This is a genomic window from Gilliamella sp. App6-5, from assembly GCF_001690525.1.
In the GTDB taxonomy this organism is placed as follows: domain Bacteria; phylum Pseudomonadota; class Gammaproteobacteria; order Enterobacterales; family Orbaceae; genus Gilliamella; species Gilliamella apicola_H.
Map to the genome: position 1 here is coordinate 1 of NZ_LZGT01000041.1, position 115,343 is coordinate 115,343.

General features: G+C 36.8%; 102 protein-coding genes, 1 tRNA gene, 1 other RNA gene, 1 pseudogene, 1 CRISPR repeat array, 1 riboswitch and 1 other annotated feature (1 of these 108 running past the window's edge). Of the genes and pseudogenes, 49 read left to right on the forward strand and 56 right to left on the reverse strand.

Annotated features, from left to right (window positions below):
• Nucleotides 1-744, forward strand: a 744-nt coding sequence (locus A9G24_RS05040; RefSeq protein ID WP_255307228.1) for a transposase, incomplete at its 5' end; no start/stop codon positions are given.
• Nucleotides 745-834: 90 nt separating this feature from the next.
• Here A9G24_RS05040 and A9G24_RS05045 read toward each other — a convergent pair.
• A complete protein-coding gene (locus tag A9G24_RS05045) occupies nt 835-1,773 on the reverse strand; it encodes a hypothetical protein (protein WP_065638053.1) in 939 nt (312 codons plus the stop codon).
• 143 nt (nt 1,774-1,916) lie between these two features.
• Between A9G24_RS05045 and A9G24_RS05050 the strand changes: the two genes are divergently transcribed.
• The 3 genes from A9G24_RS05050 (at nt 1,917) to A9G24_RS05060 (ending at nt 3,843) form a co-directional block, all read left to right on the forward strand.
• Nucleotides 1,917-2,120 (forward strand): heavy-metal-associated domain-containing protein, encoded by a 204-nt coding sequence (locus A9G24_RS05050; protein ID WP_065638054.1) that lies wholly within the window; start codon nt 1,917-1,919, stop codon nt 2,118-2,120.
• A gap of 177 nt (nt 2,121-2,297) precedes the next feature.
• On the forward strand, nt 2,298-2,756 hold the full coding sequence (locus A9G24_RS05055) for an STY0301 family protein (RefSeq protein ID WP_065638055.1): 459 nt from the start codon (nt 2,298-2,300) through the stop codon (nt 2,754-2,756).
• A 628-nt stretch (nt 2,757-3,384) separates the two neighbouring features.
• Nucleotides 3,385-3,843 (forward strand): STY0301 family protein, encoded by a 459-nt coding sequence (locus A9G24_RS05060; protein WP_065638056.1) that lies wholly within the window; start codon nt 3,385-3,387, stop codon nt 3,841-3,843.
• Between the two features lie 72 nt (nt 3,844-3,915).
• Here A9G24_RS05060 and thiD read toward each other — a convergent pair whose 3' ends face one another.
• The 13 genes from thiD to A9G24_RS05125 form a co-directional block, all read right to left on the reverse strand.
• Nucleotides 3,916-4,710 carry a bifunctional hydroxymethylpyrimidine kinase/phosphomethylpyrimidine kinase gene (gene thiD, locus A9G24_RS05065; protein ID WP_065638057.1) on the reverse strand — a complete coding sequence of 265 codons (795 nt, stop codon included), beginning with the start codon at nt 4,708-4,710 and terminating at the stop codon, nt 3,916-3,918.
• Nucleotides 4,711-4,721: 11 nt separating this feature from the next.
• Entirely contained in the window at nt 4,722-5,363 is a 642-nt protein-coding gene (gene thiE / locus A9G24_RS05070) for a thiamine phosphate synthase (RefSeq protein WP_065638058.1), read from the reverse strand.
• A 12-nt stretch (nt 5,364-5,375) separates the two neighbouring features.
• Complete coding sequence (thiM, locus tag A9G24_RS05075; RefSeq protein WP_065638059.1) at nt 5,376-6,161, reverse strand: hydroxyethylthiazole kinase; 786 nt, start codon at nt 6,159-6,161, stop codon at nt 5,376-5,378.
• A 54-nt stretch (nt 6,162-6,215) separates the two neighbouring features.
• Nucleotides 6,216-6,314: riboswitch (TPP riboswitch) on the reverse strand.
• A 39-nt stretch (nt 6,315-6,353) separates the two neighbouring features.
• A complete protein-coding gene (gene trkA / locus A9G24_RS05080) occupies nt 6,354-7,715 on the reverse strand; it encodes a Trk system potassium transporter TrkA (protein WP_065638060.1) in 1,362 nt (453 codons plus the stop codon).
• A 108-nt stretch (nt 7,716-7,823) separates the two neighbouring features.
• Nucleotides 7,824-8,819 carry a tryptophan--tRNA ligase gene (trpS, locus tag A9G24_RS05085; protein WP_065638061.1) on the reverse strand — a complete coding sequence of 332 codons (996 nt, stop codon included), beginning with the start codon at nt 8,817-8,819 and terminating at the stop codon, nt 7,824-7,826.
• 23 nt (nt 8,820-8,842) lie between these two features.
• Nucleotides 8,843-9,538 carry a phosphoglycolate phosphatase gene (locus tag A9G24_RS05090; RefSeq protein ID WP_065638062.1) on the reverse strand — a complete coding sequence of 232 codons (696 nt, stop codon included), beginning with the start codon at nt 9,536-9,538 and terminating at the stop codon, nt 8,843-8,845.
• On the reverse strand, nt 9,531-10,208 hold the full coding sequence (gene rpe / locus A9G24_RS05095; protein WP_065638063.1) for a ribulose-phosphate 3-epimerase: 678 nt from the start codon (nt 10,206-10,208) through the stop codon (nt 9,531-9,533). Before rpe ends, A9G24_RS05090 begins: the two co-directional genes overlap by 8 nt.
• A gap of 37 nt (nt 10,209-10,245) precedes the next feature.
• On the reverse strand, nt 10,246-11,067 hold the full coding sequence (locus A9G24_RS05100) for a Dam family site-specific DNA-(adenine-N6)-methyltransferase (RefSeq protein WP_065638064.1): 822 nt from the start codon (nt 11,065-11,067) through the stop codon (nt 10,246-10,248).
• A 48-nt stretch (nt 11,068-11,115) separates the two neighbouring features.
• Nucleotides 11,116-11,964 carry an SPOR domain-containing protein gene (locus A9G24_RS05105; RefSeq protein ID WP_065638065.1) on the reverse strand — a complete coding sequence of 283 codons (849 nt, stop codon included), beginning with the start codon at nt 11,962-11,964 and terminating at the stop codon, nt 11,116-11,118.
• Nucleotides 11,965-12,031: 67 nt separating this feature from the next.
• Nucleotides 12,032-12,553, reverse strand: coding sequence for a shikimate kinase AroK (aroK, locus tag A9G24_RS05110; protein ID WP_065638066.1), 522 nt, complete (start codon nt 12,551-12,553; stop codon nt 12,032-12,034).
• A 188-nt stretch (nt 12,554-12,741) separates the two neighbouring features.
• Nucleotides 12,742-13,704 carry an arabinose-5-phosphate isomerase GutQ gene (gene gutQ / locus A9G24_RS05115; protein ID WP_065638067.1) on the reverse strand — a complete coding sequence of 321 codons (963 nt, stop codon included), beginning with the start codon at nt 13,702-13,704 and terminating at the stop codon, nt 12,742-12,744.
• 196 nt (nt 13,705-13,900) lie between these two features.
• Nucleotides 13,901-14,524, reverse strand: a complete 624-nt coding sequence (locus A9G24_RS05120) for a LysE family translocator (RefSeq protein WP_065638068.1) — start codon at nt 14,522-14,524, stop codon at nt 13,901-13,903.
• A gap of 9 nt (nt 14,525-14,533) precedes the next feature.
• Nucleotides 14,534-15,976: an LTA synthase family protein gene (locus A9G24_RS05125; RefSeq protein WP_065638069.1), complete on the reverse strand. Its 1,443-nt coding sequence runs from the start codon at nt 15,974-15,976 to the stop codon at nt 14,534-14,536.
• 309 nt (nt 15,977-16,285) lie between these two features.
• Between A9G24_RS05125 and A9G24_RS05130 the strand changes: the two genes are divergently transcribed.
• A complete protein-coding gene (locus A9G24_RS05130) occupies nt 16,286-16,669 on the forward strand; it encodes an ATP-binding cassette domain-containing protein (RefSeq protein WP_065638070.1) in 384 nt (127 codons plus the stop codon).
• A gap of 30 nt (nt 16,670-16,699) precedes the next feature.
• Here the strand turns inward: A9G24_RS05130 and A9G24_RS05135 are convergent, their stop codons facing one another.
• Both A9G24_RS05135 and A9G24_RS05140 read right to left on the reverse strand, forming a co-directional pair.
• Nucleotides 16,700-17,293, reverse strand: a complete 594-nt coding sequence (locus tag A9G24_RS05135) for a Maf family protein (RefSeq protein WP_065638071.1) — start codon at nt 17,291-17,293, stop codon at nt 16,700-16,702.
• A 20-nt stretch (nt 17,294-17,313) separates the two neighbouring features.
• Nucleotides 17,314-17,640 (reverse strand): GNAT family N-acetyltransferase, encoded by a 327-nt coding sequence (locus A9G24_RS05140; RefSeq protein ID WP_065638072.1) that lies wholly within the window; start codon nt 17,638-17,640, stop codon nt 17,314-17,316.
• 168 nt (nt 17,641-17,808) lie between these two features.
• Between A9G24_RS05140 and A9G24_RS05145 the strand changes: the two genes are divergently transcribed.
• Nucleotides 17,809-18,237 carry a universal stress protein gene (locus tag A9G24_RS05145; protein WP_065586492.1) on the forward strand — a complete coding sequence of 143 codons (429 nt, stop codon included), beginning with the start codon at nt 17,809-17,811 and terminating at the stop codon, nt 18,235-18,237.
• Between the two features lie 394 nt (nt 18,238-18,631).
• On the opposite strand, the gene rlmKL is transcribed toward A9G24_RS05145, so the two are convergent.
• Nucleotides 18,632-20,752, reverse strand: a complete 2,121-nt coding sequence (rlmKL, locus tag A9G24_RS05150) for a bifunctional 23S rRNA (guanine(2069)-N(7))-methyltransferase RlmK/23S rRNA (guanine(2445)-N(2))-methyltransferase RlmL (protein ID WP_065638073.1) — start codon at nt 20,750-20,752, stop codon at nt 18,632-18,634.
• 566 nt (nt 20,753-21,318) lie between these two features.
• Nucleotides 21,319-22,365 (reverse strand): LacI family DNA-binding transcriptional regulator, encoded by a 1,047-nt coding sequence (locus A9G24_RS05155; RefSeq protein ID WP_065638074.1) that lies wholly within the window; start codon nt 22,363-22,365, stop codon nt 21,319-21,321.
• Nucleotides 22,366-22,672: 307 nt separating this feature from the next.
• On the opposite strand from A9G24_RS05155, the gene A9G24_RS05160 reads away from it, so the two are divergent.
• From A9G24_RS05160 to dnaB, 4 genes are all read left to right on the forward strand, one after another.
• Nucleotides 22,673-23,683, forward strand: coding sequence for a hypothetical protein (locus A9G24_RS05160; RefSeq protein ID WP_065638075.1), 1,011 nt, complete (start codon nt 22,673-22,675; stop codon nt 23,681-23,683).
• Between the two features lie 309 nt (nt 23,684-23,992).
• Complete coding sequence (locus tag A9G24_RS05165; RefSeq protein ID WP_065638076.1) at nt 23,993-25,012, forward strand: aspartate-semialdehyde dehydrogenase; 1,020 nt, start codon at nt 23,993-23,995, stop codon at nt 25,010-25,012.
• Complete coding sequence (gene truA / locus A9G24_RS05170; RefSeq protein WP_065638077.1) at nt 24,999-25,790, forward strand: tRNA pseudouridine(38-40) synthase TruA; 792 nt, start codon at nt 24,999-25,001, stop codon at nt 25,788-25,790. Before A9G24_RS05165 ends, truA begins: the two co-directional genes overlap by 14 nt.
• Nucleotides 25,791-25,838: 48 nt before the next feature.
• The gene (dnaB, locus tag A9G24_RS05175; protein ID WP_065586522.1) at nt 25,839-27,263 is read left to right on the forward strand and encodes a replicative DNA helicase; all 1,425 of its coding nucleotides are present in this window, start codon (nt 25,839-25,841) and stop codon (nt 27,261-27,263) included.
• 112 nt (nt 27,264-27,375) lie between these two features.
• Here the strand turns inward: dnaB and A9G24_RS05180 are convergent, their stop codons facing one another.
• The 5 genes from A9G24_RS05180 to A9G24_RS05200 all read right to left on the reverse strand — a co-directional run bounded on the left by A9G24_RS05180 (nt 27,376) and on the right by A9G24_RS05200 (nt 33,283).
• Nucleotides 27,376-28,212 carry a metal ABC transporter permease gene (locus tag A9G24_RS05180; protein WP_065638078.1) on the reverse strand — a complete coding sequence of 279 codons (837 nt, stop codon included), beginning with the start codon at nt 28,210-28,212 and terminating at the stop codon, nt 27,376-27,378.
• A complete protein-coding gene (locus A9G24_RS05185) occupies nt 28,209-29,075 on the reverse strand; it encodes a metal ABC transporter permease (RefSeq protein ID WP_065638079.1) in 867 nt (288 codons plus the stop codon). The genes A9G24_RS05180 and A9G24_RS05185 overlap by 4 nt, the downstream gene beginning before the upstream one ends.
• 3 nt (nt 29,076-29,078) lie before the next feature.
• Nucleotides 29,079-29,972 carry a manganese/iron ABC transporter ATP-binding protein gene (locus A9G24_RS05190; RefSeq protein WP_065638080.1) on the reverse strand — a complete coding sequence of 298 codons (894 nt, stop codon included), beginning with the start codon at nt 29,970-29,972 and terminating at the stop codon, nt 29,079-29,081.
• On the reverse strand, nt 29,972-30,823 hold the full coding sequence (locus A9G24_RS05195; protein ID WP_141673083.1) for a metal ABC transporter substrate-binding protein: 852 nt from the start codon (nt 30,821-30,823) through the stop codon (nt 29,972-29,974). Before A9G24_RS05195 ends, A9G24_RS05190 begins: the two co-directional genes overlap by 1 nt.
• Nucleotides 30,824-31,282: 459 nt before the next feature.
• Nucleotides 31,283-33,283, reverse strand: a complete 2,001-nt coding sequence (locus A9G24_RS05200) for an autotransporter outer membrane beta-barrel domain-containing protein (protein WP_065638082.1) — start codon at nt 33,281-33,283, stop codon at nt 31,283-31,285.
• Between the two features lie 204 nt (nt 33,284-33,487).
• Here A9G24_RS05200 and A9G24_RS05205 point away from each other — a divergent pair, with 204 nt between their 5' ends.
• Complete coding sequence (locus A9G24_RS05205; RefSeq protein ID WP_065638083.1) at nt 33,488-34,414, forward strand: L-lactate dehydrogenase; 927 nt, start codon at nt 33,488-33,490, stop codon at nt 34,412-34,414.
• Between the two features lie 138 nt (nt 34,415-34,552).
• Here A9G24_RS05205 and A9G24_RS05210 read toward each other — a convergent pair whose 3' ends face one another.
• Nucleotides 34,553-35,425, reverse strand: a complete 873-nt coding sequence (locus A9G24_RS05210) for a hypothetical protein (protein WP_065638084.1) — start codon at nt 35,423-35,425, stop codon at nt 34,553-34,555.
• A gap of 108 nt (nt 35,426-35,533) precedes the next feature.
• The gene (locus tag A9G24_RS05215) at nt 35,534-36,037 is read right to left on the reverse strand and encodes a CbrC family protein (RefSeq protein ID WP_065638085.1); all 504 of its coding nucleotides are present in this window, start codon (nt 36,035-36,037) and stop codon (nt 35,534-35,536) included.
• 487 nt (nt 36,038-36,524) lie between these two features.
• On the opposite strand from A9G24_RS05215, the gene purH reads away from it, so the two are divergent.
• The 4 genes from purH to rlmB all read left to right on the forward strand — a co-directional run bounded on the left by purH (nt 36,525) and on the right by rlmB (nt 43,771).
• Nucleotides 36,525-38,117 carry a bifunctional phosphoribosylaminoimidazolecarboxamide formyltransferase/IMP cyclohydrolase gene (gene purH / locus A9G24_RS05220; RefSeq protein WP_065638086.1) on the forward strand — a complete coding sequence of 531 codons (1,593 nt, stop codon included), beginning with the start codon at nt 36,525-36,527 and terminating at the stop codon, nt 38,115-38,117.
• 61 nt (nt 38,118-38,178) lie between these two features.
• Complete coding sequence (gene purD / locus A9G24_RS05225; RefSeq protein WP_065638087.1) at nt 38,179-39,468, forward strand: phosphoribosylamine--glycine ligase; 1,290 nt, start codon at nt 38,179-38,181, stop codon at nt 39,466-39,468.
• Between the two features lie 239 nt (nt 39,469-39,707).
• A CRISPR array of direct repeats spans nt 39,708-40,096; the repeat unit is 28 nt; unit sequence CTTTAACGCCGTATAGGCGGTTTAGAAA.
• Between the two features lie 488 nt (nt 40,097-40,584).
• Entirely contained in the window at nt 40,585-43,002 is a 2,418-nt protein-coding gene (gene rnr, locus A9G24_RS05230) for a ribonuclease R (RefSeq protein WP_065638088.1), read from the forward strand.
• 7 nt (nt 43,003-43,009) lie between these two features.
• On the forward strand, nt 43,010-43,771 hold the full coding sequence (gene rlmB / locus A9G24_RS05235) for a 23S rRNA (guanosine(2251)-2'-O)-methyltransferase RlmB (RefSeq protein WP_065638089.1): 762 nt from the start codon (nt 43,010-43,012) through the stop codon (nt 43,769-43,771).
• A gap of 918 nt (nt 43,772-44,689) precedes the next feature.
• Here the strand turns inward: rlmB and A9G24_RS05245 are convergent.
• The 4 genes from A9G24_RS05245 to A9G24_RS12815 all read right to left on the reverse strand — a co-directional run bounded on the left by A9G24_RS05245 (nt 44,690) and on the right by A9G24_RS12815 (nt 48,933).
• Complete coding sequence (locus A9G24_RS05245) at nt 44,690-45,559, reverse strand: PAAR domain-containing protein (RefSeq protein ID WP_065638091.1); 870 nt, start codon at nt 45,557-45,559, stop codon at nt 44,690-44,692.
• A 316-nt stretch (nt 45,560-45,875) separates the two neighbouring features.
• On the reverse strand, nt 45,876-47,336 hold the full coding sequence (locus A9G24_RS05250) for a catalase (protein ID WP_065638092.1): 1,461 nt from the start codon (nt 47,334-47,336) through the stop codon (nt 45,876-45,878).
• Nucleotides 47,337-47,919: 583 nt separating this feature from the next.
• The gene (locus tag A9G24_RS05255) at nt 47,920-48,432 is read right to left on the reverse strand and encodes a hypothetical protein (protein ID WP_065638093.1); all 513 of its coding nucleotides are present in this window, start codon (nt 48,430-48,432) and stop codon (nt 47,920-47,922) included.
• Nucleotides 48,433-48,498: 66 nt separating this feature from the next.
• Entirely contained in the window at nt 48,499-48,933 is a 435-nt protein-coding gene (locus A9G24_RS12815) for a hypothetical protein (protein WP_176701165.1), read from the reverse strand.
• Between the two features lie 179 nt (nt 48,934-49,112).
• Here A9G24_RS12815 and A9G24_RS05265 point away from each other — a divergent pair, with 179 nt between their 5' ends.
• The 8 genes from A9G24_RS05265 (at nt 49,113) to A9G24_RS05300 (ending at nt 55,522) form a co-directional block, all read left to right on the forward strand.
• A complete protein-coding gene (locus A9G24_RS05265) occupies nt 49,113-49,982 on the forward strand; it encodes a hypothetical protein (protein ID WP_141673073.1) in 870 nt (289 codons plus the stop codon).
• 16 nt (nt 49,983-49,998) lie between these two features.
• The gene (locus tag A9G24_RS05270) at nt 49,999-50,193 is read left to right on the forward strand and encodes a hypothetical protein (protein WP_065638096.1); all 195 of its coding nucleotides are present in this window, start codon (nt 49,999-50,001) and stop codon (nt 50,191-50,193) included.
• A 59-nt stretch (nt 50,194-50,252) separates the two neighbouring features.
• Complete coding sequence (locus A9G24_RS05275) at nt 50,253-50,828, forward strand: DUF6708 domain-containing protein (RefSeq protein WP_141673074.1); 576 nt, start codon at nt 50,253-50,255, stop codon at nt 50,826-50,828.
• A 112-nt stretch (nt 50,829-50,940) separates the two neighbouring features.
• Nucleotides 50,941-51,756 carry a DUF6708 domain-containing protein gene (locus A9G24_RS05280; RefSeq protein ID WP_065638098.1) on the forward strand — a complete coding sequence of 272 codons (816 nt, stop codon included), beginning with the start codon at nt 50,941-50,943 and terminating at the stop codon, nt 51,754-51,756.
• Nucleotides 51,757-51,868: 112 nt separating this feature from the next.
• On the forward strand, nt 51,869-52,693 hold the full coding sequence (locus A9G24_RS05285) for a DUF6708 domain-containing protein (protein ID WP_065638099.1): 825 nt from the start codon (nt 51,869-51,871) through the stop codon (nt 52,691-52,693).
• 112 nt (nt 52,694-52,805) lie between these two features.
• Nucleotides 52,806-53,639, forward strand: coding sequence for a DUF6708 domain-containing protein (locus tag A9G24_RS05290; protein ID WP_065638100.1), 834 nt, complete (start codon nt 52,806-52,808; stop codon nt 53,637-53,639).
• Between the two features lie 112 nt (nt 53,640-53,751).
• A complete protein-coding gene (locus A9G24_RS05295) occupies nt 53,752-54,576 on the forward strand; it encodes a DUF6708 domain-containing protein (RefSeq protein WP_065638101.1) in 825 nt (274 codons plus the stop codon).
• Between the two features lie 112 nt (nt 54,577-54,688).
• Nucleotides 54,689-55,522 carry a DUF6708 domain-containing protein gene (locus tag A9G24_RS05300; protein ID WP_065638102.1) on the forward strand — a complete coding sequence of 278 codons (834 nt, stop codon included), beginning with the start codon at nt 54,689-54,691 and terminating at the stop codon, nt 55,520-55,522.
• A gap of 223 nt (nt 55,523-55,745) precedes the next feature.
• Here the strand turns inward: A9G24_RS05300 and A9G24_RS05305 are convergent, their stop codons facing one another.
• From A9G24_RS05305 to A9G24_RS05365, 13 genes are all read right to left on the reverse strand, one after another.
• On the reverse strand, nt 55,746-56,291 hold the full coding sequence (locus A9G24_RS05305) for a 5-formyltetrahydrofolate cyclo-ligase (RefSeq protein WP_065638103.1): 546 nt from the start codon (nt 56,289-56,291) through the stop codon (nt 55,746-55,748).
• Nucleotides 56,292-56,321: 30 nt separating this feature from the next.
• Nucleotides 56,322-56,502, reverse strand: a non-coding RNA gene (ssrS, locus tag A9G24_RS05310) — 6S RNA.
• A 65-nt stretch (nt 56,503-56,567) separates the two neighbouring features.
• The gene (gene zapA / locus A9G24_RS05315) at nt 56,568-56,852 is read right to left on the reverse strand and encodes a cell division protein ZapA (RefSeq protein ID WP_065638104.1); all 285 of its coding nucleotides are present in this window, start codon (nt 56,850-56,852) and stop codon (nt 56,568-56,570) included.
• A gap of 7 nt (nt 56,853-56,859) precedes the next feature.
• A complete protein-coding gene (dxs, locus tag A9G24_RS05320; RefSeq protein WP_065638105.1) occupies nt 56,860-58,716 on the reverse strand; it encodes a 1-deoxy-D-xylulose-5-phosphate synthase in 1,857 nt (618 codons plus the stop codon).
• A 27-nt stretch (nt 58,717-58,743) separates the two neighbouring features.
• The gene (gene ispA / locus A9G24_RS05325) at nt 58,744-59,622 is read right to left on the reverse strand and encodes a (2E,6E)-farnesyl diphosphate synthase (protein WP_065638106.1); all 879 of its coding nucleotides are present in this window, start codon (nt 59,620-59,622) and stop codon (nt 58,744-58,746) included.
• Nucleotides 59,606-59,851: an exodeoxyribonuclease VII small subunit gene (gene xseB, locus A9G24_RS05330; RefSeq protein WP_065638107.1), complete on the reverse strand. Its 246-nt coding sequence runs from the start codon at nt 59,849-59,851 to the stop codon at nt 59,606-59,608. The genes ispA and xseB overlap by 17 nt, the downstream gene beginning before the upstream one ends.
• 136 nt (nt 59,852-59,987) lie before the next feature.
• Nucleotides 59,988-61,337, reverse strand: a complete 1,350-nt coding sequence (rmuC, locus tag A9G24_RS05335; protein ID WP_065638108.1) for a DNA recombination protein RmuC — start codon at nt 61,335-61,337, stop codon at nt 59,988-59,990.
• A 2-nt stretch (nt 61,338-61,339) separates the two neighbouring features.
• Complete coding sequence (epmA, locus tag A9G24_RS05340; RefSeq protein WP_065638109.1) at nt 61,340-62,314, reverse strand: elongation factor P--(R)-beta-lysine ligase; 975 nt, start codon at nt 62,312-62,314, stop codon at nt 61,340-61,342.
• A 64-nt stretch (nt 62,315-62,378) separates the two neighbouring features.
• Entirely contained in the window at nt 62,379-64,739 is a 2,361-nt protein-coding gene (gene mdoH / locus A9G24_RS05345; protein WP_141673076.1) for a glucans biosynthesis glucosyltransferase MdoH, read from the reverse strand.
• A gap of 24 nt (nt 64,740-64,763) precedes the next feature.
• Complete coding sequence (locus tag A9G24_RS05350) at nt 64,764-66,266, reverse strand: glucan biosynthesis protein G (RefSeq protein WP_065638111.1); 1,503 nt, start codon at nt 66,264-66,266, stop codon at nt 64,764-64,766.
• Nucleotides 66,267-66,340: 74 nt separating this feature from the next.
• Nucleotides 66,341-67,003, reverse strand: a complete 663-nt coding sequence (locus tag A9G24_RS05355) for a hypothetical protein (protein WP_065638112.1) — start codon at nt 67,001-67,003, stop codon at nt 66,341-66,343.
• A gap of 204 nt (nt 67,004-67,207) precedes the next feature.
• Entirely contained in the window at nt 67,208-67,447 is a 240-nt protein-coding gene (locus tag A9G24_RS05360) for a YecH family metal-binding protein (protein WP_065638113.1), read from the reverse strand.
• A 197-nt stretch (nt 67,448-67,644) separates the two neighbouring features.
• Nucleotides 67,645-69,588: an exoribonuclease II gene (locus tag A9G24_RS05365; RefSeq protein WP_065638114.1), complete on the reverse strand. Its 1,944-nt coding sequence runs from the start codon at nt 69,586-69,588 to the stop codon at nt 67,645-67,647.
• 136 nt (nt 69,589-69,724) lie between these two features.
• Between A9G24_RS05365 and A9G24_RS05370 the strand changes: the two genes are divergently transcribed.
• Nucleotides 69,725-70,474 carry an alpha/beta fold hydrolase gene (locus A9G24_RS05370; protein WP_065638115.1) on the forward strand — a complete coding sequence of 250 codons (750 nt, stop codon included), beginning with the start codon at nt 69,725-69,727 and terminating at the stop codon, nt 70,472-70,474.
• Nucleotides 70,475-70,495: 21 nt separating this feature from the next.
• Here the strand turns inward: A9G24_RS05370 and A9G24_RS05375 are convergent, their stop codons facing one another.
• The 4 genes from A9G24_RS05375 to A9G24_RS05390 are packed head-to-tail and all read right to left on the reverse strand — an operon-like array spanning nt 70,496 to nt 72,275.
• Entirely contained in the window at nt 70,496-70,825 is a 330-nt protein-coding gene (locus tag A9G24_RS05375; RefSeq protein WP_065638116.1) for a type IV pilus modification PilV family protein, read from the reverse strand.
• Complete coding sequence (locus tag A9G24_RS05380) at nt 70,818-71,258, reverse strand: DUF2509 family protein (protein ID WP_065638117.1); 441 nt, start codon at nt 71,256-71,258, stop codon at nt 70,818-70,820. Before A9G24_RS05380 ends, A9G24_RS05375 begins: the two co-directional genes overlap by 8 nt.
• The gene (locus tag A9G24_RS05385; RefSeq protein ID WP_065638118.1) at nt 71,242-71,805 is read right to left on the reverse strand and encodes a prepilin peptidase-dependent protein; all 564 of its coding nucleotides are present in this window, start codon (nt 71,803-71,805) and stop codon (nt 71,242-71,244) included. The genes A9G24_RS05380 and A9G24_RS05385 overlap by 17 nt, the downstream gene beginning before the upstream one ends.
• Nucleotides 71,799-72,275, reverse strand: a complete 477-nt coding sequence (locus tag A9G24_RS05390) for a prepilin-type N-terminal cleavage/methylation domain-containing protein (RefSeq protein ID WP_065638119.1) — start codon at nt 72,273-72,275, stop codon at nt 71,799-71,801. The genes A9G24_RS05385 and A9G24_RS05390 overlap by 7 nt, the downstream gene beginning before the upstream one ends.
• Before the next feature lie 358 nt (nt 72,276-72,633).
• On the opposite strand from A9G24_RS05390, the gene dapD reads away from it, so the two are divergent.
• The 4 genes from dapD (at nt 72,634) to yqfB (ending at nt 77,290) form a co-directional block, all read left to right on the forward strand.
• Nucleotides 72,634-73,458, forward strand: coding sequence for a 2,3,4,5-tetrahydropyridine-2,6-dicarboxylate N-succinyltransferase (dapD, locus tag A9G24_RS05395; RefSeq protein WP_065638120.1), 825 nt, complete (start codon nt 72,634-72,636; stop codon nt 73,456-73,458).
• Nucleotides 73,459-73,571: 113 nt separating this feature from the next.
• The gene (locus A9G24_RS05400; RefSeq protein ID WP_065586546.1) at nt 73,572-74,063 is read left to right on the forward strand and encodes a YajQ family cyclic di-GMP-binding protein; all 492 of its coding nucleotides are present in this window, start codon (nt 73,572-73,574) and stop codon (nt 74,061-74,063) included.
• A 226-nt stretch (nt 74,064-74,289) separates the two neighbouring features.
• On the forward strand, nt 74,290-76,638 hold the full coding sequence (gene bglX / locus A9G24_RS05405; RefSeq protein ID WP_081303091.1) for a beta-glucosidase BglX: 2,349 nt from the start codon (nt 74,290-74,292) through the stop codon (nt 76,636-76,638).
• A 343-nt stretch (nt 76,639-76,981) separates the two neighbouring features.
• The gene (gene yqfB / locus A9G24_RS05410; protein WP_065638121.1) at nt 76,982-77,290 is read left to right on the forward strand and encodes a N(4)-acetylcytidine aminohydrolase; all 309 of its coding nucleotides are present in this window, start codon (nt 76,982-76,984) and stop codon (nt 77,288-77,290) included.
• A gap of 71 nt (nt 77,291-77,361) precedes the next feature.
• Here the strand turns inward: yqfB and A9G24_RS05415 are convergent, their stop codons facing one another.
• Together A9G24_RS05415 and A9G24_RS05420 are read right to left on the reverse strand one after the other, a co-directional pair.
• On the reverse strand, nt 77,362-77,829 hold the full coding sequence (locus A9G24_RS05415) for an NfeD family protein (RefSeq protein ID WP_065638122.1): 468 nt from the start codon (nt 77,827-77,829) through the stop codon (nt 77,362-77,364).
• Between the two features lie 104 nt (nt 77,830-77,933).
• Nucleotides 77,934-78,842 (reverse strand): SPFH domain-containing protein, encoded by a 909-nt coding sequence (locus A9G24_RS05420; protein WP_065638123.1) that lies wholly within the window; start codon nt 78,840-78,842, stop codon nt 77,934-77,936.
• Nucleotides 78,843-79,168: 326 nt separating this feature from the next.
• Nucleotides 79,169-79,254 (forward strand) — a sequence feature (Trp leader region).
• 57 nt (nt 79,255-79,311) lie between these two features.
• On the opposite strand from A9G24_RS05420, the gene A9G24_RS05425 reads away from it, so the two are divergent.
• From A9G24_RS05425 to truB, 11 genes are all read left to right on the forward strand, one after another.
• A complete protein-coding gene (locus tag A9G24_RS05425; protein WP_065638124.1) occupies nt 79,312-80,874 on the forward strand; it encodes an anthranilate synthase component 1 in 1,563 nt (520 codons plus the stop codon).
• Nucleotides 80,874-82,505 carry a bifunctional anthranilate synthase glutamate amidotransferase component TrpG/anthranilate phosphoribosyltransferase TrpD gene (trpD, locus tag A9G24_RS05430; RefSeq protein ID WP_065638125.1) on the forward strand — a complete coding sequence of 544 codons (1,632 nt, stop codon included), beginning with the start codon at nt 80,874-80,876 and terminating at the stop codon, nt 82,503-82,505. Before A9G24_RS05425 ends, trpD begins: the two co-directional genes overlap by 1 nt.
• Nucleotides 82,506-82,520: 15 nt before the next feature.
• Nucleotides 82,521-83,903: a bifunctional indole-3-glycerol-phosphate synthase TrpC/phosphoribosylanthranilate isomerase TrpF gene (trpCF, locus tag A9G24_RS05435; protein ID WP_065638126.1), complete on the forward strand. Its 1,383-nt coding sequence runs from the start codon at nt 82,521-82,523 to the stop codon at nt 83,901-83,903.
• Nucleotides 83,904-83,928: 25 nt separating this feature from the next.
• The gene (trpB, locus tag A9G24_RS05440) at nt 83,929-85,122 is read left to right on the forward strand and encodes a tryptophan synthase subunit beta (protein ID WP_065638127.1); all 1,194 of its coding nucleotides are present in this window, start codon (nt 83,929-83,931) and stop codon (nt 85,120-85,122) included.
• Entirely contained in the window at nt 85,119-85,925 is an 807-nt protein-coding gene (gene trpA, locus A9G24_RS05445) for a tryptophan synthase subunit alpha (protein ID WP_065638128.1), read from the forward strand. The genes trpB and trpA overlap by 4 nt, the downstream gene beginning before the upstream one ends.
• 207 nt (nt 85,926-86,132) lie before the next feature.
• Nucleotides 86,133-86,209 (forward strand) — tRNA-Met (locus A9G24_RS05450).
• Nucleotides 86,210-86,400: 191 nt separating this feature from the next.
• A complete protein-coding gene (gene rimP, locus A9G24_RS05455) occupies nt 86,401-86,862 on the forward strand; it encodes a ribosome maturation factor RimP (protein WP_065638129.1) in 462 nt (153 codons plus the stop codon).
• 16 nt (nt 86,863-86,878) lie between these two features.
• Nucleotides 86,879-88,354 carry a transcription termination factor NusA gene (gene nusA / locus A9G24_RS05460; RefSeq protein WP_065638130.1) on the forward strand — a complete coding sequence of 492 codons (1,476 nt, stop codon included), beginning with the start codon at nt 86,879-86,881 and terminating at the stop codon, nt 88,352-88,354.
• A gap of 17 nt (nt 88,355-88,371) precedes the next feature.
• Entirely contained in the window at nt 88,372-91,008 is a 2,637-nt protein-coding gene (gene infB, locus A9G24_RS05465; RefSeq protein WP_065638131.1) for a translation initiation factor IF-2, read from the forward strand.
• A 65-nt stretch (nt 91,009-91,073) separates the two neighbouring features.
• Complete coding sequence (gene rbfA / locus A9G24_RS05470; protein WP_065638132.1) at nt 91,074-91,451, forward strand: 30S ribosome-binding factor RbfA; 378 nt, start codon at nt 91,074-91,076, stop codon at nt 91,449-91,451.
• A gap of 67 nt (nt 91,452-91,518) precedes the next feature.
• Entirely contained in the window at nt 91,519-92,421 is a 903-nt protein-coding gene (gene truB, locus A9G24_RS05475; RefSeq protein WP_065638133.1) for a tRNA pseudouridine(55) synthase TruB, read from the forward strand.
• Nucleotides 92,422-93,063: 642 nt separating this feature from the next.
• Here truB and A9G24_RS05480 read toward each other — a convergent pair.
• The 5 genes from A9G24_RS05480 to glmU all read right to left on the reverse strand — a co-directional run bounded on the left by A9G24_RS05480 (nt 93,064) and on the right by glmU (nt 100,360).
• Nucleotides 93,064-93,615 carry an MltR family transcriptional regulator gene (locus A9G24_RS05480; RefSeq protein ID WP_065638134.1) on the reverse strand — a complete coding sequence of 184 codons (552 nt, stop codon included), beginning with the start codon at nt 93,613-93,615 and terminating at the stop codon, nt 93,064-93,066.
• A 6-nt stretch (nt 93,616-93,621) separates the two neighbouring features.
• Nucleotides 93,622-94,785, reverse strand: a complete 1,164-nt coding sequence (locus A9G24_RS05485) for a mannitol-1-phosphate 5-dehydrogenase (protein WP_065638135.1) — start codon at nt 94,783-94,785, stop codon at nt 93,622-93,624.
• A 79-nt stretch (nt 94,786-94,864) separates the two neighbouring features.
• Nucleotides 94,865-96,742, reverse strand: coding sequence for a PTS mannitol transporter subunit IICBA (locus tag A9G24_RS05490; RefSeq protein WP_065638196.1), 1,878 nt, complete (start codon nt 96,740-96,742; stop codon nt 94,865-94,867).
• Between the two features lie 396 nt (nt 96,743-97,138).
• Nucleotides 97,139-98,971, reverse strand: coding sequence for a glutamine--fructose-6-phosphate transaminase (isomerizing) (glmS, locus tag A9G24_RS05495; protein ID WP_065638136.1), 1,833 nt, complete (start codon nt 98,969-98,971; stop codon nt 97,139-97,141).
• A 3-nt stretch (nt 98,972-98,974) separates the two neighbouring features.
• Complete coding sequence (gene glmU / locus A9G24_RS05500) at nt 98,975-100,360, reverse strand: bifunctional UDP-N-acetylglucosamine diphosphorylase/glucosamine-1-phosphate N-acetyltransferase GlmU (protein WP_065638137.1); 1,386 nt, start codon at nt 100,358-100,360, stop codon at nt 98,975-98,977.
• A 140-nt stretch (nt 100,361-100,500) separates the two neighbouring features.
• On the opposite strand from glmU, the gene hemG reads away from it, so the two are divergent.
• Together hemG and typA are read left to right on the forward strand one after the other, a co-directional pair.
• Entirely contained in the window at nt 100,501-101,034 is a 534-nt protein-coding gene (gene hemG / locus A9G24_RS05505; RefSeq protein WP_218056225.1) for a menaquinone-dependent protoporphyrinogen IX dehydrogenase, read from the forward strand.
• A gap of 165 nt (nt 101,035-101,199) precedes the next feature.
• A complete protein-coding gene (typA, locus tag A9G24_RS05510) occupies nt 101,200-103,026 on the forward strand; it encodes a ribosome-dependent GTPase TypA (protein ID WP_065586006.1) in 1,827 nt (608 codons plus the stop codon).
• A 47-nt stretch (nt 103,027-103,073) separates the two neighbouring features.
• Here the strand turns inward: typA and A9G24_RS05515 are convergent.
• From A9G24_RS05515 to A9G24_RS05525, 3 genes and pseudogenes are all read right to left on the reverse strand, one after another.
• Nucleotides 103,074-104,393, reverse strand: a pseudogene (locus A9G24_RS05515) (transposase).
• A gap of 86 nt (nt 104,394-104,479) precedes the next feature.
• Entirely contained in the window at nt 104,480-104,881 is a 402-nt protein-coding gene (locus A9G24_RS05520; RefSeq protein ID WP_218056226.1) for an RnfABCDGE type electron transport complex subunit B, read from the reverse strand.
• A gap of 14 nt (nt 104,882-104,895) precedes the next feature.
• Nucleotides 104,896-106,608, reverse strand: a complete 1,713-nt coding sequence (locus A9G24_RS05525; protein WP_065638139.1) for a formate--tetrahydrofolate ligase — start codon at nt 106,606-106,608, stop codon at nt 104,896-104,898.
• Nucleotides 106,609-106,747: 139 nt separating this feature from the next.
• On the opposite strand from A9G24_RS05525, the gene sohB reads away from it, so the two are divergent.
• The 8 genes from sohB to A9G24_RS05565 form a co-directional block, all read left to right on the forward strand.
• A complete protein-coding gene (sohB, locus tag A9G24_RS05530) occupies nt 106,748-107,857 on the forward strand; it encodes a protease SohB (RefSeq protein WP_065638140.1) in 1,110 nt (369 codons plus the stop codon).
• Between the two features lie 275 nt (nt 107,858-108,132).
• The gene (gene aspT / locus A9G24_RS05535) at nt 108,133-109,833 is read left to right on the forward strand and encodes an aspartate-alanine antiporter (RefSeq protein WP_065638141.1); all 1,701 of its coding nucleotides are present in this window, start codon (nt 108,133-108,135) and stop codon (nt 109,831-109,833) included.
• A 29-nt stretch (nt 109,834-109,862) separates the two neighbouring features.
• Entirely contained in the window at nt 109,863-111,458 is a 1,596-nt protein-coding gene (locus A9G24_RS05540) for a bifunctional aspartate transaminase/aspartate 4-decarboxylase (protein ID WP_065638142.1), read from the forward strand.
• A gap of 597 nt (nt 111,459-112,055) precedes the next feature.
• Nucleotides 112,056-112,700 carry a LexA family protein gene (locus tag A9G24_RS05545; protein WP_065638143.1) on the forward strand — a complete coding sequence of 215 codons (645 nt, stop codon included), beginning with the start codon at nt 112,056-112,058 and terminating at the stop codon, nt 112,698-112,700.
• A 156-nt stretch (nt 112,701-112,856) separates the two neighbouring features.
• On the forward strand, nt 112,857-113,072 hold the full coding sequence (locus tag A9G24_RS05550) for a hypothetical protein (protein WP_065638144.1): 216 nt from the start codon (nt 112,857-112,859) through the stop codon (nt 113,070-113,072).
• 720 nt (nt 113,073-113,792) lie between these two features.
• Nucleotides 113,793-114,077, forward strand: a complete 285-nt coding sequence (locus A9G24_RS05555; protein WP_065638145.1) for a hypothetical protein — start codon at nt 113,793-113,795, stop codon at nt 114,075-114,077.
• A gap of 767 nt (nt 114,078-114,844) precedes the next feature.
• Complete coding sequence (locus tag A9G24_RS05560; RefSeq protein ID WP_218056228.1) at nt 114,845-115,150, forward strand: phage holin, lambda family; 306 nt, start codon at nt 114,845-114,847, stop codon at nt 115,148-115,150.
• On the forward strand, nt 115,143-115,343 hold the beginning of the coding sequence (locus A9G24_RS05565) for a D-Ala-D-Ala carboxypeptidase family metallohydrolase (RefSeq protein WP_065638147.1). The gene runs 243 nt beyond the window's last position; only the first 201 of its 444 coding nucleotides appear in the window; the start codon lies at nt 115,143-115,145; its stop codon lies off the right edge, out of view. Before A9G24_RS05560 ends, A9G24_RS05565 begins: the two co-directional genes overlap by 8 nt.

Below are 115,343 nucleotides of genomic sequence, written 5' to 3' on the forward strand. Positions count from 1 at the left end.
TTCTTCTACTTAGATCACCGAACGGTTGATGGCAAACATAATTTAATTACCGATACCTATGTCACAGCTGGAAATATTCATGATTCCCAGCCTTACATGGCTCGATTAAAACGCCAGTTAGAGCGGTTTGGCTTTAATCCGGTTGGTGTCGGTCTTGATGCGGGTTATTTTACGGCTCCCATTTGCCATTTACTGCTGGCAGAGCAGATATATCCGGTGTTGGGTTATCGTCGTCCCACCCATGGTGCGAATCCCATCAGAAGAAAGCAGTTTATCTATAACGGTCAAAACGATACTTATACTTGCCCAAACGGGCAAACATTAATATATAAAACTACCAGCAGGGAAGGTTATCGTCATTATCATTCTGATGCAACAACCTGCAAAATCTGTCCGTTATTGTCACAGTGTACACAGAGTAAAAATACACAGAAAGTCATCACACGGCATATCTGGGAAGCAGATAAAGAGAAAGCCAACGAGATTCGTTTAAGTCAGTGGGGTAAAAAAGTCTATGCTCGGCGAAAAGAAACCATAGAGCGCAGCTTTGCTGATGCTAAACAACATCACGGACATCGCTATGCACGATTTAGAGGAAGAGCGCAGGTTCAAATGCAGTGTTTATTGGCCGCAACGGCTCAAAATATCAAGAAAATAGCGATAAAGCTATTTTTGTTACGTTTTTTAAGCTATTTTTTAATTTATTTAATAAAATCCAAATTAAAAATCCTATTTATGGTTTAAATAAAAAAATAAACCCCGAATTATATCGAGGTTTGTCATCAATCTGAGGCTGCAAAGCAGCCTCTTTCCAGTAAAATAATACCACCAATACTATTTAATTACATAAAAGTTCACATCACGAGTATTTCTGAGAGCATCAACAAATTGCCTCAATTCTTTTCTATAAGTTTTCTCAGGATCGTTTTCTTCTGTACATTTGTCTTCTGAACCATAGCTTTTAGCCATTGCATCATTTGATGCCAAATTGTCGTACGGTTTTGTAAAATCACTACCTTTTAATGTCATAAGGTGATTCCAATCATTTAACAGACTTTCCATATATTGGCGACCTTCTTCGCATTTTATGCTATTTAAGTCAATCTTAGGAATAACATATTGGCTTATCTCGCTGAACTTTTTAGGATTGTAAGGAAAACTAATGTCGCCTTGCTCATCTTCTTTTAATAACTCAATAAAGTCACTTTCACGATATAATTTTCTTAATCGTTCTTGATAAGATTGGTTTTTCTTTAATCCTAGTTCTTGAGTTATTTCTTTTGGGAAAGGCTGATCATAAGAATAATCCCAATGATATTGGCTTTTTTCAATAAATACATCATTGATTAATTTTGCTGGCATCTCTATTTCTTGCTCTTTACCATCAATAATGGCTGGAATGTTATTGATTTCTCTGTTTTCACTTAAGATCTTTTCGTATTGTTCATCATTCATCTCAGACGTTGAATAGATGACTGTGTATAAGTAGTAGTTACTTTGTGTTGGGTTAATCAGGCCTGATTCTCCAAATTGAGCCGGTTTTACGACAAAATTGAAGTTGTCATTATTATACGATAAGGTATGTTTGCCGTATTCAAATGTATAATTAACACCTGATTTAGCTGGAATAGTTAATTCATTGCCATCGATCGTGACTTTTATTTCGTTAGCGGTAGGGTTGTCAATCCAACGGTCGATAGAACTAGGTTCAGAACAGCCAACAAGGATTAAACTGCAAACCCACAATAAAGAATATTTTATTTTTTTCATCATAATATTTTGTTATAAATGTAAAAAGGAAGTAAATATTATCATGTTTGTGAAAAAAAATTAAATGTAATCAAATAAAATAGTGTTATAAATAGGCATATTACTTGGTTGTTTATTAAATATACGTTAGAAATAGAGAGATTTTTATGAAATTAATAGTCGATAATAGGAGTTGTCAGCATTGTGTGAAAATGATAACAAAAGCGATTAATGATATTGACCCAAATGCAAAAGTGACCGTTGATTTAACCAAACGCGAGGTTGATATCGAAAATAGTTCTATTTCGCAAGAAGCTGCTATCACTGCTGTTAATGAGGCTGGTTATGAGTTTGTTAGGACTGCATACTGACTATCTCTATATTTGATGACACTAGGTTTTTTGGGAACTTCTTTGTTATGCTATCTTGTTGAAATTTCACTTTAAAACAGAAATAACAAAAAATTTGTTTAAGATATTGGCATATTTTTGGGAATGCTAGAATGCTTTTATCTGTTTATTAAAAAGCTATTGTTAGAAGGATATATTATGAAAGGTAAAATATTGAGTGTTACTGTGGCTATTATGACTTGGTTTGGTGGGTTTTTTTTTGTTAATGCTTATCAGATTGATTGCCCACAAAAAATCAAGGTTAAAGAAGAGGTTGAAAACATGCCTGATGGGTGGGAGGTTTCTGATGATATAAATAGTTTGACTGTGTCGTTTAGCAGCATGATTGTTTATCACGGTAAGCCTTCTAAAAAGGTGAGTTTAAAACCAGCAAAAGGAATGGTTAATGGTAAGAAACATGAGTTAATATGGGAAGTCGATTTTAAAGCAGATGTTGAACCTTATTATGTTGTTTGCTCTTATAATGTAAGCAGAATTGAGTTAATAAAAAAAATTGATTTATCAATGAAAAGTTGTTGGGCTGACTACTCTAAAAATGAACAAGGAAAAAAAGGGACACTTACCTGTAGCACAAGTGAAGCAAAGGACTTGTATTAGTTAAAATATGGGATTTGTTGTTATATGTAATAGCCGATAACTCAAATCCCACTAAAATTTTGAACCATAGTTTATTTTTTCAATACATTATTTTAATTTAAGTTTTAATGCTTTAGCGATACTTTTCATAGAATTATATAAAACGTCTTAAATCAACTTAATTCTAATCATTTACTTGTTACCACCATTGATAAAAATGATGTGTAGGACCAATGCTTTTGCCAATGGTTAAATTATCGGCATGGTTAATTACACCTTGCAAATAGCTTTTAGCTGCTTTGTGGCTTCTTCTAGGTTGTAATATTTTGGTTATAATGCGCAATTGCGGTAGGGTGTGTGCAATCCGTTCCGTGGATATTTTGAGTTTGAATTCCGTGTGGTCGTGATGAGTCTTATTTTATGGTACAGGGCTTTTTTGGCGACACCTTCGTTATGCCACATTATTGAAATTTCACCCCAAAACAGAAATAATAAAAAAATTGTTTAATTTAGTTAACATGGTGAAAATAACTTAATTACTTATAAATAATTAATTATAATTGGTTTTATTTAATATATTGGCATGATTTTTGAAATTTTAGAATGCTTTTATCTGTTTATTAATAAGCTATTGTTAGAAGGATATATTATGAAAGGTAAAATATTGAGTGTTACTGTGGCTATTATGGCTTGGTTTGGTGCGGTTTTTTTTGTTAATGCTTATCAGATTGATTGCCCACAAAAAATCAACGTTAAAGAAGAAGTTGAAAACATGCCTGATGGGTGGGAGTTTTCTGACGATATAAATAGTTTGACTGTATCGTTTAGCAGCATGATTGTTTATTACGATAATCCTTCTAGAATGGGGGCTTTAAAACCAGCAAAAGGAACGGTTGATGGTAAGAAACATGAGTTAATATGGGAAGTTAATCACTATACGGACGTTGAACCTTATTATGTTGTTTGCTCTTATAATGTAAGAAGAATTGAGTTAATAAAAAAAATTGATTTATCAATGAAAAGTTGCTGGGCTGACTACTCTAAAAATGAACAAGGGAAAAAAGGGACACTTACCTGTAGCACAAGTGAAGCAAAGAATCTGCATTAGTTAAGGTATGGAATTGGTTGTTATATACAATAGTTGACAACTTAAATCCCATTTAGTTTGTTTATTGTGCGATTACCACCAACGGTAAAAATGGTGTGTTGGTCCAATCCCTTTCCCTATATTTAAATTGTTAGCATGACTAATTGCGCCATGTAGATAATTTTTCGCTTGGGCTATCGTGTCTGGTAAGCTGTTTTTAGGTAATAATGCGGCAATCGCTGCGGATAATGTGCAGCCTGTACCGTGGGTGTTTTTTGTTTGAATGCGTGGGGCGGTTATTTTAACTGTGTTATTTTGAGTGATTAAATAATCTGGACTTTCATGGCTTAGCAAGTGCCCGCCTTTCATTAAGACCGCTTTGCAACCTAGTTTAAGTAAGTCACACCCTTGTTTTTGCATATCATCTTCGGTTTTTGCTTCATCACAATCAAGTAGCGCGGCTGCTTCTGGTAGATTGGGAGTGATGATGGTTGCTAGGGGGAGTAAAAGTTCACGAATGGCTGTGATGGCGTCAGGTTTTAGTAGCGAATGTCCCCCTTTGGCGACCATGACGGTGTCTAAGACGATGATCGGGATTGGATTGCTTTTTAGCAGGTGGTGGACGGTTGTGACTATCTCTTTATTCATGAGCATTCCCATTTTTACGCTATCAATTTGAATATCTTGATAAAGCGTATTGAATTGGGCTTCAATAAATTCGGGCGAGATCGCTAATACCGCATCAACCCCTTGTGTGCTTTGTGCCGTTAGTGCCGTGATGACCGACATGCCATAAACGCCGAGTGCAGAAAAGGTTTTTAAATCGGCTTGAATACCTGCGCCACCGCTAGGATCAGATCCAGCAATGGTTAATGTAATTGTTGTCATGATAGTATTTCCTATTTAGCCTGCTTGATTTTGTTAATAAGCGATAACGTTGCTTGTTGAATATCTTTTTTGCCACAAATAGCCGAAACTACCGCAACACCGTCAATGCCTGTTTGAATAACATTAGTTACATTTTTTTCATCAATGCCACCAATGGCAACAGCAGGGCGCTGCTTTAGTTCTACTAACTTGGTTAACTGTTCGGTTCCCAGTGCTGCCGTTGCATCTTTTTTGGTTGTGGTTGGAAAGATAGGACCAATACCAATATAATTAACCAGCTGCCAAGGCGTGGTATCAAGTTGTTGGCGATTAGATACCGAAAGCCCTAACCATTTATCTTTGCCGATGAGTTGGCGAGTGACATCGGCAGGTAAATCACTTTGTCCAATATGTACGCCATCGGCATTAACTGCTAAAGCAATATCCACATGATCATTTATAAATAGCGGGACAGGCGTATCACTTAGCGTTTCTTTCAATGCTAATGCTGCTTGATACCAATCTTTACCTGTCAGTTCTTTTTCTGATCTTAACTGTATAGCAGTTACGCCGTTTTTGACAGCAATTTTTGTTGTATTGACCATACCACTAATACCACCACAGAGTAGTGGATCGAGCACTAAATAAAGGGTTAAATCCAATTGTTTTTTCATCTTATATCCGTATTAAAGCGATGGGTTAAATAGTGAGAGTTGATCTAATAGAGATACCGTAAAGGTGCCTAATCCTTGCTGTTTATTGGCAAGTTCAGCGGCCTTTTTCATCATAAAACATGCCGAGGCGGTAGCAGATAAAATATCAGGTGAATTGGCTATAAAGGCTGCTACCATGGCGGATAACGAACATCCTGTTCCCGTCACTTTAGTTAAAGCAATATCGCCTCCTGTTATGCTATATACATTGTTACCGTTAGTGACATAGTCGATATCACCTGTCATTGCAACAATTGTTTGATATTTTTGCGCAAGCTCTTGGGCGGCGTTTAAAGCTGATTGGGTTGAGTCTTGACCGTCAGGTCCTTTTGCTGATGAGTTTTGACCATTTAGCGCTAATATTTCTGAGGCATTACCACGAATTACCGTTGGTTTTAATGATAGTAATTGATATGCAATTTCAGTACGGTAATTAAGTGCAGGTCCTACAGCGACAGGATCAAGTACCCATGGGGTTTGTGTTTGCTGAGCTTTAGCTGCTGCTAATAACATACTTGTGGCTATGCTGCTGTGAATGGTGCCGATATTAATTAGTAAACTATCGGCAATGGTAACAAATGCCGCAACTTCTTGCTCGGCAATCACCATTGCGGGTGATGCACCAATAGCAAGTAGTACATTGGCGGTAAAATTTTGGACTACATCATTAGTTATGCAATGCACGAGTGGGCGTTGTTGTTTAATGTGATGGATAAAAGCGGTTGCTTGCGTGGTTTGAAATGATTTGGCCACTGGCATATTTCTTCCTTACTTATATTTTATATTTGTTGGGAAGAATTGGCCAATTTAGTGACTTTATGGCTTAGACTTCCCTACGCTGGCATAATCCAGATCAGGTTCAACGGGTAAAATCTCAGTTTTTTGTTGAAAAAAACACCCCGAGTCAAAATTTATTTGATTATTATGAACTGACTATCTATTTTTAACAAGTTATTGTAATAATTTTTCAATGTCCGTAATTGCCTTTCTATCTGGCAAAAATATGATTAGATGATCGTTGTCTTCTATCATTAAATCGGTATTAACGATAATGACATCTTCACCACGCACTACAGCTCCAATGGTTGCACCAGAAGGCAGTTTTAAGCCATTAATATTTTTGCCAACGAGTTTTGATGTTTCACTACGACCATTGGCAACAATTTCGACAATTTCGGATTCACCTTGTCTTAATGATACGACTTTAACAACGCCTGTTTGTCTTATATGACTTAACAGTTCTGAAATTGTAGCGTGTTGTGGTGAAATTGCAATATCAATCACACTATCATTAATCAGTTCAAGATAAGCTTGGCGTTGAATCAATACAATCACTTTTTTTGCTCCCATCCTTTTGGCTAGCATGGAGGACATGATATTGGACTCATCATCACTGGTGACAGCAATAAACAGATCAGTAAGTTCGACTTGTTCTTGTGAGAGCAATTCTTGATCCGATGATTCACCGTGCAAAACCGTTGTATTAACGAGTTGCTCCGCAATTAATTCGGCACGCTCAGCATTGCGTTCGATTAATTTGACTTGATAGTCGTTTTCTAAACGCTTTGCTAAAGTGACAGCCACGCCACCACCACCACTAATAATGATTCGTTTATAGGGTTTTTCTAAACGTTGTAGCTCACTAGTTACCGCTTTGATATTAACTGGCGGTGTAATGAAATAAACCATATCTCCCGCTTCGATAAGAGTGGATCCCAATGGACGTATAAAGCGATTTTTACGATAAATTGCGACAACCCGAGCTTCAACATGAGGTAAGTGTTCTTTAAGCCCTGAAAGTTCGCTGCCAACTAAAGCCCCGCCATAATAGGCCGTCACAGCTACCAAACAGACGCGATTGTCATAAAAAGACGCAAATTGTAGCGAACCAGGATATTGGACTAATTGACTAATATGATTAGTGATAAGGTTTTCTGGGGCAATAATGTGATCAATATTAATGCAATCTTTATTGAACAGCGGGTAATTTTCGTCATTGTATTCAGGCGCTCGAATGCGTGCGACCTTTTGTGGGATGTTAAATATAACATGACTAATTTGGCAGGCCATCATATTGACTTCGTCAGAGTTAGTTACAGCAACAAGCATATCCGCTGATTCAGCACCGGCACTTTCTAATACTTGAGGATAGGATGATTTCCCACAAATCACCTGTAAATCGAAACGTTCTTGTAGAGATTGTAATTTGTCATGGTTTTCATCAACCACGGTGACATCGTTTTGTTTTTCGGTAACGAGATATTCAGCAAGCGCACTACCTGTTTGTCCTGCACCTAGAATAATAATCTTCATAACTAACCTGTATAGTTAAATGGCTTTAATTGTTGCCAATTTATTTAGTCTATTAAAGCCATTGCATACTGTTTTATTTTTAGCAATAATCAATTATTGATTTAGCAATTATACAAAACCGATTGCATCATAGACTTTCTTCAAAGTTGGTTCGGCCTTTGAACGTGCTTTTTCGGCACCTTCTTGCATGATTGAAAATAGATAACTTTCGTCATCTCGGTACTGATGATACTTGGCTTGTAAAGTGGTTAGTAGATCGATGACTTGCGTTGCAACTTCGGTTTTGAGATGGCCATACATTTTGCCTTCAAATTCTTTTTCAAGTTCGGCAATCGGTTTACCTGTCACGCCAGTTAAAATATCAAGTAGGTTTGAAACACCAGCTTTATTTTTTATGTCGTAACGTACCACTGGAGGTTCATCAGAATCGGTCATCGCACGTTTGATTTTTTTCTCAATATCTTTAGGATTTTCGAGTAATCCAATCACATTATTGCGGTTTTCATCTGATTTAGACATTTTTTTAGTCGGCTCTTGCAGTGACATAACGCGGGCGCCCACTTTGGCAATAAATGGCTCAGGGACAGTAAATATATCACCATAAAGTGCATTAAAGCGCATAGCAATATCACGCGATAATTCAAGATGTTGTTTTTGATCATCGCCAACAGGCACTAAGTTGGCTTGATAGAGCAAAATATCGGCAGCCATCAGCACTGGGTAATCAAACAAACCGGCATTAATGTTTTCAGAATGACGAGACGATTTATCTTTAAATTGAGTCATACGACTGAGCTCACCAAAATAGGTGTAACAATTTAATGCCCAGCCTAATTCGGCATGTGCTGGGACGTGTGATTGTACAAAAATAGTGCTTTTTTGTGGATCGATGCCACAAGCTAAATACAGAGCGAGTGTATCTAATGTGGCTTTACGTAATTTGATGGGATCTTGGCGTACGGTAATCGCATGCTGATTGACAATACAATAAACGCAATCATATTCGCCTTGCAGAGCCACCCAATTTTTTAACGCACCTAAGTAGTTGCCAAGTGTTAGTTCTCCTGATGGCTGAGCGCCACTAAATACAATCGGTTTACTCATAATTTGTTCCTAATTTATGCTAATTATTTTTTTGCATCAGCTTTTGGCTGAGGTAATAATGTTAATATGTCTTTAAAATCATCTAATAAAAAATCAGGGTTGCTGGTTGCGATCGAGATGCCATAGTTGTAGCCATAGCTTAAGGCAATGGTTGGACAGTTAGCATTTTGAGCGGCGGTAATATCATTTTTAGAATCGCCAACAAAAAGTAATTGATCACTAAACAATCCAAATGTAGCCATTACTTGATACAACGGCGCTGGATGTGGTTTTAATTTAATCACATCACCACCACCAAGAACTAATGAAAAGTACTCTTTTATACCTAAAGAAGTCAGCAAGGCCGGTAAAAATTGTGCAGGTTTATTGGTCACTAATGCTAGTGGATAATGATTATCATGAAGCACTTTTAGGGTTTCTTTAACATTGGGAAACAGTTTCGTTTCTGCATCAATAACTTTATCATAATGCTGGTTAAATAGATTTTTAGCTTTTGCAAGTAGCTCAGTTGATGGATCAACTTGAATTGCTTTAAATACTCGCTCGAGCATGATATCAATACCATTACCGACAAAATTTTTGACTTGTTCATAGCTAATTGTCGGTAGATTCAGCTCTGCCAACATATTTTGTGTAGCCAGTGCCAGCCCCGGCACACTATCAACCAATGTACCATCTAAATCAAATGCGATTGCTTGAATATCTTTTAGTTTATTCATGTATAACTCCTGCTAACTCTTTACGCATGGCATCAATGACGGTTTTATAATTAGGCTGGCTAAATATAGCGGAGCCTGCAACAAACATATCGGCACCTGCTTTGGCTATTTCTGCTATATTTTCGACTTTTACGCCACCATCAACTTCTAAACGAATATCGCGCCCAGATGCAATAATACGCTGTTTGGTTTGTTGTAATTTCTTAATTGTGGAAGGTATAAACGATTGTCCTCCAAAACCTGGATTAACACTCATTAATAAAATAATATCAATTTTATCAATAATATAATCTAAATAATCAAGCGGAGTGGCAGGGTTAAGCACAATACCTGCCGTGCAGCCGTGATCTTTAATTAACTGTAAGGATCGATCCAAATGAACAGTCGCTTCTGGGTGGATAGAGATATTGGTTGCGCCAGCTTTGGCAAAAGCGGTGATGAGTTCTTCAACCGGTGATACCATTAGATGGACGTCAATAGGTGCTTTTATGCCATAGTCTCGCAGTGCTTTACAAAACATAGCTCCCATGGTTAGATTTGGTACAAAATGGTTATCCATGACATCAAAATGGATAGCATCAGCACCTGCATCAAGCACTTTTTGAGTGTCCTCACCAAGACGCGCAAAATCAGCTGATAATATTGATGGGGCAATAATAAATTTTTTCATAACCTACCTCTAAAACTCATCTTATATTCAAGCCTGATTATGACTTTTTATATAATGCTAAGATTTCGTCGATTTTTTTACGACCTTCACCAGCACAGCTAATTGAACGTCGCATTTCTGCTTGATAAAGATGACTTGCTTTACTATAAAGGCTCATTGTGTAATCAGTATAATGATTAGACACTAGCACCGGTATATCTTTTTTATATGCCATAGTTTCAGCCAATTTTGACAAGTTTTTATGCTCTTCAGATCCAAAAATATTTGAATAATAAGCCGTAAAACCCGCTGATTCATTTGGAGATATATAGGGCGGATCACAATAGATCACCGAATTTTTTTTCGCTTTCTTCATCACTTCGTGATAAGGAGCGCAAATAAACTGTGCTTTTTGTGCTTTTTCTGCAAAAAAATAGAGTTCTTTTTCAGGAAAATAAACGGTTTTGTAACGCCCAAATGGTACATTAAATAGTCCTTTGTTGTTATAACGACATAAGCCGTTATAACCATGCCGATTTAGATAGACAAATAATAGTGATCTAAAATACTGGTCTTGGCTGCGATTAAAGACTTCTCGAAGCTGATAAAATGCTTCAGGTTGATTATTTTGAGCGACAAATAGCAATTTCAAGTCATGGATAAATTGATCAGGATTTGACTTTAACAATTTGTATAATGAAATTAAATCATGATTAATATCCGCTAAAATATAACTTTTGTAGTTGGTATTCAAAAATACGGAACCAGCGCCGACAAAAGGTTCAATCAGTTGATCACCTTCTGGCAGATATTGTTTAATTGTTTCCACTAGCTCATATTTTCCTCCAGCCCATTTTAAAAAGGCTCGGTGCTTCTTCAACGGATGCTCCTATTTGTCGTTGATCGTATAAATAAACGATATTCTTTGCTATTTTGATGCTTTTTCTTTATTAATCATTGCACCTGATTTAACCCATGGTTTGTCTTTTTGTAGTGCACTTGGTAAAGCCTTGATTGCCTTATGTGCTTCATCTACTGATGAATAGTTGCCTTTGATTAAAATAAACCATGAACCAGATTGATGTTTAGTTTCATAAATCTGGTAATCCGTTATATTGTTTTGTTTAACGAATTTTTTTAAACCTTCAACTGATTTAGATGCACTAAGCTGAATGACATAACGATCATTTTTTATCTTAATGTTTTTTCCTAAATCACTATTTTCATCTTTACGACTAGCTGAGTTTTTATTATGGCTATTTTTTTTTGTATTGGTTGATTGTGTAATATTTGTATTACTAGACTTATTAGCTCTGCTATTTAATATTGTCGCAGAATGACCATTTACTCTATAACCCCTATTTTGATTATTTGCTGATGAAGTTAGGCTATCATTTGTCTCATCATCGGATTCAAGTGGCTGTTGCCTATTCGCTTGATTTAACGCATTGTCTGAAAGCACTTCTTCTATCGAATCAGCAATTCTAGTTTGATTTTCACTAATCCCAACATTGTTTTGTCCATCAGTGATTGCATTATTGGTTTTTTCTGTTGAAGTGACACCATTAACCTCTAGTGGCGTTAATGGTGCTGCTTCTTTTTTACGAGCAGAATGAAAGATAATCAAGCTAAGCAATAAAAGAATCACAATTGCTAAACAGAAAATAATTAATTTTTTCTTTGGAAAATCTTTAAAAAGGTTTGGTAATTTTAATGAGGGCGTAGAGTCCTTACTAGGTTGTTCTGATATATAACGGTCATCTTTATCTACACGCATACTTACTCCTTAACCTATCAAAAGATTTATTGCTTTATGATTAGCTATTATTCCTAAAGTAAATGACTTAAATCTGCTCTATTTTATCAATAATATAACTTGCAACACCTTTAGCACTTTGTTCATCGGTTTTAATTGTAATATCGGCAATTTCTTCGTAAAGTGGTTCGCGCTCACCAGCAAGCTCTTCGTAAAGCTCTCGAGGTGTGTTACCGCCTTGTAATAAAGGTCGACGCTTATCTTTTTGTGTTCTTGCCATTTGTTTTTCAATGGTTGTTTCAAGATAGACAACAATTCCACGAGCGGATAATCGATTGCGTGTCTCTTTAGATAAGACAGAACCTCCACCCGTTGCAAGAACGACGCCTTGTTTTTCAGTCAATTCATTAATGACTTTTTCTTCTCTGGCACGGAATCCGTCTTCCCCCTCTAGGTCAAAAATCCATGCAATATCGGCACCGGTACGTTTTTCAATTTCTTGATCCGAGTCAAAAAAATCCATGCCTAGTTGTTGTGCAATTTGTCGGCCTATTGTGCTTTTTCCTGCCCCCATAGGGCCAATTAGAAAGATATTTCGCTTTTCTGCCATTGTAGTTTCATCATCTATTAATTTTGGTTAAAATATACAACACAATATCAATTTGATGTGATTCAAAAAAAACCAAACCAGAATTCAATTGTGTAACTTTTCTTTGATCTCCGTCTAACGACAAAAATTTAGGACGGTAATTATCTCAATAGATAGCACCTTTTGGCAATAGGTATTTATCAATAGTTTTAGCTAATACCAGCTTGATGCAAATCATGGATGTTTAACGCGCCTACTAATTCCCCTTCATTGTTAACGACTGGAGCGGCGGTAATATTATGATCATTAAATGATTTTAACGCTTCAACCGCTTTCCATTTTTCAGGGATGCAATGCCCTGGGCTGGTCATAACGTCCATAATGCTATCTTGTAATGTACCATTTTTTAATAATAATCGGCGTAAATCGCCATCGGTAAATACACCCGTTATTTTATTATTATCCTGACAGATTGCAACTAAACCTACACCTGTTCGACTTAATTCTAGCATGGCATCTAACACCGTTGCCGTTTGTGAAACTTTAGGAATCCGCTCGCCGGTTCGCATTACATCACTCACATGATTGAGTAATTTGGCACCTAAGCTACCAGCAGGGTGAGAGCGTGCAAAATCTTCTTCTTTAAAGCCTCGTGCGCGCATGACAGCAACTGCTAGCGCATCGCCCATTAATAACGTGTTGGTTGAACTTGATGTTGGTGCAAGCCCCATTGGACATGCTTCTTTTTCAATTGAAATATCAAGAATGGCTTGGGCTGATTTAGCCAGCGGCGAATCTAATCCTCCAGTAATAGCAATAACGGGTACTTTCATTTCGGCAAGAATAGGTAAAATTAAATTAAATTCCTTGGCTCGGCCTGAGTAAGAAATTAAAACAGCTATATCGTTTTGGGTTACCATCCCTAAATCGCCATGCAAGGCTTCTGATGGATGCATAAAAAATGCTGGACTGCCTGTACTGGCTAATGAAGCCGCAATTTTTTTACCTATGTGCCCAGACTTGCCAATACCTGAAACGACAATTTTACCTTTGGTGCTTAAAATAAGCTGACATGCGTTAACAAAATCGTTGCCTAGTCGATCTGGTAATTTTTGTGCTTCGTGTATCTCTAATTCAAGAAGCTCTCGACCATATTGTAATAATTTATCCATTTCAATTAGCCCATTGAATAAAAAAGTGAACGGTTAATCTATAATCGGAAAATAAAGGCAAAATGATTATAAAGCTAAATTAGTATCAGTTTAACAATTAATGGGGGAATATTCAAAGAAGAAAGCCTATTTGTAAAAAACTTTCAGGAAAGTATGCTTTTTAGTATAAATATCTATCCCCTTAAACTTTAATCATTTAAACTCCCAAAGTGACTTTAATTCCCAAGGTAATTAAAATGATCCCCAGTAATTTATCAATTATAAACTGAATTCTAAAATAACGCCATTGTACGCTTTGCGTTTGAAAAATAAACACCACAAAAGGCCACCAAAAAACGGCTTCAATCCCAATAATTATTGCAACGATAAGCTTATCCATCGTTGAGGATTTGGCATTAAGTACCTGAGTAAAAATGGCTAGAAAAAATAAGGTTGCTTTAGGATTAAGTAAATTACATAAAAATCCTTGTATAAAGGCTGATTTAGCCGAAATTGACGGTTTGTTTTGTTGCTTACCTATATAGGTCGTATTTGGTTTTGAGGCAATTAATGCCTTTATACCAAGCCATATTAGATAAGCAGCACCTGCATAACGTAAAGCATTATAAAGTAGCGGTGTGGTAGTGATAAGTACTGCAATGCCTGCAACACAGTAGCTCATATGAACTAAAATGGCTGTGATAACACCTAAACAGGTGAGTAACGCCATTTTACGGTTATAACTCAAACTATTTTTTAGCACTAAAATAAAATCAGGTCCAGGTGAAATCATTCCTAAAAAACTGATTGTGGTGACTAAAATGAATGTATCAGACGTCATTTTGTTTGCCTATTTAAACACTTGGGCTGAATTATTGATTGTTGCAATGTTGGATTTATTTTGTTCAATAAACTGTTTTTTATCAAAATTAGGCTCGGTTAAATAGTCAGTTAAAAATTTAGCATTACTTTCAACTTGTGCGCCGTTTAAAATTAAACGCGGTAAATCTATTTGATAAATAGTCTGATCAGGCGTTTTTTGTAGATCTTGTGTGCGTGCATTTGTTAATAAATAAAGTTTGCGCTCTTTTTGTGAAAGACGATTGATTGTCGGTGTGCCAGAACCCATCATTAAATGATCTGGAAAAATGTAAAATACCGTGTTTTCCAATAATCCTTTATCTTTTAATTGTTGGATAAAAAGTCCTAAGTTATGATCTAACGAAGCTGCAACAAACGACATATTATCCGTCTTTGGTGAAATAACCGATCGCATTCTTTCATCAGCAAAACCATTTGGTGCATGGGTTGAAACAGTTGAAACAAACAAAGCAAAGGGTTTATTTGCTTGGTGCATTTCGCTAATTTGTTTTTGTGCAACATCGAAAATATCTTTGTCATACAACCCAAAAGGTGCCGGTGGATATTGTCCAACATAGTTTTTTTCGGAAATAACTTGCATACCAAACAGCTCAGCAGTATGACCAATGCCAGCAAAATCAGGGCTTGCCATGACATAACGGGTTTGATATCCCGCTTGTTTAAGCACATCCCCCAAACTGACTAAGTTTGTTTTATCTGCACGCATTAATGGTGATGTGGTATAGCCGCCAATTAAAAAAGGCATACCGGTCATATAAGTGTACATTGATGCGGTAGTCCAAGTGCTACCAGGGCTCATTGGCATATTAGCAAAAAAGGTATAATCTTGGCGAAGTTGACGTAAATTAGGGGTAATATCTTCAAAATCGAAAAAACCTTGTTCAAACGATTCTAATGATAGCACAATAATATTTTTACCCTGATGGCTAACAAGCTGATTTTTGTTGGTATAGTTAGTCATGTTGAGCGATTGTAATGCTTGCTCAAACGGCTCACGAGGGGCGCTCGTGACTTGATAGATTTCGTATAAACGGCTTAATGGACCATTGTGATAACTAATTGATGCTATTGCTAAAAATGCTAATAACAAGCGGACTACTAAATGACATTTGCGTTTGCACAAATCAGCGAGTTTTGTTAGCAAGAATATAAGGGCAAAAAAGACAACAATAACCAATACTGCTTGCAATTTAAAAATAAATAGTCCTTCGATAATGTCATTAACGTTTAAATTTACATAAAACTGATAATCAATAAAGCCACCACTAAAGTAGATAGAAGTGAGCTCCATTACAATAAAAACCGTCAGCAAAGTTATGGTTAAAAGTTGCCATTTTTTCTGTTTAAAAAGCGAGGCAAAAACAATTGTAATAATAAAAAGGGGTAAAATAATTAATGTCGATAATGGCATACGATCTGTTACTCAATTTATTCAAAAATCAATTTTGCCAAAGTATATACTTAATACACAAAAAATAAAAATATTGGCTAATGTGTAGAAAAACACCGAGTTGTTTACACTGCATGATTATAGCGTTTCCTTTATTCTACCAATTAATCTTTAAATTTCTTATGGTTATAACATAGTTTGCAATAAAACAAGGTATTTCTTTATTAAAAAACGTAATTCTTATTAAAAATATTCAGGAATCTATACCGTTTCGGAATGAAATTATTTTAAATTTAATGATTTAATAAATTTTATTGATAAAGAATAAGATTGCTACCTAATTTAACGGCGCTTGACAATATCCGATCATCCTTTTATCTAACCAAACGACCAAATCAAACTAGCCTAAGTTATGCACAAAGCCTGCTTGAAAAAGTCGAAATAAGTGATTTGCAAAATACCTATCCAGCCAATATGTCAGGTGGTGAGATGCGTCGTATTGCTATTTTACGGGCGCTGAGTTGTCATCTGAAAATAATTATTGCCGACGAGCCAAACAGCGATCTTGACCAAGAAAGTGCAACTGAAATCATGCAATTACTTAGCGAAATTCATCAACAAGGCACCGCCTTATTGATGATTACTCATGATAAAGATGTTGCCCGTTATAGCCGAAAAATCATGAAAATGTCAGTAGGGCGATTACTTGACTAATGCATCATATTGGCAATTAAAAGGGGAGGGCTAGCTGACTGACGACATTAATAACGGATTACAGCCCATTTCAATCATAATTTTATTGAGTTTTAATAACGGCAATCCAACGAGTGAATGAATATCATCGCCTTCTAGCTTATCAAACAGGGTAATGCCAAGTTCATCACATTTAAAACTGCCAGCACATTGCAAAGGCATCTCTTTGCTAATGTAGGCATCAATTTCTGGATCAGTTAAGTGCCGAAAGGTCACCTTAAACGGTTCGCAAATGGTGGTTTGTTGTTGTGTTTTGGTGTTAATTACCGACATGCCAGTATAAAAATAGAAGGCTTTACCGCTGCTTTGTCGAAGCTGTTGTCGGGCATTATCAATCGTATGCGGTTTGCAAACCATATTACCGTCTAACACGCCGACTTGATCCGAACCAATAATTAAACTATCAGCAAATTGCGTCGCTAATGATTGGGCTTTTTGTTTTGCTAGCCGAACCACCAATTGCTGGGCTGACTCACCGGCTAGCGGTATTTCATCGCATATAGGGGGCACACACTCAAAAGGGATGGCTAATTTTTCGAGCACTTTTTTACGCGATGCTGATGTTGATGCTAAAATGATTCTCATTTTTGGTTTTCTCTTAAAATTCAGGCTGAATGATGTGCATTAAAACCGATATGAACATAATAATCAACCACCTGTGGTACAACCAGTAGGGTAATTGGACATGCTTTACCAGTATTGTTTTTCACTTCTTTTATTAATTGCTTGCCGATGCCTTGTCGTTGATAATCTTTAACCACCGCGAGATCGGCTAGATAAGTGATATAAACAAAATCCGTTAAACAACGCGCAATACTAATCAGTTTATCATCATGCCAAGCAGTTACAATAAAATTGGTATTATCTAATATAGCTTGAAAACGTGCAGTGACAAAAAAATGTGATGGCTTGTTCGAGTGTTGGTTTGACATCAAAACGATAAATAATGCGACTCATGCTGATCTTTATCATAAATCGAATAAAAAATAATTAAGGATTACATTTAAAATGCGTATCATAGTGACTAAGTCAAACATCTTTTATCTATCATTGAATATATAATCGAAACATTGAAACTATAACAAAGCAAGGGGGGAGTTATGTACAAAAAAATTTTGGTTCCTATCGATGTGCTTGAAGAAGAATTAACTAAAAAAGTCATCCCACATGTAGAGTACTTAGCCAAATTGTCTAATGCCGAAGTTATCTTTTTTCATACATTACCAGTTGCATCAGCTATTGTGAATGCTTACTCCTTTGGTTTTGACGAATTTAAGGATAAAGCCACAGTGCAGACAGAACAGCACTTGCACAAACTGATTGACTCGATTAATTTACCACGTGAAAATTTATCGTTTTCTATTGCATTTGGTCATCCAAGGGATGAAATTCTCCGCTTAGCGGAAGAAATTCAACCTGATTTAATTATTCTAGGATCACGCCGTCCTAATATCTCAACGCATCTTTTAGGATCGAATGCGTCAGGTGTAGTACGTGGTGCTAAAACTGCGGTATTGGTGATCAGGTAGAAGAGTCTTTTAAGAATAAAATACTTAAAATCAATATCCTATCTGCATTGTTTTTGGGGATGGTCGCAGGTATCAAGTGTTATAAGATTCGGTGAGCATTTTTATACGATGATAACGCCCGAATTAAGGGAGGATATATGTCCTCCTTTTAATAAACCTTCTGAGAGATATTCACAAAGTGGAGTTAGCAAGGCTAACTTCTTTTCGTTTCTTGGTTATCGACACATTTTAACGGTCGATTCCGTATTTGGTTTGGGATTGGGTGTTTTGCTGGCTTTTCGTGTTTCTATAAAGGTGTTCAGGTAGTGCATTGATTTTATTCAATTTTTTATTTCAAAGTTGTTATAAAACTAAAATAAAATCAATTGCATACCTAGCTGTTTCCCCGCTTTCTCTACTGATGTTTTACAATAAAACAGCAGTGAATTTGTTTATTACGCTTAAAATCAAGTGATAACGTTTTATGGGTAATTTCTTGATAAGATAACCCTAGGTTTTGCATACCAACACTATCCATTTTAAAACCACGCTTATTATTCGAAAAGATAATAGTCCCATTAGGTCTTAATAGGCGTTTAAGATCGGTCATTAATTTTAGATGGTCACGCTGTACATCAAAAGTATCGTTCATGCGTTTTGAATTTGAAAATGTCGGCGGATCGATAAAAATTAAATCGAATTGCTCATCAGCCTGAGATAAATAAAGCAAACAATCGGCCTGAATTAATCGATGCTTTTTACCGGTTAAACCATTTTGTTTTAAATTACGATCAGCCCATTCCAAATAGGTGCGAGACATATCGACTGTAGTGGTTGATTTTGCGCCACCAAGTCCAGCATAAACCGTTGCGCTACCTGTATAGGCAAATAGATTTAAAAAGTCCTTGCCGGCACTCATTTCACCAATCATTTTTCGCGCTAAACGATGATCTAAAAACAAGCCGGTATCTAAATAATCGGTCACATTGACCCAAAATGTGGTTTGGCGCTGATTAATTGGGTATTCATGTACTAAAAAATAGTCCTGCTTTTGCCCTAATTTTTGATATTGCTGTTTGCCTTTTTGCTTTTCACGCGTTTTTAATACTAGCTGATCGGCGGTAAGCTCAAGTACTGATATGGTCGCATTGATAATATCAAAAAGTCGCTGGCGCGTTTTTTGTGGGTCGATGTTTTTTGGTGCGGCGTATTCTTGCATGACTATTTTATCTTTGTAACGATCAATAGCGACGTTATATTCAGGCAAATCCGCATCATAAAGTCGATAGCATTCTAGCTGTTCTTGAGCAGCCCATTTTTCTAACTTTTGCTTATTTTTGCGTAATCGATTAGCAAAATCGGCAGCTGGCAACGTTGGATTATTGATTGGATTTTCAGTGTTACGCTGAGCAATGACATAATTTTTTTGTATACAGTCCAGTGGACCATTTTTGGCTTTGAATTGTCTGTCTGCTCGCATTTGTAAGCAATCTAATAACTGCGGTGCGCCGCTAAATAGCGATAATTTCCACCCACCAAAATTTTGTTTAATTTGCCGACCGAGAGCGGTATGTAAAGCAATAAGCGCAGGCTCACTTTCTAGGCGTTCACCATAAGGTGGATTACTAATAATCATGCCTGTTGTTTGTGCTAGTAATGGATTCATTAATTGCGTAACATCTTGCATCGAAAACGTAATTAAATCCCCCACACCTGCTTGGATGGCATTTTGTTTGGCTCGTTCAAGTACTGCTGGGTTATTATCGTAACCAATAAATGGAGTATTGGGTTTGCAAACATTTTGTTTAGCTGAAAATAACAGCGAATTCCACAAAGTAGGCTTAAATCCTTTCCAAGCAAAAAATCCCCATTGTTTGCGTTGTAATCCCGGTGGAATTTTTGATGCAATCATCGCCGCTTCAATCAATAGCGTGCCCGAACCACACATTGGATCAAGTAGGGGTTCATCACTTTGCCAACCTGAACGCATAATAATGGCAGCAGCAAGGGTCTCTTTTAATGGTGCTTGCCCTGTTTGCTGGCGATAACCACGCTCATGTAAGCTATTACCACTCAAATCTAAAGACAGTGTAACACGGTTTTTATTTAAATAAGCATGAAACCGAATATCAGGATCTTGCTTCGCCACATTAGGGCGTTGGTTGGTATGACGTAAAAAATGATCGACAATGGCATCTTTGATCTTAAGCGCACCATATTGGCTATTACGAATAAACTCGTTAACACCAACAAAGTTAATCACAAAAGTGTTATCGACAGCAAAAATATCAGTCCATTTAATATTAAACACGCAAGAATAGAGATCTAAATCACTATAGATATCAAATTCGGCTATTGGCAATAAAATGCGTGATGCTAAACGTGACCATAATAGTGATTGATATAAAGTTGTTTCGTTGGCATCAAAATAGACACCGCCTTGCGTAATTTTACAATTGGTTGAACCAATTTGTTCTAACTCTTTTTTTAATAACTCTTCAAGCCCGCGAGATGTGCTGGCAAATAGCGTTTTCATGCATAATCCACTTTACAATAAAATTGCAGGCATTATACCGACTAATTGTAATAGTGGGAAATAAAGGCTGAATTTAACAAAAATATTGTTTAATGAGTGATAATAATTTTGTAAGGAAGTTTAATAAAATCTATACATTTAAGTACAGATAAAATTTGTAATATCCCATCAGTTTAAAATAGGCGAGTAAGATCTCGCGTAAATGTTTGTTAATGATTGCATTTAGTACTGAAATAATAATGGAATCACCTTGTAATTTAGTTGGCTAGCCGATTTTGTGAATGTTTGATTGATATGCTAGTTATCATACGTTTTAACTGTTTTAATAAAAAGAGACTGCGAAGTCCCAATTCATCACCAAACGGTATAGAATCCTGAATTATTTTTACATGTGTGGTATCAGAAGGCACGATTGCTATTTGCAGTGAAGACGATCAAACGCATTTGGTAAGTAAAATGGGTATGAAACGTTAATCATGCCCAATTGCATAGTTTAAATCTACAAGGCAAGTTCCACAATCGACGTTAATCAAAATAAGTTTAGTAAAAACCGAGCATCTCAAACATTAATAAAATATCGATTCAGCGTTAATGATTGTACAATGTTTAATGGGTTTTATTGTACCTTTAATAATGTCACACAGTAAGGAAGCTGACTGTTTACCCATTTTAAACAAAGGTTTACAAATTTTGCATAAACTATCTAACTCATTGTATTTAAGTTCTTTAGATGCACTAAAATACGATATCGTAAGCGGTTTAGTGAGATTTGCTTTACTTTCATTGGCTTGATGTAATGCTCCCCAAACCATGCTATCAGGTGATCGATGGTGTTGCTCTTTAAAATGATTTTCGTGTAAGTGATTTAAGCTAAAGTTATCGGCACAAATCACAGCAGTGGGTGATTTTGTGCCATTTATTAATTTTTTGATAGCCGATCTAGCATGTTGATAGGTAAAGCAGCCTTGAATAATATACCTGGGTTCGATAGTAATATTTGCGCGTAACAAAGCTTGCTTATAACCCTGCTGCAAAAGTACTGAATTCATCGTTTTGTCATCATTAAGTAAAATGGCAATTTGGTTATGATGATTATCAATCAAATATTGCGTCATTTGATATCCAATGAATAAATGGTCAAAGTGAACACAAACAAAATCAAGTGAAAAATGATTAACTAATACAATCGGTGGTAATGTGCTTTTGTAAGAGAACAGTGTTTTTAAGTAGGGGGCATCATTGATAATAATAATCCCATCAAAGGCATTTTGTGCCACATAACGAATAATATGATGGATATCACTTTTTCTATTATAAGGAAACTGCAGATAAAACAGTTGATACTGTTCTTCTTTTAAAACTTGCTCTAAACCAATATTGATTAAGCTTTTTGAAAACAGTTGGTTATCAATAATTAATATCTTTTTACTGTTATGTATTGGTTGATAGGGGTTGAGATTTTTTGATGTGTCCATATTTAACGCTTCAATCGCTTGATAAACACGTAACTGAGTTTTAGGCGATGTTAAATGTGGCTTTTTTAATGCTCGAGAAACTGAAGCAACAGAAATATTAGCTTTTTTGGCAATCGTTGATAGGGTAATTTTTGTCATAATCACGCTTAAAAGTGGATTAAAGTGACTTATTACTTTACCGATATTAGATTGATTTGTAAGCGATCAAATTTTGTTTTGTCGATCTATGTTCCAAAATATCTATGACAGATATCTAAAGAAGTTTAAATGGATATGTTTTATTAAAGCTATGGCATAAGTAATATAACCATGTTATATAGTGTGGACGATCTACTTGAATAAAAGAATGATTATTAAAAATTTAGGTACAGATTAGTGTTTTATTCTATTAACAAAAAAGATAGAATCAAGCCATACAAAATAAGATGGATAAAAGGAATTTTATATGAAACTGAAATTTTTATTGGCTGCAATTTTATTTATGTTTAGTTATTGTGCCTGGGGGCAATTACTTGATATTAGCCCTAAATATCGTGGTGAACCATTTTTTATGAGTGTTGATATGCACCAATTGCAACAAGATTGCGCTAGAAACGAAGATGAATATCATCAACTCGATAAAAAAGAAAAGCTAAAATATGATAGCCGTTGCCCACTCAACAATTTGAAATTTGATTTTAAACAGTTAGATAAATTAATTGATGATGATCCTATTGTCTATAATGGTAATGATTTTCAACTAAAATTAAGCATTAGCCCAATTAATCCTAAGAATAAAAACGAGGAAGATTTACCTCATTCAGGGCGAGATATTACGTTATCTTTAATCAGCAAAAATCAGGTAATTGATAAGCTTTTTTTAGCAAATAATTCTTTTTCTAATAATCCTACTCTTTGGAATGGCTATCAGCATTACTACATTGCCCCAAGTGGCGATATTTACACATTATTGTCAATAAAATCAGAACCGATTGAGTCTGAGTCAGGGACGTTTCCTACATTATGGAAGCATTACAATATTGACTCGAGTAATATGAAATTTGGGCTTAAAGAGATGCAAATCAACATGCCAGAAGCAACTTATCAAATTATTTATCCTAACCAATTTAATACTAAATTTCACGAAGGCGCTGTTGAATATGGTTTAACATTAGAAGAGTCCATTGCACTGTTTAATCAATCAGCTAAAAATGGATCTTCTGATTATAGTCTTGATTTTAGAGTCTATCGTTATTATCAAGATCAGCTAAAAGAGAAAGTAAAGCAGCTTGATAATAAAAAACAACAGCAAGATTCATTGCTGGCATTAAAACAAAATATAAATACAGCGTGTTTAATTACACCAGCGCCGATTTATGAAAGTGATATTGAACCTTATTTAGACAAAGTTTTGACTTGCTTAATTGATCAACATCGGCAGGCAATCAAACATGTGGAAGATGAGTTAGCCAATTAGTATTATTTGGCAATCAATATAATAATTAAGTATAAATTTTATTAGTAAAAGATAATTCGTTATTGGTGAAGACTAAAAAATCATCTTATTTGTTTAAATAGTCAAATAACCTGTGAAAATATAAACTGCTAAATTCATTTTCGAGTATTATCCAACAAAGCCATCTTAATGATGGCTTATCGTTTTAATGTTCATAATCACAGTCAAATTAAATCTATTCATCTAATGCTATTGTCATGTATCTTTTTCCGCTATCTTTGATAATAAAGTGATATAATTACCGCTAAATTTTTTATTGGGTTTATAAATATGTCTGCATGGAATATTGCTATTGTGGGGGCGACAGGCCAAGTTGGCTCTGCGCTAGTTGAGTTGCTACAGCAACGTAGTTTACAAGACAGTAGTCTAAAAATTGAAAATCTCTATCTAGTGGGTAGCGATAACAGTGCTGACGAAATTGTTCGTTTTGCTGGCAAAAATTTAACAGTGATTGACAGTACACAAATGGACTGGAGCGAGTGCCATTTTGCTTTTTTTGTTGTTGATGCTAAAACCAGTGAAAAGTATGCGCAAGTCGCAGCAGAATCGGGGTGTGTAGTGATTGATGCAAGTGGTTATTTTGCTCAGCAAGATCATATTCCATTAGTGGTACCTAAAGTTAATAATAGTGTATTGACCGAATACCGTAATGAAAACATTATCGCCGTTGCTAGTGCCACAGTGTGTCAGTTGTTGCGTTGTGTTGCTTCGTTAACTGATATGGAATTATTAACAAATTTACATGCGACTAGTTTTATCCCAGCATCATTGTATGGCAAATCTGGCGTGAATGAACTGGCAGGGCAAAGTGCCCGCTTGTTAAATGGTATGCCGGTTGATAATCAACTATTTGATAAGCAATTAGCTTTTAATTTATTACCGGTATCACACGAACATCACAATGCAATACTTGGAGAAAAATCCCAAGTTGATCAAATCCGTAAAGTATTGAGTAATTATGAACTTCCTGTTTCTATCGAGTCAGTGATTGTGCCCGTGTTTTATGGCGTGTCACAAGCCATTAATGTATCAAGTAGTTTGCCAATTGAATTAGATATGGCACGCTTTGGTGAATTTGGTGTTGAAGTGCAAGGCGATAATTTGCCAACGCCAGTGACCGAAGTGAGTACCGAATCAGAACACAATTTGGTTATAAAGTTGGCAAATCTAAGACACAGTTATGGTCATTATGAACAAATTCAATTTTGGTCAGTAGCCGATAATATTCGTTATTTAGGGGCATTGATGTTAATTGAGACGCTTGAGATCCTCATTAATGACTATATATAAAATTGCCCTTGGTATTGAATATGATGGCAGTGGTTATTTTGGCTGGCAACGCCAGCAGTCTGTCGATTCTATCCAAGAAAGGCTAGAATCTGCGTTATCCATTATTGCTAATGAGCCAATCAACGTATTTTGTGCGGGTCGAACCGATGCTGGCGTGCATGCGACAGGACAAGTTGTGCATTTTGAAACCCAAGCTGAGCGCTCACCGAGTGCTTGGACAATGGGGGGTAATTCGCATTTACCGGATAATATTGCAGTGCGCTGGTCACAAATAGTTGAGGATAGTTTTCATGCAAGGTTTAGTGCGACAGCTCGACGTTACCGTTATGTGATCTATAATCATCGCTATCGTCCAGCTATTTTAGCTAAAGGGGTGTCACATTATTATTTGCCATTAAACGAAATATTAATGCACCAAGCTGCGCAGTATTTATTAGGTGAAAACGACTTTTCATCATTTCGAGCAGCTCAATGCCAATCAAGAACGCCTTGGCGCAATATTCATCACATTGAAGTGACAAGGCAAGGTACATATATTATTGTTGATATTAAAGCTAATGCATTTGTGCACCATATGGTACGCAATATTGTGGGGAGTTTACTTGAAGTTGGTGCGGGTAATCAGCGTCCAGAGTGGATTGATGAACTTCTGCAAGCTAAGGACAGAACGCAAGCCGCTGCAACAGCAAAACCGGAAGGATTATATTTAGTTCAGGTGGATTATCCATCCGAATACCAAATACCCGATCCGAGTTTAGGTCCATTATTTTTAAAATAAGCAACGTAGTTTAGCAATAAATTCAATTTAGAACAAAAGATGAATGTCATGAATACTGATCGAACAAGCACAAACAGAGATTATAAAAATCAAGATACGAAAAAATCAAATCTGCACAATATCAAGCTTCCACCGCACTCAATCGAAGCTGAACAAGCGGTGCTGGGTAGCTTGATGCTTGATAATCAACGTTGGGATGCGGTATCTGAAATGATCACTGAGCGGGATTTTTACTCGCGTCATCATCAATTGATTTTTTCTGAAATGCATACCTTGGTCAGCAAAGGGACACCAATAGATTTAATTACCCTTTCAGAAAGTCTTGAAAGTAAAGACCTATTAGCCGATGTAGGTGGTTTTGCTTATTTGGCGGAGCTTTCTAAAAACACCCCAAGTGCGATTAATGTTGTTGCTTATAGCGATATTATTCGCCAACAAGCGATTTTGCGCGAATTAATCAGTGCATCAAATGATATTGCTGATAACTGTTATGCTACCGAAGGGCGCGATAGTACCGAAATTTTAGACTTGGCGGAAAGTAAAATCTTCCAAATTGCTGAAAGCCGGACTAAACAAGGCGAGGGTCCAAAAAGTATAACCGAAGTGTTAGAAGCAACGGTTGCTAAAATTGAAGAATTGTTCCAACGCCCGCATGATGGTGTGACAGGGGTTTCAACTGGTTACATTGATTTAGATAAAAAAACGGCTGGTTTGCAACGTTCCGATTTAATTATTATAGCGGCAAGGCCATCAATGGGTAAAACCACATTTGCCATGAATTTGTGTGAAAATGCTGCCCTAGAGCAAGAAAAGCCTGTATTAATATTCAGCTTAGAAATGCCATCAGAACAAATTATGATGCGTATGTTAGCGTCACTTTCGCGTGTTGACCAAACCCGAATTCGGACAGGGCAACTACAAGATGATGATTGGGCAAGAATTTCAAGCACTATGGGCTTATTGCTGGAAAAGAAAAATATCTATATTGATGACTCATCTGGCTTAACGCCAATGGAGTTACGTTCAAGAGCCAGACGTATTTATCGTGAGCATAAAGGGTTAAGTATGATTATGGTCGATTACTTACAACTTATGCGCGTGCCGAATATCTCTGAAAATCGTACCCTAGAAATTGCCGAAATATCGCGCTCACTAAAAGCTTTGGCAAAAGAGTTACAAATTCCTGTCGTTGCACTATCACAGCTTAACCGTAGCTTAGAGCAACGTGCTGATAAAAGACCGGTTAACTCAGATTTACGTGAATCGGGATCTATCGAACAAGATGCCGATGTGATTATGTTTATCTATCGTGACGAGGTGTATAACGAAGCGTCTGAACATAAAGGTATTGCCGAAATCATTTTAGGAAAACAACGAAACGGTCCAATTGGTAAAGTACGATTAAAATTCCAAGGTCAGTTTTCACGTTTTGATAATTATGCAGATAACAGTAAATACCTAGATGATGAGTAAAAATTAAAAGTAATAAGCATCAATAACAGCGTAAATAGGTTTACAACTCTATTTACGCTGTTGTTTTTATCGCTATTAAAAAGCAGTTTTAATGGTAGTTTCAAAAATTACTTTAACGGTGCGCTTTTTTGTGAGCAACAAACTGGTAAGTTTGGGCAAATAAAAAAAGAGTTGCTTGTAAAATAACGATACAAGCGCTGGTTGACGCATCTACATAGTAACTTATCAAGGTGCCCATCACCGTTGAAAATGTCGAAACCAATACGGCAATCACTAGCATCCATTCAAAGCGTTTACTTAACGAAAAAGCAGTGATGCCCGGCGCTATCAACATCGCAATAACTAAAATCATCCCAGCAACTTTTAATGATCCTACAATAGTTAAAGCCAAAACACTCAACAAACCATAATGTAGTAGCTTAACGGGCAGCCCTACAACTTTAGCTTGCACTGGGTCGAAGCAATAGAGCATCAGATCACGGCGTTTAATAATAATTAAAAGCGACACAATTACAGCAATGATGATGATCTGTTTAAGCTCGTCATAACTGGTGCCAAGCACACTACCAAATAGAATATGATTTAAATGTTGCGACGTATCCACCTTAGAAAATAATACTAAACCAAAAGCAAACATCCCTGAAAACACAATTCCCATGACCGTATCTTCTTTGATTCGGCTGTTTTCTTTAATGTAACCTGTTGCAACTGAGCAAAATAGGCCTGAAGCAAAAGCACCAATGATAATAGGAATACCTGCTACATATGCCAGCACAATGCCGGGTAAAACCGCATGCGAAATCGCATCGCCCATTAACGACCAGCCTTTTAACACTAAAAAACAAGATAGTAGGGCACACACAATACCGGTTGCTAACGAAGCGAAAATTGCGCGCTGAATAAGAGGAAGAGTAAGCGGATAATAGATATATTCCCAAAACTCTGTCATACCTGCCTCCTTTTATTTAAACGGCTTTGGCGTATCCTAAAGCGATTTACAATTAACCCTCGCTGTGGAGCAAATAAGAATGCAGCAATAAATATTAGCGTTTGCAACGTAACAATAACGCCACCAGTTTCGCCATTTAAAAAGTAACTGATCCAAGCGCCAATAGCACTTGTTATAGCGCCAATTAGAACCGAAATAATCAATAAGTACGAAAATCGATTAGTCAATAAGTAAGCGGTTGCTCCAGGTGTAACAACCATAGCAATTACTAAAATGGCGCCAACAGTTTGTAGTGCTGCAACGGTACAGGCGCTTAAAATGGTAAAAAATAGGATTTTTAACGGTAGTGGTTTTAATCCAATGGATCGGGCATGGGTTTCATCAAAAAAAACCACTAACAAATCTTTCCAAAAAAAGAAAAGTAATATAAATGACACCAAAATAATAATTTGCACTTGCCACATATCACTATCATCAATCCCTAGAATATTACCAAATATAATGGTTTGCGCATTGATTGATGTTGGATTAAGCGAAATAATTAACAAACCGACAGCAAAAAAGGTTGAAAAGATAAAACCGATAATGGCGTCTGCTTTTAATCGTGTAAAGGCTCGCACGAGCGTAATTGCTAGTGCAGCGAGTAATCCAGTAAAAAACGCACCAACAGAATAAGGCAACCCCAACGCATAAGCCCCGGCAACCCCAGGCACAACGGAATGCGAAAGCGCATCGCCCATTAGTGACCAACCTTTTAACATTAAAAAAGCCGATAAAAAAGCACAGGCAGCACCGACAATACTACTTACCCAAATTGCTTTTAACATAAAACCATAGGTGAATGGTTCAAGTAACAGTTCCATTTATTATTGCCCTTTTGGTTCATTATCGTGAGGGTCAACCAGCAAATCTCGATGAGGTGAATCATGCTTACCTTCCCCATAAAAAATTGCAGCACGTTCATCGTCGGTTAAGATCGATACTTTACGAGGATCTTCATCATCATGCAATTGTTCGCCCGATAAACTCAGGTAACGCAGGGCACCACCAAAGGTAGTCATTAAATTTTGTGGTGTAAAGGTTGTTTTAGTTGGACCAAAGGCCAAAACAGTTTGATTAATTAATACCACGTGATCGCAAAATTCGGGTACACTGCCTAAGTTATGAGTTGAAACTAAAATCAAATGACCTTCTTTACGCAGATCTTTCAACAGATCAATAATGGCATTTTCAGTTTTAACATCAACCCCAGTAAAAGGTTCATCTAACAACAGCACTTTACCTTGCTGAGCTAACGCTCGAGCTAAAAATACCCGTTTTTTTTGCCCACCTGACAGCTCACCAATTTGACGATGTTTAAAATCGAGCATATTGACGCGCTCAAGGGCAAGATCGACTTGTTTTTTATCCTCTTTACTTGGAATACGCAAAAAGGACATATGTCCATATCGCCCCATCATGACCACATCTGATACGAGCACAGGAAAATCCCAATCGACTTCTTCGGTTTGTGGCACATAGGCAATGATATTTTGTTTTAAGGTCTGCTTAACTGACATATCATTAAATGTGACATGACCACGAGTTGGACGAACCATCCCCATAATGCTCTTAAATAATGTCGATTTACCGCTACCATTAACGCCGACTAACGCGCAGATAGTGCCACCATTTAAGCGAAAGCTAGCATCATAAATTGCGGTATGACCATTATTATAAGTCACGGTGATATCATCAACATTCAAGCAAATTTGAGTCATTATTTTTCAAATCCTTTAGCGATAGTTTCAACGGTCACTTTTAGAAGATCAATATAAGTGGGTACAGGACCATTTTTAGTTGAAAGCGAATCGACATACAAAACGCCACCATATTTAATATCGGTTTCTTTGCTAACTTGTTTAGCGGGTTTATCTGAAATAGTACTCTCACTAAAAATAACAGGAATATCATTTGCTTTAACTAAGTCAATTAAATGCCTAACTTGTTGAGGGGTACCTTGTTGCTCAGCATTGATAGGCCAAAGGTATGCTTCTTTGAAATTATAGTCGCGAGCCAAATAGCTAAACGCGCCTTCACTGGTAACTAACCAACGTTTGGCGTCAGGAATTTTAGCTAAACGCTCACGTAATGGCGCATCAAGTGCTTTGATTTTAGCAATATAATCGGCCGCATTTTTATTATAAATCGCCGCATTTTGCGGATCATATTTAACAAACGCCGCGCGAATATTTTCAACATAGGTTAAAGCCAACGTTGGTGACATCCAAGCATGCGGATTTGGGTTTCCTTTATAGCTGCCTTCTTGAATTGGCATCGGCTCAATACCTTCTGTTACGACAATCGAAGGGACATCTTTGACATCTTCAAAAAAACGTTTAAACCAAAGTTCTAAATTAAGACCATTCCATAACACTAAATCGGCGGAAAGCACTTTGGTAATGTCTTTCGGGGTGGGATCGTATTCATGAATTTCTGCACCGGCTTTGGTAATTGACTCAACCTCAGCAGCATCACCAGCGATATTTTGTGCGATATCTTGAATAATGGTAAAGGTGGTAACCACTTTAAATTTTTTTTCTACCGCATGGGCTGATGCGCACACACCCATCACAATAATCAACGAGGCTAAAATAGCGCTTAAAATTTTCAAAAAATTGAACTTCATTAGCGACTCCTTGCGTTTAACATATAACCAAATAGCAAGACACGAATGATCATCCGTAACAAATCAAGAAAATATCTTTTTATTTCATTACTTGTAATGATGAAACATGATGACTAAGTCATAATAATAATTAATTTAAATGTTAATGAGAATTATTATTATTTGATAAATAAAAGTCAAATCCTTTTTAAAACTCACTATTTCTATTAACTGGTTACCTAGTTATGCCTTTAATTCATTTTATATAAAACTAAAATAAATAGTAGCTAATTCCATCTATTTAAATGATAGTTACAGTAGAAAAAAATGATCAAATGAATTGGCATAAACCACATATTTTTAATTATGTGGTTTATGGATTTTAGGGAAATGTGAATGTAGTTTTATTGGTAAATCGGTAATTTAGAAAGAAAAACGATATCCTCCATTGACTTGTAATAAATCAAATCGGCTACCCGGTGAGCTTTCTAAATCCAAATAAATATTATGTTGTTGATTAAACTGTGCAGTTATACCTACCCCATTATTCCACCAATTGCCTTTGAATGAATGTTTTTCTTTACTTGTATTTAATTTATAGTAAGTATCACCATTAAATTCTCTAACAATTCCTGTTTTAGCATAGATATTGATATTATTGTTGACTGAATTGATCTCGTATCCAAATAATGCTGATGCTCGACCAATTAACGAATTATAATTGCCTAATTTTACTTTAAGTCCGTTGGTAGCATTAATTGATGTAGCATTTTGGTGACTGTAAGATAATTGAGATTGGGGTTCAATATAAAAATCATTCAATTTAAATTTCTGACCTAGCTCCAAAGATAAACCAAGCCCATTGGTATGACCTGTTCCTTGAACATGATTATTTGCTGTATCTTTAACCTTAAAGTGATTTTTTTGACGAGCATATTTAGCAACACCATCAACATAAAATCCGTCATTGTTTAAATAAGTTGCGTAAAGACCAGTATTAAATGATTTTAAAGATCCATCCCCTTTGCGATAATCTGGATCACCATAAGTTTGTCCAACAAAAGCACCGACTACAAAAGGTGAGTCTTCAGATAACTGTTTATCTGCACCAAATTGGAATCCATGATAGCTCATATCAAATTTACTTAATTTACCGCCAGAAAATGAATCCAACTTACCAGAAAAACCGCGTAACCAAACATCGCCAAACTGCCCACTAGTTCGCATATCGCCAAGACGTTTTAACAGAGTTTGAGTTTCGACATAACTCATTAAGTAATTACTGTTAAGAAATCCTACACTAGCCATTGCCGACGAAGTAATAGGATTAGCAGTTAATACATAATTGTTCCCCTCTTTGTTTAAGGAATATTGATAACCACCAAGTTCAACATTATGATTTGTTTTAAATTCAGCAGTACTTGTGGCATTATCATCAATTTCGACTAAAGTTAATTTTTCTTTACCTGTGGTATTAGACGCTCCATTATTTGTTAAATTTAGGGTATGAGTTCCCTCTGCTGATATAGGGCGGTTTGTGTCAGCTGATTTTGAAATAATAATTTTATCGCTTTTTTCAGCAGTAATGTTGGTACGTAAATCAAAACTTGATTCACCTTTTAAATTCTCAATGGTTAACTCTCCATAGTTACCATTAGAATTATCATTAACAAATTTTATCGAACCTTGTCCTGATAGTTCGGTAAGATAAGAATCTTCATCGGTTATTTGCCAAGAAGCACCTTTGGCAAGATTCATTTTTATAATTCCAGTGGCATCAGGATCACCTTCATCAGGATCGCCAAATCCTGACACTCTACCTACAATTTTGGAACCAGAAGCCAAATCTAATATAATTGTTCCACCAAGACTTGCATCGATATCGCCATTAATTATTGATTTATTATTAATTTTCAGCACCCCATTTTCAATAGAAATAATATTACCATCAATAACTGATTCGCCATTTAATGTTAAATTTCCATCAGAGATAAAAATAGCATCAGACCATTCACGATCGCTAACACTCAATGTTGTTTTTCCATTAACGATGACAGTTGAATTTCCCAATAAAGAAATTGCATCAGAATCATGTCCTTGCATATGAATTGTAAGATCACCATTAAAAATGGTGCTAGATGATACAGAGTTATGTAAAAAAACATTATCTATTCCAGAAATAGATGCTCCATCTTCTGTGCGATTCGCTTCTCTTTGGATATTGATTGTGACATTTTTTTCAAAAACAGTATTGCTGTTAGCAAATATACTGATACCTGATGTGATTTCTCCATGAACTTTATTTAAATCGTGAGTAACAGGGACATTAATTTCATCAGTGTAGGTTTGAGTTCCTTGTAGTTCAAGTGCATTTACTGCTAATGGTGTGGCTAGGGTTAATCCTAGAATTATTTTATTTTTCATCTAATAATTTCCTTTCTTCTATAATTAATAGCAGTCTAACAATAAAACAATTGCTATACAATAATTAGCCTTAATAGAATTGTTACCTTGTAGATTTTTAACAATACCATTAATTAGTCATTTTGACTTGAATCTTTAATTAACGAGAGTATAAGGGGAAATAAATGGTTCCTTTTTAATCCAAATAAAATAGGGAGGATAAGTATGAAACTGCGAAAAGTGATGATTATTGGCGTGGGTAATGTGGGATCAACAACGGCTTATACACTGGTTAACAGAGGTATTTGTGAAGAAATTGCACTTGTTGATCTTAATAAAGAATTAGCCTATGGACATGCGCAAGATTTATTAGATGCGGCGGCCTATCGACAAAATATGATTAAAGTCAGTTTACGCGAATCGACCGATTGCACTGATATTGATATTGCGATTATCACTGTAACTTCAGGCATAGCTCAAAAAAGCCGAGAAGAAGAGCTTGCTGGAACCTCTAAAATCATTGCCAGCATAGTACCTGATATGATGAACAATGGTTTTAAAGGTATATTTTTAATTGCCACCAATCCTTGCGATGCCATTACATATCAAGTCTGGAAGCTATCTGGCTTACCTCGTCACCGAGTGATAGGTACAGGGGTATGGCTTGATACGGTACGATTACGTCGATTACTGGGCGAAAAAATGGACATAGGTCCACAAAGCATTGACGCTTTTATTGTGGGCGAACATGGTGATTCACAGTTTCCAGTTTGGTCTCATTCATCGGTTTATGGGATTAATCTTAATGATTTAGAAAAAAACAAAATCGATTTTGAACAAATTGGCACCCAAGCTCGAAAAATGGGCTTTGAAATAGCTAACCGCAAGCACTGCACCGAATATGGCATAGCTAGCACTATCACCGAAATTTGCCAACATATATTCACTAATAGCCACCGAGCATTAGCGCTGAGTTGTATTTTAGACGGCGAATATGGCTATAAAAATGTTGCAATTGGTGTTCCTGCTATTTTAGACCAACATGGTATTAAAAAAGTGATTAAGCTTGACTTTACCGAAAATGAAAAACAACTCTTTGAAAAAAGTGTCAATATTGTAAAAGGGTATATTGATCATATCAAATTATCGTAGCACAAATTATTTTCGCTATTGCTTGAATAGCGCGCTAACCTAGCGTTATCTATTTGTGGCGTCATTGCATACACAATACGCCACGAACAAGGTTTTTATTACGATCATGGAAGAAGAAATAGTTTTGAAATATAACTGCTAATCTTCTAAGATGATTTTAAGTTGGTTTTTAAGTTGATGATACTCAGCATCACTTAAAAAATGGTAACGGGTATCTCTAATATAGCTGGCGATTTTTTTATATGTATTAAGATGCTCAGATACGGGATAGCAAGCAATATAATCATTAAAAGCAGCAACATCAGCAACGTCAGCAAACTGCTTTTTATCGAGGCTGTTTAAATAGCCTTTAAGGTCAAGAGATTGGCAATTAGGCTTATGCTCTTCTCGCCAAAATTGATTGTTTTTAAATTGATAAGTTAAATTAACATTCGTTTTATAGTCATAATGGTTATCTTTGATATCAATAAAATAAGCTAGAGAATAATCAGCGTTGATATGAACATGGAATAAATTATTAAGCGCTAAAGATGAATAAAGAAATATATGATCTTCATGCCCAGTTTTGGCTGACAAAATAAGCTCATCTAAATATTTTCCATTTTCATCAAAAGCATTTAATACATTTAAATCCTCTAAAATTCCTTCGCCTTCACTATCAAAGGTCAGGCTATAAAGCACAAATCGAATATTATCGATTTCAAAACGGCCAATAGCGGTAAGATCTTTTAATGTAAAATAACGTCGTTCTTTATCTAGGGGATTATCATAATATTGATAATCATCATCATCAAAATGAAAAAACTTGCTATCCACAAATTTACCTTTAGCCAGAGTATGAGTATCAAACGGCATAGATAACACGGGTAAACTTTGGTAAAAATCATCAAAAGTGGCAAAATGCTCCCTATGTTTATATTGAGATGATGCAGTTTGAGTATTGGCGAACGTATAATTAGTATTAAACCAACTAAACAACAATATAGTTAATAACAATGGTATTTTTTTCATGGTTGCAGTTTTCCTAGTTATTTCCTTTTATCAGTGGGATATTGCACACTATTATTTCTTATTTTAATTTTGCATATTAAATCGATACTCTGTATAGAGTTATTAAAATCAATCACAATCAACATGCAACCTTCTTTTAGCACATTGCACACACTCAAACAAATAACCAACAAGCGCCCCGTCTTTCGATAAAGACGATTTTATCAATTCTTCGGGATAGTCTTGGATATCATCTAAGATTTCATCAAAATAGGGTTCAATTTCTTTGGCTCCAACATAACCAATAAAAGCACAAGGTTCATTACAATGTGATAACCAAACTTCTTGTTGCCATGATGAATAACTTGGGGTTTTTAATACTATTTCGTCTAACATTTCGGGCGGGACATCTTCTACACCATAATTATCATTGAATTGACCCTGATATTTTTCTGCAGCCGACCCATCGGCAATACACCATGGGCAGATATAATCAGGATCTTCAACACAATAAGGTACCAAATTATATTTTATTGTTCGTTTTTGATTACAAACGGAACAAATCCCCTCTTCATTAACAAAAATATCGAGTTGATATGCATTTGGATGATATTTAAACGTAGGCAGGCACATCTTAAATTCCTTCAATATTGTAATAGTAATTATGATTATATAGCTTACGTTAGTTTGATACAAAATGATAAAATATTACCGCATGTTAATTAATGATTTTAACTAACTAATTATTGTGGAAACAGACATTTAAACCGTATACTAAGGTTATTTATGAAAAATAGGATATTAGCAATTTACCATTGTTAGTTATTATTCATCAGGAATATACAACGATTATCTTATGACGTTCCTCATAATCATAGTTTATCATTTTGGGTTGATGATTATGGCGGTGATGCAATCTATTTTTATAGAAAACAAAAAATGAAAAAAGTGAACAGGGAGTTATCTACCCTCAAAATATATATTCTGTAATTAATGTAAAACTTTATCATTTAACTGTTTCGATCATTTTTAACAAGTTAATGCTAAACATCTAATTTGAATTTATATATAATGTTGGCCCAATAACTAAGATTTTAGATATTAACTTCGGAGCCCTCTCATGCAGCAGTTTCGTCCTATCCGCCGTGCTTTACTTAGTGTGTCCGATAAAACTGGTATTTTAGAGTTTGCCAAAGCCTTATCAGAACGAAATGTGGAACTTCTTTCAACAGGGGGAACGGCAAAATTGTTAATGGAAAACCAGATACCGGTAACGGAAGTTTCTGACTATACCGGATTTCCTGAAATGATGGATGGACGAGTTAAAACGTTACATCCCAAAATTCATGGCGCCATTTTAGGGCGACGAGGGATTGATGATGACGTGATGCAACAACATCAAATTACGCCAATCGATATGGTGGTTGTCAATCTTTACCCATTTGCACAAACGGTTGCTAATGCCAATTGCACGTTAGAAGACGCCGTTGAAAACATCGATATTGGTGGCCCAACGATGGTGCGATCTGCCGCTAAAAATCATAAAGATGTTGCCATTGTGGTCGATTGTGATGATTATGCCAATATCATTAACATGATGGATGATAACCAAAATTCCCTTTCTTTTGAATATCGTTTTAACCTTGCTATTAAAGCCTTTGAACACACAGCTAACTATGACGGCATGATTGCCAACTATTTTGGGCAATTAGTCCCCCCTTATATGGGGCAAACCAATGAGCCATCGGGTGAGTTTCCTAGAACGTTAAATCTACAATTTATTAAAAAACAGAATATGCGTTACGGCGAAAACGCCCATCAGCAAGCGGCTTTTTATGTTGAGCAAGATGCCAAAGAAGCCTCGATTGCAACGGCAAAGCAACTGCAAGGTAAAGCGCTTTCTTATAATAATATTGCCGATACTGACGCTGCACTTGAATGCGTAAAATCATTTGACGAGCCCGCTTGTGTGATTGTAAAACATGCCAACCCTTGTGGTGTTGCCGTTAGCGATAACATTTTAAACGCTTATGAAAAAGCCTTTAAAACAGACCCCACTTCAGCTTTTGGTGGCATTATTGCGTTTAATAGACCGTTAGATGCTAAAACTGCCCAAGCGATTGTTGATAAACAATTTGTTGAAGTGATTATTGCACCTTCAGTTAGCCAAGAAGCGCTCATCATCATTCAAGCTAAAAAAAATGTGCGCGTGCTTGAATGTGGTGAGTGGTCAACATCAGCGTCAGCAAGTTTAGATTTTAAACGTGTCAATGGTGGTTTGTTAGTACAATATCGTGATTTAGGCATGATATCGCCAGATGCATTAACGGTAGTCACCAAACGTAAGCCAACCGACCAAGAGCTTTCTGATGCGCTATTTTGTTGGAAAGTGGCTAAATTTGTTAAATCAAATGCCATTGTTTATGCAAAAAATAAAATGACAATTGGTATTGGTGCAGGGCAAATGAGCCGAGTTTATTCCGCAAAAATCGCGGGCATTAAAGCGCAAGACGAAAATCTAGACGTTGCTGGTTCTGTTGTTGCATCAGATGCATTTTTCCCATTTAGAGATGGGGTTGATGCCGCTGCCGCAGTAGGGGTGACTTGTGTGATTCAGCCCGGTGGATCGATTCGCGATGACGAAGTGATCCAAGCGGCCAATGAACGCAATATTGCAATGATATTTACGCATATGCGCCATTTTAGGCACTAATTTTAGACCTTAATAGGGCGACCTTGTTTATTATTAAAAAGACATCATTAAAGGATCTTTTATGAAAGTTTTAGTCATTGGTAATGGTGGGCGCGAACATGCACTTGCTTGGAAAACCGCACAATCACCATTGGTTTCTAAAGTCTTTGTTGCACCAGGCAATGCTGGTACTTCTCTAGAGCCTAGCTTAGAAAATATCAACATCAAAGCTACCGACGTAAGTGGTTTGCTTAGTTTTGCTCAGCAAGAACAAATCGATTTAACTATAGTGGGACCCGAAGCTCCGTTAGTAATTGGCATTGTTGATAGCTTCCAAAAAGCGGGATTAAAAATCTTTGGACCAACTAAAGCCGCTGCACAACTTGAAGGGTCAAAAGCCTTTACTAAAGACTTCTTAGCTCGCCACAAAATCCCCACCGCAGAATATCAAAATTTTACCGAAGTCGCTCCAGCTATTGCCTATATTCGTGAAAAGGGCGCACCGATTGTGATTAAGGCTGACGGGCTAGCCGCTGGTAAAGGGGTGATTGTTGCTATGACAGTGAAAGAAGCCGAAGATGCTGTGCGTGATATGCTAGCTGGTAATGCCTTTGGTGATGCCGGTCACCGAGTAGTGATTGAAGAGTTTCTTGATGGTGAAGAAGCCAGCTTTATTGTCATGGTGGATGGCAAAAATGTCGAAACCATGGCAACAAGCCAAGACCATAAACGAGTTGGTGATGGTGATACAGGATTAAATACTGGTGGTATGGGGGCTTATTCGCCAGCACCAGTGGTGAGTGATACTGTTTTTAAACGAATAATGGATGAAATCATCTACCCAACGGTTAATGGTATGGCGCAAGAAGGCAGTGTTTATGTTGGCTTTTTATATGCGGGTGTAATGATTGATAAAGAAGGTAATCCAAAAGTTATTGAGTTTAATTGCCGATTTGGCGATCCCGAAACACAACCAATAATGATGCGAATGCAATCAGATCTAGTCAAACTCTGTTTGGCTGCGCTTGATGGTAAATTAGATACCGTACAATCAAAATGGGATCCAAGACCCGCATTAGGCGTAGTCCTAGCAGCAGGCGGTTACCCAGGTGAGTATAATACCCAAGATGTGATCCTTGGGCTACCGGCAGAATCAACCGAAGATTGCAAAATTTTCCATGCTGGTACCAGTTTAGAAAAAGGTCGCATTTACACCAATGGCGGGCGTGTGCTGTGCGTTACCGCATTAGGCAATACCATACTTGAAGCGCAACAGCGTGCTTATGAGCAAATAAAAGATATCTATTGGCATGGTTGTTTTTATCGTAAAGACATTGGTTATCGTGCGATTGAACGTGAACAAAACAATTAGCGGTGATTGGTTGTTTTTTTTGAAAAAAAACAACCAACTACTATCAAAAAATCAGTCAGAAAACGTATTGATTTATTTTTTTAAGAATTTTTTTCAATTAAAACCTGTGCCAACCCTTTTTTTTACAACAATTTAAAATTAAATAAAATCATTGTATTAAAAAACAGCTCAAAAAAAGGGTTTTCAAAGATGAAATTGTCGTTTATCTTTATACAGCAGGACTTATCGAATCTTAAGTTCTTTAACGCCGTATAGGCGGTTTAGAAACCAGCGGGTTGGAGTCGTGATTATTCACTTAATCTTTAACGCCGTATAGGCGGTTTAGAAATTTTTCTTTAATTGAGTTAATTAACACTAATGCTTTAACGCCGTATAGGCGGTTTAGAAAGGGTCCATTCGGTAGAGACCCTTTAATATTACCTTTAACGCCGTATAGGCGGTTTAGAAACAGCGACCGAATAAGATAAATAGGACGATTCCCTTTAACGCCGTATAGGCGGTTTAGAAAAAGATAAATACGATAACCCGTTCTTTTTTTCTCTTTAACGCCGTATAGGCGGTTTAGAAAGTTATTACTTACGGACGGTTCATCCCTATGTACTTTAACGCCGTATACGCGGTAATTAAAATAAAATCATAAAGATAATTATAAAAACAAAATAACTTCCCAAAATAATTGGCTATGTTGTTTGTCTTATTCCAGTGTCAGAATATGACGCTAATATAGCCATTTAGCACGCTAAACAGGGATGTTTGGCGAGGCTATGCTATGCTTCGCCGAGAGCCAAATTTGTTTGGAACAAATTCTAACATCTAAGCAAAGCGAAGATGGCCTCGAAGAGGCAAGTATCAGAATGATACGAGTAATTGCGCTGGGCAGTCAAAGATCACATTCTACAGCCTTGCGCGGGGGTTTTTAGGGAATTTGGCCAAAATGTTCTCATTATTTGGGATTTTGATTCTTATCGTTTTTTAAGTCTAGTATCGAATACTGACACAATCCTACTTTAAAATAGATTAACAACTCTTTGATGCTTGTTTATAAATTGAATCTTCATTTTAAGTTATACCACTCTATGTTATGCTAGAGATAATATTAGTCACAGGATATTCCTTATGATAAAAGATCCATTTTTTGATCGCGAAGCTGAGAAGTATGATTCCCCTATTGCTAGCCGTGAGCTTATTTTAGATTACCTTAAACAAGAAGCAAAACCGGCAAGTTTAGAAAAGATTGCCCAAGCTGTTGCCATTAAAGATGAAGAACAAAAAGTGGCGTTGCATCGTCGTTTGCGGGCTATGGAGCGTGACGGGCAAGTTGTATTTACGCGCCGTAAATGTTATGCCTTACCTGAAAAGTTTGATATGGTTAAAGGCAGTGTGATTGCGCATCGTGATGGATTTGGTTTTTTACGCGTTGAAGGGCGCCTTGAAGACTATTTTTTATCGCCAGAGCAAATGAAAAAAGTCTTGCAAGGGGATGTGATCTTAGCGCAGCCAATGGGCACTAAAAACCGTGGAAAAATGGAAGCGCGGGTTGTACGAATTTTAGAACCGCGCAATAATCAAATTGTTGGGCGGTATTTTATTGAGCAAGGCGTTGGTTTTGTTGTGCCTGATGACAGCCGTTTAAACTTTGATATTTTAATTGCGGGCAAACCTGATCGCACGGTTCGTATGGGAACGGTAGTCGTGGTTGAGTTACAGCAACGCCCAGAACGTCGTCAAAAAGCCGTTGGCATCATAAAAGAAGTGCTTGGTGAGATCATGGGGACTAATTTGGCGATTGATATTGCACTGCGAAACCACGAAATTCCTTATGAATTGCCACAAGCTGTTGAAAAAGAGATGAGCAAATTCACCGAACAAGTGCCAGAAAGTGCTAAAAAAGGGCGAAAAGATCTGCGTCAATTGCCTTTAGTCACTATTGATGGTGAAGATGCACGGGACTTTGATGATGCGGTTTATTGCCAAAAAAATCGTGGTGGGGGCTATCGTTTATGGGTGGCGATTGCCGATGTGAGTTATTATGTTAGACCTGATAAAGCCTTAGATAAAGAAGCCTGCTTGCGTGGTACATCGGTTTACTTTCCATCACGAGTTGTACCAATGCTTCCTGAAGTATTATCTAATGGACTTTGTTCGTTAAATCCACAAGTTGATCGTTTATGTTTAGTTTGCGAAATGACCGTGTCTAACAAAGGGCGATTAACAGGATATGAGTTTTACGAAGCGGTGATGAATTCACATGCTAGATTAACTTATACTAAAGTGGCTAAAATTTTAGAGGGTGATAAAGAGTTACGTCAACATTACCAAGCGTTAGTGCCACATCTTGAGAATCTGTATGGATTATATAAAGTGCTTGATAATGCACGAATTGCACGCGGTGCGATAGGGTTTGAATCAGATGAGCCAAAATTTATCTTTAATGCCGATAAACGTATCGAAAGTATTGAGCTTGCACAACGTAATGTGGCACATAAAATTATTGAAGAGTGTATGATTTTAGCCAATGTTTCGGCAGCAAAATTAGTGATTGATGCGCAAGTGTCATCATTATTTCGTGTGCATGACCGGCCAGATGAAGATCGAATGAACAATCTGCGCAGTGTATTAAGTGAACTTGGCTTATCGCTAGGTGGTGGCGCTAGTCCAAAACCGAAAGATATCGCCGAATTAATGACGGTGGTTGAAATGCGTCCCGATCATGATATGTTGCAAACGGTAATTTTACGCTCCATGAAGCAAGCCATTTATGATCCTGAAAATCGAGGGCATTTTGGTTTAGCGCTTGAGGAGTATGCGCACTTTACTTCGCCAATTCGTCGTTACCCAGATTTGTTATTACATCGAGCGATTAAATGGATTTTAGCTGACCAACAGCAAAAAACCAGTAAGACTGGCGGACATTGCTATACCACCAGCGACATGCTCTATTTTGGTGAACATTGTTCAATGACCGAACGGCGTGCTGACGAAGCCGTGCGTGATGTGGTTGATTGGCTCAAATGCGATTATATGCAAGATCATGTTGGTGAAGTATTTAACGGTACGATTTCAAGCGTAGTTAATTTTGGTTTCTTTGTTCGATTAGACGATTTTTTCATTGATGGTTTAGTGCATGTTTCCTCGTTAGAAAACGACTATTATATTTATGATGCTTCGCACAATCGTTTAATTGGTGAAAATACACGTTTTACTTATCGTTTAGGCGATAAAGTGCAAGTAAAAGTCGATAATGTTAATCCAGAAGAACGTAAAATTGATTTTTCGCTGGTTGGCAGTAATAATAAGCCAAAACGTCAAGGTAAAACAGCAAAAGAGAAGTCTAAACAAGCCCAAACCGATCAGCATGCTGATTTGCCGCTTAAGCGAAAACGCAAAAAATCAACTAGCGAAAGTAGTGCTAAGCCAAGTACTAAAAAAAAGGCCAAACCGAGTGCGAAATCAAGCACGAAAGTTGAAGCGAAAGCTAAAAGTAAAAAACGTAGCAAATCGAAACCAAAATCAGTTAATAAAACAAAAGAGTAGCAAATAAATGAGTGAAACAGTTTATGGCCTGCACGCCATTGAAGCATTATTAGCGCGTTCGCCAGAAAGAATCATTGAAGTATTTATTATTAAAGGGCGTGAAGATAAACGCCTTATCGCCGTTGTGCGTCAATTAGAGCAACTTGGCTTGCCAGTGAAAATTGCTAATCGCCAATGGTTAGATGAAAAATCTAAAAATGGGGTACATCAAGGTATTTTAGCCATGGTTAAACCAAGTCGAGGTTATCAAGAAAATGATATTCCTTTACTTATGGAAGGGCAGCCAAACCCCGTTATCTTAATTTTAGATGGTGTGACCGATCCGCATAATTTAGGCGCTTGCATAAGAACTGCTGATGCCGCGGGTGTGGATTTTATTATAGTGCCAAAAGATCGCTCAGCACCCCTTAATTCCACCGCACAAAAAGTAGCGTGTGGTGCGGCTGAAAGTGTACCGGTGGTTAGAGTGACCAATTTAGCACGCACGATGCGAATGTTACAAGATGAATATCAAGTTTGGATTGTGGGCACTGCTGGCGAGGCGGATAGAACGCTTTATCAAACTGATTTTTATAAAACATCAACAGCGACTTCACTTGCTTTGGTGATGGGGGCGGAAGGTGAAGGGATGCGCCGTTTAACCAAAGAACACTGTGATGAACTAGTGAGCATTCCCATGGCTGGTATCGTGTCATCACTAAATGTATCGGTAGCAACGGGTGTTTGTTTATTTGAAATTGTTCGGCAAAAATCAGCCATCAAAACCTAATTTAGATGGTTATAACCGTATTGGCTATCTAACTACTTAATTTTCATATTAAATCAATAGATTAGTTGAGATTCAATACGGTTAATTAAAACAATCGTAAAAATATATTAACAAACATTTTTTTTATTAGCATGAATTTTTCATTTGTCTTTAAAAAATTAAGTAAACAAATGAGTATAATTTTGTCAAAAAGTTTCAGGTAACCCTACGTTTCAGTAAAAAATATTGTTTTTTAGATTGTTAAATGCTTTTTTAACAAGTCGCGATCTTATTCTGATTATCCTTATTTATACTTTTTCATAAAATGTTTTATTTTTTATTATATAAATAGACATTATTCAATGTTGATGTAACGGACTTTGCTAAAGTGGATTACTCAGAATTATTGAATGAGTTGAAGTAAATGGTGTTGGATCGCGCCATAATGTATTACCCTAAATAGGTAATTTATACTCGTGAGTACTGCCTAGTATTTTATCTATGGGAAACATTTATCATTGCTTGAAAACAAATTTCCCATGTATTTTTTCAATCCCAAAAATCGTGTAATGACAGCACAATAAAATTACTGGGTATATTATAAAATTAAGGGTAACCCATGATGATATCAGCAAATCAATACCAATCGAATTGATTAAATAACGCTGATATAAATAAGGATTTTGAATTAACTGATAAATAATTATAAAAATGAGGCTAATTAAAATGCCAATAAGTAAACCACAAAAGACTAAACCTGACGGTTTTTTTATTTTGTTTAAAATGAAGATTGAAATAAGAATAAAACAGAAATAACACAATCCATAATACATTAAATAATAATATTCAGGTGTATGGTATTGTCTTTTGATAAAACGATAACACCATTGATAACTTAACAATCCTCCAACACAATTAAACAATAATATAATAATTAGCTTAATGATTTTCATTGACTAGCCTTTTTTTATCTTCAATTTCTTTAACTGCTTTATCTAAAGATGAAGGGAAAAAACAACGCTCTTTTACCCCGTATTCATCCAAAACAGATGAAATAGCCCATGCACAATACAAAACACCACCGCGAGTTGCATAGTTTCCATTAAGCACTCTTTCTTCAATATTGAGCGCTTGCTCACGTGTTAAAGTAATTTTACGCTGAGTAACATAATCACCATCTTCTACATGGTATTTTACAAATTCTTCTATTGAAAAAGGAATGCTCCCATCATCATAAAAAGCCTCTGCTTGCCCTCGATATTGCCGCATATAGCCTCCATTAGGATCGAAAATTAATGGGGATTGACCTTTGATATGAAGGTATAGAGCGGAATGGGAATCACGTCTAACAATATCATATCCCAAAATGGAAACTGCATAAGTCATAGTAAACAAATATGCCTCTACCTCTTGCTGGGAGTCGTTTTTAGCTTGATTGGTTAAATTATTGTATATTTTATTTTCTCTAACCAAAGTATTGGTTATATTGGTCATATTGGTTAGATTGTTATCGTTATTCTTTTTCTCTACATCAACAAAAATTGTACTTTTAGTTGCTATAATTTTGTTACAACCTATAGGTGTACATTGGCATGCAATAACGCAACCATTATAAGCAGCTGGTTTACCTGTAATGATAAAATTATAAGCGCCTTCAATAATTTTTCCTGTACTTTTACATTTAGGGCATGATGCATAATCGCCTATACAAGCTATACCTTGATTTGCGTAAAAACCTTGTCCCGATGCTGAAATTACTTTGCCACCAGTCGTGGTATCATCGCCAAGAATAGCTACCCGCTGACTCATAACAGTACCTCCGTTTAATATTTATACATAATTTTTAAAATTATATGAAATTGATATAAAAAAACAATCTTAAATTATGGAGATTTATGAATAAAATAAGTGATTTTGCTTAGCGCATGCAGTTATACTGCTCAATATAACCATTTTGATAAAGGTAGGCTAATTTAACTATAATCTATAGAAATAATACCGTGTAGCCCAGTGGATGAAAGCTTTCCGTAAATTTTTTGCCGTTATCGATGTGTATTTTTTGTCGCTAGTTGTAGCCAACATTCTAAAATGCCGACGAAGTTAGTCGGCATTGTTATTTTAAGTACTAGCTTTTTATTAGGTCAACATCGATCCCTAATCCTTTGGCAACTCCAGCGCCATAATCAGGATGCACTTTGTAGAAGTGTTTAAGCTGTCTAATTTGAATGTCCCGCTTCACATTTTTCATTGAGCCAACGATATTATCAATAAGCAGTTGTTTTTGATCGGGATTCATTAAATTAAATAGTGCGCGTGGCTGTGAGTAATAATCCCCATCCACACGATGATCATGCCTATCCATTGTTCCTGCTGGGACATGCATTGGCGGTTCGGCATATTGTGGTTGCTGTTTTGGTGCGCTATCGACGCTATTAGGCTCATAGTTAGGGGCATTATCAGGGGTATAAAAACGCATTGCGCCATCGCGTTGATAATTATGCACAGGGCATTTTGGCGCATTGATCGGTAATTGTTGATAATTAGTACCAATACGATAGCGGTGTGCATCGGCATAAGCAAAAATTCGGCCTTGTAGCATCTTATCTGGTGATAAACCCGTTCCAGGCACCACATTGCTTGGTTCAAAGGCAGATTGTTCAACTTCCGCAAAATAGTTTTCTGGATTACGGTTGAGTTCCATCACGCCAACTTCAATTAATGGATACTGTTTTTGTGACCAAACTTTAGTGACATCAAACGGATTTTCAGGATGGTTATTGGCTTGCTCTTCGGTCATAACTTGTATATAAAGCCGCCATTTTGGATAGTCCCCACGCTCAATGGCTTTGAACAGATCTTCTTGTGCAGAATCAGGATTAGTTCCATCTATTTCCGTTGCTTTTTTAGGATGGATATTTTTGATCCCCTGTTCGGTTCGAAAATGCCATTTAACCCAAGTTCGTATGCCATCTTTATTAATTAAGCTATAGGTATGGCTACCATAACCGTGCATATGACGATAACCATCAGGAATGCCACGATCCGAAAATAAAATAGTGACTTGATGAAGTGATTCTGGCGATAAAGACCAAAAATCCCACATCATTTGTGGATCTTTTAAATTAGTTTTGGGATCACGCTTTTGCGTATGAATAAAGTCAGGAAATTTGAGTGGATCACGAATAAAAAATACCGGGGTATTATTGCCTACAATATCCCAATTGCCTTGGTCGGTATAAAACTTGACTGAAAACCCACGGGGATCTCGCGCTGTATCAGATGAGCCTCGCTCTCCTCCTACTAACGAAAAGCGAGCAAAAATTGGAGTTTGTTTACCAACACTGGCAAATAGGCTAGCGTAAGAATATTGGGTGATATCATTGGTGACTGTAAAAGTACCATGTGCGCCAGAACCTTTGGCGTGGACTCGTCGTTCAGGGATATTTTCACGGTTAAAATGAGCAAGTTTTTCGATAAGCTGAAAATCATCTATCAACACAGGACCTTGGGGACCGGCAGTTCGGGAGTTTTGATTATCGGCTATTGGGGCACCATTATTAGTGGTGAGTTCTTTTTTTTCTGACATTGCAACACTCCTTTATATGATATTAAAAAAGCCTTGAGGGATAAATACTCAATTGTTTTTTGAATATTGTGTCCCAGAGACTTTGTTTGGGACTTGTAGAGCGTGATAAAAAAGATCATATTTAAATGATCTTACCTACTTTAAAAAAATCTATTTTACTTTTCAAGTAGAATATTTTTGATTTAGAGATTTATAAATATTGGTTTGCAAAACGTAAAGTTGTTTCAATAAGGCCTTTAAAAATCACATAATTCATTAGAAAATGCCGAACTGTTTATACTGCATGGTTTAAATAGTCATCTAAACATTATTGAAAATTTTATACGAAACCGTTTAATCTTTTTTCTTGTGCATCTTTAAATACGCGGTATATCACATCTTAGTCAAAGCGCTTATCGCTATTTTACTTTAAGGCAAATAGGTTTAATGACTTTTTGATTTATATGATAGTTATCACATAATTTATTGAATCTTTCAATAAATTATAAATAAAGATTTTGTCACGGTTTATCCCTATGTGTATAGGGAACACGATTGATCAGTGGTTTTTCACGATAAAAACCAACTTTTTAAAATTACATCATTACGATCTCTCAATGTTACAAGCGTCAAGAACGGGCTGAATTGCTTCGTCAAAGCCTTTCAAACTGAATTCCATGTCGATTGTTTGGGTCGGCGAATTCGCTCTGATAAAAATTGAATTTTTACCTTTTAACTGCTCAATTTCCTCCGTTGTTATATTTTCATTGAAAACCATATCACCTAAAATGATTGCGTTTCTTTGAAACGGTTTTTCTTTATCAATTCTTAAATCTAGTTTAACTTTGCTGTTACCGATATTGATTAAATTGTTTACAGAAATTGCTTCAGTTAATTTACCTTCCTTACAAACGAACGCATAATATTTATTATTGAATGTTAATTGATGATCGTTGTTCGGCTCTTCTGTTGTCGCAAAATATGCTATCTTATCTGTTAGTTTGTCGGTTGAAATTGTTAATCTCCAATCGCCAAAATTTTTCTTTATATCTGATTCTGATGCATAACAAGAAAAAGTACATAAACACAGAACTGCTACTAATGATTTTTTAAACATTTAACATTCCCTTAACATGATGATTACTGTTGTTATGTTAAGTTACTTTAAATTAAAAGTAAACTATTAGGATGCATTCACAATCGTTGCTAGCTCCTCCCCATTATCTCTGTTTATCTGCATAATTCGTTTCACGCCCTCCTGCATTGCTAACCACTGCTCTGCTGATTCGTATTCACTCACCACTGCAATATTAATAGTCGGTGAAACGGTTTGCGGCGTGCTTTCCTGTGTTGTTGATTGTGAGTAGTTATTAACGACTTGCGGACGTTGTAAACAGCTCATATCACCACGCTGCAACGCATCCAAATTGCCTACTCCGATGCGCTGAATTGCTGCTGCGTTCATGACGAATTCTTGACCATGCACAACACCTGCGATCTGATCTTTTGCTATATCACCTGTATAGCCACCCGTCATAAACCCTGTTGGTTGAGATCGAATCGCCGACACATTAGCCATCCCTGCCGCAATAGCTGCTGCCCCCAAGGCGGGCCCCAACATACGGAATCCCTGTCATAGCAGCATAGGCCGCGTTAGCTGCGGTTTTATCCCTATATGTATAGGGAACAGCGCAAATTTAATAGCAGGCGTATCAGCTAGAACGGTTTATCCCTATGTATATAGGGAACAGTCAGTTAAAACGCTAATAATTTTTTTATGAATCGGTTTATCCCTATGTGCATAGGGAACAGGCATTAGTTGGTTCATGGATAACTGCTATTGTGGGGGTTATTTTAATGGTTGGTGGTTCACTTGCGATTATGTTTAGTAAAAAGTACGATAATTTTACGGCTATTCAACACTGGTTAAACCGTTGTTGCTTTGGCAAGCAAGAAGAATTGGACTATTTAGGCTATCAAGCCTATCACGAAGATGAATATAAAACTCATGCGGGTTTTGGCTTAGCGCTTAATGACTATGCGATTATGGTTTATAATATTCAAACTTTTATTCGTTTAAAACCACTATATCATACACCACCAACAACAGGAGTACCTGATCCCGATGGCCCAAATCCATTTCAACGGCATATCTATTTTTATTTGGATATTCCCGATTTTGCCAAATACAATCAAAATGAAACTGCAATCGCCATGATTCGCTTATTTATTAATGATTACCCAAATCTAAAAAGCGAGCCAGACCCATTGCCCGAAAAATATATCGATCTAAAATACCATATCACCTCGCAACAAATAACGTTATTAGCCATCAGCAAAAACTATGGTAATCTCAATCTGGTTTGGACGGATAAAAAAGCCTATTTTGATAAGTATGATCGTAATATCGGCGTACTGACTAGGCTGCCAATACCTGATAATAGCAAAATTGACGAGCCAGACGAATTTACTTTAACCACATCGGCGAATCATCTTACTGATAAAAAAATAACCAATAGCGACGAGCCAGTGCAAAATGGGCTTATTATCAATAAATGGATCGCTGGCACAATAGGTGTGATTAATATTGTAAAATATCAAATTATTGTGCAATACAATAACCGTGAAGACGTGCCATTAATCGTGACTAAAAACAATAAAATTTAAAATAAGGAGCAAAACAATGCCATCACAATATCAACCCCAAATTCCTGGTTGGATAGGCGATTTAGTAAAAGGCGGCAACTCTCTAACCGATGCCGATGATCGCTTGCTCTATGCCAATGATAACTACTGTGCTTTTATTCGTAAAACAAAATCTGATCAGTTTTTTTATTTATTTGTTTTATATCAATATTTGGTCTTTCTTTTTACATAGGTATTTATTTTTATTTCGTTTTTACTATGACTCCTGCAGTTAATAATGATGAAAAAATTATGGATATTGTATTATTATTGATGAACATCACCTGTTTTTTTGCTTTATATCTTCTGATTCCTGAATTATATCATAACTTATTTACACGCCGAGGAAGCCCCATTATTTTTAACCGTAAAACGGGTAAAGTGTATATCAATGAAAGCTATTTTTTTAATTTTAAAGTATTACGCAATCCACTAACCTTTTTGCACCCCAATAAAAAACGCATTAAAGAATATGACTGGGCCCATTTACAAGGGGTGGTGGTGCATAACTTTTCACGCTACTCACTCAACACCACTATTTTAATGGTGTGCAAACCGAATACCCATAAAACAATCGACCACATTTTGTTAGACCCATTACGTGGTGGCATAGGTAGTTATTTTGTTTGGGGTTGGGTTAATAACTTTATGTGCGCGAACAAATTAGCCGGTCTAAACGACGGCAAATACAAATGGGAACAAGAAACCCAATTTAAAGACAACATTATTAAAGGACAAGGCTGGCCAGAATGGATGGTCGAAGCGTTTAATGCCACATCGCAAGCAGAGTTAGCCGAAATCAAACAACGACATCATGTCAAACAATAAGTTTTAATAGCTCAGGGCGGGAAAGGATAAAGCCGCCTACTTTACAATAACCGTGAAGGCGTGCCATTAATCGTGACTAAAAACAATAAAATTTAAAATAAGGAGCAGAACAATGCCATCACAATATCAACCCCAAATTTTGGGTTGGATAAGCGATTTAGACAAAGGCGGGAACTATTTAACGGGTGCCGATGATCGCTTGCTCTATGCCAATGATAATTACTGTGCTTTTATTCGTAAAACAAAATCTGATCAGATTTTTTATGTATGTCTTTCAGGCGTAATTTCAATTGGATTAATGTTTATTATTCCTATATTAATATATTTGCTTACATGGATAGAATCGGCCTCTATGCTTATTCTTCCATTGGTGATCATAATTTTATTTTTTATTACATTATATTTAATGTTACCAGAATTTTACCAGAACCTTTTTACACGCCGAGGTAGCCCCATTATTTTTAACCGTAAAACGGGTAAAGTGTATATTAATGAAAGCTATTTTTTTAATTTTAAAGTGTTACGCAATCCGCTAATCTTTTTGCACCCTAATAAAAAACGCATTAAAGAATATGATTGGGCCCATTTACAAGGGGTGGTGGTGCATAATTTTTCACGCTACTCACTCAACACCACTATTTTAATGGTATGCAAACCGAATACCCATAAAACAATCGACCATATATTATTAGATCCATTACGTGTCGGCATAGGTAGTTATCTGGTTTGGGGTTGGGTCAATAATTTTATGTGCGCGAACAAATTAGCCGGCCTAAACGACGGCAAATACAAATGGGAACAAGAAACCCAATTTAAAGACAACATTATTAAAGGACAAGGCTGGCCAGAATGGATGGTCGAAGCGTTTAATGCCACATCGCAAGCAGAGCTCGCCGAAATTAAACAACGGCATCATGTCAAACAATAAGTTTTAATAGCTCAGGTCGGGAAAGGATAACGCCACCGACTTTACAATAACCGTGAAGGCGTGCCATTAATTGTGGCTAAAAACAATAAAATTTAAAATAAGGAGCAAAACAATGCCATCACAATATCAACCCCAAATTTTTGGTTGGATAGGCGATTTAGACAAAGGCGGTAACTATTTAACGGGTGCCGATGATCGCTTGCTCTATGCCAATGATAACTACTGTGCTTTTATTCGCAAAACAAAATCTGATCAGATTTTTTATTCATTTATGCTTATAATTGTTTTAATTCTCTCAATACCCATTATATATTTAGGTTTTTCATTGATTTTGGATTTAAGTCCTATAACTGAGTCAGCTATGCTCATTACGGTGATAGTTACGTTGATTGCTTGCATTGTTGCTTTATATCTTCTGATTCCTGAATTCTATCAAAACCTTTTTACGCGCCGAGGAAGCCCCATTATTTTTAACCGCAAAACGGGTAAAGTGTATATCAATGAAAGCTATTTTTTTAATTTTAAAGTGTTACGCAATCCGCTAACCTTTTTGCATCCTAATAAAAAACGCATAAAAGAATATGACTGGGCAGATTTACAAGGAGTGGTGGTGCATAACTTTTCACGCTCTTCACTCAACACCACCATATTAATGGTGTGCAAACCCCATACCCATAAAACAATCGACCATATATTGCTAGACCCATTACGTGCTGGCATAGGCAGTTATCTGGTTTGGGGGTGGGTCAATAACTTTATGTGCGCTAACAAATTAGCGGGCCTAAACGATGGCAAATACAAATGGGAACAAGAAACCCAATTTAAAGAAAAAATTATTAAAGGACAAGGCTGGCCCGAATGGATGGTTGAAGCGTTTAATGCCACATCGCAAGAAGAGCTCGCTGAAATTAAACAACGGCATCATGTCAAACAATAAGTTTTAATAGCTCAGCGCGGTAAAGGATAACGCCACCGACTTTACAATAACCGTGAAGACGTGCCATTAATCGTGACTAAAAACAATAAAATTTAAATTAAGGAGCAAAACAATGCCATCACAATATCAACCCCAAATTTTGGGTTGGATAGGCGATTTAGTAAAAGGCGGCAACTCTCTAACCGATGCCGATGATCGCTTGCTCTATGCCAATGATAACTACTGTGCTTTTATTCGTAAAACAAAATCTGATCAGATTTTTTATTTATGTCTTTCTGGAGTAATTTCAATTGGATTAATGTTTATTATTCCTTTTCTTGCATATGATATTGTAGATAATATGCAATTAAAATCAGATGATGATAAATATATTTTTTCCCTTTTACTAGGAATATTAGTTTTATTTATTATTACATTATATTTAATGTTACCAGAATTTTACCATAATCTTTTTACACGCCGAGGAAGCCCCATTATTTTTAACCGCAAAACAGGTAAAGTGTATATCAATGAAAGCTATTTTTTTAGTTTTAAAGTATTACGCAATCCGCTAACCTTTTTGCACCCCAATAAAAAACGCATTAAAGAATATGATTGGGCTCATTTACAAGGGGTGGTGGTGCATAACTTTTCACGCTACTCACTCAACACCACTATTTTAATGGTGTGCAAACCGAATACCCATAAAACAATCGACCACATTTTGTTAGACCCATTACGTGGTGGCATAGGTAGTTATTTTGTTTGGGGTTGGGTCAATAACTTTATGTGCGCGAACAAATTAGCTGGCTTAAACGATGGCAAATACAAATGGGAACAAGAAACCCAATTTAAAGACAACATTATTAAAGGACAAGGCTGGCCAGAATGGATGGTCGAAGCGTTTAATGCCACATCGCAAGCAGAGTTAGCCGAAATCAAACAACGACATCATGTCAAACAATAAGTTTTAATAGCTCAGGGCGGGAAAGGATAACGCCGCCTACTTTACAATAACCGTGAAGGCGTGCCATTAATCGTGACTAAAAACAATAAAATTTAAAATAAGGAGCAAAACAATGCCATCACAATATCAACCCCAAATTCTTGGTTGGATAAGCGATTTAGATAAAGGCGGGAACTATTTAACGGGTGCCGATGATCGCTTGCTCTATGCCAATGATAACTACTGTGCTTTTATTCGTAAAACAAAATCCGATCAGATTTTTTATTCATTTATTTTAGTTATTGCTTTTGTCCTTTCAATACCATTAATCTACTTATCTATAGGGCTAATTTTAGAATTAGCATTAAGAAAAGAAATTTTTTTGATGATTAATTTCATCGTGATATTAATTGCTTCTTTAGTTGCTTTATATCTTCTGATTCCTGAATTATATCATAACTTATTTACACGCCGAGGAAGCCCTATTATTTTTAATCGTAAAACGGGTAAAGTGTATATCAATGAAAGCTATTTTTTTAATTTTAAAGTATTACGCAATCCACTAACCTTTTTGCACCCCAATAAAAAACGCATAAAAGAATATGATTGGGCAGATTTACAAGGGGTGGTGGTGCATAATTTTTCACGATATTCACTCAACACCACCATATTAATGGTATGCAAGCCCCATACCCATAAAACAATCGACCATATATTGCTAGACCCATTACGTGCTGGCATAGGCAGTTATCTGGTTTGGGGGTGGGTCAATAACTTTATGTGCGCTAACAAATTAGCGGGCCTAAACGATGGCAAATACAAATGGGAACAAGAAACCCAATTTAAAGAAAAAATTATTAAAGGACAAGGCTGGCCCGAATGGATGGTTGAAGCGTTTAATGCCACATCGCAAGAAGAGCTCGCTGAAATTAAACAACGGCATCATGTCAAACAATAAGTTTTAATAGCTCAGGGCGGGAAAGGATAACGCCACCGACTTTACAATAACCGTGAAGACGTGCCATTAATCGTGACTAAAAACAATAAAATTTAAATTAAGGAGCAAAACAATGCCATCACAATATCAACCCCAAATTTTTGGTTGGATAGGCGATTTAGACAAAGGCGGTAACTATTTAACGGGGGCCGATGATCGCTTGCTCTATGCCAATGATAATTACTGTGCTTTTATTCGTAAAACAAAATCTGATCAGATTTTTTATTCATTTGGTTGGTTTATATCAATATTTGGTCTTTCTTTTTATATAGGTATTTATTTTTATTTCGTTTTTACTATGACTCCTGCAGTTAATAATGATGAAAAAATTATGGATATTGTGTTATTATTGATGAACATCACCTGTTTTTTTGCTTTATATCTTCTGATTCCTGAATTATATCATAACTTATTTACACGCCGAGGAAGCCCCATTATTTTTAACCGTAAAACGGGTAAAGTGTATATCAATGAAAGCTATTTTTTTAATTTTAAAGTGTTACGAAATCCGCTAACCTTTTTGCATCCTAATAAAAAACGCATAAAAGAATATGATTGGGCCCATTTACAAGGGGTGGTGGTGCACAACTTTTCACGCTCTTCACTCAACACCACTATTTTAATGGTATGCAAGCCCCATAGCCATAAAACAATCGACCATATATTGTTAGACCCATTACGTGGTGGCATAGGTAGTTATCTAGTTTGGGGTTGGGTTAATAATTTTATGTGCGCGAACAAATTAGCCGGTCTAAACGATGGCAAATACAAATGGGAACAAGAAACCCAATTTAAAGACAACATTATTAAAGGACAAGGCTGGCCCGAATGGATGGTTGAAGCGTTTAATGCCACATCGCAAGCAGAGCTCGCTGAAATTAAACAACGGCATCATGTCAAACAATAAATTAATAATAAAAAACGTTTGATATCTGAGGTTTCCATACCAGCATAATTTTTCCTTTTTTTATAAAAAGTTGAATGAGTTATACTATATTTAAAGCAACGCGCTTTAATTGGAATGCACACTCTGGATCCTTTTAAACTAGATACGATTTGAGCGAATATTTTATTTTGGGTTCAGTTCATTTTAGAGGGAGATTTATATTTTCAATGAAAAATAAAACAATTTAGGCATAGATGATCTCTGGTAATTGAATATCCCAAGGTTGGTTATCAATATGTCGGACTTTTTGGCAAGCAAATGCAAGCCCAATCGGTAAAATTTGTTGAGTTTGATAATTAGCTAGCAACCGGTCATAAAATCCCCCTCCCATTCCCATACGATAACCTCGTTGATCAAAAGCAACCAATGGCGTAAAAATAATATCAAGTTGGTGGGAAGGAAGCACATTTAATATGTTTAATTCTGGTTCTAATATACCAAATTTATTTTTTATAAGCTGAGTTTGGCTAGTATATTTTAAGAAGAGTAGATGTTTGGAGGAAAAAGGGTGAATAATAGGTAAATAGACAGATTTATTTTTTTGCCATAAATAGTTAATTATGGGTTGGGTTTCGACTTCGCCATCAAATGATAAAAATATGGCGATATTTTTTGCAGCATTAATCCCTTGGTGACAGACAATTTTTTGATATATAGCTTGTTGTGCAATTTCACGTTCATCGGGAGATAATTGTCGTCTTTTTTGACGGATAATTTGCCTAATATTCATCAGTTTTCACTGTTGCTGCAAGTTTGGAAGAACACTCCAAGATGTCGTTAGGGTCGTAACCCTTGAACCCAAGGTTCAAGGTGAACATCGTGTTTTAATTTTTAGGTTTCCTTACAAGTAAGGCATACACACCAACTAAAAGTCACTCCGTTCTTAAGTTAAGAATATCGGCTCAGGGGACTAACCCATATCGCGAGCATCTCAGAGATGAATACCATAATACAAAATTTAACGGATCATACAATACCATTTGTATTAAATTTACAATTTAAATGGTTAATTGTTGGGATTTAAGGCAGAATCAAGTAATTGCTGTAGCATTTTAAGCCGATTACCAAACTCATTACTTTTTTCTTTTTCTTTTGTTAATTCATAAGAAATGTTTAGCGCGGCAGTCATAATAAGTTGATCGCTACCAACTTGCGGAGACTTTTCTCGTAAATTTGTTAAGCGCGCATCTAGATCCTTTGCAGCACAATTAAGTGCGTCTACTTCATCAACCGGACAATTAAATTTTAATGTTCGTCCAAAAATTTGAATAGTGACAGCTTGAGTTTCCATATTTAACCTATTGATTCATAAAATTATTAATTTTATCGATAATGTGCTTTTGGTCTAATCCCATCTCTTGTCTAATTTCGCTTTGCGCTCCTTGAGAAATAAACTTATCAGGGAGTCCAATATTTAAAATATCACATTTTATTTTTTTCGATAATAAATATTCACCGACACCGCTACCAGCGCCGCCTTTAATACTATTTTCTTCAATGGTGACAAGTATATTATGAGTTTGACTAATGTGCAAAAGGACTTTTTCATCCAGTGGTTTAACAAAACGCATATCAATGACTGTAGCATTGATTTGCTCCGCTGCTTGTAATACTTCGGTAAGCAAAGTACCAAAATTGAGTAAAGCGATATTCTTACCTTGTCGACATAATTTAGATTGCCCTAAAGGAATTGGGGTTAATGGTGTTAATTGTGTACCAATGCTTTCACCACGAGGATAGCGCACTGCCGCAGGACCATTATGTAAATAGCCTGTGTAGAGCATTTGTCGGCATTCGTTTTCATCACTTGGTGTCATAATGACCATATTAGGTACGCAGCGTAGATAACTTAAGTCAAATGCACCTTGGTGAGTTTCACCGTCGGCGCCAACGATGCCAGCGCGATCGATGGCAAATAATACAGGTAGGTTTTGAATGGCAACATCATGGATAACTTGATCGTAAGCGCGTTGCAAAAAAGTTGAGTAAATGGCGACAACGGGCTTTAAGTCACTAATTGCAAACCCAGCGGCTAGGGTAACAGCATGTTGTTCGGCTATTGCAACATCAAAAAATTGGTCAGGATAACAATTGGCAAATTTTGTCATGCCCGAACCTTCACTCATTGCTGGCGTTATTGCCATTAAACGTTTATCATTTTGCGCCATTTCGCATAGCCAATCGCCAAAAACTTGCGAATATGTTTGGATTGCTTTTGTGGCGATTGGCAATATGCCTTCATTAGGATTAAATTTGGGTACACCATGCCATAAAGTCGGATCTTTTTCAGCTGGCGCATAGCCTTTGCCTTTTTGTGTAATCACATGGAGCAGTTGTGGGCCTTTTAGTTGGCGAACTTTTTGTAAAGTTGCGATCAAGCCATCAATATCATGCCCATCAACAGGACCTATATAATTAAAACCTAGTTCTTCAAATAAGACGGCTGGTGTGATTAATCCTTTTAAGTGCTCTTCAGTCTTTTTAATCAGTTCTTTTAATGGCGGAATATTCGCTAATACACGTTTGCCACTTTCCCGAAAAGACGTATAGGCTCTACTTGATAAGATTTGGGTAAGATGTTGGTTTAGTGCGCCGGTATTTGCTGAAATCGACATGTCATTGTCGTTAACAATCACTAGCATATCAGGCTTAACATGACCAGCATGATTCATCGCTTCAAATGCCATACCTGCTGTTAAAGCGCCATCGCCAATAATGGCAGCCACTTTTTTACCCGATTGTTTTTTTTGTTCGCTAATTGCAATTCCAAGCGCGGCACTAATCGAGGTCGAAGAATGTCCTGTGGTTAGTACATCATATTCGCTCTCATTACGATGAGGAAATGGATGAAGTCCACCTTTTTGGCGTATAGTGAGCATTTTGTCTCGGCGACCAGTCAAAATTTTGTGAGGATAAGCTTGATGACCAACATCCCAAATAATTTTATCAAAAGGTGTTTGATAGACGTAATGTAAGGCTGTGGTTAATTCAACCACACCTAGCCCCGATGCTAAATGACCACTCGATTGACTAACACATGCGAGTAAATATTGCCTAAGCTCGCGACAAATCGCCGATAACTGTGACTGAGGAAAATGTCTTAGATCCTTGGGCGAGTTTATTTGTTTTAACAATGGGTAATTATCTAAATTCATTATGTAATGCTATATTTTAGTTAGTTGTTAACTATTGCGATTAATAATAAAACCAGCAAGATTCTGTAGCGGTTGGGTATTATAAGGTATTTGCTTTAGACTATCGATAGCTTGCTGATAAAGTTGCTCAGTGAGTTTTATTGCGTTATCTAGTCCAATTAATGCTGGGTATGTGCTTTTTTCACGGGCAAGATCTGAACCTTGTGGTTTTCCCATAATAGATTGCTCGCCAATGACATCTAAAATATCATCTTGAATTTGAAACGCCAGCCCAATTGCCTCGGCATAGTGATCGAGCATTAGGTAGTAGGGTTTAGCGGTTTCACTGCAAGCAAAAGCACCTAAACGAATAGACGCTTTGATTAACGCACCTGTTTTATAACAATGGATTTTTTGCAAATGTTCAAGGTTAATTGACTGATGTGTGGCTTGTAAATCGAGCGATTGGCCAAGACACATACCAGTTACACCACTGGCATGGGCAAGCTCAGCTATCATCTTAATTTTAGCCTCGGCATCAATTAACTCACTGTTTGCCAATAATGAAAAGGCTAAACTTTGCAAAGCATCGCCGGCAAGTATGGCTTGGGCTTCACCGAATTGGATATGGCAAGTTGGTTTGCCTCGGCGTAAATCGTCATTATCCATGGCAGGTAGGTCATCATGAATCAATGAATAAGTATGAATTGATTCAATGGCGGCAGCGGCTTCATCTAATTTAGAAAGCGGGCAGTTGAACATTTGACCCGTTAAATAAACTAAAATAGGTCGAATCCGTTTGCCACCCGCCAACAAGCTGTAACGCATTGCTTGTTGAAGTTTAGACGGCTCAATTTGCGAAATACAGGTAGTTAAAAACGAGTCAATGCGTTCTTGTAATGGTTTTAAACTATTCATTAGCATCATTTGAGAATTCTGACAGTTCGGCATCACTATTTTCAGATAATAAAATCTCAATGCGTTGCTCGGCTTGCTGTAACTGTTTTTGTCCTGCTTTGGCTAATTTAATTCCTTTTTCGAACTCATTAAGCGCTTCATCCAATGGTAGATCACCGTTTTCTAGTTGAGATACAATAGTTTCGAGTTGCTTAAGTGTTTCTTCGAAACTCGGTTCTTTGTTTTGTTTTTTTGCCATATTCAGTTCCTCTTTACGGTTGATGAGTATACACTTATTTCAAACAATCGTGAATCAAGGCTTTTGCTTATTTATAACACCACAAGCGATGTTAATGTATGTTACCCTTTGATTTAGCGATTAGCTAATTTGTAGATTAACTCTCATCTGCGTTATTCGATTCTTCCATCGCTAATAAGGTAATATCTGGGTTAATCGGTTTTTTAACTTCAATACCCATTTCACGAAATCGTTCAATTTGTCCAATTACATTGCCACGACCTTTAGATAATTTATTCATGGAATTTTGATAGGTTTGTTGAGCTTTGTCTAAACAACTGCCTAGGTTTTCCATATCTTCAACAAAGCCGCGCATTTTGTCATACAATTTACTTGCTCTATCGGCGATAAGCTCAGCATTACGATTCTGATATTCAAATCGCCATAAATTATGAATTGTTCGTAACGCAACTAACAATGTGGTTGGGCTGACTATCATAATATTACTTTTCAAGGCATCATTGATTAATGCGGGGTCATTGTCAATTGCGCTTAAAAATGCGGGTTCGACAGGAATAAACATTAAAATATAATCTAATGAGTTAATACCAATGAGTTTATGATAATCTTTTTGGCTAAGTTGTTTTAAATGGTTACGGACAGCCGCTAAATGTTCGGTCATTGCTTTTGCTTTGACTGTTTCGTCTTCGCTATTAAAATGGCGCTCATAGGCAACTAAAGTTACTTTGGAATCAATAATGACGTCACCACCTTGCGGTAAGTGAACAATGACATCGGGTTGTAATCGCTGATGACTTTCGTTAGTTAAATTGACCTGAGTTTCATATTCATAACCTGAGCGCAATCCAGAATTATCTAAAATTTGGCTTAAGATAAATTCGCCCCAGTTTCCTTGGGTTTTGTTATTGCCTTTTAATGCCTTTGTTAGGTTGTTTGCTTCTTTGCTCATTTGCTCATTGAGCTGTTGCAAGTTACGAATTTCATGCGTTAATGTGTGACGCTCTTTAGCTTCTTGCCCAAAACTGTCTTGCACTTGTTTTTTGAAACCTTCTAGCTGTTCTTTGAGCGGAGAAAGTAAAAAATCAAGACTTTGTTTATTTTGTTGCTCAATCTTTTTGCCACTTTGTTCAAAAATACGATTGGCTAGGTTTTCAAATTGGGTTGTGAGCCGTTGTTCACTTTGTTCTAATATGGTTTGCTTTTCTTGTGTTGCACTTAACGTTTCTTCTAAACGCGTTTTGAGTTCACTAATTTTGACGTTTTGCGCTAGATTTTGCTGTCGATACTGTTCTACTTCATGTTCTAACTGTTTTACTTGAATTGTTAAAATTTGGATTTCTTCCTTCTTTTGGATCAGTTGTAGATCAAACAGTTGATGTAAATTATTAATTGTTAGTTGAGATTTTATCGCTAACACCAATAAAATTAGAGCGGCAATACCAATAATAATGGCAATCCATCCAGTTAATCCTAAAGCATTGGACATAATTAAGCCCTTTCAAAAGTAAATGATATCACGTCATCCAAATTATCGCAGCTTAAGGCAAGCATAATTAAACGATCTAACCCTATAGCAACCCCCGCACAGTCTGGAAGACCAGCTTCCATAGCGGCGAGTAACGCAATGTCAATATTTTGTGCAGGTAAGTTTTGATTTATGCGATCTAAATTATTTTGTTCAAAACGCATTCTTTGTTCTTGTGCATTAGTCAGTTCTTTAAAACCATTAGCGAGCTCAACGCCTTTGTAATAAAACTCAAAACGGCTCGCTACACGATGATCTTCTGGACTAATAGCAGCTAATGCGGCTTGTGATGCCGGAAAGTTAAATACGGCAATAGGCTTATCTTGACCAATATGCGGTTCAATACCAAAAGTGAATAAGCATTGTAGTAAGCCATCTTTATCATAATTGTCTGTGTTAAGCCCAATATCAAGTTGGTTTGCTGCCTTGACTAAAGTTGCGTGATCGGCTTGTAAAGGGTCAATATTAAGATGGCGTTGAAATACCTTTTGATAAGAAATTCGTTCAGCAGGTTCACAATCTAAAACAGTTTGTAATAGGTCATCGACTTCATTGATCATTTGCATCATATCGAATTGGATGCGATACCATTCTAGCATGGTGAATTCAGGGTTATGATAACGGCTGACTTCTTCATGATTACGAAAACATTTACACATTTGATAAATAGGACCACTGCCAGCGGCTAGTAAGCGCTTCATATGATATTCAGGGCTGGTAATTAATGACATTTGTTGCCCTTGTTGTTCTTCATGCTCCCCTGGTTTTAAGAATTTAGTGTGAAAAGAACTTAAATGCACGTCTGTTACTGCATATTGGCTTAAGGTTGGTGTTTCAACTTCTAAAATACAGCGATCAGCAAAAAATTGACGTACTTGAGAAATAATTTTTGCGCGCTTGAGTAAATTATTGATAGATGCAGAAGGTTGCCAAGTCATAAAAATATCCGTGGGTTTTGATCAGTTACTAAAAAGAAGAGAAGTAGGGCAAAAGCCCTATTTCTTATTGTTGGCGTTCATTTTGCCATAATGAGAATAAATTGTCGTATTTTTCTTGTTGCTGCCAAATATGACGATGTAAAGCGAAGAGTATAATCGGATCTTCTAAAATTGCTAACTGCTTTTCTTTACTCATTTTTTCTAAATCTATGTGTTGATACTGTGCGATAAGTTCATCACGTTTTTGTTGGTTTTTATTATTCACTTGATGGCGTGACGTTGATAATGCACAAGCGAGCGCATTATAGATAGGATCGACTAATGCCATAACAAAGCCATGCTCAATAAATGCAGCTTCCGTTTTAGCTAAATATTCACCCGTAAGTGTAACTGCTTTTGCTGGGTGGGTTTCTTCTGGAGTTAAAAATAGTCCTGCTTTTTTGGCTTTCATACCAATGCTCGAAAGTCCCGAAACTCTAATGACTAAAGGCGAAATAGTTAAAGGTATTAATATCGCTATATACCAATAAGTAAATTGAGGATTTAGCCAGATAATTACGCCTAACCACACAATTCCTAATAACGATAGTGGCCAACAAAAATAAAAAGATTCTCCCCATGTTAACGCATCGTCACTACGTGACGGAGACTTCCATTGAATTTTGCTACCCATCCATGCTTTAAGTACAAATTTGCTATGAAAGATCATACGTATTGGAGCTAAGATCATTGACCAAATCATTTCAATAAAAATTGATAGGGTTAATTTAAATATACCACCAACATCTTTTGCACCTGTTCTAGCTATAATAATGCCATAGCTGAAGAATTTAGGCGCAAATAGTAAAACCATCGTAGTTGAGAGTAGCTGTATGGCCAATTGTTCATCCCACCTTGGCCAAGTTGGATAAAATTGGTTAGGTTGGAAGAAATATTGAGGTTCAGAAATATTAAACACCAATAATAATAGTGTTGAGAATATTAAAAACACTAGCCACAATAATGACGAAATATAAGCCATGCCACTGGTTGCAAACATGATGCGATGGGTCAATTTAATACCGCTTTTGAAGATCAATCTTAAATTAATTAAGTTGCCCATACACCAGCGATTATCGCGTTTTAGATCTTCAATCATATTACCAGGTAGCTCTTCATAACTCCCGTTCATATTATAGGCAATCCAAACGCCATAGCCAGCACGACGCATAAGTGTCGCTTCGACGAGATCATGCGATAAGATATGAATTGGCCCTTTACGTTTTTGAAGTGGTGATAATATGCAATGCTCAATAAATGGTTTTAAGCGAATCATGGCATTGTGTCCCCAATATTGTGCTTCGCTTAATTGCCAAAAGTGGGTGCCCGAGCAAAAGATATCACTGTAAATTTGGTTAGCAAATTGTTGAATACGCCCGTAAAGCGTAGTCATTCTGACTGATTTTGGGGGAGATTGTAAAATGCCCGCTTTTGGGGTCATTTCCATCATGGCGATCATTTTTAAAATACAGTCACCAGTCATAATGCTGTCGGCATCAAGGATCATCATATATTCATATTGATGGCCCCAACGACGGCAAAAATCGTCAATGTTACCGCTTTTACGTTTTACTCGACGTTTGCGATGGCGATAAAAAATATTGCAGCCATTATTTTGTTTTACTGCATTAAATTCAGCCCAAGCTTTAAGTTCGTTAACATATAGATCGGGATCGTTAGTATCACTTAAGATAAAAAAATCACAGCAAGCTGCATGACCTGTTTCAACTAAGGATTGATAAGTTGCTTGTAACCCAGCAAATACACGAGCGACATCTTCATTACAAATTGGCATAACAAGTGCAGTTCGATGTTTAACGTCAATATGTGATGCTGGATCATTAGGAATAGCAATAGTGTAACGGTCTTTACCCATTACTGTTAATATTAGACCCATAATGCTGGTCCAAAAACCAATTGAGATCCAACAAAACAAAATGGCGAACAAAGTAATAATCGCACCTTGAACAATATAAGGTATGATACTGTAAATGGCTAATTCGGGGTTGATATCCCAATTAGCCATAAAATTAATTTTTTGCCAACTTTGATAAGGCAGTAAAGACGATAGGTAAGTCGTTCCGTAATATGTTTGCACAGCAATGAGCGCAAACATAATAAAGCGACGAATAATGGCAAGGATATTAATGCCATGTTTTGACTTGGCAGTAAAGCGTTGATTCCATATTTGAGGTTGAATTGAAACGCGATCAACTTTAGGATAACTCGGCTGTTGCCTTCGGTCATCAATAAAAGAAAATGTATCACCAACTTGATTTAAACGATATTTTAAAAACTCGACATCGTCAGGTGGCGTTGCATTGTTTTCACATTTCTGACGCCAAACTTCAGCGTCAGAAAGATTGGCAAAGTAATCTTTTTTCATATTTTTATCATAATAATATAACAATTATTGTGCGGGATATTGCCCACTCCAAGTTTCGGAAATCACTTCATGAGTTGCTTGCGAAGCGAGTTGTATGCGAATATCAGTTGCTTTTTTACTGTCTTCAACGTTGAATCGGACAATTACTCGCCAGCCTTTAATTACTGGATTGTATTGCGTGTCACAACTTACGATAGAACCATTGGTAATACTTGAAATCACATTGACGGGCTCATTTTCTGATAATCCTGAACCAGCGAAGTCAATCACATATGCATTAGAACCATCAAGTTTACGAATTAAATTAGCTTGTTTTATATCACCTAATGATAAGCGTGTGCTAACTGCTCTTGCTACATTATTGGGATAACGTTGCTTTTCGTTTAACGAATAATGTAATCGATATTTGATATCAAGTTCATCTCCCGCTTTGTATTGTTTTTCTGGTACCCAAAATGTGACGATATTGTCGTTAGTTTCATCAGCTGTTGGAATTTCAACTAATTCAACTCGACCTTTTTGCCATTCATTTAGCACTTCGACCCAAACACTCGGGCGTTTTTCATAGTGATCGTCAAGATCTTGATAATCATCAAAGCCTTTATCACGCTGAATTAAACCGAACGCTTTTGGGTTTTCTAAGCTATAAGATGAAAACGATAAACGCTTAGGGTTATTTAATGGGCGCCAGATCCACTCGTTATTATTTGCCAAAATCGACAGACCATTAGAATCATGCATTGCAGGTCGGTAATTTAGCAATGGTGATGGTTGATTAGGTCCAAATAAAAACATACTGGTTAATGGCGCTATACCTAATTTTTTTACTGAATTACGGAAAAAGATTTTCGCTTGTACTGTGATGGTGGTATCAACACTTGGTACTAGGGTAATTTTATAAGCACCAGTTACACTTGGTGAATCGAGTAATGCATAGATAACTAAATGCTTTTGGTTTGGTTCAGGCCTTTCAATCCAATACTCTTTAAAACGTGGAAACTCTTCACCCGACATTTCTCCAGTATCAATAGCAAGCCCTCTAGCTGAAAGTCCATATCGCTGATCTTTACCTACTGCGCGAAAATAACTTCCACCAAGTGCTGAAAATATTTCATCGTCGGTTTTTGTTGGCGTATTAATTGGATAATGGACTTTAAAGCCAGCAAAACCTAAAGCTTTAGTGTCTAGTTTATCAAGATTAATTTGGCTTAAATCAAAATAACTAGGATCATATTGGATTGGCTTAACTTGATTATCAGCAATTTCATTGATTTTTATTGGAACGTCAAAGTACATTCCTTCATGATAAAACTCAAGTTTGAAACGGCTTTTTCGATCACCCCAATAGGCCTTTTGATGATTAAATAGAATTTTTTGATAATCAGCAAATTGTAAAGATGCCAATTCGTTTGGTATATTTTTAGATGGCTGAACATAAGCTTTTTTGGATGATTTTTCGGCTTTGGCAACCACATCATCAAACGAAAAAGCCCATGAAGAAAAGCTAATGCAAGAAACGCAAGCCATGCAAAGCACCTTGCTAATTAGTGTTTGACTAAAAGGATTATTGGGTAAAAAATTGTACATAAAGGCTCGCATTATTATCTAAAAATATTTAAGTAGTTGATAATATTATCTTTTGGTGCACTCAAGCATTTTTCGATATAATCTACTTTCATTTCTTGAAGGATGCTTGGATTTTCATCAATCAGGAAGTGAGAATAGTTATCTTTAGCAATCTTTGCTTTTAAAGATAATATATCTTGTTCAGACATTCTAAATTGTGGTTGAAAATATTGGGTTATTTTAGCGGTATCTTTTGCATAAATTGCAGCAACAAAATCAGCCGAATCCTGACAATAATTTTTAATATTGGTGTCAGTTGCTTTTATTTTGCTTAATTCAATATCATGTTCAGCTTGGCTCTCTTCAACTACTTTTTTGAGTTGCATACCATACTTTAATTTATAATTTTCGTTCAGATAAAAACTCAACACACATGATGACTGGTTACTATCATCTTTGCAATTTAAAATGCCATGTTTGGTCACATAGTTGTCGAAGTTTTTATCACCAACAATCTGAAGTAATTGATTTTTAGCATCAACGACATAAGGGTCGTTAGTTTCAGTTTGATGTTTTAATAGAGATAGCTGATCAGCTTGTGAAATCATTTCTTTATTTTTTGTTGGTGAAATTTTTTGGGCACAACTTGCGACAAGAATAGAGACAATGGCGCATATAAGGATGTTACTTACTTTCATTTATCAAATTCCATGAATATATTCTTGAGTATAATTTCAAAGTGAGCAAATTTGCTACTCATTTAATCCTGTTATTAGTAACAACCGTTACTTATAACGATTATTATTGTAGCGCAAAATTATATACTCTTATTGTTTTAAAAACACTAGCAGAGTAAATTAAATTTATAAAAAACGTGCCATAGAGCGATATGGACGTTTTTCCTAATTTTTGCATATTTTTTTATTATCGACTGTAAACTCAGATTCATGAACAACAGAAGGTTTAAATTTACCCTTTGATTTGAAAAAAGCGATCAGTTGCTCGGCATTCATATCAAATTGAGAACAAGTATGGAACTTTGCATTTGTGCCAAACTCGTCTTTGATGGCATTAAGTAAGGAAGATTCTGTGTAGTTATTCCCATCCATCATATGTAAAACTTTATGTCCGTGAATTGACATTATAGCCCCCCAAGTTGTTGTTCATTTAAGTCATGAAACTCAACGTTTCGAGCAGTGAAAGATAGCAGATATTACTAGTAAAAAAAAGAGGTTAAATATTAAAAATATCATAAATTTTTTCGCTGATTCCCCTGATGTATATCAGGGGAAAAGCAAGAGCGACGGGGCAAAACATTGAATAAAGTGTAACGTTATTTTTATTCTTTATTCATGGATAATTTAGCAATGATTGCTTGATTTTCGCTTTTAACTTGATGAATAACAACCGAGATAGTGTCAGCCAGTTTATAGCAAGCTTCACCTTTAATTTTGATGATGCCTTCATCGGGTAATGGAATAATTTCTTCCTTGACTGAGTGAATCATTGAAAGAGGTACAAAAGCAAAAGCACCGATATCACATAAACGAACTCGAGCGCCACCACGATTAATATCGATAATTTCAGCAGAGTAACTTTCACCGATTTTATCTGACAAGTATTGAGCATAAAGGTTCTCCGCCATATCACGTTCAGCAAATCGTAATATTTTGCGTCTTTCATTCATGCTTTTTAATTGTTCTTTATCTGGTGGAGATAATTCTTGTGAACGGATATACGCTTTGATTAGTCGATGGTTGACCATATCACCGTATTTGCGTATTGGTGAAGTCCATGTTGCATAGGCGTCAAATCCTAAACCAAAATGCGGTTGTGGCTCAGTTGAAAAATCTGCAGGACTTTGGAACTTGCGGAGCTTTGTGGTTAAAAATGGATTATTGTCAATTACACGTCGCAACTTGACATAACCATCGAAAGATAAGAGTGAATCTTTATCAAACTCTGTAATCCCGTTGTCATTTAAAAAATTTATCACTTGTTCGATATATTTATGCTCAAAACCTGAATGAATATTAAAAATTCCAAAGCCAATTTTATGTTGTAATTGTAATGTTAAAGCTTGGTTTGCTAGAACCATGACCTCTTCAACAATTTGATTAGCAATCCGACGAGTTTCTTTAATGATTGATATAACCTGATGATTTTCATTAAGTTCAAAACGATAATCACCATTATCTTTAAAGACTAATGCATGGATTTGTCGCCATGTTATGCGGATTTTAGCTAAATCTGCTAACCAGCTAAGTTGTTGTTTAATGCTAGAGTTATTCGTTACTAATTCACCATCATTCTCTAAAAAATTAGAAACATTGGTATAAGATAGTTTCGCTTTTGATTCAATCCAAGCAGACATAAAGGTGATACTATCGGTAATAATATTGCCCGCTTTGTCAATACTCATTTTACATATCATTGCTGGGCGTTTTTGATTTGCTTTTAATGAACATAGTTCATTGGCAAGTTCTTTGGGCAGCATAGGAATATTAAAATCAGGCAAATAGGTTGTGAAATTTCTAATCTTGGCAATATGATCAAGCTTGCTATCTTGTAATACATAAGCAGTTGGGTCAGCAATGGCAACCATCAGTTGATAATGCCCCAGTTCATCTTTAGAAACCGCAATGGCATCATCCATATCTTCAGTATCTTCGCTATCGATAGTAAAAAAGTTAACATCAGTTAAATCTTGACGGTTATCAAGTTCAGCCTCGTTAATCGTTAATGTTTCGATTTGTGGAGCATGCGTTTCTAAATCGTAACGCGCTAACGTTTTTAGCCACAGTTGATAGGGGGAATTGTTTTCAGCAACAAAACGAATAACTTCAGCAAGAAAATGATTATTGTCTTCTTGCAAAGGGTGTGAAACAAGTGTTGCCACAACCCAGTCACCTTCTTTTAGTTTTTCGCTAACTTGTTTATTTATTTTGCAGCGAATGGCGAAATTTGCGGGCATATTTTCAGGATAAATTACCATTGCACGCTCTTGAAAACCTATTTTGCCAATAAATTTTTGCAATGCACCTTCAATTAATGATTCGGGCTCAAAAGATTCTTTATCGTTATGACTTATTACTGTCCCCGATACTTTATCACCATTACAGACTATTTTCATTTTAGCAATTGGGATGAAATAACTTTTTTTATTATCTACATCTAAAAAACCAAATCCTTTTTCATGAGATCTAACAATACCTTCAACGCGAGGAGTTTGTTTATGAAGTTCTTGTTTTAATTGTGCAAGTAGAGGGTTATTTTGAAACATATGGCTTAACACTAGTTAAAAAGTTAGTGTTAAATTCTATCATAGTTATGTCAATTGTGGTTATTGAATTAATCGGTGATGACGTTGAAAATAGACGTATAATAATGCCACTTAAAATTATTGGTCGAATTAAAGTATGAAATTAAATTATAAATTGCAGGGTGAGGGACAGCCGATTGTATTTTTACATGGCGTATTTGGTAGTTTAGATAATTTAAATATGCTTGCAAAAGCTTTTGCAAAGCATTATCAAACGGTGCAAGTTGATTTGCGTAACCATGGGCATTCACCTTGGTCTGATAAGATAAACTACCAAGCGATGGCCGAAGATGTGGCTGAACTTTGTTATGATTTACAATTAAAAGATATCATATTAATTGGTCACTCAATGGGTGGTAAGGTTGCTATGCACTTGTCACAGATGCTCTCAGATACTATCCAAAAAATGGTTGTTATTGATATTGCGCCTATAAAATATCACCGCTCAGGCAATGCCACTATTTTAAGAGTATTAATGTATTGCCTGACTAATCAAATTACCGATAAAAAACAGATCATCAATTTAATGGAACAAGCCGGTATTAATGCACCAACCATTCTTTTTTTATTAAAATCGTTTAAAAACGAAAAGTGGTTATTTAACATTCAAGCGATTAATTCGCAGTATGGTCATATTTGTGATTGGCAAAATATATCCCCTTGGTTAAAACCCACATTATTTATTCGTGGCGGCAACTCGTCTTATATTACCAATGAGGCATATGATGCTATTTTTGCGCAATTCCCGAATGCCAAAATCGAAGTGGTTGAAGGGGCTGGGCACAATGTTCATGCTGAAAAAACGCAGCAAGTTTTGCAACTTTTACATAACTGGTTAGAGGAATAAATGGTATTTAATCAGTAAATATTAGATTGAATTGCAAAATAATCGTTGCTGCTCAGCAACTTGTTTGTTAGGCGCATTAACCATTATAACAACCATTTTACACTGGGCATTATATGTTTTATTAGTGATCTTATAATGCCAACCAGAAGGGATAATTTCATTAGGGATATAAGGATAGCTATCAAGTAGTTGAAAAGCAATTTTATTAGCGCGCAAATAGTTTGCAAAGTAATGGTGTTTATTGAACAACGCTTGTTGGTAGTTAATAAATCCCAGCATAATAATTGAAAATAGTAGCGTTGCTATTATAACTTCAATCAAACTAAAGCCAGCTATATCTTTATTATTCACAATAAATAGCCTTTTTTTCTGGGCAATAATCGAGCCAATGGCCTTTTTTGACAATTAATCGATTATTGTCAAAATGTGCAAGTGTATATAAATAGAAATCTTCGTCTTTGGCTTCGCCACGAACTAATACATATTCATCGACTTTTAATAAAGACTGTTTTATGCAGGCTTTTAGTTGATAAGTTGGCTCGGTCATACAATGCCAATGGGCCTTAGGTGCTGGCCAATTTTGATTAATTGCCCACGCTAATGATGAGCTTGCCTGATTAAATCGCTGATAGTATTGGCTTTCCATTAATATCGCTTTTTGCCATGAAGTAATAAGCAAATTAAAACCAATTAATAGTACCAATCCCACGACCATTAAAGTAATCACCATTAAAATAGTGCTAAAACCATGCGAAACATCATGTTGTTTAAAATCGATTTTCATTTTTGATGATTTCGGTTATATGATATTTAATCTGTTTGTTTTTTCTTAATTCAGCAGTGACTGATAGACTTATGGCATTGGGTAGCTGTTTTATTGTAAAGTCGGTGATTTTAATTTCTTTTGAATCGAACAAGTTTTCCCATTTGCCGTCAACACAATCTATTGATCCTGTTCTATAAGCTATGTTGTTTTTTTTATAGCGATAAGTAAAAATATCAGACGCCATGGGGTTAAATTTGTCCCAGACCCAAGAATTGCGAATTTCACTATCATACCGAACAATAATGCATTGAGACTGTTTATCGATTTCAATCGCTTTAGCGGTCATTTTGTTTGGATTATTAGCAATAAAACCTGCTCGTTTGATGTCCTTCTTCATGCCAGCTAATCCAAGTTCGATAGCCTGTTGCAAACGTGTTTTTTGATAATATTGCATGATACTGGTTTGTAATTGAATGTAAAAAGAGGTCATGCCTATAAAAATTAGGCTGGATAATATCATGCTAATCAGCATTTCAAATAAGGAATATCCAGATGCTTTTAACATGGTGGTAAACCTGTTATATAGCTGTTTTCCGCACAGAATCGAATGCGTCCAAGTAAAGAAACAAAAATTCTGCTGGTACCTATTTTATTTTTTAATTGAAAAGACATTGTTTGCGCCATATTGCGACGTCCTAAGATAAAAGCATTTTTGTTGTTTGATAATTCACTAATTTCAACGGAATTATCTGGTTTCATAAAATAAAGCACGCCTTCACTGCACGAGCAGGGTTTTTCATCGTGAGTAATGGTAATGCACCAAGGTGATGTAAATTGGTGAATAATGTAATTTTCGTTTTTACTGGATGCTTTTATTTGAACTTCATATATAAAATAAGCTAATTGTTTGGTAGTGGATACCAATTCGTTGCGAAGTTGCTGTTCTTTCCAATGCCCTATGCCAATTGAGACCAAAATGGCACTAATACAAATGGTTATTAATAACTCCAGTAATGAAAATCCCCAATCTTGCATAATATTGTCTTTTTAATATTGTGATAGAGCTAGTGTAGCTTTGAATAAAATAATGGGGTACTTAGTAATCTTAATTTGTGACTTACTCTCCAAATAAATTGTATTTTTTTATTTTAAATAAAAAGCTTGATAAAAGGTTAATCCAAAATCATTTAGTTAGAAAGTTGTTTTTATTTGATTTCTTATTTGGTGTTTTTTGTTTTTTCGTAAGCGCTAATCATCATAATAATAAAGAACGGTGGGGAATGTGTAGATTTAGATGATCTTATTAAACCACTTAAAAAGCAAAGCGGATTATATTATACTGTTTATCCATTTATTATTTGCTAACGGATTTATAAGTTAAAGGAAACTTGAGATGCAACAATTACAAACTATTATTGAAGCAGCATTTGAACGTCGTGCTGAAATTACACCATCAAATGTAGATACGGTTACACGTGATGCGATTAACCAATGTATCGCCTTATTAGATAGCGGTAAAATGCGTGTCGCAGAAAAAATCAATGGCGATTGGGTGACTCACCAATGGTTGAAAAAAGCTGTTTTGCTCTCTTTCCGTATTAACGAAAACCAACTGATCGATGGCGGACCGACCAATTATTATGACAAAGTGCCATTAAAATTTGCTGAATATGATGAAGCAAGATTCCAACAAGAAGGTTTCCGTGTTGTTCCGTCAGCTATTGCGCGTAAAGGTGCCTATGTTGCTCGTAATACCGTATTAATGCCATCTTATGTCAATATTGGTGCTTATGTTGATGAGGGTACTATGGTTGATACATGGGTAACTGTTGGTTCTTGTGCACAAATTGGTAAAAATGTCCACCTATCGGGGGGAGTGGGTATTGGTGGTGTTTTAGAGCCATTACAAGCTAATCCAACCATCATTGAAGATAACTGTTTTATTGGTGCGCGTAGCGAAATTGTTGAAGGTGTGATTGTTGAAGAAGGTAGCGTCATTTCAATGGGCGTATTTATTGGTCAAAGCACTAAAATTTACGATAGAGCGACAGGCGAAGTGCATTATGGTCGTGTGCCTGCTGGTTCCGTTGTCGTTTCTGGTAATTTACCAACTAAAGATGGTAAATATAGTTTGTATTGTGCAGTCATTGTTAAAAAAGTAGATGCCAAAACGTTAGGTAAAGTGGGTATTAACGAATTACTTCGAACGATTGATTAATTGCAATCCATAAGTATAAATTTAAATGCTGCCTAAATTATTAGGCAGCAAATGCAACCCACTTGTCTTAGTAAATTTATTTATGTTTTATAACCATTAGAAGAGGAAAATTTATGCCTTCTTTTGATATCGTGTCAGAAATCCAAATGCCTGAAGTTAAAAATGGTGTTGAAAATGCAACTCGAGAGCTAACAACCCGTTGGGATTTTAAAAATGTTGAAGCATCGTTTGAATTAAATGAAAAAAATGAAACGATTAAAGCAACCAGCCAATCTGATTTCCAAGTGCAACAATTACTTGATATCCTACGTGATAAGTTAGCCAAACGTGGTATTGATGGTGGTGCACTTGAGATCCCTGAAGAAATGGAGCATAGCGGTAAACTTTATAGTGTTACGGTTAAACTTAAGCAGGGTATTGATAAAGAGTTAGCTAAAAAAATTGTAAAAGCGATCAAAGACAGCAAAATTAAAGTGCAAGCTCAAGTGCAAGGTGAACAAGTTCGAGTTACAGGTAAGTCACGCGATGATTTACAAGCAACGATGGCGTTAGTTAAAAATGGCGAATTTGGTCAACCGTTTCAGTTTACTAATTTTAGAGACTAATCATTATTGAATGGATATTGCCGCTAAATGTCGGCAATATTATCCCTTTAACAATTATAATTTATCTTTAATAAGAAGTTTCAGAAACATCTATATTTGGGTATGGGTGTTTACCGAACAACAGCTATGCTGCCTTAAATGTAAGTAGCGTAAAGAATGAGATTTTTTTTTATGAATACGTTATGCTATTTACTTGTCTATCCTCTTAATTATAACAATATTTATTATGATAAAAAAATTAGCGCTATTTTTATTTTTTCTTGTCTTTTCTGGGTACTTGTTTGCACAAAATCCTAATATCAAAATAAAAAAAGAAAAGGAAGTTCAAAACGTTAACGACATTAAGGATGTCAAAGATGCTAAAAACGTAAAGGATGAAAAGCAAGCCTTTATTGATAATCTATTATCAAAAATGACGCTCCAAGAAAAAGCGGGGCAATTACGTTTGATTAGCGTTGGCGGTGATCTAACATTAGATAAAGTGCTTGATCAAATCGAAGCAGGTGAAATTGGTGGTATTTTTAATACAGTTGTCGAACCTGATCTTTTTCAAATGCAAGAACGTGCTTTAAAATCTCCCAATAAAATCCCACTGTTTTTTGGCTTTGATATCATTCATGGTCATCGCACTGTATTTCCGATTAATTTAGGTATTGCATCAACTTGGGATCGTGGTGCGATAGCAAAAGCGGCTGAAGTGTCAGCTAACGAAGCGACTTCGGATGGATTAAATATCACTTGGGCTCCTATGGTTGATATTACACGCGATCCAAGATGGGGGCGAGTGTCAGAAGGATTTGGTGAAGATCCTTATTTAACATCAGAAGCTGGACGCATTTTTGTTCAAAAGATGCAAAAGCAATCGCTTGCCGATAAAAAATCATTGGTTACTGCTGTAAAACATTTTGCGCTTTATGGTGCGGTTGAAGGTGGGCGTGAATATAACAGTACCGATATGAGCGAACGTAAAATGTTTCAAGAATATCTTGTGCCTTATAAAGCGGCAATTGATAGCGGAAGTCGTGCAGTCATGGTTTCACTTGTGAGCGTTAATGGAATTCCTGCAACTGCTAATCATTGGTTATTAACCGAAGTGTTACGCAATCAGTGGCATTTTGATGGCGTTGTGGTCAGTGATCATGGTGCTATTCGTGAGCTGATTAATCATGGAGTGGCGAGTGATCCGAAAGATGCTGTTCGAGTTGCCATTAAAGCCGGCATTGATATGAGTATGAATGATGAATATTTCTTGCAATTTTTGCCTGAATTGGTTAAAGAAGGTGCTATTACAGAAGATGAAGTCAATCAAGCATGTCGCCGTATTTTGGAGCTTAAATATGATATGGGGTTATTTAGTGATCCTAATCGTAATTTAGACCCAAAATTAGATATTGATACAATGTTTGCTGATAATCGATTGCATCGTGAAGAAGCCCGTGATGTGGCACGCCGTAGTATTGTGCTATTAAAAAATGAAAATGGGATTTTACCTCTAGCTAAAAATAAGAAAATTGCGGTGATTGGTCCATTGGCTGATTCCAAACGTGATATTTTAGGCAGTTGGTCGGGTGCTGGACGCGCTAATTTGGCGGTAACGCCATTAGAAGGTATTAAAAGCGCAGTTAAGAATTCAAAATTGGTTAATTACGCCTTTGGTGCCAACCTTTCTGATGATGCAAATTTATATCGATTTTTAAATTTGTATGGCGAAACAGCTAAGTTTGATAATAGACCTGCGGATAAAATGATTGCTGAGGCGGTTAAAATAGCCAAAAAATCTGATGTTGTCATTGCGTTTGTTGGCGAGGCCGAAGGTATGGCTCATGAATCATCAAGCCGAACTGATCTTTCTTTACCTGCAAGTCAAAAACGCTTGCTTAAAGCGCTAAAAGCAACTGGTAAGCCTTTAGTTATTGCATTAATGAATGGTCGTCCATTAACGTTATCTGAAGAATATGCTCAAGCCGATGCTATGCTTGAAACTTGGTTTTTAGGCACTGAGGGTGGCAATGCCATTGCCGATGTGTTATTCGGTCAGTATAACCCATCTGGTAAGTTGCCAATGTCTTTTCCTGATAATGTCGGTCAAATCCCTGTTTATTACAGCCATTTAAACACAGGGCGTCCACATGGGACTGAAAATATGGGTAAATATACGACCTCGTATTTTGATAGTCCAAACGAACCGTTATTTCCATTCGGTTTTGGTTTAAGTTATACCGACTTTGCGATGGATTTTTCTTTATCTAGTACTGAAATGAACAAAGAGGGTGAAATTGTTGTTACAGTTAATGTTGAAAATATTGGCAACAAAGAAGGCATGCAAACGGTTCAACTCTATTTGCAAGATGTGACCGCATCAGTTAGTCGTCCCGTTAAGGAATTGATTGGTTTTGAAAATATTACCTTAAAACCGCAATCAAAAGGCCAAGTAAAATTTGTTATTAACTATGATATGTTAAAATTTTGGAATGACAAAATGCAGTACGTTGCAGAACCAGGTAAATTTAATGTGTTTATAGGTAGTGATTCTACCACCCAAGATAAGCAAATGTTTACTTTGCTTGATAAATAAATTTCTTATTTCCCGTCGACTTTTGTCGACGGTTGTGTTTCTGTGGTCATTATTATGTTTGAATTTGATCTTGTCCGACAGTTTCTGCAACAAATGTCTGTTTATTTAGTGATTGCTTAGGAACTCTCGTGCTACTCATTCTGTTTTTGGTGATGAAGATGGAATTATATGTAATATGACAATAAAATATATAACCGAAGTGAAAAAAGAAAAAATTACCGATGAGTCTAATCATAATTGGAAAGTCATAGGCATTGAACCTTAATACTCATTATTCGTTAATTTATAATTATAAATAATCAGCTAATAAGTAAATCGGCTGATTTTACATAGGATAATTACTATGCAAAATGATATTACTTTTTATCAACGTTTTAAGTCTGATATTTTAGCTGGTTTAAAAGTTATTACTATTCGTGATAAAAAAGAGTCACATTTTAAAGTAGGTGATAAGCTTCGTGTTGGCACTTTTGAAACTAACGAGTATTTTTGTACTATAAAAATAATCAGCGTTACCCCCATTACGCTTGAACAGTTAACGGAAGAACACGCAAAACAAGAGAACATGACGTTAAGCGATCTGAAAAAGGTGATTTGTGATATTTATCCGCATGAAGATCATTTTTTTGTGATTCGTTTTTTGCTGTTGTAGTCATAAAAATACGTGTTTTGAACACGTATTTTTATTCTTGATAAGAGCACAATAGCATTAATTCAATGTCATTATCTATTCAAGGGCTGTACGTTTAAGATTAAACCGTCAACAGAGATAACTTCAACATGTTGACCGACGTTAAGATCTTGATCGCATCTTGCTGACCATGTTCCGTCTTTGATTTTTACACGGCCAGAACCATTAACAATAGCATCAGTGACAACCGTTTTAATACCAATCAAATCTTGTTGTGGTTGATTAATTTCGCCTTTAGGTGATTTATCTTTTCCTTGTTTTTTAAGCCAAAGCCACCAAAGGTAAGCAGATGCAAGGGTTAGTATTGCAAATAAAATCCATAAAATTGGCCAAGAAAGCGGTAAAACACAAGCAATTAAACCTACAATAATGGCTGCAATCCCACTCCAAAGTCCGTATCCACCAGTGCCTAGTAGTTCAGCAATTAGCAAAATTCCACCTAAAGCGATAAACACCCAATGAGGGGAGCTATAAAAAGCCATAAAAAAATCAGTCATCATCAATTACCTTTAAAATCCATTCAGTAAAAATCTTAAACATAGCGTTTATAGATTTTGTCAAAAAGTTTCAGGAAACACTATGTTTAAGTATAAAATTTGATTTTTTATTTTGTGTTTTTAATTAATTCAGCAATACCGCCAATGCTGCCCATTAAACTTGACGCATCAAGTGGCATCATAATCACTTTACTGTTATCAGATGAGCCAATTTGTTGTAGCGCTTCAGTGTATTTTTGCGCAACAAAATAGTTAATCGCATTAATATTACCCGCAGCAATAGCATCAGATACCATTTGAGTTGCTCTTGCTTCTGCTTCGGCAGCCCGTTCGCGCGCTTCTGCTTGTAAAAATGCAGCTTGTTTTTCACCTTCAGCTTTTAATATTTCAGATTGTTTTTCACCTTCTGAACGTAAAATTGCGGCTTGGCGAACACCTTCCGCCTCAAGAATTTCAGCACGTTTATTACGTTCAGCTTTCATTTGCGCATTCATTGCAGCAATTAATTCTGCTGGTGGGCGAACGTCTCGAATTTCGATACGCGTAATTTTAATTCCCCATGGGCTTGTTGCATCATCGACAATATTTAGCAACTTTGAGTTAATATGATCACGTTGTGATAACATTTCATCCAATTCCATGCTACCCAAAACAGTACGGATATTAGTCATCATTAAATTAATCACAGCACGCTCTAGTTGATTTACTTGATATGCCGCTCTTGCTGCTTCTTGTACTTGAATAAAACACACCGCATCAATTTGCACATTAGCATTATCTTTTGAAATGACTTCTTGTGATGGAATATCAAGTACCTGTTCCATCATATTAATCTTACGGCCAACACCGTCCATAAATGGAATAATAATATTTAGACCAGGTTCAAGCGTATGCGTATATTTACCAAAACGCTCAATGGTATATTGGTAACCTTGAGGAACAATCGTAATGCCTTTTAAGACAGTAATTAAAGCAAGTAAGACAATAACACCAATGACGATATAAAATACAGGCATAGTTTAATATCCTTATAAATATTTATAATGAAAATGTTTAGTTATTCTAAGCATAATTTCAATATTTGACTAGTTATAATTGATTTTTATAATAAAAATTATGATTATCTATTTCAGTAGGGGCCTATCTTCTTTTCAATTTAATTTGTTAGAGAATCACGAATTATTGCTTCTTAAATGCGTGAATGCAAATTTGATAATTATTTATACAATATTTTCTTGACAATAAACTAATGAACTAGTTTAATAGTACATAATTTGTGTTAAGCATATAAAAAATAATGAAACGACAATACGTTCTAACTTACATTTGTCAAACCACTGTTTTTGGTTGGTGGCACATTACTTTTGGCGGGTGATGTGATGACGTATTGTCTTTTCTTATAAACCCGCTTAGTGCGGGTTTTTTGTTTCCAGCAGGTCAAAGAATCGGTATGAATAAAAATTAAATATAGATAGAGAGCCAACAATGAACAAGCCAACATTAACGCAGCTAACCAAAACCATCGGGTATTATCCAGATCCGACTCAGGTGTTTTATCAATTATGTGATAGCAAACCGGCAACATTGTTGCTTGAATCAGCCGAAATTGATAATAAGCAGGGAATTAAAAGTGTCATGATTGTCGATAGTGCGTTACGCATTTCGGCAATAAATAATGAAGTCACGTTTACAGCATTGACCGCAAATGGTGAAAAGCTATTACCTTTATTGCAACAGTCTTTTTTAGACAAGCCAGTGAATGTACAAGTGGATGAACAAATACTTAAATTGGTTTTTCCGGCTATTGATAGCCTGCAAGATGAAGATTCGCGATTAAAGTCACTCTCAGTCTTTGATGCATTACGCACATTGTTAACTATTGTGAATATTCCTAAGCAATGCGGTCAAGATGCGGTTTTTGTTGGCGGGCTATTTTGTTATGACCTTGTTGCTGGTTTTGAAAATCTGCCTATTTTATCTTCCGATCGGCGGTGCCAAGATTTCTGTTTTTATTTGGCTGAAACCTTATTAGAAATAAATCATAAAGATCATGTGTCAATTTTAAAAGCAACAGCCTTTACATCAGATGAGCTAGAATTTGAACGCTTGACACGAAGATTAGCCGAGTTAGAGGCAACTTTAAATCAACCTATGAAAGCTATCCAAATGCAGTCGCTAGAAAATATCAAGGTCACTTGTGATAGAAGTGATGATGATTTCAATACGATTGTCAAAAAGATGCAAGATGCGATTCAGCAGGGGGAAATTTTTCAAGCGGTACCGTCAAGGCGTTTTGCGTTACCTTGTCCTAATCCGTTATCGGCTTATCGGGTATTAAAAAACAATAATCCAAGTCCTTATATGTTTTATATGCAAGATAGTGATTTTGTGTTATTTGGCGCATCGCCTGAAAGTGCACTTAAATACACTAAAGCAACCAATCAAGTTGAAATCTACCCCATTGCGGGCACTCGTCCACGTGGATTAACCGCCAATGGCGAAATTGATTTTGATTTAGATAGCCGCTTAGAGCTTGAAATGCGTACCGATAAAAAAGAATTGGCAGAGCACTTAATGTTAGTGGATTTAGCGCGTAACGATTTAGCCCGTATTTGTAAACCCGGTACTCGTTACACCAAAGAGTTATTAAAAGTCGATCGTTACTCGTTTGTGATGCATTTGGTTTCACGTGTGGTGGGGCAGTTACGTCTTGATTTAGATGCACTGCATGCTTATCAAGCTACTATGAATATGGGTACATTAACTGGTGCACCCAAGGTTCGTGCGATGCAATTAATTGCCGAATCGGAAAAAGTTAAACGGGGTAGCTATGGTGGCGCTGTTGGTTATTTTACCGCGAATGGTGATTTGGATACCTGTATTGTCATTCGTAGTGCTTATGTTGAAGATGGCATAGCAACAGTACAAGCAGGAGGGGGAGTGGTGTTAGATTCTGATCCACAATCCGAATCCGATGAATCACGCAATAAAGCACGAGCCGTAGTTAGAGCTATCATGGCAGCACATAATGTAGAGGGTGTATTTTAATGGCTAATATCCTATTTATCGATAATATTGATTCCTTTACTTACAACTTGGTTGATCAATTACGTAATAGCAAGCATTGTGTAACTATTTATCGAAATACCATACCTGTTGATGTAATTATTGAAAAACTGTCACAAATGCAAAATCCTATTTTAATGTTATCGCCCGGTCCTGGCGCACCGAGCGAGGCTGGCTCTATGCCTGAATTGCTCAAACGCTTAAAAGGAAAATTACCTATTATTGGTATTTGCCTTGGTCATCAAGCCATTGTTGAATCCTACGGTGGAACAATTGTACCAGCCGGCGATATTTTGCATGGTAAAGCCTCGTTGATTGAACATGATGAACAAGCGATGTTTAAAGGATTACCGAATCCGCTACCAGTTGCGCGTTATCACTCTTTAAAAGGCGAAAACATCCCGAAAATACTCACTATTAATGCGCTTTGCAATAATATTGTCATGGCAGTGCGTAATGATGAAGATCGCGTTTGTGGGTTTCAATTTCATCCCGAATCAATTCTAACCATTCAAGGGGTAAAACTATTAGAGCAAACAATTGCGTGGGCACTGAATCCACCAGACAAAAAAGAACAACCAAAACAAGAAGCTATTGTTGACAAGCAAGAGTACAATATTCAACCTATTGTTAATAAATTATATTTAGGGCAAGTCCTTACACAAGAGGAAAGTAAAATACTGTTTAGTTTAATTATTCAAGGTAAGATTGAACCAACAGTATTGGCTACCGCAATTATTAGTATGAAAGTTCGAGGTGAAAAACCGGATGAGATTGCTGGTGCTGCTCAAGCTTTACTTGAAAATGCTGACGCTTTTGACATTCCCGATTATGATTTTACCGATATTGTTGGCACCGGTGGCGATGGCACCAATAGCATTAATATCTCAACTGCCAGCGCCTTTGTGGCTGCAGCATTGGGTTATAAAGTGGCCAAACATGGTAATCGTGGTGTATCGAGTAAGTCAGGTTCTTCGGATGTGCTTTCTGCGTTAGGCATTAAATTAAATATGTCGGCACAAGCTTCTCGTCAAGCATTAGATGAGCTTGGCGTGTGTTTTTTGTTTGCGCAGCAATATCATTCAGGCTTCCGTCATGCGGCGTCAGTTCGTCAGCAGTTAAAAACACGCACTATTTTTAATGTCCTTGGACCGTTGATTAATCCATCTCGGCCTAAACGTATTTTGCTTGGCGTGTATCATCTAGATTTAATCAAGCCGATTGCCGAAACATTACAAATGCTTAACTATCAACATGCTTATGTGGTGCATGGTGCAGGCATGGATGAAGTCGCCATTCATGGCAAAACTCACGTTGCTGAAGTGAAAAATGGCGGAATCCGTTATTTTACGCTTACACCGGACGATTTTGGGTTACCAACATTTAGCTTAAAAGATATTGAAGGCGGTACACCTGAGCAGAATCGTGATATGTTAATTGCTATTTTACAAGGTCACGGAAAGCCAGCACACCAATCAGCAATTGCCGCTAATGTTGCAATGTTAATGAGCTTGTTTGGCGAGTCAAATTTAAAACAAAATGCACAAAGGGCAATAGCTATGATGCGCAGTGGTAAAGCTTATGCGCTATTAAAACAATTAGCAGCAAGATAACAAAAGGAGAACAACATGGCAATTGCAGCCTTAGCAAAAAATGTTGAAATGGCAACCGTATTAAAAAAGATCATTGAAGATAAACAAATTTGGTTAACTGAGCAGCAGACAGCAAAGCCACTTGCACTGTTCAAATCAGTAATAACACCCAGTGATCGCCATTTTTATCAAGCGCTAAATCAACCTAAAACTGTCTTTATTTTAGAGTGTAAAAAAGCATCACCGTCAAAAGGATTAATCCGGGATGACTTTAATCCCGCTAGTATTGCTAAGGTTTATAAAAATTATGCTTCGGCTATTTCGGTGCTGACTGACGAAAAATATTTTCAAGGTAGTTTTGAATTTTTGCCAATCGTTCGCAATGAAGTGACACAACCGGTACTTTGTAAGGATTTTATTATCGATGAGTATCAGATCTATTTAGCCCGTTATTATCAAGCAGACGCAGTACTATTAATGCTATCTGTTTTGACGGATGATGAATATCGTCATCTAAGCAACATTGCTCATCAGCTCAATATGGGCATATTGACAGAAGCCAGTACTGAAAGCGAAGTTGAAAGAGCCATTCAACTGGGTGCAAAAGTAATCGGTATTAATAATCGTAACTTAAGGGATCTGACGGTTGATCTAAATCGGGTAAAAACCTTATCTAAGTCAATTCCTGGCGATCGCATTATTATTAGTGAATCAGGTATTTATACGCATAGTCAGGTTAAAGATCTCAGTCATTACGCTAACGGGTTTTTAATTGGCAGTGCGTTAATGTCAGCACCCAATTTGACGTTGGCAATTCGCAAAGTGATGTTAGGTGAAAATAAAGTTTGTGGCTTAACACGTACTGAAGATGCAATCAATGCTTATCAAGCCGGTGCTGTCTATGGTGGTTTGATTTTTGTGACAAACTCAGCACGTTATATTCAGCCAATTAAAGCACGATCAGTGATTGCCTCAGCACCGCTGAATTGGGTTGGTGTTTTTCGAAATGAAGAAATTGAAATCGTATGCCAAATAGCAAAACAGTTATCTTTATATGCCGTCCAACTACATGGTGATGAAGATGAAAACTACATCGGAACATTACGACAAGAATTACCCGAAAATTGCCAAATTTGGAAAGCATTAAGTATTGGAAGCAACATCCCCAAACATGATAATCCATTAGTTTCACGTTACCTATTTGATAATGGGGCCGGTGGCACAGGTAAATGTTTTGATTGGACAATGCTTGCTGATCACAATTTAAATAATGTCATGTTAGCTGGTGGTATTAATCCACAAAATATAAAGGCAGCTTTAGCGACGGGTGTGGTGGGGGTTGATCTTAATTCAGGAGTTGAAGTTTCACCAGGAATTAAAGATAAACAAAAAATCCAAGCTGCATTTGAACAAATTTAATTTTTAATTTAAAAAAGGAATGGTAATGTCTAAATTAAATCCTTACTTTGGCGAATTTGGTGGGCAATATGTCCCCCAAATATTAATGCCGGTACTTGAGCAACTCGAGGACGCCTTTATTTCGGCAATCAATGATCCTAACTTTCAAAAAGAATTTAACGATTTATTAGTCAACTATGCTGGCAGGCCAACCGCATTAACTTTATGTAAAAATCTCACTGCAGGTACGAAAACCAAGCTTTATTTAAAACGAGAAGATTTGGTACACGGAGGCGCACATAAAACGAACCAAGTTTTAGGACAAGCCTTACTTGCAAAAAGAATGGGGAAAACCGAAATTATTGCTGAAACAGGGGCAGGGCAACATGGAGTTGCATCAGCTTTAGCGTGTGCATTACTGGGTTTAAAATGCCGAATTTATATGGGTGCGAAAGATGTTAAGCGTCAGGCACCGAATGTGTTTAGAATGCGACTCATGGGGGCTACTGTGATCCCTGTGGAAACAGGTTCAGCGACGTTAAAAGATGCGTGCAACGAGGCATTACGTGATTGGTCTGGGAGTTATGAAAAAGCCCATTATATGCTTGGTACAGCAGCGGGCCCGCACCCTTTTCCAACCATTGTGCGTGAATTTCAGCAAATGATCAGCCGTGAGGCAAAACAGCAAATTCTTGCGAAAGAAGGGCGCTTGCCAGATGCGGTGATTGCTTGTGTTGGCGGTGGTTCAAATGCTATTGGTATGTTTGCTAATTTCATTGATGATAAATCGGTTAGATTAATCGGTGTTGAGCCCGGTGGTCATGGTATCGAATCTGGTGAACATGGTGCTTCGCTTAAACATGGTCAATTAGGGATTTATTTTGGTATGAAATCGCCAATGATGCAAACAGATGAAGGGCAAATTGAAGAATCATATTCGATATCAGCAGGACTTGATTTTCCATCAGTTGGGCCACAGCATGCGTATTTAGATAGTATTGGTCGCGCCAATTATGTGTCCATTACCGATGATGAAGCGCTTGATGCCTTTAAAGCCTTATCGCGACATGAGGGCATTATCCCTGCGCTAGAATCATCACATGCATTAGCCTATGCCATGAAAATGATTAAAGAAAACCCCAATAAAGAACAGCTATTAATCGTTAATCTATCGGGGCGTGGCGATAAAGATATTTTCACCGTTTATGATATTTTAAAAGCAAAAGGAGAAGTCGAATGAACCGTTATCAAGAACTGTTTGCCACATTAACAGCTGAAAAACGTGGCGCTTTTGTTCCTTTTGTACCAGTTGGCGATCCAACGCCAGAACAGTCGTTTAAAATCATCCAAACTTTGATTGAGTCGGGCGCCGATGCGTTAGAGTTAGGCATTCCATTTTCAGACCCGATGGCCGATGGTCCAACCATCCAAAATGCCAATATTCGTGCATTCAAAGGTGGAATAACCGTTGAAAAGTGTTTTGAGATTCTAACTAATGTGAGAGCGCAATATGCTAATATCCCAATAGGGTTACTTATTTATGCAAATTTAGTTTTCAAAAATGGTATCGACAATTTTTATGCCAAGTGTGCCAAAGCGGGAGTCGATTCGGTATTGATTGCCGATTTACCTGTTGAATATGCAAAAGAATTTACAAAGTCTGCTGGAAAATACAATATAGCGCCAATTTTTATTTGTCCACCTAATGCTGATGATGAAGTCATTAAAAATATTGCTAAGCATGGTAAAGGTTATACCTATTTGGTCTCACGTGCAGGTGTTACTGGTGCTGAAAATCGCGCGAATAAACCACTTACTCATTTGTTAAAAAAATTAATTGCGTTTGGAGCGCCTCCGGCTTTACAAGGGTTTGGTATTTCCGAGCCAACTCAAGTTAGCGAAGCGATTAAATCAGGTGCGGCAGGGGCAATTAGCGGATCAGCAACGGTTAAAATTATTGAGAAAAACCTTGATAATCCTGAGCAAATGATTAACCAATTAGCCAATTTTGTCCAAATAATGAAAAAAGCAACTAGCAAGTAATTGATCGCAAAAAGTAATGGGCGCAATGATTGACTTGAAAAACGAATTATTGTGCCAATATTAGTTAATCAGTTATGTTTAATTTAATTGGTGTGCACATTAAAATTGACGTGTAGCATATTTTTAATAACTTTAAGTTTATTGATAAAACCATGTGATTTGCGGTTGCATTTTATTGAAAATGCCGTATAATTCTCATCCATCTATCGCGGGGTGGAGCAGCTTGGTAGCTCGTCGGGCTCATAACCCGAAGGTCGTTGGTTCAAATCCAGCCCCCGCAACCACTTAAATTTTCATTCATAAACCAATCTATCCTGTTATTGTCTGAAAGTTCGGATAAAGTGGCTTCATTATAGTTAGTTTTTGAATGTAAGCCTCGCATGTCGAGGTTTTTTTTCGTGTAGTGATTTAAGCGTAAGTTTAAAAAGAATGTTGGGCTTTATGCCCTTTTTTATTTTCTGCTGTGGAGGTTTGTTTGGCTAATATAGAACAGCAATTGACTGATATCATTCAAGAGCCAGTGAATGCACTAGGTTTTGAGTTAGTTGGCGTTGAATACATTCGTGGCCGTTATCCCGTGTTACGAGTTTATATTGATAGTGAAAATGGTATAACTGTTGATGATTGTGCTGATGTAAGCCGCCAAATCAGTGCGGTGCTTGATGTCGAAGACCCTATCAAAGATGCTTACAATCTTGAAGTTTCATCGCCTGGCATGGATAGGCCTTTGTTTACGCTTGAACACTATCAACGTTTTATTGGTGAAGAAGTCGCAATTAGTTTACGTATTCCTGTTGCTAACCGGCGCAAGTGGAAAGGGCGAATTAAGTCTATCGATAGTGAGATGATTACATTAACTGTGGATGATAGTGATGAAGTGTTTGCTTTTAGTAATATCCAAAAAGCGAATATAGTACCTAATTTTAACCTTAAATAGAGTACGGGTATAAAGGATGAATAAAGAAATTTTAGCTGTTGTTGAAGCGGTATCAAACGAAAAAGCGCTTACGCGCGATAAAATTTTCGAAGCATTAGAAACCGCATTAGCAACGGCCACTAAAAAGAAACATGCTGTTGATATTGATGTTATAGTAAAAATTGACCATAAAACAGGGGATTATGACACTTTCCGCCGTTGGCTTGTTGTTGATGAAGTTACGCAACCAACTAAAGAAATGACATTAGACGCTGCACAATACGAAGACTCATCAGTACAACTTGGCGATTACGTTGAAGAGCAAATTGAATCCGTTGCTTTTGACCGTATAACCACACAAACGGCAAAACAAGTTATCGTACAAAAGGTACGGGAAGCTGAGCGTGCAATGATCATTGACATGTTTAGAAGTCGTATTGGTGATATTGTGACAGGTATTGTCAAAAAAACCAATCGTGACAGCGTGATTCTTGACTTAGGTAACAATGCGGATGCCATGATGTCACGCCATGATATGCTGCCGCGCGAAAACTTCCGCATTGGCGATCGCGTTCGCGGTATTTTATATCTAGTTGAACAAAACAATAAACCTGCACAACTTTGTATTAGCCGGTCAAATCCTGAAATGATGGAAGAACTATTCCGCATTGAAGTGCCCGAAATTGGCGAAGAGATGATTGATATCAAAGGTGTGGCTCGTGATCCGGGTTCACGTGCTAAAATCGCCGTTAGCAGTAATGACCGTCGTATTGATCCTGTTGGTGCATGTGTTGGTATGCGAGGTGCGCGTGTACAAGCCGTATCGAATGAATTTGGTGGTGAGCGTATTGATATTGTTTTATGGGATGATAATCCTGCTCAATATGTGATTAATGCCATGGCGCCAGCCGATGTTGTTTCCATCGTTGTTGATGAAGATAAACATACTATGGATGTTGCAGTCAATGCCGAAACCTTACCACAAGCTATTGGTCGAAACGGTCAAAATATCCGTTTAGCATCACAACTTACTGGTTGGACATTAAATGTGATGAGTACCGAAGATTTGCAAGAAAAACACCATGCAGAATCTTTTGCGGCAATCAATAATCTAATTAAACATCTTGATATTGATGAAGGACTTGCACAGTTATTAGTTGAAGAAGGCTTTACCTCACTTGAGGAACTTGCCTATGTGCCAGTTGACGAATTACTTGAAATTGAAGAACTGGATGAAGATTTGGTTCAAGCTTTAAGAAGTCGAGCAAAAGATGCATTAACCACAATGGCTCTAGCAAATAGTGGCGATAAACAACCTGCTCAAGATTTACTTGATTTGCCAGGTATGACACAAGAGTTAGCCTATCAATTTGTGCAACATGACATCATTACTTTGGAAGATTTAGCTGAACAAGGTACCGAGGATCTAAACGATATTGAAGGCTTAACAAGCGAACAAGCTGGCGATTTTATTATGGCTGCACGTAATATTTGTTGGTTTGCAGATGAATAATTGAGGAAAAGTAATACATGACCAAAGTATCAATCGAAACACTGGCTCAAGAGATAAACACTCCAGTGCAAACACTTTTGCAACAGTTTGCCGATGCAGGTATGAAGAAAACCGCATCTGATACTGTTACACAAAAGGAAAAAGAAGCTTTGCTTGCTCACTTAAAACCTCAGCAAGGCCCAACAAAGTTAACATTGCAACGTAAAACGCACTCAACCTTGAATGTGTCAAGCGGTGGTGGCAAAAGCAAAGAAATTAAAGTAGAAGTTCGTAAAAAACGAACTTTTGTTAAACGTGATCCAGCCGAAATTGCTGCTGAACAAGAAAAAGCACGCCTTGAAGCAGAGCAAAAAGCGAAAGAAGAAGCCGAATTAAAAGCGCGTAAAGAAGCTGAAGAACAAGAAAAGAAAGAGGCGCAAGAAGTCAAAAAACGTGCTCAAGAAGAAAAAGCGAAAGCAGCGCAAGAACATTCAGCGAATCCTAAAGTGAAAAAAGCGCAAGAGGAAAAAGCACGATTAGAAGCTGAAGCGAACGAAATTAAACGTAAAGCTGAAGAAGAAAGTCGCCGAAAATTAGAGGAAGATGCTAAACGTATGGCTGAGGAAGCGCGTAAACTAGCAGAACAATATAATGAGGCTGATGATAGTGATCATACCGAAGATGAAGATTATCATGTGACAACCTCTAAATATGCGAGAGCCGCAGAAGACGATACCGATCGTGAAGTTGAAAGTGCGCGAGGGCGAGGTCGTAGTGGTAAACAGACTAAGCAGAAAAAAGGCAGCAAACTATCGGAAGGCAAAGCAGAACGAGAAGAAGCTCGGGCTGCGACACGTGGTGGTCATAAAAAGAAAGGTAAAAGTACCTTACAACAGGGCTTTAATAAACCTGTACAAGCAGTTAACCGCGATGTGGTTATTGGCGAGACTATTACTGTTGCCGAATTGGCTAATAAAATGGCGGTAAAAGGTTCTGAAGTCATCAAAACCATGATGAAAATGGGCGCAATGGCAACTATTAATCAGGTTATCGATCAAGAAACAGCGCAACTTGTTGCTGAAGAGATGGGGCATAAAGTGGTGCTTCGCCGTGAAAATGAGCTAGAAGAATCTCTTATGAGCGATCGTGATACTGGTGCTGAAAAAGTTGCACGCGCGCCAGTTGTCACCATTATGGGGCACGTTGACCATGGTAAAACCTCATTACTTGATTATATTCGTAAAGCAAAAGTGGCTTCTGGTGAAGCGGGTGGAATTACACAACATATCGGTGCTTATCATGTGAAGACTCCAAGTGGAGAAATAACTTTCTTAGATACCCCTGGTCATGCAGCATTTACTTCTATGCGTGCACGTGGTGCTAAAGCAACTGATATTGTAGTACTTGTTGTTGCAGCGGATGATGGCGTAATGCCACAAACCATTGAAGCGATTCAACATGCTAAAGCGGCAAATGTGCCAATGGTGGTTGCAGTAAACAAAATTGATAAACCCGAAGCGGATCCTGAGCGCGTAAAAGGTGAACTTGCGCAATATGGCGTAATGTCAGAGGACTGGGGCGGCGATACTCAGTTTGTTCATGTGTCTGCTAAAGCAGGTACTGGTATTGATCAACTACTTGAAGCCATCTTACTACAAGCTGAAGTGCTTGAATTAACTGCATACGAAACAGGTATGGCAAGTGGTGTTGTGATTGAATCATTCCTTGATAAAGGTCGTGGTTCTGTGGCAACGGTACTAGTTCAATCAGGAACTTTACGTAAAGGCGATATCGTTCTTTGTGGATTTGAATATGGGCGAATTCGGGCAATGCGTAATGAACTAGGCAAAGAAGTGACAGAAGCGGGTCCTTCTATACCAGTTGAGATCCTTGGTTTATCGGGTGTGCCATCAGCAGGTGACGAAGCCACCGTTGTGCGTGATGAAAAGAAAGCACGTGAAGTTGCCCTTTATCGACAAGGTAAATTCCGTGATGTGAAATTAGCACGTCAACAAAAAGCGAAACTTGAAAACATGTTTACCAATATGACAGAAGGCGATGTTTCTGAGCTTAATATTGTATTAAAAGCAGATGTTCAAGGTTCTACTGAAGCGATCTCTGATTCATTACTTAAACTATCAACTGATGAAGTTAAAGTTAAAATTATCGGATCAGGTGTGGGTGGTATCACTGAAACCGATGCATCACTGGCTGCAGCATCAAATGCGATTATTTTAGGCTTTAATGTTCGTGCCGATGCGTCAGCGCGTAAAGTAATTGAATCAGAAAACTTAGATCTTCGTTACTATTCAGTAATTTATGATCTGATTGACGAAGTTAAACAAGCCATGAGCGGTATGCTTGCACCAGAATACAAACAAGAAATTATTGGTCTTGCTGAAGTGCGTGATGTATTTAAATCACCTAAATTTGGTGCAATTGCCGGTTGTATGGTAACCGAAGGTGTGGTTAAACGTCACAACCCAATTCGTGTTCTACGTGATAACGTGGTTATCTATGAAGGTGAACTCGAATCATTACGTCGCTTTAAAGATGATGTTAACGAAGTGCGTAACGGAACCGAATGTGGTATTGGTGTGCGTAACTACAACGATGTTCGTGTTGGCGATACGATTGAAGTCTTTGAAACTATCGAAATCAAACGTACGATCTAATTACAACGTATTAATGTTATAAGCAAGGTTTAGCCTTGCTTATTCATTTTTTAAGGAAAATAGATATGGCAAAAGCATTTAATCGTTCATCTCGAGTTGGGCATGAATTACAAAAAGAAATTGCAATTATCTTACAACGAGAAATCAAAGATCCTCGTCTTGGCATGGTAACCGTTTCGGGCGTTGATATCTCGCGCGATCTTTCGTATGCCAAGGTTTTTGTGACTTTTTTAAATGACGATGATCCACAAGTGATTGAACAAGGTTTAGCGGTACTTAATGACGCTAAAGGCTATATTCGCACTTTGATTGGCAAAGCGATGCGTTTGCGAATCATTCCTGAGATCAAATTCTTTTACGATGAGTCGCTTGTTAAAGGTATGCAAATGTCGAGCTTGGTGGCGGATGTTATCAAGCATGATAACGAGCATCATAAAGATTAATATTAAAAAAATAGTCCTGAATTTTGTCAAAAAGTTTCAGGTAACTATACGTTTCAGTATAAAATAAATGATGAATATAAAAAGAACTCGCCGTGATCTTCACGGCGTTTTGTTACTAGACAAACCACAAGGTATGACATCCAACGATGCGCTGCAAAAAGTGAAATGGCTATTTAATGCTAAAAAAGCCGGGCACACAGGGGCACTTGATCCATTAGCGACAGGTATGCTACCTATCTGTTTTGGTGAAGCGACCAAATTTTCACAGTATTTATTGGATTCAGACAAACGTTATCGAGTGATCGCCAAACTTGGTGAACGTACAGATACCTCAGATGCGGATGGGCAAATTATTTGTACCAAACCTGTTAAAGTAAACGAATCGCAAATTAACCAAGCTTTAACGCATTTTCGAGGTGATATTTTACAAGTACCGACCATGTTTTCGGCTTTAAAATATCAAGGTAAACCACTTTACGAATATGCCCGCCAAGGTATTGTCATTGAACGTGAAGCGAGACCTATTACCGTTTACGAAAATCAATTTATCCAATTTGATGCCATAAAGAACGAATTAACGCTAGAAATACACTGCTCTAAAGGCACCTATATTCGAACTATTATTGATGATTTAGGCGAATTACTGGGTTGTGGGGCACATGTTATTTATTTAAGGCGTTTGCAAGTATCTAATTATCCGATTGATAAAATGATCCGTTTAGATGCATTACAAAATAGGTCTGAAAAGGATGAACTGTTAATGCCTGTTGATAGCCCATTACAAGGTCGTCCAAAAATAACGCTGACTAATGCACAAGGTAAAGATATATTGTTAGGAAGAACCATTGAACTTGAAAATTCCACACATGCTGAAACCTTGGTGCGAATTTATCAAGGTCAGCAATTTATTGGCGCCGGTGTGATGCAAAGTAACAAATTATCGCCAAAACGCTTAATATCAACCTTGTAATGAATTAGGTATTTTTATTAAATGCTAAATTTAATTTTCAACAGTAACTAAAAAGCCAACGATAAATTAAATTTAGCGACAGGAAAACACCGAGTTGTTTAGAATTCAAGATTAAAATGATCTTCTCAAAACGCATAAGGTATTTTCAACGCAATTGTGTCATGCGGTTTAATCTAATTATAAAAGTGAACAAACCGCTTAAGCTTTTGCTTTTTATCTTTTGAATCCTCGAATATTTAATTTATTGGAATTACTCGCCTTGTTTAAAATAATTTGAAAAACTACAGTAATAAATATACATAAAAAAACAAAACTGACGCCTTTTTAGATTATATTTTTAACAAGAAATAATCAAAGGTAAAAAGTGTGTTAAGGAAAATATCATAGCATGAATAAATAAGGCAAAGAAAGTTACAATTGACTGGTGCATAAAGCAAAAATAAAGCATTCTGATAATGAATAATATAAGAACCGAATTAAGACGAAAGAATCGCTTGAAAAAGCAAAAAATAAAAAGGTCTTAACCGAAGAGCAGTAACCAAAAACCTATATTTGTTTTGTATATCGCATGCAGCGATAGCTATTTTTAGTTTAATTTATTTTGAGTCGAAATAACTGAACATTTAGTAACAGAGTTGGTCATTATGGAAAGTAGTTGATATGTTCTTTATTTATGATGCGTAACGTCAGTTCGGTGATAGCAATAATTAATGCTGAGCGTATCATTTGTTGATAGCGGTTTTGGTACATGGAAGATTTTAAAGTATCGACAATGCCAGATTGTTTGGCTTTTTCGTGTTGCGATTCCCAGCTTGGTGGTAATACCATATCATGTAATAAACTAATAGGGCCTAAAATTTCATCATCTAAATAAGTATATTGCCTGTCATCTTGTTCTAGCTCGTCCAAAATAGCAATTAGCAATTCTATATCTTCGTAATCTTCCCGAGAAATAATCCCCAACACATAAAGCAGTTTTAAGCAAACAGAAGTATCATTGAGTGGTCCATTTTTACCAACTAATGAAGGGATGACAAATTTAATGGCGTGAGGTTCTTTTCGAAAGACTTTAAGAATTAATGTGTTGACATTATCATTGATTAATTTTATGGCAACGGTGAGCAAGCTGTGAATATCAGCTTGCTGATTGAGTTTTTCTAATATCGTATCTTCTTGTAATATCGATTCTGGCATTAGGTGTTATGTAAATTGGCGATTTTGCATTGTAGTATAAATTTCTTCAATTTGCTTAACAATAGAATTGTTAACATCAATTCCCGCGATTTGACAAAAAGCGTGTTTAACACCTTTTTCAGTAATGAGTTTTGCCAGTTCAACCGCTTGCTCATCATCGCTATTACGATAGTTGAGAGCAGCAGCAATACCGATTAGTAAGTTAGTATTTTTCACTTGATACTCAAAGGTACCGAGCAATGGCTTAATTAAACGATCGCCAGCGCCTAATTTACGTATTGGCTGACGTCCAACACGTGAAGTATCATCATGTAAATACGGGTTTTCAAAGCGGTTTAAGATTTTTTCGATATAAGCCATGTGTTTTTGTTCATCAAAATTGTAACGTTTGATAAGAACTAAACCACTTTCTTCCATGGCTCCACGAACAATTAAACGAATTTTTTCATTTAAAATTGCATCTCGAATGGTGCCAATACCATGATAGAAACCTAAATAAGCCGTAATTGCATGACCTGTATTTAAGGTAAATAGTTTTCGCTCAACAAAAGCCATTAAATTGTCAACGGGCTGCATACCTGCAATGGTTGGAATCGGCCCCACAAATTGCGTTTCATCAACAATCCATTCTGAAAAAGTCTCGACAGTGACTTCTAGAATATCACCTGTTTTTGATGTTGCAGGCGGTACAATGCGATCCACCGCTGAATCGACAAAACCGATATGGGCGTTTGTCCATTGATGCAGTTCTTCTGGTAGTGATTTGAAGATTTCTTGTTTAAATTGGCTTGTACCACGAACCATATTTTCACAAGCAATAATATTCAGTGGTTTGGTGTTGCCTTGTTGATGTCTTGCCATAATTCCTTGCGCAACACTTGAAGCAATGCGCGCTAAAATTTGCGGACCCACGGCGGTAGTAATTAAATCAACTTTGGCAATATAATCGATCACTTCACTAGAGGTGCTGTTAATACCATCGACATTTTTGACTATTTCGGTGGTGGATTGTTCGCCAACAACATTGACAGGGTATTGATGACGCTGGGTAATTGCATCAATGATTTGTTGATTGACATCGGCAAATGTGACCTGTATGCCGGCATCTGATAGTAATTTTCCAATAAAACCTCGTCCAATGTTACCTGCGCCAAAATGTAATGCTTGCATTATAATAATCCTTAATTAAATTTAATTTTAAAAGTGGTAATGGTTTCCCACTTGTTAAGTGGGAACGATAATTGTGATATTAACTTAAAATAGCAAGAACCTCTTCAATACTTGTTGTGTTAACAAGTTTGGTAATAATAGCTTGATCATCAAGGGCATTAGTGAGTTTTGCAATGACATCAAGGTGTTCATTATTACGTGCAGCAATACCTATTACAATTTTCGCTTGGTCGTCGTCGTCTTCACCAAATTGAACACCTGCTGGGTATTGGCAAAATACGATGCCGGTTTTAATAACATCGTTTTTTGATTCAATAGTACCATGTGGAACGGCAATCGATTCTCCTAAATAAGTAGACGTTAATTTTTCACGTGCTAACATTGCTTGAATGTAGGCAGGGGTAACATAACCATTATCGACCAATTTTTGCCCAGCAAAACGAATGGCTTCTTCTTTGTTTTTAGCGGTTAGCCCTAAAAAAATATTTTGTTCTGATAATTTAAATAGAGGTGCATTATCAGTGGATTGATTGCTGCTAGCTATTGTTTCACTGGCTAAACTACTCGCTTGAGAACTTAAAAGATCCGCAACCAGCTGGCTATATAATTGGCTGTCTAAAAAGTTGGTTAATGAAATATGATGTGCGTTTGGCGCATGTTGTTTGGCGCGATCGGTTAAGTCTTTATGCGTGATAACTATGTCAACATCATTGGGCAGATTGTTAATTGCTAAATTAGTGACCAAGATATCGAGATCGGCATCTTGTACTTTTTTGCGTAACACACCCGCTCCCATAGCGCTAGAGCCCATTCCCGCATCACAAGCTACAATGATTTTTTTCACTTTAGCCAGATCAAGCATACCATTTGTAATACCTTTTGCTTCGTTTTTCATTGCAGAAATATTCGATTTTGCCTCTTCAAGACTTTTGTCTGTCTCTTTGGTTGTTTTTAATAAAATCGCAGAAACGATAAAAGTAACCATGGTTGCAGCAATGACAGAAAAAATTACGCCAAGCATGGATGATTTTGGTGTGACAGCAAGAACGGCGATAATTGATCCGGGTGATGCGGGTGAACTTAATCCAGCACCCAATAATGTTAAAGTAAATACGCCTGTCATTCCACCTAAAATCACCGCAATAATAAGACGTGGATTCATTAATACATAGGGGAAGTAAATTTCATGGATCCCACCAAAGAAGTGTATGATTGCGGCGCCACTGGCTGAACTTTTTGCCGATCCTTTACCAAAGAACATATAAGCGAGTAATAAACCTAAACCAGGACCAGGGTTGGCTTCGATTAAAAAGAAAATAGATTGAGAATGTTCAGCCGCTTGTTGAATACCTAATGGTGAGAATATACCGTGGTTAATGGCATTATTTAAGAAGAGAATCTTAGCGGGTTCAATAATGATCGACGTTAAAGGTAATAAATTATGCTCAACTAAGAAATTAACGGCAATAGTTAATTTACCGGATGCAATAACGACAGCAGGACCAATTGCGAAAAAAGCAAGCAGTGCTAGCAGCATACCGATAATACCCGCTGAGAAATTATTGACTAACATTTCAAAACCGCTTTTGATTTTACCGTCTACGCCTTTATCAAATTGCTTTATTACCCAGCCAGCAAGTGGGCCGACGATCATGGCTCCTAAAAACATGGGAATATCTGAACCAACAATGACGCCCATAGTTGTGATTGCACCAACCACTGCACCTCGTTCACCGTGAACTAATTTACCGCCTGTATAGCCAATCAATAGTGGTAACAGGTAGGTAATCATCGGTCCAACTAGCTTGGCAATAGTTTCATTGGGGTACCAGCCTGTTGGAATAAAAATCGCAGTAATAAATCCCCAAGCAATAAACGCACCGATATTTGGCATGACCATATTACTTAAGAATCGCCCAAAATTTTGGACTTTCAATTTGATGTTTGAGGTTGTCATAATATTCATCTTTCCTTATTGATTGGTATAATCATTATGCAGTTATTGTAGAGGGATTTCGTTATTCGATTCATCAAAAAAAATTGATAAGTGTGATGAATATCACATTGCTAAAGCTATTCCATTTTTTATTTTTGTGATTAAGATCACATTTACTTGGTATAAAAAGCATAGTTTTAAGTCCAATAGACTAAAACGCAGGTTTTCCTGAAAATTTTTTATAAAAGTAAGTGATCTTTGCCAAACTTGTTAACAAAGTCTTGCGCCATGATAAAAAATCACTGAAAAACTTATTACATTAAACATTTTAGTGTTCGTTGATGTTATGTGAGAACTTTAGTTTTGATGACGATATCAAAACCATACCGTCAGTCCTCACATTTAATGTAGTGGAATTTACTCCACGGTAACCGATTTAGCTAAATTTCTTGGTTGATCAACGTCGGTACCTTTAATTAATGCAACATGATAAGCGAGTAGTTGTGTGGGAACAGTGTAATAGATTGGTGCAGTAAGTTCTTCAATATGGGGTAGGTTAATGATGTGCATGGTGTCATCACTGACAAAGCCGGCATCTTGCTCAGCAAAGACATACAGTTGACCGCCACGTGCTCGCACTTCTTCGATATTGGATTTTAGTTTTTCTAGCATTTCGTTGGTGGGTGCCATCACAATCACTGGCATGTCAGCATCAATTAATGCAAGAGGACCATGTTTGAGTTCACCTGCTGCATAAGCTTCGGCGTGAATGTAAGAGATTTCTTTGAGTTTTAACGAGGCTTCTATGGCAATTGGATATTCATCACCTCGACCCAAGAATAGCGCATGATGTTTATCAACAAATTGCTCTGCTAATTTTTTAATTTGAGGTTCAGACATAAGCACTTGTTCAATGCGGTTTGGCAAGGTTTGTAAGGCGTGGACAATCTCTTGCTCGGTGCTTTGTGCCATATTATTTAAACGCCCTATTTTTGCAACTAGTAGCAATAAAACCGTTAATTGTGTGGTAAAGGCTTTAGTTGATGCAACACCAATTTCAACCCCTGCTTTGGTTAATAAAACGAAATCGGCTTCACGTACGAGTGTTGAGGCAGCCACATTACAGATGGCAAGGGTGCTTAGGTAATTATTTTCTTTGGCTAATCGCAAGGCCGCAAGTGTATCTGCGGTTTCGCCGGATTGTGAAAGGGTAATAAACAGACTGTTTTTGCGACGGGCGGGTTTGCGGTAACGAAATTCTGAGGCAATTTCAACATCACAAGGAATTCCAGCTAAAGCTTCAAACCAATAACGTGCAACCATACCGGCATTATAAGCGGTGCCACAGGCAACAATTTGCACATGCTCAACCTGTTTAAGGATGGCTTTGGCTTCATCACCAAGTTCGGACAAATCAACTTTACCATGCGCCAGACGATCTTTAAGGGTATTTTTAATCGCATTAGGTTGTTCGTAGATCTCTTTTTGCATATAGTGGCTATAGCCTGCTTTGCTACCCGCATCATATTTTGCATCAGATTCTATACATGGCCTTGTTACTTCATGATGATTTTTGTCTAAGATTGTCACCGTGCGGTGTGTGATAAGTGCGATATCACCTTCTTCCAAATAGATAAATTGGCGGGTAACAGGTAATAGCGCTAATTGATCGGATGCGATAAAGTTCTCGCCTATGCCACAACCAATAACTAAAGGACTGCCGGAGCGCGTTGCAACGAGTATATCTGGGTTGCGCGTGTCCATAATGACTGTGCCATAAGCGCCTCGTAATTGCGGGATAGCTTTTTGTACGGCGTCAACTAAGGTACAATCTTCGGTTGATATAATGTCATGAATTAAGTGGGCAATAACCTCGGTATCGGTTTCTGAACGGAATGGGTAGCCTTTGGCGATCAGCTTTTCACGTAATGATTCAAAATTTTCAATAATTCCATTATGTACGACAGCAATAAAGCCAGATACATGTGGGTGGGCGTTATGTTCAACTGGTTCACCATGGGTTGCCCATCGAGTATGCGCAATGCCGGTGGTTCCTTGTAGTGGATGTTTTGCAATGGCATCTTTTAGTGCTTGCACTTTGCCAACACGGCGAACGCGTTGCAGTTCGCCGTCTGGTGAAATAATTGCCAGTCCTGCTGAGTCATAACCACGATATTCTAATCGTTTTAGGCCTTCTAATAATATTTCAGCAACTTCACGTTTGGCGATAGCCCCCACTATTCCACACATAGTTTATTCCTCGTTAGTTAACTTTGTAGGTCGTTTCCAACCAGCAAGTTGTTTTTGTTTGACTCGACTTACCACCAATTCGCTAGCATTTACATTATTGGTAACCGTTGTGCCTGCTGCAATGGTTGCGCCTTTACCCACTTTTACTGGTGCAATCAATTGTGTGTCAGAACCGACAAACACATCATCTTCAATAATAGTTTTAAATTTATTGGCACCATCATAATTACAAGTGATAGTGCCTGCACCAATGTTGACGTTACTACCAATTTCGCTATCGCCAAGGTAGCTTAAGTGCCCAGCTTTGGTGGCTTTGCCCAGATGCGCTTTTTTTAATTCAACAAAATTGCCGACATGGGCTTGTTCGTCAAGTCGTGAGCCAGGTCGTAGGCGGGCGAAAGGTCCGATAGTACACTGTTTAGCGATAGTTGAATCTTCAATAATGCTATACGGGCTGATGTTTGAGTTATCATCAATCGTGCAATTTTTTAAGATACAGCCCGCACCAATAAATACGTTATTACCTAGTGTGACATTGCCTTCAATAATGACATTACAATCAATAGTGACATCTTTACCGTGCGAGAGTGTGCCACGTAAGTCAAAGCGATTTGGATCAAGCAGTGTCACACCAGCGAGTAATAAGTGTTGAGCTTGTTGATATTGATATTGCCGTTCTAATGTTGCCAATTGTTGGCGATTATTGACGCCTTCAACTTCAAATGGTTGTACTGGGTGCGAGGTTAATATGTCATAACCATCTTGGTGCGCAAAAGCAATAATGTCGGTTAAGTAAAACTCTTGTTGCGCATTATTGTTGGTTAAACGAGATAACCAATTTTTCAATAATTTACCAGTAACGAGCATGATACCCGTATTAACTTCATTGATTTTTTGTTGCTCTGGTGTGGCATCTTTTTGTTCCACAATGGAAACGACTTTGCCATTGTGGCGTTCAATGCGTCCATATCCAGTTGGGTTATCAAGTATTACCGTCAATAATGCGATGCCTTGTTTTGGTTTGCTAGCAATTAAAGTTTGCAGCGTTTGAACCGATATAAGAGGCGTGTCGCCATATAAAATTAAGATATCTTCATCATCTTGAATATAAGGGATAGCTTGTTGAACAGCATGGCCTGTGCCGAGTTGTTCAGCTTGATAAACCAGTTGCACATGTTGATTTTTAAGTACATCTTCAAGCTGTGCTTTGCCATGGCCATAAACAATATTGATGCGATTAGTATTAAGTTGTTGAACTGTATCAATAACATGTTGTAACATCGGTTTTTTGCCGATTTTATGTAAAACTTTAGGTAGGTTGGAATACATCCGTGTGCCTTTTCCTGCCGCCAAAATAATAGCACTCAGTTTTGGAGGTGAAATTACCATAATCAGTTCCAGTCTGGTTAAATTAGCCTAATACTATAATCAAAGTTTTGAATGAAATCACCACCAATCTTTTAATTTTTATCATAAAAAAAGTAATATTGATATTTACCAATGGGTTTAACAAAAAAGGAGGCCATGTTATGAATTCCGTGATGAAAATTTTATTACTCTATACCACACACGAAAAACAAACACTTAAGATTATGCAACGCATAAAAACACGACTTAATGGTCGATGTGATTGTGATGTTATTGAACTGTTACCTGATACTAAAATCGATCTGACACAATACCAAGCAGCCTTATTGGGAAGTTCGATTCGTTATGGATTTTATAGCAAAGTGATGAAAGCATTTATCGATAATAATTATCAGCAATTAAATAAGATGAAATCTGGATTTTTTGGAGTAAATTTGGTGGCGAGAAAACCCAATAAAAATACGCCAGAAACGAATTTATATACCAAAAAATTTTTAGCTAAAATAGCATGGAAGCCAACCATTACTGCGGTTTTTGCCGGTGCGCTGTATTATCCACAATATAATTGGTTTGATCGCAATATGATCCGTTTGATTATGTGGTTAGGAAAGGGCGATACTGATGTGACAAAGCCGATGATTGAATATACGGATTGGACAAAGGTAGATAAGTTTGCTGATCAGTTTTATACTTAAACGCATAGTTTCCTGAAACTTTTTCACAAACAAATCGATATTTTTCTAAACTTATCAAGTTTTCAAGTTCTTTTAAATAAACTTTGTGATATAGATCAACATTTCGGCTAAAAAGGTGTACAATATCGCGCTTATAGAATCTGTCTCCTAATTGGAATTTTAATTGTGATTGAAAATTTAAGAAATATTGCCATTATTGCCCACGTTGACCATGGTAAAACGACCTTGGTTGACAAGTTATTAAAACAGTCAGGTACGCTAGATAATCTACGTGGTGATGATAACGAGCGTATTATGGACTCTAATGCGCTTGAAAAAGAGCGTGGTATTACCATTTTAGCTAAAAATACTGCTATTGATTGGAATGGTTACCGAATTAATATCGTTGATACCCCAGGACATGCGGATTTTGGTGGTGAAGTTGAACGTGTTATGTCGATGGTTGATTCTGTGTTATTGCTTGTTGATGCAATGGATGGACCAATGCCACAAACACGTTTTGTAACGCAAAAAGCGTTTGCTTATGGTTTAAAACCTATTGTAGTTATCAATAAAGTCGATCGTCCAGGCGCACGCCCTGATTGGGTTGTCGATCAAGTGTTTGATCTGTTTGTTAATTTAGGGGCTACTGATGAACAGTTAGATTTCCCTATCGTTTATGCTTCAGCATTAATGGGGATCGCCGGTTTAGATCATGAAAATATGGCTGAAGATATGACGCCATTATTTGAAGCGATTGTTAAATATGTTGAGCCTCCAAAGGTTGATTTAGACGGTCCATTCCAAATGCAAATTTCTCAACTTGATTATAATAATTATGTTGGTGTTATTGGTATTGGCCGTATTAAACGTGGTCGCGTTAAACCAAATCAACAAGTAACCATCGTTGATAGTGAAGGTAATAAACGGACAGGCAAAGTAGGGCAAGTTCTTGGCCATTTAGGACTACAACGCTATGAAGCTGAAGTTGCCGAAGCTGGCGATATTATTGCATTAACGGGTCTTGGTGAACTCGGTATCTCCGATACAATTTGTGATAATAGCTGCGTTGAAGCATTACCTGCGTTAACCGTTGATGAACCGACTGTAACCATGTTCTTTAATGTAAATAGCTCACCATTTGCGGGTAAAGAAGGTAAATATGTCACTTCTCGCCAAATTCTTGAGCGTTTAAATAAAGAGCTTGTCCATAATGTTGCTCTTCGTGTCGAAGAAACGCCAGATCCCGATGCCTTTAGAGTCTCTGGTCGTGGTGAACTGCATTTGTCAGTACTCATCGAAAATATGCGCCGTGAAGGTTATGAGCTAGGCGTTTCTCGTCCTAAAGTTATCTTTAGAGAAATTGATGGTAAAAAACAAGAGCCATTCGAACAAGTTACGCTTGATATTGAAGAACAACATCAAGGTTCTGTGATGGAAGCACTTGGTTTACGTAAAGGTGACTTAACAAACATGCTACCAGATGGTAAAGGTCGCGTACGTTTAGATTATGTCATTCCAAGCCGTGGGCTTATTGGTTTTAGAACTGAATTTATGACTATGACCTCAGGTACTGGTTTGCTTTATTCTACCTTTAGTCATTATGATGATGTTCGCCCAGGCGAAATTGGTCAACGTAATAATGGCGTAATGATTTCAAACGGTACAGGTAAAGCATTGGCTTATGCACTATATGGCTTGCAAGACCGTGGTAAATTATTCCTAGGGCATGGTGCTGAAGTTTATGAAGGTCAAATTATTGGTATTCATACTCGCTCAAACGATTTAACGGTTAACTGTCTAACCGGTAAAAAATTAACCAATATGCGAGCATCAGGTACCGATGAAGCAACAACACTTTCACCACCAATCAAAATGTCATTAGAACAAGCATTAGAGTTTATTGATGATGATGAATTAGTGGAAGTGACGCCATTATCTATCCGTTTACGTAAACGTCATTTAACCGAAAATGATCGTAAACGTGCGTTTAGAAGTGGTAATAAAGACTAATTAGTATTAGTGCTATCGTAATACGAAAACCTCGCTATTTAGCGAGGTCAGATTGATGACAGACCTCGATATAATTCGGGGTTTATTTTTTTATTTAAACCATAAATAGGCTTTTTAATTTGGATTTTATTAAATAAATTAAAAAATAGACTAAAAAAACGTAACAAAAATAGCTTTATCGCTATTTTCTTGATATTTTGAGCCGTTGCGGCCAATAAACACTGCATTTGAACCTACGCTCTATCGTTTCTTTTCGCCGAGCATAGACTTTTTTACCCCACTGACTTAAACGAATCTCGTTGGCTTTCTCTTTATCTGCTTCCCAGATATGCCGTGTGATGACTTTCTGTGTATTTTTACTCTGTGTACACTGTGACAATAACGAACAGATTTTGCAGGTTGTTGCATCAGAATGATAATGACGATAACCTTCCCTGCTGGTAGTTTTATATATTAATGTTTGCCCGTTGGGCAAGTATAAGTATCGTTTTGACCGTTATAGATAAACTGCTTTTTTTCTGATGGGATTCGCACCATGGGTGGGGCGGCGATAACCCAACACCGGATATATCTGCTCTGCCAGCAGTAAATGGCAAATGGGAGCCGTAAAATAACCCGCATCAAGACCGACACCAACCGGATTAAAGCCAAACCGCTCTAGCTGGCGTTTTAATCGAGCCATATAAGGCTGGGAATCATGGATATTTCCGGCAGTGACATAGGTATCGGTAATTAAATTATGTTTGCCATCAACCGTTCGGTGATCTAAGTAGAAGAATCCTTTAGGCTTGCCTTCCCGATGCATAAAGCCACTGTCCGGATCTGTTGTACTGACTTTAACCTCCTTGTATTTCTCTACCGTCGATGGCTTTAAGGCTTTTTTCCGTTTAATTCTCTTTCTGCGTTGATGGCTTGATTAAGCGCATCAATATATTGACTGGGCTCAACAATACGCTGCTCATTACGTGCTTTGCCTTTATTGGCATTTGCTTTTAGGTGAGTACTGTCCGTATATAAAACCCGACCACTTATCAACCTTGGCTGAGTGTTGAGGCGTCAATCACTTTTTCGGTTAATCCCATTCCCAGAAACCAGCGGTAAGCTAAATTGACCTGAATTTCCTGAACCAGACGACGTTCACTGGGGATACCGAAAAGATACCCCAATAGCATGATTTTAAACAGTCTGACCGGATCTTCTGCCGGACGACCGTTATTAGGGCAATAAAGTGGTGCTACCGCTTCTCGAATAAATTCAAAATCAATGACTTTAGCTATTTTACGAACAAGATGATTTTGGGGGACAAGCGCATCTAGTGAGATTTGCTCTACTTTTTCGGGTGTCGCTGGAGTTGGTTTTTTTAGCATAGAAGAACTTCTCTTATAATGGACTTCTCTCTATTAGATCAAAGAACTCGCCAAAAAGCGAGTTCTTTGTCATCAATCTGACCTCGCTATTTAGCGAGGTTTTTTTTGGCTTTTACTCTAGCAATGGCATCGGCTATCGACTTTTTACGATCGGTTGTTGTGCTGATCTTGTTTGTCGTCGGCATGGTGTGTGGAAACAAAATTGTTGGTGGCACTAACTGATTATGGCCTAATCGCTGTTGCTTTTTCTGAGTTAGCGCTAACTCTTCTGATTCACTCAATACACTGCCTAACGTGCTTAATGTAATACAGTCTGTTGGACAGGTATTGATACAATTACTACACGAGGTACATAACTGTGGCAGTATTGTGTGCAACACTTGCTTGCTGCCGACAATAGCATCGGTTGGGCAAACACGGATGCATTTGCCACAGCCAATACAGCTTTCTTCATCAATAAATGCTTTGTATTCTTGTTTAGTTTGCATAATCACTTCTTGCATTAACTTAAACCTACAATATTACCATCTTTGTCAATATCAATTTGTCTATAAGCTGGGTTGGTGCCTAACCCCGGCATGGTCATTACATTACCAGCATAAACACGAATAAAACCAGCACCTGCAGATATCGCTAAATGACTGATATCAACAACAAAATCAGTAGGGACATTTTTTAGATTGGCATCAGCACTAATTGACATGGGGGTTTTAGCAATACAAAGAGGCAAATGATCGAGTTTTAATGCTTCGATCTCTTTGATATTTTCCAGTGCTTGTGCTGATAAATTAGCTTTATTGGCACCGTATTTTTTTACCATAGTTTGGATTTTATCAGCAAGTGACATGTTGTCAGGATAAGGTAATTTGATCTCACTTGGCATATCACATGCTTTGATAACATGCTCAGCCAGTTTTTCAGCACCTTTACCGCCTTGAGTGAAAACTTCACTCACTTCACAAGCAAATGCCCCATGTTCAACTGCATATTTTTGTAAAAAGGCTAGTTCTTCTTCACTATCGTGTGGAAAGCGATTGATGGCAACAATCACTTGTAGCCCATAACTTTTGGCATTGTTGATATGCCATGCCAAATTAGCCGCACCCATTTCAAGTAGCTCCACATTAGATTCTGAGATTTCTTTTGGAATTGCTTGTCCTGGTTTGATATTATACTTTCCGCTGTTAGATTTTAAGCTACGAACCGTTGCAACAAGCACCACACATGAGGCTTTTATTCCTGCTTGGCGATATTTAATATTAAAGAATTTTTCCATGCCCATATCTGAGCCAAAACCAGCTTCAGTTACGACATAATCGGCAAGTTGCAAAGCAATGCGATCGGCAATGACAGAGGAGTTGCCATGGGCAATATTGGCGAAAGGTCCCGCATGAATAAGTACCGGCGTATTTTCAACTGTTTGCATCAGGTTTGGATTAATCGCATTTTTAAGTAATACTGTCATGGCGCCCGCAACTTCAAGTTGTTCTGCGGTAATTGCTTCGCCTTGAGTATTATAAGCTAAAATAATACGCCCAATGCGCGCACGCATATCGTGTAAATCTGAGGCTAATGCTAAAATTGCCATAAGTTCTGATGCTGCGGTTATCTCAAAGCCATCTTGACGTGTAATGCCATTAACGCCACCACCGACACCAACAGTAATTTTACGAAGTGCACGATCATTATGATCCATCACCCGTTTCCACACAATACGATTTACATCGATATTGAGACGCGGCAAGCCCGTTTGTGCGGTAAATTCATCGCCCAAGCGTTCTTCATGATAAAGGCGCGAATCTAATGCGGCTGATGCCAAATCATGAGCTGCGGTGATTGCGTGAATATCACCCGTTAAATGCAGATTTAAAGTTTCCATAGGTAATACTTCGGCTTGACCACCGCCAGCAGCACCACCTTTAACGCCAAATACAGGTCCTAAACTTGGTTGACGAATACAAGCAATTGCCGATTTACCAATGTAATTTAGTCCCTCACTTAGCCCGATTGTATTCACCGTTTTACCCTCACCAAGTGGAGTTGGCGTAATAGCGGTAACTAATACCAATTTGCCGTTAGGTTTGTTTTGGTTGGCTTTAAGAATGGATAGATCGATTTTTGCCACGTGTTTGCCATAAGGCAGGACAAATTCTTCTGGGATGTTGCATTGTTTAGCGATTTCAGTAATTGGGCGTAAAGGCATATTCGTTCTCATCTAACAATAAATTGGACTATCAGTATAAATAATTTAAATAGCCGAATAAAGCGACAATTTTATCTTTATTGATTTTCGGCACAAGTCACAATTATCTTGTTATAATAACTAAATACATTCAATAAAAGGAAATAGTTAAATGAATTGGTTTTCTGAGTATTCACTTTTTTTAGCTGAAACAGCAACAGTTGTTATTGCAATTTTAGCGATACTTATTTTTATATTAAGCCAACGCCGTAAGTCAGCAACGGTGGCAGGGCGTTTATCAGTCAAAGACATTAGTCAAGAATATGAGCAAGTTAAAGATGATATGTTAATGTCAAGTATGGACGAACTAGAAGCTAAGCTGTTTATGAAAGATCTAAAAAAACAGAAAAAACTTGAAAAGAAACAGGCAAAATTAGCGGCTAAACAAAAAAAGAAACAAGTTAAAAAGCAAGAAAACTCTAACGAACAGTCAACGCTAGATAATACAACGCAGCCAGCAGAAAGTAATACAGACCAGCAAGCAAAACCAAAATTGTTTGTACTGTCTTTCAACGGCAGTATGGATGCGCATGAAGTTGAAGAATTACGTCAAGAAATTACCGCTGTATTGGCTGTTATTAAACCAGAAGATAAAGTTGTGGTTAAGCTTGAAAGCCCTGGCGGGGTAGTTCATGGTTATGGGCTTGCAGCATCACAGCTGTTACGGTTTAGACAGCGTGATATTCCTTTTACTGCGGTTGTTGATAAAGTCGCGGCCAGTGGTGGGTATATGATGGCATGTACTGCTAACAAAATTGTGGCAGCGCCATTTGCCATTGTGGGTTCTATTGGTGTGGTTGCACAAATTCCTAATTTTAATCGCTTACTTAAAAAACATGATGTGGATATTGAGTTACAAACAGCAGGTGCGTATAAACGTACGTTAACCATGTTTGGAGAAAACACTGAAGAAGGTCGCCAAAAATTCAAACAGGAATTAGAAGAAACTCATCTTTTATTTAAAGATTTTGTTAAAGAGTATCGTCCAAACGTGGATATCGAACAAGTTGCCACTGGCGAGCATTGGTTTGCAACGCAAGCCAAAGATAAAGGCTTAGTTGACGAAATTAGCACTAGTGATGACTTTATTTTATCTCACTTAAAAACACATAAAATTATCGCTGTTAGTTATCAACGCCGACAAAAATTATCAGAAAGAATTTCGAAAAACGCCGTAAAGAGTGTCGAAAAATTATTTTTTAGACAAGGAAATGGGCTGTAATAGCCCTTTTTTAATATAAGTTACGTAAAGGCTTATATTGACACCTCAGTTTTTGTTAAAAAATCATCAATTATTCAAATGTATATGTTTTTTAATGAATACAAATATTCAACATATATTATTTTCTAACGATAGCATTAATTGTTAAAACTGAATATCTATTAATCTAATTGCGATTTAATATACACCTATATTCATACAAATTGATGGATATGGCTCCATTCTATTACATATCTTTTTCTATTCACAAATCATTATGCTTGAGGACAATTATTATGTTTCAATGGCTTTCAAACTGGATTTTAGATGGACTTAAACACTCTCCCGAAATTTTATTATTTTTATCGTTGAGTTTAGGTTATTTGATTGGTGGCATTCGGATGGGTAAATTCCAACTTGGTGGTGTCGCTGGTTCGTTACTCGTTGCCGTTGCGTTAAGTGTTTTTGGTGTGACTATTGACGCCGGCGTTAAAGCAATTCTTTTTGCATTATTTATTTATGCAGTAGGTTATGAAAGTGGTCCTCAGTTTTTCCGCTCTCTGGGCGTTAAAACATTACGTGAAATCTTTTTAGCATTATTTATTGCGGCGGCAAGTTTTGTGACTGTTATAGTGTTAGCCAAAATATTTAATTTGGATAAAGGGCTTGCCGCAGGATTAGCTGCGGGGGGATTAACGCAATCCGCTATTATGGGTACGGCTTCTGATGCTTTAAGTCAACTCGGTTTAAGCGCAGAAGAGTTAAGCAAAATGCAAGCAAATGTCACCATTGGCTATGCGGTAACTTATATATTTGGTTCACTAGGTGCCATTATTGTATGCGTCAATATTTTGCCAAAAATCATGGGTAAAGATATTGCCGATGATGCAATTAAGGCGCAGGCTGAACAGCTTCATGGTTCACTCTTGTTGGGTGCTAATCAAAATTTAGCTTTATCAGATATTAGTGGTCGTTTATACCGTATTACCAATAAGATCAGTCAAACGGTTGCGCATGTTGAACAAACGGTTAATGGCATCAGTATTGAACGTATCAAGCGTGGTAATAACATTATTGAAGCAACGCCTGAAACAGTATTAAAATCGAAAGATATCATTCTGGTTGTTGGTCACCGTGATGCAATGATTGAGGCGCATGATCTACTTGGTACCGAAGTTAATTCAGCATCAGGTATGGATGTTGTGATGAACAAGTTAGATGTTGAAATGCGAAACAACAAGTATGTGGGACACAATTTTACACAAGTGCTCGCTTCTGATGAAGTCATGAAATTAAAACATGGTATCTATCTTGTGGCTATTCATCGTGATGGTCAACCTTTGTCTCTTAATAATGATATTTATTTAAAACTGGGCGATGTAATTACCATTTATGGTGCTGACAGTGATCTTCGTCGAGTTGTTGATAAAATCGGTGCCCCAATTACTAAAAGTGAAAAAACTGACTGGATATTTCATGGGTTAGGACTTGTTATTGGGCTTATTATTGGTTTAATTGTGATTCGTGTTAGCAATATTCCTATTACATTAGGCGCAGGTGGTGGTGCACTTTTATCTGGCTTATTATTTGGTTGGTATCGTTCTCTTCATCAAACTATCGGTAATATTCCAATTGGCGCTGTGCAACTGTTAAAAGACTTTGGCTTGGCAGGTTTTGTAGCGGTTGTGGGGCTCAGTTCTGGTCTTCAAGCAATTAATACTATTAAAGAACAAGGTTTATCCCTATTTTTAATTGGGGTTGTTGTGACCTTATTACCCATGTTGCTTGCCATCTATTTTGGTAAATATGTGCTTGGCTATAAAAATGCAGCAGTGTTTGCCGGTGCGTTAGCTGGATCGCGTAGTGCTAATCCCGCCTTTGGTGAAGTGCTCAATAAAGCTGGTAATTCAACACCAACTAACTCTTTTGCTATTACTTATGCTTTAGCTAATGTGTTCCTAACTTTATTAGGACCATTGGTTGTTGCTTTTGTTTAATTGATATATCAAATTAAGGATACAAATGTATGAAAAATAACACACAATATAGCCAATATGCTAATTTAAGTCCTTTTGAGTTAAAAGATAACTTAATTAAACTGGCACAAAGTCATACTGATCGCGTAATGTTAAATGCAGGAAGAGGTAATCCCAACTTTCTTGCCACTTGGCCTCGACAAGCTTTTTTTCAACTAGGTGTGTTTGCAACCCAAGAATCCGAAATGTCATTTTCATATTTAAATGAAGGTGTTGGCGGCATGCCAATCAAAGCCGGATTAACAGGCCGCTTTGAACATTTTATTTGTCAAAACTATAACACTCCGGGAGTCGCTTTTTTAGGTAAGGCTTTTTCTTATATTCGTGACCAACTAGGATTGGACGAAAATGCCTTTTTACAAGAGATGGTAGAAGGTATTTTGGGATGCAATTACCCCGTACCTGACAGAATGTTACATTTTAGTGAAGATGTGGTTAAAGCCTATATTTTACAACAAATGGGCGCTCAATATCTGGATCGTGATAATATTGATTTATTTGCCGTTGAAGGTGGTACAGCCGCCATGGCTTATATTTTTAATTCAATGAAAGAAAACGGTTTAATCCAAAAAGGCGACAAAATTGCCATTGGTGCGCCGATATTCACACCTTATCTAGAAATTCCCGAATTGAACGACTATCAACTAGTTGAAGTGTTAATCAATGCTGATCCTAATGCAAATTGGCAGTACCCTGAGTCAGAATTGCGTAAATTAGAAGATCCAGCAATTAAAGCCTTTTTCGTTGTTAACCCATCTAACCCGCCATCAGTTAAAATTGATGATAAAAGTCTAAAAATTATTGCTGATATCGTTCAAAAACGTCCTGAATTGATTATTTTGACCGATGATGTTTATGGTACATTTGCCGATGACTTCCAATCTTTATTTGCGATATGTCCAAAAAATACCATTTTAGTTTATTCATTTTCGAAATATTTTGGTGCGACTGGTTGGCGTTTAGGTGTTATTGCCACAGCACGCGATAATGTCATTGACAAAACGATTAAAGCGTTACCAAGTAAAACCAAACAGATCTTAAATAAACGCTATAGCTCAATTGTTACTGATCCAGAAAATCTAAAATTTATTGATCGATTAGTGGCTGATAGCCGTGCGGTTGCACTAAACCATACTGCGGGTCTTTCAACACCACAACAAGTACAAATGGTTTTATTTGCATTATGCGAAATGATAGATAGCGATCAAAGTTATAAAACCGCTTTAAAATCACTAATCCGACGCCGTGCAGCATCACTTTATCAACATTTAGGTCTTAAACATCAAACGGATGAAAATAGTGTAGATTACTATACGCTAGTGGATCTTGAACATATTTGTCGAGAATTATATGACGATAAATTTGCTAAATGGATTCTAAAAAATAAAAATCCATCTGAAATGTTATTCAGAATTGCTGATGAAGCGGGCGTTGTATTATTACCAGGTAAAGGATTTGCTGTACAGCATCCTTCTGCTCGCGCCTCGTTAGCAAATTTAAATGAATATCAATATGCGGCAATCGGTTTATCAATGCGCAAATTAGCAGAAGAATATTATGATGAGTATAAAGCAAAAAACAAATAGCTAATTAGTTTGACTAATAAACTTACCCCAAAAACCCTAGTTATCTAGGGTTTTTATTATCCAATAAAAATAGCCCCAATCTAATCACTTATTATCAAAAACAAACAAATTTTCTTACAAAATCGTTCAGAAAAGCTTTTTAATTTATTATATTTTTTTTGTTTTGTTGCTTTTAAGGAAATGAAGTCGTTTACTAGAAAAAGAATCGTTGAACCAAGTGAGGAAATAACTCGGTCAACGATTTTGATGAGTCACGCATTTTTTGAATTTTAGTAGCAACAACAACTTAGCAAATTTTTTACTATTTCTGTAAACTAATTTGTTGCTAATATTGAATCCTGCTTGTTTTAAATTATAAATACGCGCACTTGGATTTAGTGTTTTTTTAGTTTTTAAGGGATTTATGTGCACCTCAAATTAGCTAAAAAAGATTGGCTTATATTTTGCTCAATTCTTTTTTGTTTAACTCTTTCCCCAATTGTCATATTTGTCCTTATTAAATCTCAACAGTTATAACTGTATTAAATAACAGTTTTTACTGTTTGTCAATTACAGATTTATCTGTATTATTTTTTTAACACAATGGAGACTTTTAAAATGAATAATCTTGGTCAACGAATCCGAGCCAGACGAGAAGAATTAAACTTAACGCAGGAACAAGTAGCCTCGCAAGTTGGAATAAAACAACAATCTTATCAAGCGATTGAAAGTGGAGATGTAAAAAAACCTCGCTATTTATATGAAATATCTGTTGCTCTTAAATGCGATATGGCATGGCTATTAAGCGGGAAAGAGAAAGAAGTAAAAAATATAGAACCCATAAATCTAAAGGCTCGCCAAGTGCCTTTAATTAGTTTTGTTCAAGCTGGAGTCTGGACAGAATCTTGTGAATTAAGGGATTCAACAGGGTTTGAATACATTATGACATCATTGGAATTATCAGATAAAGCGTTTGCACTAAAAATAAAAGGCGATTCAATGGAGCCAGAATTTAAAGAGGGCGATGTTGTCATTATTGATCCTGCGATTAAACCAATACCCGGTGAATTTGTAGTCGCTATGAATGGCGAATCAGAAGCCACTTTTAAAAAATACCGAGAGTTGGGATATGATGAGCATGAAAGAATGCAATTTGAGCTTATTCCTCTTAATCCTGATTACACAACAATGAGCACCTTAAATCAACAAATCAGAATTGTTGGTACAATGGTCGAGCATAGGATATTTAGACGAAAGAGATAATAATTACAACTTATTAGCATAATAAAATTATTACCACTTACTTCTGAGAGAGTTTTATTTGAATATGTAAATTCAATTATAGATGATAACGAATTAACATATAAGGACACTGAATCATATTTTAGTGTACTTTATCACAATAAATCAAATAGGTGGGTGGTTAGATACTACGATAATAAACAACGCCCATCAATTCAACTGCCAATTGAGCTAACCGACAAGATAAAAAATGAGGTTAAGAGAGCCGAATTAGAAATAGGTGCTGGAGATCAAATTATTATTGATAAACCAGAAAATGTGTTAAGAATATCGGGACTAATTCTTGATGCATATGAATACACAAAAAATGATGAAATTTTCAAAAGAAAATAAATATTTCTTTTAATTTATATTTTAAAGCCCATATTGGGCTTTTTTATACCCCAATTCAAAATTTTAAATCCACGATTTATGATTAAAAAACACCCAATTAAATTAATTGTAGTTAAAGATACAGTTTTTGCTGTTTACTTTTAACAGTTTTAGCTGTATTATCTTCGCATCAAAACAAATCAACTTAACAAAACAATTAAGCAATACCACGAGTTACTTAATTAGTTAAGCGAGATTCAAGTAGCTAGCTGGAGCATATGAAAGTACAGCGGTTTTGATAGCAATCACAGCAGTACGCATCGGGTGAGCGACTTAATCACTCCTAGCCTCGGACAGAGATCGACTAGCCATCAAGTTCTTTAATAAAGAGATTGCTATTTAAGTTCAAACCAAAGCGCATTCATAGAGTGCGCTTGAGTTTGAAATTAACAATCAGCGAGGACTTCAAATAAATTACCAAATAGAGTTAAGAGATTAGATAAAAAAGAATTCGCTGATATTCCACTAGTTGATTGTAATGTTAAGGTTGACGATCGGGGGATTTTTACAAATGGTTTCGGATTTAAATTTGAGTGCACCGTGATCGGTTTTTCAAAATGTGAGCTTTTTTAATTTAGTAAATTTATTTATACCGCCGAGTGAGATAATTCAGTTGATTCCTATTGGATGACAAAACACTCTGATAGCTTAAAAAATATTTAGTTACTGGTGAGGTTAGTTATGCAGTTACATAGTGTAGTCGCAAATGCACATGAAAGAGCATATTGCGAAATGATGAGCAATATCGAAATGAGAGATGACAAAGAAGCGGCAATTGACGCGCTGTCAACTAAACTTTATGACGAGCTCAGCGATGATGATTATCTAGAAATTGAAGAAAGAATAAGGATGGCATTGGGCTGGGAAAACATCAATCCTGATTCAGTTCAAACCGCTTTAAGAGCTATATGTTATGTAGAAGCGGAATATCGTTTTAACGAAAAAAATAAACGATCATTTTATTAAGTTAACGAAAGTTAACGATTTCTGACAATTCGAAAAGATGATCGCGTAGTATATCCATTTACTCTCTTCTGAGGGCTGTTTTTGAGACGATTATGACTAATAAAAATTTTGTGAATATGAAAGCTACAGACAGATTTGACAATGAATATAAACTAACAGGTTGTGAAATCAAGTTTGCATTATTATGTACTTTTCTTTTGTCATCCGGTTGTCTATTTGGAGTGTTTTATTGGATGTTTGAAAACGGTACGAAGTGAATTATGTAGGCTGGATAGATTGTTTGAAAATCGAGCTGATAAGCTAATGAAGAATCTCAGTCATGGGAAATGACTAGCAGATAATAGAAAAATTGTAGTAGCTGAAATTTAATATGACAGATACTAATTATTCATCGGATTTCATTTTGGCAAAATATGTACCCGATGAGTAAAATAAGTTCTCCAATTCATTTTCATAGAATTACTTAAATGCTTGACTGTGTAAACATATAAAAGATGGGATTTCTAAGAATAAAATTAAGCTTTAGATAAAGTTTCTATCTAACAACAGAAATGTGAATACAATAAGCTGATAGGAAAATTAAGGGTAGTGATAACAAGATCATTATATTCACAATGTAATTAATTTTAGCCGACGAAATTCGGTTTTTTATACCAAAATTTTGAGTCATTCACTCAACATCGAATCGACAGCAATGCTAGACACACACATAACTACATAATAGCTAGTACGCTGTCACATCATTAACTCATATGAAGAATAATAACATGTATAAATCATCAATCATGGAATGGTTGCAATCGAATGCGCCATTAATTTATGGCGTCATTCTATCCATCATCATAGCCTACGGTCGTTTAACATATGATGGGGTAGGTGGACGTCGTAAATGGATCGAAGCATTATTGTGTGGTGCGTTATCATTAGCCGCTAGCAGTGGACTAGATTATTTTGGTTTGCCCGTTAGCATAAATCCATTTATTGGTGGCGCAATTGGATTTTTAGGTGTTGATAAATTACGTCAAATATCAAATTCAATGTTAAGAAAAAAGGGGGATAACAACGATGACTAAGCTAACTGAACATTTTACGCTAGAAGAGTTTACACGCTCGACGACAGCGGACAGATTAAAAATAGATAATCGTGTGCCAGATAATTTGATGGCTAATGTGCAATTAACAGCTATCAAGTTGGAGCTAGTAAGAAAAGCTTTAGGTAAGCCAATTATTATCACGTCTGGATATCGCTGTCCTGCGCTAAATGCT

Bases quoted from the DNA above. Each gene is read 5' to 3' on its own strand.
- A9G24_RS05295 (WP_065638101.1), top strand. From the start codon at position 53,752: ATGCCATCACAATATCAACCCCAAATTCTTGGTTGGATAAGCGATTTA.
- thiE (WP_065638058.1), bottom strand. From the start codon at position 5,363: ATGAAAAAACAATTGGATTTAACCCTTTATTTAGTGCTCGATCCACTA.
- A9G24_RS05125 (WP_065638069.1), bottom strand. From the start codon at position 15,976: ATGCCATTATCGACATTAATTATTTTACCCCTTTTTATTATTACAATT.
- A9G24_RS05285 (WP_065638099.1), top strand. From the start codon at position 51,869: ATGCCATCACAATATCAACCCCAAATTTTTGGTTGGATAGGCGATTTA.
- A9G24_RS05350 (WP_065638111.1), bottom strand. From the start codon at position 66,266: ATGGCTTGCGTTTCTTGCATTAGCTTTTCTTCATGGGCTTTTTCGTTT.
- A9G24_RS05045 (WP_065638053.1), bottom strand. From the start codon at position 1,773: ATGATGAAAAAAATAAAATATTCTTTATTGTGGGTTTGCAGTTTAATC.
- aroK (WP_065638066.1), bottom strand. From the start codon at position 12,553: ATGGCAGAAAAGCGAAATATCTTTCTAATTGGCCCTATGGGGGCAGGA.
- A9G24_RS05560 (WP_218056228.1), top strand. From the start codon at position 114,845: ATGTATAAATCATCAATCATGGAATGGTTGCAATCGAATGCGCCATTA.
- aspT (WP_065638141.1), top strand. From the start codon at position 108,133: ATGTTTCAATGGCTTTCAAACTGGATTTTAGATGGACTTAAACACTCT.
- thiD (WP_065638057.1), bottom strand. From the start codon at position 4,710: ATGACAACAATTACATTAACCATTGCTGGATCTGATCCTAGCGGTGGC.
- trpA (WP_065638128.1), top strand. From the start codon at position 85,119: ATGAACCGTTATCAAGAACTGTTTGCCACATTAACAGCTGAAAAACGT.
- A9G24_RS05365 (WP_065638114.1), bottom strand. From the start codon at position 69,588: ATGTTTCAAAATAACCCTCTACTTGCACAATTAAAACAAGAACTTCAT.
- A9G24_RS05160 (WP_065638075.1), top strand. From the start codon at position 22,673: ATGAAACTGAAATTTTTATTGGCTGCAATTTTATTTATGTTTAGTTAT.
- dnaB (WP_065586522.1), top strand. From the start codon at position 25,839: ATGAATACTGATCGAACAAGCACAAACAGAGATTATAAAAATCAAGAT.
- trpS (WP_065638061.1), bottom strand. From the start codon at position 8,819: ATGAGTAAACCGATTGTATTTAGTGGCGCTCAGCCATCAGGAGAACTA.
- zapA (WP_065638104.1), bottom strand. From the start codon at position 56,852: ATGGAAACTCAAGCTGTCACTATTCAAATTTTTGGACGAACATTAAAA.
- A9G24_RS05370 (WP_065638115.1), top strand. From the start codon at position 69,725: ATGAAATTAAATTATAAATTGCAGGGTGAGGGACAGCCGATTGTATTT.
- bglX (WP_081303091.1), top strand. From the start codon at position 74,290: ATGATAAAAAAATTAGCGCTATTTTTATTTTTTCTTGTCTTTTCTGGG.
- A9G24_RS05165 (WP_065638076.1), top strand. From the start codon at position 23,993: ATGTCTGCATGGAATATTGCTATTGTGGGGGCGACAGGCCAAGTTGGC.
- A9G24_RS05525 (WP_065638139.1), bottom strand. From the start codon at position 106,608: ATGAGAACGAATATGCCTTTACGCCCAATTACTGAAATCGCTAAACAA.
- A9G24_RS05490 (WP_065638196.1), bottom strand. From the start codon at position 96,742: ATGACAACCTCAAACATCAAATTGAAAGTCCAAAATTTTGGGCGATTC.
- A9G24_RS05180 (WP_065638078.1), bottom strand. From the start codon at position 28,212: ATGACAGAGTTTTGGGAATATATCTATTATCCGCTTACTCTTCCTCTT.
- rlmB (WP_065638089.1), top strand. From the start codon at position 43,010: ATGAGTGAAACAGTTTATGGCCTGCACGCCATTGAAGCATTATTAGCG.
- purH (WP_065638086.1), top strand. From the start codon at position 36,525: ATGCAGCAGTTTCGTCCTATCCGCCGTGCTTTACTTAGTGTGTCCGAT.
- A9G24_RS05360 (WP_065638113.1), bottom strand. From the start codon at position 67,447: ATGTCAATTCACGGACATAAAGTTTTACATATGATGGATGGGAATAAC.
- A9G24_RS05520 (WP_218056226.1), bottom strand. From the start codon at position 104,881: ATGCAAACTAAACAAGAATACAAAGCATTTATTGATGAAGAAAGCTGT.
- A9G24_RS05205 (WP_065638083.1), top strand. From the start codon at position 33,488: ATGAAACTGCGAAAAGTGATGATTATTGGCGTGGGTAATGTGGGATCA.
- A9G24_RS05105 (WP_065638065.1), bottom strand. From the start codon at position 11,964: ATGCGTGTAGATAAAGATGACCGTTATATATCAGAACAACCTAGTAAG.
- A9G24_RS05190 (WP_065638080.1), bottom strand. From the start codon at position 29,972: ATGACTCAAATTTGCTTGAATGTTGATGATATCACCGTGACTTATAAT.
- A9G24_RS05355 (WP_065638112.1), bottom strand. From the start codon at position 67,003: ATGAAAGTAAGTAACATCCTTATATGCGCCATTGTCTCTATTCTTGTC.
- A9G24_RS05480 (WP_065638134.1), bottom strand. From the start codon at position 93,615: ATGCCAGAATCGATATTACAAGAAGATACGATATTAGAAAAACTCAAT.
- infB (WP_065638131.1), top strand. From the start codon at position 88,372: ATGACCAAAGTATCAATCGAAACACTGGCTCAAGAGATAAACACTCCA.
- A9G24_RS05250 (WP_065638092.1), bottom strand. From the start codon at position 47,336: ATGTCAGAAAAAAAAGAACTCACCACTAATAATGGTGCCCCAATAGCC.
- gutQ (WP_065638067.1), bottom strand. From the start codon at position 13,704: ATGGATAAATTATTACAATATGGTCGAGAGCTTCTTGAATTAGAGATA.
- A9G24_RS05155 (WP_065638074.1), bottom strand. From the start codon at position 22,365: ATGACAAAAATTACCCTATCAACGATTGCCAAAAAAGCTAATATTTCT.
- A9G24_RS05380 (WP_065638117.1), bottom strand. From the start codon at position 71,258: ATGAAAATCGATTTTAAACAACATGATGTTTCGCATGGTTTTAGCACT.
- A9G24_RS05415 (WP_065638122.1), bottom strand. From the start codon at position 77,829: ATGATGACTGATTTTTTTATGGCTTTTTATAGCTCCCCTCATTGGGTG.
- A9G24_RS05275 (WP_141673074.1), top strand. From the start codon at position 50,253: ATGGATATTGTATTATTATTGATGAACATCACCTGTTTTTTTGCTTTA.
- A9G24_RS05060 (WP_065638056.1), top strand. From the start codon at position 3,385: ATGAAAGGTAAAATATTGAGTGTTACTGTGGCTATTATGGCTTGGTTT.
- truA (WP_065638077.1), top strand. From the start codon at position 24,999: ATGACTATATATAAAATTGCCCTTGGTATTGAATATGATGGCAGTGGT.
- A9G24_RS05145 (WP_065586492.1), top strand. From the start codon at position 17,809: ATGTACAAAAAAATTTTGGTTCCTATCGATGTGCTTGAAGAAGAATTA.
- rmuC (WP_065638108.1), bottom strand. From the start codon at position 61,337: ATGTCCAATGCTTTAGGATTAACTGGATGGATTGCCATTATTATTGGT.
- A9G24_RS05195 (WP_141673083.1), bottom strand. From the start codon at position 30,823: ATGGGTGTGTGCGCATCAGCCCATGCGGTAGAAAAAAAATTTAAAGTG.
- trkA (WP_065638060.1), bottom strand. From the start codon at position 7,715: ATGAAGATTATTATTCTAGGTGCAGGACAAACAGGTAGTGCGCTTGCT.
- A9G24_RS05090 (WP_065638062.1), bottom strand. From the start codon at position 9,538: ATGAATAAACTAAAAGATATTCAAGCAATCGCATTTGATTTAGATGGT.
- A9G24_RS05385 (WP_065638118.1), bottom strand. From the start codon at position 71,805: ATGTTAAAAGCATCTGGATATTCCTTATTTGAAATGCTGATTAGCATG.
- A9G24_RS05540 (WP_065638142.1), top strand. From the start codon at position 109,863: ATGAAAAATAACACACAATATAGCCAATATGCTAATTTAAGTCCTTTT.
- A9G24_RS05185 (WP_065638079.1), bottom strand. From the start codon at position 29,075: ATGGAACTGTTACTTGAACCATTCACCTATGGTTTTATGTTAAAAGCA.
- A9G24_RS05545 (WP_065638143.1), top strand. From the start codon at position 112,056: ATGAATAATCTTGGTCAACGAATCCGAGCCAGACGAGAAGAATTAAAC.
- A9G24_RS05120 (WP_065638068.1), bottom strand. From the start codon at position 14,524: ATGACGTCTGATACATTCATTTTAGTCACCACAATCAGTTTTTTAGGA.
- sohB (WP_065638140.1), top strand. From the start codon at position 106,748: ATGAATTGGTTTTCTGAGTATTCACTTTTTTTAGCTGAAACAGCAACA.
- trpCF (WP_065638126.1), top strand. From the start codon at position 82,521: ATGGCAATTGCAGCCTTAGCAAAAAATGTTGAAATGGCAACCGTATTA.
- A9G24_RS05390 (WP_065638119.1), bottom strand. From the start codon at position 72,275: ATGCAAGATTGGGGATTTTCATTACTGGAGTTATTAATAACCATTTGT.
- mdoH (WP_141673076.1), bottom strand. From the start codon at position 64,739: ATGAAAAAAGATTACTTTGCCAATCTTTCTGACGCTGAAGTTTGGCGT.
- rpe (WP_065638063.1), bottom strand. From the start codon at position 10,208: ATGAAAAAATTTATTATTGCCCCATCAATATTATCAGCTGATTTTGCG.
- A9G24_RS05215 (WP_065638085.1), bottom strand. From the start codon at position 36,037: ATGTGCCTGCCTACGTTTAAATATCATCCAAATGCATATCAACTCGAT.
- yqfB (WP_065638121.1), top strand. From the start codon at position 76,982: ATGCAAAATGATATTACTTTTTATCAACGTTTTAAGTCTGATATTTTA.
- trpB (WP_065638127.1), top strand. From the start codon at position 83,929: ATGTCTAAATTAAATCCTTACTTTGGCGAATTTGGTGGGCAATATGTC.
- nusA (WP_065638130.1), top strand. From the start codon at position 86,879: ATGAATAAAGAAATTTTAGCTGTTGTTGAAGCGGTATCAAACGAAAAA.
- A9G24_RS05555 (WP_065638145.1), top strand. From the start codon at position 113,793: ATGCAGTTACATAGTGTAGTCGCAAATGCACATGAAAGAGCATATTGC.
- A9G24_RS05280 (WP_065638098.1), top strand. From the start codon at position 50,941: ATGCCATCACAATATCAACCCCAAATTTTGGGTTGGATAAGCGATTTA.
- glmU (WP_065638137.1), bottom strand. From the start codon at position 100,360: ATGGTAATTTCACCTCCAAAACTGAGTGCTATTATTTTGGCGGCAGGA.
- glmS (WP_065638136.1), bottom strand. From the start codon at position 98,971: ATGTGTGGAATAGTGGGGGCTATCGCCAAACGTGAAGTTGCTGAAATA.
- trpD (WP_065638125.1), top strand. From the start codon at position 80,874: ATGGCTAATATCCTATTTATCGATAATATTGATTCCTTTACTTACAAC.
- rnr (WP_065638088.1), top strand. From the start codon at position 40,585: ATGATAAAAGATCCATTTTTTGATCGCGAAGCTGAGAAGTATGATTCC.
- A9G24_RS05485 (WP_065638135.1), bottom strand. From the start codon at position 94,785: ATGCAAGCATTACATTTTGGCGCAGGTAACATTGGACGAGGTTTTATT.
- A9G24_RS05140 (WP_065638072.1), bottom strand. From the start codon at position 17,640: ATGTCAAACCAACACTCGAACAAGCCATCACATTTTTTTGTCACTGCA.
- A9G24_RS05420 (WP_065638123.1), bottom strand. From the start codon at position 78,842: ATGCCTGTATTTTATATCGTCATTGGTGTTATTGTCTTACTTGCTTTA.
- rbfA (WP_065638132.1), top strand. From the start codon at position 91,074: ATGGCAAAAGCATTTAATCGTTCATCTCGAGTTGGGCATGAATTACAA.
- A9G24_RS05055 (WP_065638055.1), top strand. From the start codon at position 2,298: ATGAAAGGTAAAATATTGAGTGTTACTGTGGCTATTATGACTTGGTTT.
- truB (WP_065638133.1), top strand. From the start codon at position 91,519: ATGATGAATATAAAAAGAACTCGCCGTGATCTTCACGGCGTTTTGTTA.
- A9G24_RS05200 (WP_065638082.1), bottom strand. From the start codon at position 33,283: ATGAAAAATAAAATAATTCTAGGATTAACCCTAGCCACACCATTAGCA.
- dapD (WP_065638120.1), top strand. From the start codon at position 72,634: ATGCAACAATTACAAACTATTATTGAAGCAGCATTTGAACGTCGTGCT.
- A9G24_RS05425 (WP_065638124.1), top strand. From the start codon at position 79,312: ATGAACAAGCCAACATTAACGCAGCTAACCAAAACCATCGGGTATTAT.
- A9G24_RS05050 (WP_065638054.1), top strand. From the start codon at position 1,917: ATGAAATTAATAGTCGATAATAGGAGTTGTCAGCATTGTGTGAAAATG.
- A9G24_RS05135 (WP_065638071.1), bottom strand. From the start codon at position 17,293: ATGAGAATCATTTTAGCATCAACATCAGCATCGCGTAAAAAAGTGCTC.
- epmA (WP_065638109.1), bottom strand. From the start codon at position 62,314: ATGACTTGGCAACCTTCTGCATCTATCAATAATTTACTCAAGCGCGCA.
- ispA (WP_065638106.1), bottom strand. From the start codon at position 59,622: ATGATGCTAATGAATAGTTTAAAACCATTACAAGAACGCATTGACTCG.
- dxs (WP_065638105.1), bottom strand. From the start codon at position 58,716: ATGAATTTAGATAATTACCCATTGTTAAAACAAATAAACTCGCCCAAG.
- A9G24_RS05300 (WP_065638102.1), top strand. From the start codon at position 54,689: ATGCCATCACAATATCAACCCCAAATTTTTGGTTGGATAGGCGATTTA.
- purD (WP_065638087.1), top strand. From the start codon at position 38,179: ATGAAAGTTTTAGTCATTGGTAATGGTGGGCGCGAACATGCACTTGCT.
- A9G24_RS05270 (WP_065638096.1), top strand. From the start codon at position 49,999: ATGCCATCACAATATCAACCCCAAATTCCTGGTTGGATAGGCGATTTA.
- thiM (WP_065638059.1), bottom strand. From the start codon at position 6,161: ATGCCAGTGGCCAAATCATTTCAAACCACGCAAGCAACCGCTTTTATC.
- A9G24_RS05305 (WP_065638103.1), bottom strand. From the start codon at position 56,291: ATGAATATTAGGCAAATTATCCGTCAAAAAAGACGACAATTATCTCCC.
- A9G24_RS05290 (WP_065638100.1), top strand. From the start codon at position 52,806: ATGCCATCACAATATCAACCCCAAATTTTGGGTTGGATAGGCGATTTA.
- A9G24_RS05400 (WP_065586546.1), top strand. From the start codon at position 73,572: ATGCCTTCTTTTGATATCGTGTCAGAAATCCAAATGCCTGAAGTTAAA.
- xseB (WP_065638107.1), bottom strand. From the start codon at position 59,851: ATGGCAAAAAAACAAAACAAAGAACCGAGTTTCGAAGAAACACTTAAG.
- A9G24_RS05245 (WP_065638091.1), bottom strand. From the start codon at position 45,559: ATGAGTCAGCGGGTAGCTATTCTTGGCGATGATACCACGACTGGTGGC.
- A9G24_RS05255 (WP_065638093.1), bottom strand. From the start codon at position 48,432: ATGTTTAAAAAATCATTAGTAGCAGTTCTGTGTTTATGTACTTTTTCT.
- rlmKL (WP_065638073.1), bottom strand. From the start codon at position 20,752: ATGAAAACGCTATTTGCCAGCACATCTCGCGGGCTTGAAGAGTTATTA.
- A9G24_RS05210 (WP_065638084.1), bottom strand. From the start codon at position 35,425: ATGAAAAAAATACCATTGTTATTAACTATATTGTTGTTTAGTTGGTTT.
- hemG (WP_218056225.1), top strand. From the start codon at position 100,501: ATGAATTCCGTGATGAAAATTTTATTACTCTATACCACACACGAAAAA.